General features: G+C 66.1%; 106 protein-coding genes and 1 riboswitch (2 of these 107 cut by a window edge). Of the genes, 32 read left to right on the forward strand and 74 right to left on the reverse strand.

From position 1 onward, the window contains the following. The 3 genes from CEY09_RS13070 to CEY09_RS13080 form a co-directional block, all read right to left on the reverse strand. Positions 1–110: the beginning of an ABC transporter substrate-binding protein gene (locus CEY09_RS13070; RefSeq protein ID WP_006225739.1), read on the reverse strand. Its footprint begins 1,558 nt before the window's first position; the window shows 110 of its 1,668 coding nt (coding positions 1–110); its start codon is at positions 108–110; the stop codon falls past the left edge of the window. A gap of 194 nt (positions 111–304) precedes the next feature. After that, positions 305–1,579, reverse strand: a complete 1,275-nt coding sequence (locus CEY09_RS13075; RefSeq protein WP_088588945.1) for a Zn-dependent hydrolase — start codon at positions 1,577–1,579, stop codon at positions 305–307. A gap of 174 nt (positions 1,580–1,753) precedes the next feature. After that, positions 1,754–3,130 (reverse strand): spinster family MFS transporter, encoded by a 1,377-nt coding sequence (locus CEY09_RS13080; RefSeq protein ID WP_088588946.1) that lies wholly within the window; start codon positions 3,128–3,130, stop codon positions 1,754–1,756. A 120-nt stretch (positions 3,131–3,250) separates the two neighbouring features. Here CEY09_RS13080 and CEY09_RS13085 point away from each other — a divergent pair, with 120 nt between their 5' ends. The 3 genes from CEY09_RS13085 to CEY09_RS13095 all read left to right on the forward strand — a co-directional run bounded on the left by CEY09_RS13085 (position 3,251) and on the right by CEY09_RS13095 (position 6,473). After that, a complete protein-coding gene (locus tag CEY09_RS13085) occupies positions 3,251–4,234 on the forward strand; it encodes an AraC-like ligand-binding domain-containing protein (protein ID WP_088588947.1) in 984 nt (327 codons plus the stop codon). 104 nt (positions 4,235–4,338) lie between these two features. Next, positions 4,339–5,436, forward strand: coding sequence for an NAD/NADP-dependent octopine/nopaline dehydrogenase family protein (locus CEY09_RS13090; protein WP_088588948.1), 1,098 nt, complete (start codon positions 4,339–4,341; stop codon positions 5,434–5,436). Continuing rightward, on the forward strand, positions 5,430–6,473 hold the full coding sequence (locus tag CEY09_RS13095; protein ID WP_088588949.1) for a 3-hydroxybutyryl-CoA dehydrogenase: 1,044 nt from the start codon (positions 5,430–5,432) through the stop codon (positions 6,471–6,473). The genes CEY09_RS13090 and CEY09_RS13095 overlap by 7 nt, the downstream gene beginning before the upstream one ends. Here CEY09_RS13095 and ampC read toward each other — a convergent pair. After that, complete coding sequence (gene ampC / locus CEY09_RS13100) at positions 6,443–7,621, reverse strand: class C beta-lactamase (protein WP_088588950.1); 1,179 nt, start codon at positions 7,619–7,621, stop codon at positions 6,443–6,445. The genes CEY09_RS13095 and ampC overlap by 31 nt on opposite strands. 106 nt (positions 7,622–7,727) lie before the next feature. After that, positions 7,728–7,818: riboswitch (glycine riboswitch) on the forward strand. 140 nt (positions 7,819–7,958) lie between these two features. Here ampC and CEY09_RS13105 point away from each other — a divergent pair. Then, the gene (locus CEY09_RS13105; protein ID WP_088588951.1) at positions 7,959–9,188 is read left to right on the forward strand and encodes a D-amino acid dehydrogenase; all 1,230 of its coding nucleotides are present in this window, start codon (positions 7,959–7,961) and stop codon (positions 9,186–9,188) included. A gap of 56 nt (positions 9,189–9,244) precedes the next feature. Here the strand turns inward: CEY09_RS13105 and CEY09_RS13110 are convergent, their stop codons facing one another. Then, entirely contained in the window at positions 9,245–10,570 is a 1,326-nt protein-coding gene (locus CEY09_RS13110) for an MFS transporter (protein WP_088588952.1), read from the reverse strand. Between the two features lie 97 nt (positions 10,571–10,667). On the opposite strand from CEY09_RS13110, the gene pdxR reads away from it, so the two are divergent. After that, the gene (gene pdxR, locus CEY09_RS13115; RefSeq protein ID WP_088588953.1) at positions 10,668–12,182 is read left to right on the forward strand and encodes a MocR-like pyridoxine biosynthesis transcription factor PdxR; all 1,515 of its coding nucleotides are present in this window, start codon (positions 10,668–10,670) and stop codon (positions 12,180–12,182) included. Between the two features lie 24 nt (positions 12,183–12,206). Here pdxR and CEY09_RS13120 read toward each other — a convergent pair whose 3' ends face one another. The 4 genes from CEY09_RS13120 to CEY09_RS13135 form a co-directional block, all read right to left on the reverse strand. After that, positions 12,207–13,535 carry an aspartate aminotransferase family protein gene (locus tag CEY09_RS13120; protein ID WP_088588954.1) on the reverse strand — a complete coding sequence of 443 codons (1,329 nt, stop codon included), beginning with the start codon at positions 13,533–13,535 and terminating at the stop codon, positions 12,207–12,209. Continuing rightward, positions 13,532–14,614, reverse strand: coding sequence for a phosphotransferase (locus tag CEY09_RS13125; protein ID WP_088588955.1), 1,083 nt, complete (start codon positions 14,612–14,614; stop codon positions 13,532–13,534). The genes CEY09_RS13120 and CEY09_RS13125 overlap by 4 nt, the downstream gene beginning before the upstream one ends. Continuing rightward, complete coding sequence (locus CEY09_RS13130; RefSeq protein WP_006225723.1) at positions 14,611–15,909, reverse strand: ArgE/DapE family deacylase; 1,299 nt, start codon at positions 15,907–15,909, stop codon at positions 14,611–14,613. The genes CEY09_RS13125 and CEY09_RS13130 overlap by 4 nt, the downstream gene beginning before the upstream one ends. Positions 15,910–16,054: 145 nt before the next feature. Next, a complete protein-coding gene (locus CEY09_RS13135) occupies positions 16,055–17,017 on the reverse strand; it encodes a GlxA family transcriptional regulator (RefSeq protein ID WP_088588956.1) in 963 nt (320 codons plus the stop codon). Positions 17,018–17,280: 263 nt separating this feature from the next. Here CEY09_RS13135 and CEY09_RS13140 point away from each other — a divergent pair, with 263 nt between their 5' ends. Together CEY09_RS13140 and CEY09_RS13145 are read left to right on the forward strand one after the other, a co-directional pair. Then, on the forward strand, positions 17,281–17,637 hold the full coding sequence (locus CEY09_RS13140; protein WP_088588957.1) for a DUF1428 domain-containing protein: 357 nt from the start codon (positions 17,281–17,283) through the stop codon (positions 17,635–17,637). 121 nt (positions 17,638–17,758) lie between these two features. Further along, entirely contained in the window at positions 17,759–18,259 is a 501-nt protein-coding gene (locus CEY09_RS13145; protein ID WP_006225720.1) for a VOC family protein, read from the forward strand. Positions 18,260–18,266: 7 nt separating this feature from the next. Here CEY09_RS13145 and CEY09_RS13150 read toward each other — a convergent pair whose 3' ends face one another. Both CEY09_RS13150 and CEY09_RS13155 read right to left on the reverse strand, forming a co-directional pair. Then, on the reverse strand, positions 18,267–18,779 hold the full coding sequence (locus tag CEY09_RS13150) for a DUF1993 domain-containing protein (protein WP_088588958.1): 513 nt from the start codon (positions 18,777–18,779) through the stop codon (positions 18,267–18,269). 140 nt (positions 18,780–18,919) lie between these two features. Further along, entirely contained in the window at positions 18,920–19,936 is a 1,017-nt protein-coding gene (locus CEY09_RS13155; protein ID WP_234818293.1) for an extracellular catalytic domain type 1 short-chain-length polyhydroxyalkanoate depolymerase, read from the reverse strand. A gap of 655 nt (positions 19,937–20,591) precedes the next feature. On the opposite strand from CEY09_RS13155, the gene trhA reads away from it, so the two are divergent. Next, positions 20,592–21,236, forward strand: coding sequence for a PAQR family membrane homeostasis protein TrhA (gene trhA, locus CEY09_RS13165; protein ID WP_088588960.1), 645 nt, complete (start codon positions 20,592–20,594; stop codon positions 21,234–21,236). 7 nt (positions 21,237–21,243) lie between these two features. Here the strand turns inward: trhA and CEY09_RS13170 are convergent, their stop codons facing one another. Next, entirely contained in the window at positions 21,244–22,470 is a 1,227-nt protein-coding gene (locus tag CEY09_RS13170; RefSeq protein WP_088588961.1) for an FAD-dependent oxidoreductase, read from the reverse strand. A gap of 24 nt (positions 22,471–22,494) precedes the next feature. Further along, the gene (locus CEY09_RS13175) at positions 22,495–23,262 is read right to left on the reverse strand and encodes an AraC family transcriptional regulator (protein ID WP_088589261.1); all 768 of its coding nucleotides are present in this window, start codon (positions 23,260–23,262) and stop codon (positions 22,495–22,497) included. A gap of 122 nt (positions 23,263–23,384) precedes the next feature. On the opposite strand from CEY09_RS13175, the gene CEY09_RS13180 reads away from it, so the two are divergent. The 3 genes from CEY09_RS13180 (at position 23,385) to CEY09_RS13190 (ending at position 25,665) form a co-directional block, all read left to right on the forward strand. Next, the gene (locus CEY09_RS13180; RefSeq protein ID WP_088589262.1) at positions 23,385–24,203 is read left to right on the forward strand and encodes a sulfite exporter TauE/SafE family protein; all 819 of its coding nucleotides are present in this window, start codon (positions 23,385–23,387) and stop codon (positions 24,201–24,203) included. A gap of 229 nt (positions 24,204–24,432) precedes the next feature. Then, entirely contained in the window at positions 24,433–24,825 is a 393-nt protein-coding gene (locus tag CEY09_RS13185; protein ID WP_088588962.1) for a DUF4168 domain-containing protein, read from the forward strand. A 141-nt stretch (positions 24,826–24,966) separates the two neighbouring features. Further along, positions 24,967–25,665, forward strand: coding sequence for a glutathione S-transferase family protein (locus tag CEY09_RS13190; protein WP_088588963.1), 699 nt, complete (start codon positions 24,967–24,969; stop codon positions 25,663–25,665). On the opposite strand, the gene CEY09_RS13195 is transcribed toward CEY09_RS13190, so the two are convergent. The 6 genes from CEY09_RS13195 to CEY09_RS13220 all read right to left on the reverse strand — a co-directional run bounded on the left by CEY09_RS13195 (position 25,666) and on the right by CEY09_RS13220 (position 31,594). Further along, a complete protein-coding gene (locus tag CEY09_RS13195; RefSeq protein ID WP_006225709.1) occupies positions 25,666–26,427 on the reverse strand; it encodes an ABC transporter permease in 762 nt (253 codons plus the stop codon). Further along, positions 26,424–27,347 carry an ABC transporter ATP-binding protein gene (locus tag CEY09_RS13200; protein WP_006225708.1) on the reverse strand — a complete coding sequence of 308 codons (924 nt, stop codon included), beginning with the start codon at positions 27,345–27,347 and terminating at the stop codon, positions 26,424–26,426. The genes CEY09_RS13195 and CEY09_RS13200 overlap by 4 nt, the downstream gene beginning before the upstream one ends. 95 nt (positions 27,348–27,442) lie before the next feature. Further along, positions 27,443–28,381 carry a dihydrodipicolinate synthase family protein gene (locus CEY09_RS13205; protein ID WP_088588964.1) on the reverse strand — a complete coding sequence of 313 codons (939 nt, stop codon included), beginning with the start codon at positions 28,379–28,381 and terminating at the stop codon, positions 27,443–27,445. An 8-nt stretch (positions 28,382–28,389) separates the two neighbouring features. Continuing rightward, entirely contained in the window at positions 28,390–29,562 is a 1,173-nt protein-coding gene (locus CEY09_RS13210) for an L-rhamnonate dehydratase (protein ID WP_088588965.1), read from the reverse strand. Positions 29,563–29,571: 9 nt separating this feature from the next. Beyond that, positions 29,572–30,600 carry a 4-hydroxythreonine-4-phosphate dehydrogenase PdxA gene (locus CEY09_RS13215; RefSeq protein WP_088588966.1) on the reverse strand — a complete coding sequence of 343 codons (1,029 nt, stop codon included), beginning with the start codon at positions 30,598–30,600 and terminating at the stop codon, positions 29,572–29,574. Between the two features lie 7 nt (positions 30,601–30,607). Beyond that, complete coding sequence (locus CEY09_RS13220) at positions 30,608–31,594, reverse strand: Bug family tripartite tricarboxylate transporter substrate binding protein (RefSeq protein ID WP_088589263.1); 987 nt, start codon at positions 31,592–31,594, stop codon at positions 30,608–30,610. Positions 31,595–31,717: 123 nt separating this feature from the next. On the opposite strand from CEY09_RS13220, the gene CEY09_RS13225 reads away from it, so the two are divergent. Further along, positions 31,718–32,644, forward strand: coding sequence for a LysR family transcriptional regulator (locus CEY09_RS13225; protein ID WP_006225703.1), 927 nt, complete (start codon positions 31,718–31,720; stop codon positions 32,642–32,644). Positions 32,645–32,732: 88 nt separating this feature from the next. Continuing rightward, positions 32,733–33,074, forward strand: coding sequence for a zinc ribbon domain-containing protein YjdM (locus CEY09_RS13230; protein ID WP_088588967.1), 342 nt, complete (start codon positions 32,733–32,735; stop codon positions 33,072–33,074). Positions 33,075–33,159: 85 nt separating this feature from the next. Here the strand turns inward: CEY09_RS13230 and CEY09_RS13235 are convergent, their stop codons facing one another. From CEY09_RS13235 to CEY09_RS13280, 10 genes are all read right to left on the reverse strand, one after another. Then, positions 33,160–33,396: a hypothetical protein gene (locus tag CEY09_RS13235; RefSeq protein ID WP_006225701.1), complete on the reverse strand. Its 237-nt coding sequence runs from the start codon at positions 33,394–33,396 to the stop codon at positions 33,160–33,162. Between the two features lie 13 nt (positions 33,397–33,409). Further along, positions 33,410–33,646, reverse strand: a complete 237-nt coding sequence (locus CEY09_RS13240) for a FixH family protein (RefSeq protein ID WP_088588968.1) — start codon at positions 33,644–33,646, stop codon at positions 33,410–33,412. Positions 33,647–33,666: 20 nt separating this feature from the next. Then, positions 33,667–35,157 (reverse strand): cytochrome c oxidase accessory protein CcoG, encoded by a 1,491-nt coding sequence (gene ccoG, locus CEY09_RS13245; RefSeq protein WP_006225699.1) that lies wholly within the window; start codon positions 35,155–35,157, stop codon positions 33,667–33,669. Between the two features lie 75 nt (positions 35,158–35,232). Then, a complete protein-coding gene (gene ccoP, locus CEY09_RS13250; RefSeq protein WP_088588969.1) occupies positions 35,233–36,207 on the reverse strand; it encodes a cytochrome-c oxidase, cbb3-type subunit III in 975 nt (324 codons plus the stop codon). Next, a complete protein-coding gene (locus tag CEY09_RS13255; RefSeq protein ID WP_006225697.1) occupies positions 36,204–36,380 on the reverse strand; it encodes a cbb3-type cytochrome oxidase subunit 3 in 177 nt (58 codons plus the stop codon). Before CEY09_RS13255 ends, ccoP begins: the two co-directional genes overlap by 4 nt. A gap of 2 nt (positions 36,381–36,382) precedes the next feature. Then, positions 36,383–37,120: a cytochrome-c oxidase, cbb3-type subunit II gene (ccoO, locus tag CEY09_RS13260; protein ID WP_088588970.1), complete on the reverse strand. Its 738-nt coding sequence runs from the start codon at positions 37,118–37,120 to the stop codon at positions 36,383–36,385. A 10-nt stretch (positions 37,121–37,130) separates the two neighbouring features. After that, on the reverse strand, positions 37,131–38,618 hold the full coding sequence (gene ccoN / locus CEY09_RS13265; protein ID WP_006225695.1) for a cytochrome-c oxidase, cbb3-type subunit I: 1,488 nt from the start codon (positions 38,616–38,618) through the stop codon (positions 37,131–37,133). 199 nt (positions 38,619–38,817) lie between these two features. After that, complete coding sequence (ccoS, locus tag CEY09_RS13270; protein ID WP_006225694.1) at positions 38,818–38,979, reverse strand: cbb3-type cytochrome oxidase assembly protein CcoS; 162 nt, start codon at positions 38,977–38,979, stop codon at positions 38,818–38,820. Beyond that, positions 38,976–39,947 carry a P-type ATPase actuator domain-containing protein gene (locus CEY09_RS13275; RefSeq protein ID WP_088589264.1) on the reverse strand — a complete coding sequence of 324 codons (972 nt, stop codon included), beginning with the start codon at positions 39,945–39,947 and terminating at the stop codon, positions 38,976–38,978. The genes ccoS and CEY09_RS13275 overlap by 4 nt, the downstream gene beginning before the upstream one ends. An 85-nt stretch (positions 39,948–40,032) precedes the next feature. Further along, positions 40,033–41,301, reverse strand: coding sequence for an adenosylmethionine--8-amino-7-oxononanoate transaminase (locus CEY09_RS13280; RefSeq protein ID WP_088588971.1), 1,269 nt, complete (start codon positions 41,299–41,301; stop codon positions 40,033–40,035). A gap of 148 nt (positions 41,302–41,449) precedes the next feature. On the opposite strand from CEY09_RS13280, the gene CEY09_RS13285 reads away from it, so the two are divergent. The 3 genes from CEY09_RS13285 to bioD are packed head-to-tail and all read left to right on the forward strand — an operon-like array spanning position 41,450 to position 44,772. Further along, positions 41,450–42,637, forward strand: a complete 1,188-nt coding sequence (locus CEY09_RS13285) for an aminotransferase class I/II-fold pyridoxal phosphate-dependent enzyme (RefSeq protein ID WP_088588972.1) — start codon at positions 41,450–41,452, stop codon at positions 42,635–42,637. Further along, entirely contained in the window at positions 42,634–43,311 is a 678-nt protein-coding gene (locus CEY09_RS13290; RefSeq protein WP_088588973.1) for an alpha/beta fold hydrolase, read from the forward strand. Before CEY09_RS13285 ends, CEY09_RS13290 begins: the two co-directional genes overlap by 4 nt. Before the next feature lie 24 nt (positions 43,312–43,335). Then, positions 43,336–44,772: a dethiobiotin synthase gene (gene bioD, locus CEY09_RS13295; protein ID WP_088589265.1), complete on the forward strand. Its 1,437-nt coding sequence runs from the start codon at positions 43,336–43,338 to the stop codon at positions 44,770–44,772. 10 nt (positions 44,773–44,782) lie between these two features. On the opposite strand, the gene CEY09_RS13300 is transcribed toward bioD, so the two are convergent. Genes CEY09_RS13300 through CEY09_RS13310 form a run of 3 tightly spaced genes read right to left on the reverse strand, consistent with a single transcriptional unit; the run spans position 44,783 to position 47,896 of the window. Then, entirely contained in the window at positions 44,783–45,979 is a 1,197-nt protein-coding gene (locus tag CEY09_RS13300) for a CaiB/BaiF CoA transferase family protein (protein ID WP_088588974.1), read from the reverse strand. Further along, on the reverse strand, positions 45,976–46,863 hold the full coding sequence (locus CEY09_RS13305) for an HpcH/HpaI aldolase/citrate lyase family protein (protein WP_088588975.1): 888 nt from the start codon (positions 46,861–46,863) through the stop codon (positions 45,976–45,978). Before CEY09_RS13305 ends, CEY09_RS13300 begins: the two co-directional genes overlap by 4 nt. Positions 46,864–46,903: 40 nt before the next feature. Next, positions 46,904–47,896, reverse strand: coding sequence for a tripartite tricarboxylate transporter substrate binding protein (locus tag CEY09_RS13310; RefSeq protein WP_088588976.1), 993 nt, complete (start codon positions 47,894–47,896; stop codon positions 46,904–46,906). 139 nt (positions 47,897–48,035) lie between these two features. On the opposite strand from CEY09_RS13310, the gene CEY09_RS13315 reads away from it, so the two are divergent. Beyond that, entirely contained in the window at positions 48,036–48,893 is an 858-nt protein-coding gene (locus CEY09_RS13315) for a LysR family transcriptional regulator (RefSeq protein WP_088588977.1), read from the forward strand. 38 nt (positions 48,894–48,931) lie between these two features. On the opposite strand, the gene CEY09_RS13320 is transcribed toward CEY09_RS13315, so the two are convergent. Next, positions 48,932–49,828 carry a LysR family transcriptional regulator gene (locus CEY09_RS13320; protein ID WP_088588978.1) on the reverse strand — a complete coding sequence of 299 codons (897 nt, stop codon included), beginning with the start codon at positions 49,826–49,828 and terminating at the stop codon, positions 48,932–48,934. 106 nt (positions 49,829–49,934) lie between these two features. On the opposite strand from CEY09_RS13320, the gene CEY09_RS13325 reads away from it, so the two are divergent. Continuing rightward, complete coding sequence (locus tag CEY09_RS13325) at positions 49,935–50,999, forward strand: NAD(P)-dependent alcohol dehydrogenase (RefSeq protein ID WP_006225681.1); 1,065 nt, start codon at positions 49,935–49,937, stop codon at positions 50,997–50,999. Positions 51,000–51,103: 104 nt separating this feature from the next. Here CEY09_RS13325 and aceA read toward each other — a convergent pair whose 3' ends face one another. Beyond that, entirely contained in the window at positions 51,104–52,423 is a 1,320-nt protein-coding gene (aceA, locus tag CEY09_RS13330; protein ID WP_006225680.1) for an isocitrate lyase, read from the reverse strand. A 322-nt stretch (positions 52,424–52,745) separates the two neighbouring features. On the opposite strand from aceA, the gene queF reads away from it, so the two are divergent. Beyond that, positions 52,746–53,570 (forward strand): NADPH-dependent 7-cyano-7-deazaguanine reductase QueF, encoded by an 825-nt coding sequence (gene queF / locus CEY09_RS13335; RefSeq protein ID WP_006225679.1) that lies wholly within the window; start codon positions 52,746–52,748, stop codon positions 53,568–53,570. A gap of 20 nt (positions 53,571–53,590) precedes the next feature. Here the strand turns inward: queF and CEY09_RS13340 are convergent, their stop codons facing one another. Continuing rightward, the gene (locus tag CEY09_RS13340) at positions 53,591–54,595 is read right to left on the reverse strand and encodes a cytochrome-c peroxidase (RefSeq protein ID WP_088588979.1); all 1,005 of its coding nucleotides are present in this window, start codon (positions 54,593–54,595) and stop codon (positions 53,591–53,593) included. 156 nt (positions 54,596–54,751) lie between these two features. After that, positions 54,752–55,660 carry a LysR substrate-binding domain-containing protein gene (locus CEY09_RS13345; RefSeq protein WP_167390073.1) on the reverse strand — a complete coding sequence of 303 codons (909 nt, stop codon included), beginning with the start codon at positions 55,658–55,660 and terminating at the stop codon, positions 54,752–54,754. A 101-nt stretch (positions 55,661–55,761) separates the two neighbouring features. Between CEY09_RS13345 and CEY09_RS13350 the strand changes: the two genes are divergently transcribed. Beyond that, the gene (locus CEY09_RS13350) at positions 55,762–56,838 is read left to right on the forward strand and encodes a tartrate dehydrogenase (protein WP_088588981.1); all 1,077 of its coding nucleotides are present in this window, start codon (positions 55,762–55,764) and stop codon (positions 56,836–56,838) included. Between the two features lie 67 nt (positions 56,839–56,905). Here CEY09_RS13350 and CEY09_RS13355 read toward each other — a convergent pair whose 3' ends face one another. From CEY09_RS13355 to CEY09_RS13410, 12 genes are all read right to left on the reverse strand, one after another. Continuing rightward, positions 56,906–58,204 (reverse strand): MFS transporter, encoded by a 1,299-nt coding sequence (locus CEY09_RS13355; protein WP_006225675.1) that lies wholly within the window; start codon positions 58,202–58,204, stop codon positions 56,906–56,908. Positions 58,205–58,416: 212 nt separating this feature from the next. Then, on the reverse strand, positions 58,417–58,989 hold the full coding sequence (gene pgsA / locus CEY09_RS13360; RefSeq protein ID WP_006225674.1) for a CDP-diacylglycerol--glycerol-3-phosphate 3-phosphatidyltransferase: 573 nt from the start codon (positions 58,987–58,989) through the stop codon (positions 58,417–58,419). A gap of 82 nt (positions 58,990–59,071) precedes the next feature. Continuing rightward, positions 59,072–60,901 (reverse strand): excinuclease ABC subunit UvrC, encoded by a 1,830-nt coding sequence (gene uvrC, locus CEY09_RS13365; protein ID WP_088588982.1) that lies wholly within the window; start codon positions 60,899–60,901, stop codon positions 59,072–59,074. Further along, positions 60,864–61,922 (reverse strand): beta-N-acetylhexosaminidase, encoded by a 1,059-nt coding sequence (gene nagZ, locus CEY09_RS13370; protein ID WP_088588983.1) that lies wholly within the window; start codon positions 61,920–61,922, stop codon positions 60,864–60,866. Before nagZ ends, uvrC begins: the two co-directional genes overlap by 38 nt. Before the next feature lie 67 nt (positions 61,923–61,989). Further along, positions 61,990–62,421 (reverse strand): holo-ACP synthase, encoded by a 432-nt coding sequence (acpS, locus tag CEY09_RS13375; protein WP_006225671.1) that lies wholly within the window; start codon positions 62,419–62,421, stop codon positions 61,990–61,992. A gap of 21 nt (positions 62,422–62,442) precedes the next feature. Further along, positions 62,443–63,183 carry a pyridoxine 5'-phosphate synthase gene (locus tag CEY09_RS13380; protein WP_006225670.1) on the reverse strand — a complete coding sequence of 247 codons (741 nt, stop codon included), beginning with the start codon at positions 63,181–63,183 and terminating at the stop codon, positions 62,443–62,445. Further along, positions 63,180–64,697, reverse strand: coding sequence for an efflux transporter outer membrane subunit (locus CEY09_RS13385; protein ID WP_006225669.1), 1,518 nt, complete (start codon positions 64,695–64,697; stop codon positions 63,180–63,182). Before CEY09_RS13385 ends, CEY09_RS13380 begins: the two co-directional genes overlap by 4 nt. Beyond that, positions 64,694–67,930: an efflux RND transporter permease subunit gene (locus CEY09_RS13390; RefSeq protein WP_088588984.1), complete on the reverse strand. Its 3,237-nt coding sequence runs from the start codon at positions 67,928–67,930 to the stop codon at positions 64,694–64,696. Before CEY09_RS13390 ends, CEY09_RS13385 begins: the two co-directional genes overlap by 4 nt. Before the next feature lie 62 nt (positions 67,931–67,992). Continuing rightward, entirely contained in the window at positions 67,993–69,258 is a 1,266-nt protein-coding gene (locus CEY09_RS13395; protein ID WP_088588985.1) for an efflux RND transporter periplasmic adaptor subunit, read from the reverse strand. A 209-nt stretch (positions 69,259–69,467) separates the two neighbouring features. Then, positions 69,468–69,809 (reverse strand): helix-turn-helix domain-containing protein, encoded by a 342-nt coding sequence (locus CEY09_RS13400; protein WP_088588986.1) that lies wholly within the window; start codon positions 69,807–69,809, stop codon positions 69,468–69,470. 145 nt (positions 69,810–69,954) lie between these two features. Then, entirely contained in the window at positions 69,955–71,148 is a 1,194-nt protein-coding gene (locus tag CEY09_RS13405) for a DUF3734 domain-containing protein (protein ID WP_088588987.1), read from the reverse strand. 14 nt (positions 71,149–71,162) lie between these two features. After that, the gene (locus CEY09_RS13410) at positions 71,163–71,768 is read right to left on the reverse strand and encodes a DUF4136 domain-containing protein (protein WP_167390074.1); all 606 of its coding nucleotides are present in this window, start codon (positions 71,766–71,768) and stop codon (positions 71,163–71,165) included. A gap of 164 nt (positions 71,769–71,932) precedes the next feature. Here CEY09_RS13410 and CEY09_RS13415 point away from each other — a divergent pair, with 164 nt between their 5' ends. Then, on the forward strand, positions 71,933–72,727 hold the full coding sequence (locus tag CEY09_RS13415) for a TOBE domain-containing protein (protein WP_088588988.1): 795 nt from the start codon (positions 71,933–71,935) through the stop codon (positions 72,725–72,727). A 10-nt stretch (positions 72,728–72,737) separates the two neighbouring features. Here the strand turns inward: CEY09_RS13415 and CEY09_RS13420 are convergent, their stop codons facing one another. The 4 genes from CEY09_RS13420 to speD all read right to left on the reverse strand — a co-directional run bounded on the left by CEY09_RS13420 (position 72,738) and on the right by speD (position 75,356). Beyond that, positions 72,738–73,424, reverse strand: a complete 687-nt coding sequence (locus CEY09_RS13420) for an ATP-binding cassette domain-containing protein (protein WP_088588989.1) — start codon at positions 73,422–73,424, stop codon at positions 72,738–72,740. Beyond that, complete coding sequence (modB, locus tag CEY09_RS13425; RefSeq protein ID WP_006225661.1) at positions 73,421–74,107, reverse strand: molybdate ABC transporter permease subunit; 687 nt, start codon at positions 74,105–74,107, stop codon at positions 73,421–73,423. Before modB ends, CEY09_RS13420 begins: the two co-directional genes overlap by 4 nt. 23 nt (positions 74,108–74,130) lie before the next feature. Beyond that, the gene (gene modA, locus CEY09_RS13430; protein ID WP_006225660.1) at positions 74,131–74,889 is read right to left on the reverse strand and encodes a molybdate ABC transporter substrate-binding protein; all 759 of its coding nucleotides are present in this window, start codon (positions 74,887–74,889) and stop codon (positions 74,131–74,133) included. Positions 74,890–75,005: 116 nt separating this feature from the next. Further along, positions 75,006–75,356, reverse strand: coding sequence for an adenosylmethionine decarboxylase (gene speD, locus CEY09_RS13435; protein ID WP_088588990.1), 351 nt, complete (start codon positions 75,354–75,356; stop codon positions 75,006–75,008). Between speD and CEY09_RS32170 the strand changes: the two genes are divergently transcribed. After that, on the forward strand, positions 75,345–75,503 hold the full coding sequence (locus CEY09_RS32170; protein WP_158218668.1) for a hypothetical protein: 159 nt from the start codon (positions 75,345–75,347) through the stop codon (positions 75,501–75,503). The two genes, speD and CEY09_RS32170, sit on opposite strands and share 12 nt — an antisense overlap. Positions 75,504–75,530: 27 nt before the next feature. On the opposite strand, the gene CEY09_RS13440 is transcribed toward CEY09_RS32170, so the two are convergent. Genes CEY09_RS13440 through CEY09_RS13450 form a run of 3 tightly spaced genes read right to left on the reverse strand, consistent with a single transcriptional unit; the run spans position 75,531 to position 78,466 of the window. After that, the gene (locus CEY09_RS13440) at positions 75,531–77,000 is read right to left on the reverse strand and encodes a DUF4178 domain-containing protein (protein ID WP_088588991.1); all 1,470 of its coding nucleotides are present in this window, start codon (positions 76,998–77,000) and stop codon (positions 75,531–75,533) included. 6 nt (positions 77,001–77,006) lie between these two features. Continuing rightward, positions 77,007–78,038, reverse strand: coding sequence for an SPFH domain-containing protein (locus CEY09_RS13445; RefSeq protein ID WP_006225657.1), 1,032 nt, complete (start codon positions 78,036–78,038; stop codon positions 77,007–77,009). Between the two features lie 41 nt (positions 78,039–78,079). Next, positions 78,080–78,466: a DUF350 domain-containing protein gene (locus tag CEY09_RS13450; RefSeq protein WP_006225656.1), complete on the reverse strand. Its 387-nt coding sequence runs from the start codon at positions 78,464–78,466 to the stop codon at positions 78,080–78,082. Positions 78,467–78,555: 89 nt separating this feature from the next. On the opposite strand from CEY09_RS13450, the gene CEY09_RS13455 reads away from it, so the two are divergent. The 7 genes from CEY09_RS13455 to CEY09_RS13485 all read left to right on the forward strand — a co-directional run bounded on the left by CEY09_RS13455 (position 78,556) and on the right by CEY09_RS13485 (position 86,167). After that, positions 78,556–80,067, forward strand: a complete 1,512-nt coding sequence (locus tag CEY09_RS13455) for a polyamine aminopropyltransferase (RefSeq protein WP_006225655.1) — start codon at positions 78,556–78,558, stop codon at positions 80,065–80,067. Continuing rightward, positions 80,067–81,710 carry an NAD(P)-binding protein gene (locus CEY09_RS13460; protein WP_088588992.1) on the forward strand — a complete coding sequence of 548 codons (1,644 nt, stop codon included), beginning with the start codon at positions 80,067–80,069 and terminating at the stop codon, positions 81,708–81,710. The genes CEY09_RS13455 and CEY09_RS13460 overlap by 1 nt, the downstream gene beginning before the upstream one ends. A gap of 82 nt (positions 81,711–81,792) precedes the next feature. Then, the gene (locus CEY09_RS13465) at positions 81,793–83,040 is read left to right on the forward strand and encodes an NAD(P)/FAD-dependent oxidoreductase (protein WP_088588993.1); all 1,248 of its coding nucleotides are present in this window, start codon (positions 81,793–81,795) and stop codon (positions 83,038–83,040) included. A gap of 28 nt (positions 83,041–83,068) precedes the next feature. Continuing rightward, positions 83,069–83,914, forward strand: a complete 846-nt coding sequence (locus CEY09_RS13470; protein WP_088588994.1) for a transporter substrate-binding domain-containing protein — start codon at positions 83,069–83,071, stop codon at positions 83,912–83,914. Positions 83,915–83,924: 10 nt separating this feature from the next. Beyond that, positions 83,925–84,716, forward strand: coding sequence for an amino acid ABC transporter permease (locus CEY09_RS13475; RefSeq protein WP_088588995.1), 792 nt, complete (start codon positions 83,925–83,927; stop codon positions 84,714–84,716). 2 nt (positions 84,717–84,718) lie between these two features. Then, positions 84,719–85,498, forward strand: coding sequence for an amino acid ABC transporter ATP-binding protein (locus tag CEY09_RS13480; protein WP_088588996.1), 780 nt, complete (start codon positions 84,719–84,721; stop codon positions 85,496–85,498). A gap of 3 nt (positions 85,499–85,501) precedes the next feature. Continuing rightward, positions 85,502–86,167, forward strand: coding sequence for an aspartate/glutamate racemase family protein (locus tag CEY09_RS13485; protein ID WP_088588997.1), 666 nt, complete (start codon positions 85,502–85,504; stop codon positions 86,165–86,167). A gap of 83 nt (positions 86,168–86,250) precedes the next feature. Here CEY09_RS13485 and CEY09_RS13490 read toward each other — a convergent pair whose 3' ends face one another. From CEY09_RS13490 to CEY09_RS13500, 3 genes are all read right to left on the reverse strand, one after another. Continuing rightward, on the reverse strand, positions 86,251–87,045 hold the full coding sequence (locus CEY09_RS13490) for an ABC transporter ATP-binding protein (RefSeq protein ID WP_088588998.1): 795 nt from the start codon (positions 87,043–87,045) through the stop codon (positions 86,251–86,253). Between the two features lie 144 nt (positions 87,046–87,189). Continuing rightward, the gene (locus tag CEY09_RS13495) at positions 87,190–88,077 is read right to left on the reverse strand and encodes an ABC transporter permease (RefSeq protein WP_088588999.1); all 888 of its coding nucleotides are present in this window, start codon (positions 88,075–88,077) and stop codon (positions 87,190–87,192) included. A 391-nt stretch (positions 88,078–88,468) separates the two neighbouring features. Next, on the reverse strand, positions 88,469–89,440 hold the full coding sequence (locus CEY09_RS13500) for an ABC transporter substrate-binding protein (protein ID WP_006225649.1): 972 nt from the start codon (positions 89,438–89,440) through the stop codon (positions 88,469–88,471). A gap of 284 nt (positions 89,441–89,724) precedes the next feature. Here CEY09_RS13500 and CEY09_RS13505 point away from each other — a divergent pair, with 284 nt between their 5' ends. Then, complete coding sequence (locus tag CEY09_RS13505) at positions 89,725–90,681, forward strand: aldo/keto reductase (protein ID WP_088589000.1); 957 nt, start codon at positions 89,725–89,727, stop codon at positions 90,679–90,681. Between the two features lie 3 nt (positions 90,682–90,684). Here CEY09_RS13505 and CEY09_RS13510 read toward each other — a convergent pair whose 3' ends face one another. The 14 genes from CEY09_RS13510 to CEY09_RS13575 all read right to left on the reverse strand — a co-directional run bounded on the left by CEY09_RS13510 (position 90,685) and on the right by CEY09_RS13575 (position 107,377). Next, positions 90,685–93,129 carry a TonB-dependent siderophore receptor gene (locus CEY09_RS13510; RefSeq protein ID WP_088589001.1) on the reverse strand — a complete coding sequence of 815 codons (2,445 nt, stop codon included), beginning with the start codon at positions 93,127–93,129 and terminating at the stop codon, positions 90,685–90,687. Between the two features lie 93 nt (positions 93,130–93,222). Then, on the reverse strand, positions 93,223–94,191 hold the full coding sequence (locus tag CEY09_RS13515) for a FecR domain-containing protein (RefSeq protein ID WP_088589002.1): 969 nt from the start codon (positions 94,189–94,191) through the stop codon (positions 93,223–93,225). Continuing rightward, positions 94,188–94,688: a sigma-70 family RNA polymerase sigma factor gene (locus CEY09_RS13520; RefSeq protein ID WP_088589003.1), complete on the reverse strand. Its 501-nt coding sequence runs from the start codon at positions 94,686–94,688 to the stop codon at positions 94,188–94,190. The genes CEY09_RS13515 and CEY09_RS13520 overlap by 4 nt, the downstream gene beginning before the upstream one ends. Before the next feature lie 80 nt (positions 94,689–94,768). Further along, positions 94,769–95,740, reverse strand: coding sequence for a Bug family tripartite tricarboxylate transporter substrate binding protein (locus tag CEY09_RS13525; RefSeq protein ID WP_006225644.1), 972 nt, complete (start codon positions 95,738–95,740; stop codon positions 94,769–94,771). A 163-nt stretch (positions 95,741–95,903) separates the two neighbouring features. Next, on the reverse strand, positions 95,904–97,445 hold the full coding sequence (locus CEY09_RS13530) for a malonate--CoA ligase (protein WP_088589004.1): 1,542 nt from the start codon (positions 97,443–97,445) through the stop codon (positions 95,904–95,906). A 5-nt stretch (positions 97,446–97,450) separates the two neighbouring features. Next, positions 97,451–98,242, reverse strand: a complete 792-nt coding sequence (locus tag CEY09_RS13535) for an enoyl-CoA hydratase/isomerase family protein (protein ID WP_088589005.1) — start codon at positions 98,240–98,242, stop codon at positions 97,451–97,453. A gap of 47 nt (positions 98,243–98,289) precedes the next feature. After that, positions 98,290–99,606 carry a malonyl-CoA decarboxylase domain-containing protein gene (locus tag CEY09_RS13540; RefSeq protein ID WP_167390075.1) on the reverse strand — a complete coding sequence of 439 codons (1,317 nt, stop codon included), beginning with the start codon at positions 99,604–99,606 and terminating at the stop codon, positions 98,290–98,292. Then, positions 99,557–100,309 (reverse strand): GntR family transcriptional regulator, encoded by a 753-nt coding sequence (locus CEY09_RS13545; protein ID WP_006225640.1) that lies wholly within the window; start codon positions 100,307–100,309, stop codon positions 99,557–99,559. The genes CEY09_RS13540 and CEY09_RS13545 overlap by 50 nt, the downstream gene beginning before the upstream one ends. Positions 100,310–100,435: 126 nt before the next feature. Beyond that, on the reverse strand, positions 100,436–101,206 hold the full coding sequence (locus CEY09_RS13550; RefSeq protein ID WP_088589006.1) for a class I SAM-dependent methyltransferase: 771 nt from the start codon (positions 101,204–101,206) through the stop codon (positions 100,436–100,438). Between the two features lie 31 nt (positions 101,207–101,237). Next, complete coding sequence (locus CEY09_RS13555; RefSeq protein ID WP_234818294.1) at positions 101,238–102,278, reverse strand: acyl-CoA dehydrogenase family protein; 1,041 nt, start codon at positions 102,276–102,278, stop codon at positions 101,238–101,240. A 1-nt stretch (position 102,279) separates the two neighbouring features. Further along, the gene (locus CEY09_RS13560; RefSeq protein ID WP_088589007.1) at positions 102,280–103,464 is read right to left on the reverse strand and encodes an acyl-CoA dehydrogenase family protein; all 1,185 of its coding nucleotides are present in this window, start codon (positions 103,462–103,464) and stop codon (positions 102,280–102,282) included. Positions 103,465–103,469: 5 nt separating this feature from the next. Beyond that, positions 103,470–104,438 carry a Bug family tripartite tricarboxylate transporter substrate binding protein gene (locus tag CEY09_RS13565; RefSeq protein WP_035213480.1) on the reverse strand — a complete coding sequence of 323 codons (969 nt, stop codon included), beginning with the start codon at positions 104,436–104,438 and terminating at the stop codon, positions 103,470–103,472. 54 nt (positions 104,439–104,492) lie between these two features. Continuing rightward, a complete protein-coding gene (locus tag CEY09_RS13570) occupies positions 104,493–106,577 on the reverse strand; it encodes an acetate--CoA ligase family protein (protein WP_088589008.1) in 2,085 nt (694 codons plus the stop codon). After that, positions 106,574–107,377 carry an enoyl-CoA hydratase gene (locus CEY09_RS13575; RefSeq protein WP_088589009.1) on the reverse strand — a complete coding sequence of 268 codons (804 nt, stop codon included), beginning with the start codon at positions 107,375–107,377 and terminating at the stop codon, positions 106,574–106,576. The genes CEY09_RS13570 and CEY09_RS13575 overlap by 4 nt, the downstream gene beginning before the upstream one ends. Before the next feature lie 113 nt (positions 107,378–107,490). Here CEY09_RS13575 and CEY09_RS13580 point away from each other — a divergent pair, with 113 nt between their 5' ends. After that, on the forward strand, positions 107,491–108,264 hold the full coding sequence (locus CEY09_RS13580) for an IclR family transcriptional regulator (RefSeq protein WP_088589010.1): 774 nt from the start codon (positions 107,491–107,493) through the stop codon (positions 108,262–108,264). Between the two features lie 64 nt (positions 108,265–108,328). Here the strand turns inward: CEY09_RS13580 and bktB are convergent, their stop codons facing one another. Together bktB and CEY09_RS13590 are read right to left on the reverse strand one after the other, a co-directional pair. After that, entirely contained in the window at positions 108,329–109,510 is a 1,182-nt protein-coding gene (gene bktB / locus CEY09_RS13585) for a beta-ketothiolase BktB (protein WP_088589011.1), read from the reverse strand. A 65-nt stretch (positions 109,511–109,575) separates the two neighbouring features. After that, entirely contained in the window at positions 109,576–110,376 is an 801-nt protein-coding gene (locus CEY09_RS13590; RefSeq protein WP_088589012.1) for a crotonase/enoyl-CoA hydratase family protein, read from the reverse strand. Between the two features lie 230 nt (positions 110,377–110,606). Between CEY09_RS13590 and CEY09_RS13595 the strand changes: the two genes are divergently transcribed. Beyond that, positions 110,607–111,275 carry the 5' portion of an acyl-CoA dehydrogenase family protein gene (locus CEY09_RS13595; RefSeq protein WP_088589013.1) on the forward strand. It continues 480 nt past the right edge of the window, so 669 of the gene's 1,149 nt are visible here — the first part of the coding sequence; it begins with the start codon at positions 110,607–110,609; its stop codon lies beyond the right edge, outside the window.

Consider the following 111,275-nt stretch of genomic DNA (forward strand, 5'->3'; position numbering starts at 1 on the left):
CGCAGCACCTTTTCGGCATGCGCCGTGGCCGGCGAGAAGGCGGTGGCGCCCGCTGCCGTCAGCGCGAGCGCAGCGGCCAGGGATTTGATGCGGATACTCCGTGTCTGCATTGTGGTTCTCCAGGTACACGTGCACAGAGTTAGTACACAGAATTTGTATAAGCAAGTTCTGTGCCATGTGCAGGGCATCGGAGCGCCCGGGGCAGGCCCCGGTAAATGCAGTCAGGAACGGCGTGGGCCCGTGGCCGGCGGCACCACGTCAGCGCAGCGTGCGCCGCCGTGGTGCGGGCATGCGCGTCAGCGGATCATGCCGCCACGCCGGCTTGCGCCAGCATGGCGCGCAGCAGGACATTGCATCCCGCCTCCAGGTGCTCGGGGCGCGCGTCCTCGATCTCGTTGTGGCTGATGCCGTCCTTGCAGGGCACGAAGATCATCGCGGCGGGCGCCACGCGCGCCAGGTACACGGCGTCATGCCCTGCCCCGCTGACCACGTCCATGGCCGACAGCGACAAGGACTTGGCGCCTTCGCGCACCGAATCCACCAACGCGGAAGCGAAAGGCTGCGGCGCGAAGTACACCACTTGCTCCACCTGGGCGGCAACGCCCCGGGCCGCCGCCGCGGCATCCACCGCTGCACGCAACGCGGCGTCCATGGCGGACAGCGTGGCGTCGTCGGCCGCGCGCAAGTCCACCGTCATGCGCACGCGGCCGGGTATGACATTGCGGGAATTCGGAAACACGTCCATCCAGCCCACGGTGCCGCGCGCATCCGGCGCGTGCGCCAGCGCGATCTCGTTCACGGCCAGCACTAGGTCGGATGCGGCCAGCAAGGCGTCGCGGCGCAGCGGCATGGGCGTGGGGCCCGCATGTGCTTCCACGCCTGTCAGCACCACGTCGTACCAGCGCTGACCCAGGGCGGCCGTCACCACGCCGATCACGGTATCGGCCGCTTCCAGCACCGGGCCTTGCTCGATATGCGCCTCGAAGTACGCGCCCACGCCGTCCGGCTGCGCCGGCGGCACGGCGGCGTCGCCGTCGTAGCGGATGTCGCTCAAGGCCTGGCGCACGCTCACACCATCCCGGTCCTGTTGCGACAGCGCGTGCTCCAGCGTGAAGGCGCCGGCATACACGCCAGAGCCCATCATCACCGGCACAAAGCGCGACCCCTCTTCATTGGTCCATACCGCCAGTTCCAGCGGCGCCTCGGTCTGCACCCCGGCGTCGTTCAGCGTGCGCAGCACCTCCAGGCCAGCCAGCACGCCGTAATTCCCGTCGAATTTTCCGCCGGTGGGTTGGGTGTCGATATGGCTGCCCGTCATGACCACGGGCAGGCGATTGTCGCGCCCCGGCCGGCGCGCGAAGATATTGCCGATGGCGTCGACGCGCACCTCACAGCCGGCGTCCATCGCCCAATTGACGAACAGGTCCCGGCCCTGCCGGTCCAGGTCGGTCAGCGCCAGCCGGCACACGCCCCCTTTCTCGGTGCCGCCGATGCGGGCCAGGTCCATCAAGGATTGCCATAAGCGCGCGCCATCCACGCGCAGGTCGGCCAGGGTGGGGGTTGCAGAGGCAAGCGTCATGGGAGTTCCTGTTCAGGGGACGGCCGCGGCATGCGGCATCGGTACGGGCCATTCTTGACTGTGTACCAGCGCCCTGCAAATACACAATCGCATCGCGCCGGCCTCACTGTACAGGTCGTTGCCGTCCGCCTGTACAGGTCGCGTGCGGCCCCCATGCCCTGCCTTCCTATCCGTTCAGGGCATCACCTGCGCAGGCCGCAAGGCCGCCTGCGTGCTGTCCTCCAACGCCAGGCTGCGCCGGTAGCGGGCGCACCCCGCGGCCAGCAACACGATGCACAGCACCGTCGCGCCGCCCACCAGGATGGAGAGCGACTGCCCCACCGCCGCCGGCTGCTTGAACAGGCGGTCGGTCAGCAACGCGACTGCCGTGGTTCCCAGCCCCAGGCCGATCAGGTTCGAGATCAGCAGGAACAGGGCCGACACCTGCGCGCGGATCTGATTGGGCGGCAGGATCTGCATGGCCGCCGTGGACGTCGGCATGGGAAACGATGCGAAGAACATCGCGGGCAGCAGCAGACCCACCGACAGCCACAGGCTGTCCACCTGCGTGAAGGCCACCGCCGGCAAGGCCATGCCGACCGCGCCGATCACGCCGGCGCGCAGGGGCGCATCGCTGTAGCCGCGCTTGGCCAGCCAGTCCATCAGCCAGCCACCGCAGAACACGCCCGCGGTATTGGCTACCAGCACCGCCACGCCCAGCATGTAGCCCACCTCCACCGGCGACATGCCGAACTTCCGTATGTAGAACGCGGGCGTCCAGCCCAGCAGCGCAAACAGCACCATGGCGTAGAACGAAAAGCCCAGGTAATGGCAGAAGAACGTGCCCCGGTGCCGGCCCAGGAAGCGGACGGTGTCGAGCAACGTGGGCTTTTGCGCCTGGCCCTCGGCATTGCGGCGCAGGCCCAGCCGCTGCGGATCGCGCACCGTCAACAGGATCAGCAGCGCCACCAGCAGGCCGGGCAAGCCCACGATGAAGAACGTGACCTGCCAGGGCCGCATCGCACCGATCCACGGCACCACCACCGTGTCCACGCTTTTCAGCAGGTCGATGACATAGCCGCCAATCAGAAAGGCCATACCGCCGCCGATGAACGACCCGATCGAATAGATGCCCACCGCACGCCCCAGCTTTTCACGCGGGAACATGTCGCTAAGCATGGAATAGGTGGCGGGCGACAAGGCGGCTTCGCCCACGCCCACGCCGATGCGCGCCAGGAACATCTGCGCGAAATTGCGCGACAGCCCACAGGCGGCCGTGGCCAGGCTCCAGAACGCCACCCCGATCGCGATGATCTTCGGCCGCGAATAGCGGTCGGCCAGCAAGGCGATCGGAATGCCCATGAAGGCGTAGAACAGGGAAAAGGCCAGGCCGTGCAGCAGACTGAATTGCGTGTCGGAGAGCTGCAGATCGTGCTTGATCGGTTCGATCATCAGCGCCAGGATCTGTCTGTCGACGAAGGAAAATATGTACGCTAGCATGCATATCACGACGACGTACCACTCGTAGGCGTAGCTTCGTCTTGTCCCTTGCTGCCGGGTGGCGTCAGTCATGTTTTTCCCTTGGAGTGTGCCGGGATCGGGCTGCGTCCCGTTTGTCCATCTGTTGTAGGTCTTTGCGCAATCGGACTCTATACGCCGGACGCAACGACTGTTCCCACCGCGCAGGAAAGCATGTTCAACGACACCTATCCGCTGAACCGCCATTGCTTGCTGGACTCGGGCAACGCCACCGAGATCAAGGACCAGGTCAGCCAGCACCTGTGGTCGCACCGCATGTGCGTCGCTCAGGGGAAACCCTTGCAGTCACGGCTGTACGGCGTGTTCTTCGGCAGCGCGGCGCTGTTCGATCTGCACTACGGCGCGGAAGTCGAAATCGATGCCGGCGACATCGCCAGCTACTACCTGATCCGCATCACGCTGCAAGGCTCCGGCCTGGTCACGCTGGGCAAGCGCCGCGCGCTGATGCGCGAAGGCGGCCTGACGATCTCGTCGCCCTCGGAACCCAGCGTGATCAGCATCGGGCGGGATTGCCGCAACCTGATCCTGCGCGTGGAACGGCAGGCGCTGGAACACCAGTTGCAACGCCTGCTGGACCGGCCGATCCGCCATGCGCTGGTGTTCGACCTGGAAGTGGACCCCGATGCGCCGGGCCTGGCCGCCGTGCGCGAAACGCTGGACTACCTGTGCCGGCTGTACCAGCACCCCGCGATCGACGGCGTGACGCAGACACTGGCGGCAGGCTTCTCCGACTATCTGCTGGCCCTGCTGCTGACGCAGCTGCCCCACAATTATTCGGACCTGCTGCGCGCCGATCGCAGGCAGCCTTTGCCCCAGCATGTGCGCCGGGCACGGGAATACATCGAAACCCACGTCGACGAATCCATCTCGCTGGCGGATCTGGCGGCGCACTGCTGCGTGTCGATCCGTACGCTCCAGAACGGCTTCACGCAGTTCCTCAAGCAAAGCCCCAGCGACTACGTGCGCAATCAGCGCCTGGCGCTGGTGCACGCGGCGCTTGAATCCGCGCGCACGGGCGACAGCGTGACCGACATCCTGCTGCGTCATGGCGTGACGAGCTTCGGCCATTTCGCCACGCATTACCGCAAGCGCTACGGCTGCCTGCCGTCGGACACCTTGCGGCAACATCGCGAATAAGCGCAGTCCATTCCCTTGCCGGATCGGAACGGCGCTTGCGCGTTTTGCGCAGCCCGCGCCGGACGCCGCCGCTAGGATCAAGCTTCAATCGAAGGAGCTTGATCATGCGAATCAGCGTAATAGGCGGCGGCCACGGCTGCTATGCGGCGGCGGCCGAGCTGGCGGAAAAGGGGCACGAGGTGCGCTGGTGGCGCCGCGACTGCAGCGCGTTCCAGGGCCTGCGGGATGCGGGCGCGTTGACCGTCACCGACTACCGCGGCACACGCCAGGTCCCAGTCGGCGCGGGCCCTGGCCATCTGCAACTGACGGACGCTCTGGAAGACGCGGTGACCCATGCGCAACTATTGGTCATCCCGCTGCCCGCCACGACGCACGAGGCGCTGGCGCCGGCGCTTGGCTCGCTGTTGCGCGATGGACAGGTCGTGTTCCTGCCGCCGGGCACCTTCGGCAGCTACCTCTTCGCCCGCGCCCAGAAAAACGCGGGCAATCCGGCCCGCGTCGCCTATGCGGAAACCGGCACGCTGCCCTACCTGGCCCGCAAGCACGGCAACCAGGTCGTGATCAGCGGCTACGCCACCCGCCTGCCCACGGGCGTATTCCCCAGCCGTCTGTCGGAGGAAGCCCTGGCGCTGCTGCGGCAGGCCTATCCGGCCATCGAACCCATCGAGGACGGCCTGTCCGGTGCGCTGATGAATGCCGGCCCCATCATCCACCCGCCCCTCATCATGATGAACGCCGGCCCGCTGGAGCACTTCGACAAGTGGGACATCCACAACGAAGGCACGCAGGCCTCGATCCGCCGCGTAACCGACGCGCTGGACGCCGAACGCATCGCCATCCGCGTCGCGCTGGGCTATGCCGCGCCGCACTTTCCGCTGGCCGACCATTACGCCCGCGAAGGCGACGAATGGATGTACGGCCGCGGCGCCCACGGCAAACTGACCGATAGCGGCGACTGGCGCGAAACCATCGACCTGCACACCCACCGCTACATGCTGGAAGACACGCGGCTAGGGCTGTCGTTCCTGGTGTCTGCCGGCCGTTGGGCGGGCGTGCCCACCCCGGTGGCGCAAGGGCTGCTGAGCGTCGCCAGCGCCATCACGGGACGCGATCTGTACGCCGAAGGTCGCACCCTGGAAGGCCTGGGGCTGGACGCCCTGTCGCGCCGTGGCATGGCCGAATTGCTGGCACAAGGATGCTGACCATGGCCGACAGAATCTGCGTGATCGGCGCCGGCCGCATGGGCGAAGGCATCACCCTGTCATACCTGCTGGCCGGGCGGGACGTGACGCTGATCGACATCAAGCCGCGGCCCCCTGCGGAACAATCCGCGCACGACGCACGCGTGCTGGCCAACCTGCGCCGCGAGCTCGCCACGTTCGGCCAACTGGGGCTGCTGGACGCCGGCCAGGCGGATGCCGTGATGGGCCGCGTGCGGCTGTGTCGGCGCGACGACGCCGCGGCTGACCTGCAAAGCGCGCGCATCGTGTTCGAGGCCGTGCCGGAGCGGCTGGACGCCAAGCGCGATGCCTTCCAGTGGCTAGGGGAAACCTGCGCGCCAGACGCCGTCATTGCATCCACCACGTCCACCTTCCTGGTCACCGAACTGGCCGAACTGGTGCCGCACCCCGAGCGCTTCCTGAATGCGCACTGGTTGAATCCCGCCGCCTTGATTCCGCTGGTGGAAGTCAGCCGGGGACCCAAGACGCGCGACGCTGCCGCCCAACAGTTGCTGAAGGCGTTGCGCCAAGCGGGCAAGGTGCCGGTGCAGTGCGCGCCGTCCGCCGGCTACATCGTGCCCCGCATCCAGGCACTTGCCATGAACGAGGCCGCCCGCATGGTGGAGGAAGGCGTCGCCAGCGCCGAAGACATCGATACCGCCGTGCGGCTGGGCTTCGGGCTGCGCTTTTCGGTGCTGGGCTTGCTGGAATTCATCGATTGGGGCGGCGGCGACATCCTTTACTACGCTTCGCGCTACCTGTCCGAAGCCATCGGCCCCCGCTTCGCCTCACCTGAAGTCATTGCTCGCAATATGGAGGAAGGCCGCAACGGCCTGCGCGACGCCCAGGGCTTTTACGACTACGCCGGCGTGGACGTGGACGCCTACAAATTGGAGCGTCTGGGGCAGTTGTGCCAGCGGCTGGAAATCATGGGGCTGCTGCCGCGGGCGGGCAGAGCCCCTGCCGAGCCCCAAACCGCCGCCGACGCTCAGCGCGCGAGTTCTTCCAGTATCCGGTAGGCCAGCCGCACGCGGGCCTCGTTCGGATAGTTCTTGTTGGCCAGGATCACGACGCCCGCCTTCCTGGCCGGCACGAACGCCACATAGGCCCCGAAGCCGTTGGTCGATCCCGTCTTGTTGATCCACACGGCATCCTGCGGCGCAAGCGGGGGATTCAGTGCGGCCGCCGGATGGCTCTGGCTGTTCAGCGTGCCCGCATTCGCTGTCAACAGCGCATCCAGCGTGGCGGGATAGGCAAGCTGCTCCCAGGCCAGGTCCTGCGTCATGTCCCCTATCCGGTAATAGCCCACGTGCGTGCGGGCGACGGCCCGCTGGATCGCGGCGTCGCCCGCCGTATTCAGATTGGCCTCGACAAAGCGCAGCAGGTCGCGCGCGCTGGTCTTCACGCCATAGGCCTCCGCCGCCAGCACGCCCGGATTCACGCGCACCGGCGCATCCTGTTTGTTGTAGCCCTGAGCGTAGTCGCCCATCGCGGCGGCAGGCACGTCGATGTACGTGTGCGACAAACCCAATTTGGGAAACAGCGTCTTTTCCATGGCGTTGGTGAACGGTTCGCCCAGGCTCTTGGCGGCCACCACCCCCAGCATCCCGATGCTGGGATTGGCATAGGTGCGGTACGTGCCCGCTGGGTACTGGGGCGTCCAGGCCTTCAGGTAATCCATCAACTGCGCGTCGTTGCGCACGGCGTCGGGCACCTGCAGCGGAAAGCCCCCGCCGGTATGCGTGCCCAGATGGACGAGCGTCAGCTTCCCGAAATCCGACCCCTGCAAGACGGGCAGGAAGCGCGCGGGGCTGTCGTTCAACGACAGCTTGCCCAGCGCTTCGGCATAGGCCGCCAGGGTCGCGGTGTAGGTCTTGCTGATCGAGCCCACCTCGAACAGGGTGTCGCGGCTGACTTTGGCCTGGGTCTGGCGCGAGGCCACGCCATAGCTGTAGAACTGCTGCCAGCCGTCCCGGGTGATGGCGATCGCCATGCCCGGCACGCCGTATTCGCGCATCACGGCCTGCGCGGCTTCGTCGATGCTGCGGCTGGCCGTGGTCGGGTCCACGGGAGGCGTCGGCGCGGCAAACGCCTGCGCAGCGCCTGCGCCCAGCGCCAAAACCGCCAGCCCCGACAAGGCGATGCGCCGGGTCCTTTCAACATGCATTCTCATGGTCCTATCCCTTCATTTCCAGCCGCTGCCGACCGCCCGACATAGTACTTACCCTGAATCCAATCCGACAAGAACTTGGCTATTCTCTATTCCGTCGATTCAAAACCGCGCAGAAGAGACTGGCCCTGGCGGCCGGCGCCGACGGAGCAACCGCCCCGGAAACTCTCAGGCAACAGGACTGCGCGCGTCTAGACAATCTGGAGAGAGGCGCCGTGCGCGCCCACCGAAGGGGATCCCGCCGCCGTCAGCGCAGCGGGTGAAGCTCTCAGGTACCAAGACAGATGGGGTGCGGCGGCCAGTTTGGGCCGCGGCCACTCAATCTGGAGCCATCATGCCCCGCATCGCCATCATTGGCGCCGGTATCACCGGCGTCACGTCCGCCTATGCCTTGTCCAAGCTGGGATATCAGGTCACCGTCTACGACCGCCAGCGCTATCCCGCCATGGAAACGTCCTACGCCAACGGCGGCCAGCTGTCGGCCAGCAACGCCGAGGTCTGGAACAGCACCGCCACCGTCCTGAAGGGCCTGCGCTGGATGTGGCGCAAGAACGCGCCGCTATTGCTGAACCCCAAGTTCAGCTGGCACAAGTATTCGTGGCTGGCGCAGTTCATGGCGCAGATTCCGAACTACCGTGAAAACACCATCGCCACCACGCGGTTGGCCATCGAAGCGCGCCAACATCTCTTCGACATGGCAGAAGCCGAAGGCATCGACTTCGACCTGGAACGCCGGGGCATCCTGCACATCTACCACGACGCGGCCAGCTTCGACGCCGCCCGCCGTTCGAATGCGCTGCTGCAGGCAGGCGGCCTGGAGCGGTACGCGGTATCCGGCAGCGAAGCCCGCAATATCGAACCCACGCTGCAAACGGATTGCCACGGCGGTTTCTACACGCCGTCGGACGCCACCGGCGACATCCACAAATTCACGAGCGGCCTGGCGCGCGCGTGCGAACGCCATGGCGTCACGTTCGTGCAGGACGCCGACATCGAGCAGATCAGCCGCGACAGCGGTCCCTATGTGCTGGACGTCCTGCGCGAAGGCGGCACTCTGCGCGAGCAGCATGAAACCGATGCCATCGTCATCTGCGCCGGCGCCGTCAGCCGCAAGTTCGCGCGGCAGATGGGCGACACGCTGAACATCTATCCGGTCAAGGGCTATTCCATCAGCGTGCACCTGGACGACGCGCAAAGCCGGGACGCCGCCCCCCGTGTCAGCCTGCTGGACGAAGCGGCCAAGATCGTCACCAGCCGGCTGGGTGACCGCTTCCGCGTGGCCGGCACGGCGGAATTCAACGGCTTCAACATGGACATCCGCGCGGAACGCGTGCAGCCGCTGATCGACTGGACGCGCAAGCATTTCCCCAACATCCGGACATCGCGCGTGGTGCCCTGGTGCGGCCTGCGCCCCATGACGCCCAACATGATGCCGCGCGTCGGCCCGGGCAAGCGCCCGGGCGTGTTCTACAACACGGGCCACGGCCATCTGGGATGGACCCTGTCGGCGGCCACCGCGCAGATGCTGGCGGCAAGCGTCGGGAAGACGCTGCCGCCGGCCTGACGCCGGCGATCCATCGACGCTCAGTGCGCGCGCGCCTCAGCGCGTAGCCCGCCAACTCACGACCGCTGCGGCGTCAGGTTGCGGTTGCGGGCCGCGGCGCGCGCGGCGTCGCGCTCGTCCGTGGGCAGGTACACCGCGCACAGGAAGTTCGCGCCGGCGATGACGGCGAACATCAGCGCCAGGGGCGGCCAGTTCAGGCCGAACTTGTGCGCCACCCACAGCCCCACCAGCGGCGTGGTGCCGCCGAAAATCGCGCCGCAAAGCTGGAAGCTGAGGGAAATGCCGGTATAGCGCATCTCGATCGGGAACGCGCGCGGCAGGTACGGGGCCAATACGGCGTAATAGGCGCCGATCAGGAAGATGGCCACGAGGATGCCGATCGCGATGTTGGTGATATTGCCCGTCAGGATGAGCATCATCATCGGCACGGACCACAACGTCGCCAGCGCCGTCACGTACACCAGGAAGCGGCGCTCGCCGATCTTCATCGCGATGTAGGAAGCCAGCGGGAAGCTGATCAATTCGACCACGCCTGCCCAGGTCACCACGTCCAGGATCTGCGGGCGGGTGATGTTCAGGTACGTGGTGGTGTAGGTGATCATCAGGGTCGTCACGAAGTAGAACCCCGAAATTCCCAGGAGGCACAGGCCGATTCCCAACGCCAGCGCGCGCTTGCGCTCGCGCAGCACCAGGCCGATCGGCGCAATGTGCTCCTTGCGCTTTTCCTTCAGCCGCTCTTCCAGTTCCGGGCTTTCGTTCACGCCGCGGCGGATGATGAAGGCCACCAGGACCAGCAGGCCGCTCACGATGAAAGGCAGGCGCCAGCCCCAGCTCAGGAAGTCTTCCTTGGGCAGGTCGGAGACGATACGGAACACGCCGGTGGCGAGGATCAGGCCGATGGGGCTGCCGTATTGCGGCGCGGACGCCAGCAACGTGCGCCATTTGGGTGGCGCGTGCTCGGCCGCGATCAGCACGGCGCCTCCCCACTCGCCGCCCACGGCGATGCCCTGCACCAGCCGCAACGCCACCAGCAGGATGACCGCTGCCAGGCCAATGGAGTGATACGACGGCAGCAGCCCGATCAACGTGGTCGCAATACCCATCACCATCAGAGTGATGATCAGGCTCTGCTTGCGGCCGACGCGGTCGCCCAGGTGGCCAAAGATCAATGCGCCGAACGGGCGCGCGAAAAAGCCGATGGCGAACGTGCCCAGCGAAGCCAGCGTACCCATGAAGGGATCGTCGGTCGCGAAAAACACGTCGCCAAACACCAGCGCCGCGGCGGTGGCGTAACAGTAAAAGTCATACCACTCGATCATGGTGCCAAAGAATGCTGCCGAAGCTGCGCGAACCGGCTGGCGCCGGCTGCTCTTGCTGTCCATTTAATTCCCCTTGTATGCCTTGATGGCTGTGATTGACGATAGCAGCGACTGGCTATATCTTGTATAGCCACAAATGCCAATGTTCTAAGGCCACTTGATGAAAGAAGTGCTTCTCTCTGATCTCCTGGCCGGGGCCCTCTCGCGGGAATCCGAGCTGCCCTTGCAACGGCAGATCTACGAGATCGTGCGCCGCGGCGTGCTCGACCACACCCTGGTCGCCGGGCAGCGGCTGCCGTCCTCGCGAGCGCTGGCAGAAGAGCTCGGGATTTCGCGCATTACGATCTCCCTGGCTTACGACAGGCTGATCGCCGAGAGCTATCTCACCGCCCGCGAGGGCAGCGGCACTTTCGTCGAACACACCGGCGAGCGTCCGCTGGCGGCGCCTTCCCCGGAAACGGCAGCCCGCCAGCGCCTGGGGCTGTCCACCCGCGGCGAAGTCACGGGCGGCGGCACGGGCGGACTGGGACAGCACACGGGCGCCTTCGTGCCGGGCATCGCGGACGCGACGCTGTTCCCTTTCCATGTCTGGAAGCGGCTGCTGTCGCGCCACCTGGGCAAATCCAACCTGGCGCTGGCAGGGTATTCCAAGGACGGTGCGGGCTTCGTGCCGCTGCGCGAGGCCATCGCGAACTACCTGCGCATTTCGCGCTCGGTCGTCTGCCAGCCGGAACAGGTCATCCTGACGGCCGGCACCCACCAATCCATCGACCTCTGCGCGCGCCTGCTGGCCGACACCGGCGACGCCGCGCTGGTGGAAAGCCCCTGCCACTGGGCCTTTCCGCCGCTGCTGACCGCCGCGGGCATCCGCGTGCAGCCCGCCCACGTCGACGAAGGCGGGCTGAATCTGTCCGCCAGCAAGGTGCCGAAGCGCGCGCGCCTCGTGATCAGCAGCCCTTCGCATCAATATCCCACCGGCGTCGTCATGCCGCTGGCGCGCCGCCTGGAACTGCTGCAAGCCGCGCGCGCTAGCGGGCTGTGGATCATCGAAGACGACTACGACAGCGAATTCCGCTACGACGGCGCACCGATTCCGTCCCTGCAGGGCCTGGACACCGATGGCCGCGTCATCTACATGGGCACCTTCAGCAAGACCATGTTCGCCGGCCTGCGCATGAGCTACATGGTCGTTCCGGAACATATCGCGCACGCGTTCTCCAACGCCTGCGCGCGCATCTACCGGCCGGGGCACTTGCATCTACAGGCCGCGCTGGCGGATTTCATGAACGACGGGCATTTTTCGCAGAACATCAAGCGCATGCGGCTGGAATACGCGGAACGCCAGCGCCTGCTGCGGGAAGAACTGTTACGGCAGGTCGGCCCGATGGTCGAGCTGTCGCAGGCCCGGGCGGGGCTGCACGTATATGCGCGCCTGTCGCCGCAGGTGTCGGCGTCGCAGCTGGTCGCCCACGCGCAGGCCGAGAACATCGTGCTGGGCCTGCCCCACTTCCTGCCCGATCATGCCCAGGGCGACCGCAACGCCGTGGTGCTGGGCTATGGCGGCGTGCCGGGATCGCAGATCCCGGCTGGCGTGGAACGCTTCGCGCGCGCGCTTGACCGCGCCAGCAGCCCCGCGCCCGCCGCCCGGCCCAGGCGCCGCCGGGCGGCGGCCTGAACTGGCCTCCGCGCGAGTCCTTGCCTACAGCTTGGCAAACACCTCGTCGGCCGCCTGCATCAACTGATCCGCGTTCTCCAGGCTGAACGGCAACTGCGGCCGCAGCTTGATGACGTTGCCGCGCAGGCCGGTAGCGCTTAGCAGCACGCGGTGTTCGCGCATCAGGTTCACGAATCGATGCGTCTCTTCGGTGGCCGGCGTTTTGGCCGCCTGGTCCTTGACCAGTTCGATACCCATGAACAGGCCGTCGCCGCGCACATCACCGATCCAAGCATGCTTGCACGCCATCTCGCGGAACTTATCCCGCAGATAGGCGCCCGTGCGCGCCGCGTTGGCCTGCAGGCCTTCGTCCTGGATGACATCCAGCGTCGCCAGCGCCGCGGCGCAAGACACCGGATTGCCACCGAACGTGTTGAAGTAGCGCGCATCGCGGCCGAAGCGCTCGAAGATCTCGGGACGCGCCACCACACCGGCTATCGGATGACCGTTGCCCATGGGCTTGCCCATGGTGACGATGTCGGGCACCAGGCCATGGCGCTGGAAACCCCACATGCACGAACCGGTGCGCGCGAAACCCGCCTGCACTTCGTCGGCGATGAACAGCCCGCCCGCGGCGCGGATGGCCTCGACGGCGGGCGCCAGGAACGGCGCCGGATCGGTATAGACCCCGTCGCTGGAGAAGACCGTATCCACCAGCAGCGCTGCCGGACGGATGCCATGGCGCAGCATATCGTCGATGGCCTCCTGCACCCGGGCGGCAAACCACACGCCGATCGTCGCGGGATCGTGCCGGTAGGTGTCGGGCGCGCTCACGGCACGCACGTCGACGCCCAACGGCACGGTCTTGCCCAGCGAGGGCGACACCGCGGCGACAGCGGCCGTAACGCCGTGGTAGGCCAGTTCCGTCACGATGACGCCGCTGGCGCCTGTGTGGCTGCGCGCAATGCGCAGCGCCAGGTCGTTGGCCTCGCTGCCGGTGCACGTGAACATCGCCTGCGACAGCCCGGGCGGGAACGTGGCCACGAGGCGCTCTGCGTATTCCACCACGCCGTCGTGCAGATAGCGCGTGTGCGTGTTCAGCATCGCGGCCTGATCAGCAATGGCCGCGACCACGCGCGGATGGCTGTGGCCCACCGACGCCACATTGTTGTAGGCGTCCAGGTAGCGTTCCCCGCCAGCGTCGTAGAGCCACACGCCTTCGCCGCGTACGATGTGCAGCGGATTGTCATAGAACAGCCGATAGGCCGTTCCGAGAACGCGCTGGCGCCGTTCGATCAGGGCGCGCTCGGCGGCGGGCAGGCTGCCGGCGGCAGCGGGGTCGAACGCGTTCAACATGGCCTTGTCTTTGCTCATGCAGGATTCTCCAAAGTGGCGCCGCAGGTCCGCGACAGAATGTCCCGGGCGCGCCCTTGCGGCAAGGCCGCCAGTCGCGCCAGGCCGATCCAGGCCGGGGCGTTGTTGCGCAGGATGTAGGTACGGTTTTCGGGGTGCTGCTTGGCTCGCCAGCCCGTGATGGCCACGGTAAGCAGCAGGCGCGCGGCAATCAGGTCCGGCAGCAGCGCGATCTCCGGATCCGTCAGCGGATTCATGTGGTGGTAGCGGGCCACGCACAGCGCAGCCCGATCCAGCGGGCTGGCCGAATCTTCCAGCAGGTACGAGCAGGCCACCGCAAGGTCCTGCACGAGCGGCGCCTGCACCATGTCGCCGAAATCGAGAATGGCGGAGATACGGTCAGGCTGCGCCGCGTCCACCAGGACGTTGTAGGGGTTCAGATCATTGTGGATGACCTGGCGGCGCAGGCCCGGCAGCGCCGGCTGCACATGCGCCATGAACCGCGCCAGGGTGCGCTCGGCCAGCGCCCGCTGGTCGGCGTCTTCGATGCCGGCTAGCAGATCCGCCACCTGTTCCGCGTGCTGCAGGTCCCACAGCAGCGTGTGGTTCGCAGTCGGATGCTCGAACCCCCGCAGGGCCAGATCGAAGCCTGCGAGCGCGTGGCCCAGAGCCTGCGCCTGCGACGCGCTGCGTGGGGTCCTGTAGAGCGGCGTGCCGGACAGAAAGGTGATCACCCGGATGGCGCGGCGCCCCCCCGCCGGCCCGTCATGCCAATGCACGTAGCGGCCGTCGCGCGTCAACAGCAGGTGCGGCACCGGCAGGCTGCTGTCGGCATGCATCAGATGCAGCTGCGCCTGCGTCTGGAAGTCCGTCACCGCCGGATCCTCGGCGGGATGCGTGGCTTTCAGGACATAGGCGCTGCCATCGTCCAAGCGCAGGTGAAAATTCTGGTCACGCTCGCTGCTGAGCAATTCCGCCTGGGCGCGCAGCCCGAAGACGTCCCAGGCAATCGCGCGGGCATCGTCGATGGTCAGTTTCGGGGCTTCGGCCGCAAAGAGCGCCTGTTCGGCCGTGGGGGTCGCGGTGCTGCGGATCGTCATGCGGCGATCTCTTCCAGGCCGCACCATTCGGCAATGAACAATGCGATGGTCTGCGTCACCTTGCGCACCGATTCCAGGTTCACCGATTCGTCGTTGCCGTGCGGCATGCGGCACTCCGGGCCGTAGACGATGGCCGGCGTATCCGCGTAGAGGCCATAGAACCGGGCGTCGGTCGCGGCCGAGGTGACGTATTCCTGCAGCGGTTCGTTGAAGACCGCCTCATGGCTGACCCGCAGCGCCGCCTCGACGTCCTCGGAATCCTTCAGTTCATAGCCTTCGGCCATGAAGCCGTGGTAGATCACCTTGGGCGGGTGCTTGGCGAGGAAGGGATCGCGCGCCGCCACTTCCGCGACGAACGCTTCGATCTCCGCGCGGGCGGCCTCCAGGCTCTGGCCCGGGAACACCGCGACGCGCATGTCGAAGGTGCACCAGGCGGGCACGCTGGAGGGCCAGTCGCCGCCGGCGATCTTGCCCAGGTTGAAGCGGATGGGATGCGGATGGTTGCAGAAATGAGTGTGCTCGCATTTGCGGCCATTCCAGCGTTCTTCCAGTTCGTCCATCGCCTGAATCATGAAGATGGCTTTCTGGATGGCGTTGGCGCCCGCCCCCGAGAACGCCGCCGACGCGTGCTGGGGGTCGCCGTCGACCTGCACCTGGAACCACATGGGCCCGACCTGGGCGCGCATCAGCATCGGCAGCAGCGGTTCGGGAATGAATGCGGCATCGGCGCGGTAGCCGCGCTGCAGGCAGGCCAATGCGCCGTTGCCGGTGCACTCTTCTTCCACCACGGATTGCAGGAACACGTCGGCCGCCGGCTGCAGCCCCACCCGGCGCAGCGCGTCCAGCGCCGCCATGCAGGCGATGAGGCCCGATTTCATGTCGCCCGCGCCGCGTCCGTGCATCCAGCCGTCGATGATGGCGGGATCGTAGGGGTCGCGGCTCCATTGCGACCGGGGCCCCACGGGCACCACGTCGATATGGCCGTTCAGGATCAGCGACCGGCCCTGGCGGGTGCGCGAGCGGTGGGTGCCTACCACGTTGAATGCGTTGTCGTACGAGATGGCTACCGGCGAGAAACCCGGCATGTGCTTGATGGCGTCGATGTCGATCTGCCAGCGGTCCACGTCATAGCCGCGCGCCGCGTACTGCGCCGCCATGAAATCCTGCGCGGCCGCCTCTTCGCCGCGCTGCGAGGGAATTCGGACCAACTGCGCCAGCGTATCGGTCTGGTCGGCATAGCCGTCATTGACGGCCGCGAGAATGCGCGCTTTCAGCGCTTGGGTCAGCTCGGGCATGGATGTTCCACGGTTAGGGACAATGCCAAAGATGATAGGGGCAATTGGCGCTAAGTCAGATAGCCAATCCCAAGCAGTTCATATAGCCACTTTTGGGCATTCCCCATGCGGAGTATCTGCGCCGGGATCTCATTCGTGCGCAGGGTCACTGATAGCGTTCGCGATATCCCACCGGCGACATGCCGCAGTACTTACTGAAGATGTCCCGAAATGCCTTCGTGTCGTTGTAGCCGACTTCGTACATCACTTCCGACACGCTCTTGCGCGAGGTCTCCAGCCGCTTCTTCGCGGCTTCGACGCGGACCCGCTGCACGTATTCCACGATGCTGTTTCCGGTGGCCTGCCGGAACCGCCGTTCCAACGTACGGCGGCCCATCGCATGGCGGTCGGCCAGATCTTCCACGGTGATCTTTTCCGTGTAGCGGCCTTCGATGTCGTTCTGCACGGCGCGCACGACGTCGTCGGCATGGCCCTTCTGGCCCATGAACACCGAGAACGGCAGCTGGCTCTGGCGGCTCCAGTCCAGCTGAAAGTACTTGGCGCACCAGATGGCGGTGTCGCGGTCGGTGTATTTCTCGATCAGGTGCAGCACCAGATGCGCCGCCGAAAACGCGCCGCCGCTGGTGTAGATGCCGTTGTCGGCCATGACGATCCGGTCGCAGACCCACTCCACGTTCGGGAACAGGCTGGCGTACAGGTTCTGCGCCACCCAATGCACCACCGCCTGCTGGCCATCCAGCACTCCGCCTGCCGCCAGCAGCGCGGCTCCCATGCACAAACTGGCGACTTCGCCGCCTTCGCGGTGATGGCGCGACAACCAGTCAATGAGTTCACGGTTGGACAGCACGGCATCGGACACCGCGCCCAGCAGCGGCGGCGCGATGCAGATGTCGATGTCCGGCTGATCGGCCAGCACCAGGTCGGCCTGCACCTTGATGCGGCCGTCGTCCAGGCTGACCTCGCGGGTCAACGCCAGCGTGCGCACCAGGAACCGCGGTTCGCGGCCATGCGCGGCCAGATACTCATTGGCTACCAGAAAGCCATGGCGCGCGGTTTCCAGGGAAGCGATATTGGCTCCCGTCGGCAAAAGGAAAGCGACGTTTTTCATCGCCGGGCAGCTCCGAAGATGCCCCCTGGGAAGAGGGCCACAAACCCGCGCAGCGGATGCGGCGCGGCGGCGTTTTTCCAGACGCCAAGCATACGCCTGCCGACTGTCGCAATCCACCTGCAAGAATGTCGCAATCCCCTATCTGAAACCGCCCCCAATCCCGATACAGTGACATCTGCCGGCATCCAGGCCGGCCAGTGGCGAGCGTGACCAGCGGGCATGCCCATCGCCCAATAGAACAACATGGATCAAAGGAGTGTTCGATGGAAAAGTACATAGATGGTTACCTGCTTGCCGTGCCCCGCGCCAAGCTGTCGACGTACAAGAACATGGCGGAACAGGCCATGGCCGTCTGGATGGAGCACGGCGCGCTGGACTACCGGGAATGCGTGGCGGAAGACATTGACAGGGAGGGCTTCGGCTCATTCACCGCGGCCGCGGGCGCCAAAGAGGACGAAACGGTGGTGTTCGCCTGGGTCGTGTTCGAAAACAAGGCCGAACGCGACCGGATCAACGCCCTCGTCATGGCGGATCCCAGGTTGACCGGCATGTCCTGCGAAGGCATTTTCGATTTCAAACGCATGTGCCTGGGCGGCTTCAATACCTTGGTCGGCAAATAAAAATCGGGCGGCCTGTCGAAATCGGCCGCCCTCGTTCGTCGTAGAGAAAGGAGGCGCCCGAACCGCATGGCATCCGGGCGCTCTGTCCCCCACCGATAGTCCACGATTCTGGAGACACACCATGGCCACGCCCGCAAAGAATCCCATCCCCGACGGCATGCACACGCTGACCGCGCACATCGTGTGCGAAGGCGCCTCGGATGCCATCGCTTTCTACAAGAAAGCCTTCAACGCCGAAGAGCTCGCGCGCCTGCCGGGGCCCAACGGCAAGGTCATGCATGCCGCCATCCGCATCGGGGATTCCGTGCTGATGCTGATGGACGATTTCCCTGAATGGGGCAGCCTGGGCGCCAAGGCGCTGAAAGGCTCCCCGGTGACGCTGCATCTGTACATGAAAGACGTGGACGCGGCGATGAAGCAGGCCGTGGCGGCCGGCGCCACCGTGACGATGCCGGTGGCTGACATGTTCTGGGGCGACCGCTATGGCCAGGTCGTGGATCCGTTCGGCCACCGCTGGTCCATCGCCACGCATCAGTTCGATTATTCGCCCGAGGAAATCCAGCAGAACATGGCAAAGATGGGCGAAATGACCGGCTGCGGCGACCCGGCCGCCAAGCAGTAACGGCGGCTTACTGCGAATACGGCCCCAGGAAATCCAGCTTGCCGATTTTCACGCCGGCATTGCGCAAGATCGCGTACGCGGTCGTGACGTGGAAATAGAAGTTGGGCAGCGCAAACGTCAGCAGGTAGTCCTCGCCGGTGAACTCCGGCTTGAAGTCGCCGAAGTTCACGACGACCTTGCGGCTTTCCGCGCCGTCCACTTGTTCGGGCGTCACGCTTTGCAGGTAGGCGATGGTGTCGGCGATGCGCTGCTGCAACTGCGCGAAGGTCGTCTCTTCATCCGGAAACTTCGGGGCCTGGCCCTGAGACAAGCGCTGCACGGCAAACTTGGCGGCGTCGCTGGCGCGCTGGATCTGGCCTGACAGGGGATACATGTCGGGCGCCAGGCGTGCATTGACGAGCGAGGCGGGGTCGAGCCCTTCGGCCTGGGCATGGGCGACGGCCTTTTCCAGCAGGTCGGCCAGCACGGTCATGCCGCGAACGAAGACAGGCACGGACGCCCGATAAATAGAGAGGGACATAGCAGAGATTTCCAGAAAAGCCAGCCTGGGCGAAGCACGCGCTCCGCCTGCGTCAGGAATGCGGCGATCTTACGCCGCGCCCCCCGTTTCCGCAGCCGGCGGCCTCGACAACTGCATTCCCGATTCGCGAACAATGGTGCCTACGGCGGCGATTGGCCGGCGCCCGTCCGGCGCAAGCCCTGGAAGAATCGCCACACCAGCGCCGAGGCATCGGGGCCGCCGCGCGCGTGGTATTTCACCGACCCATCGCCGCCGCTCCAGGCGTGCTCCAGCCGCGTGATTTCACATAGGCGCAAGATCGTCTTGCGTCCGCGCAGCAAGTCCACGCGGCGGTACGCCTTGTCGGTGCCCAGCCCCAGCACGCGCTCGACCGGCACGTTTTCCGGGCTCAGGTCGTTCAACGCACGGAACTGTTCGAACAGTTGCTTGCCGTTGCGGGGCGCCACCGTCGCGTCCAACTGGCCTTGCAAAATCAACGCGGGCATGCCCAGACGGAATACAGCGGGGTTGGCCACGCCTTCCAGCAACGGCAGCAAGGGCTTGAGACTGCCGCGCCGCATGGTGCCGATGCCGCCCGTGGCGCTATGGGCATCGCCCACGACCGGGCCGGAATGCATGGCCACGGCGGCGATCAACGCAGGATGCCGCAATGCCACCAACGCCGCCATGCCCGCCCCCGCGGACAGGCCCGCGATGTAGACCCGCTCCGGGTCCAGCCCGTGCCGCGCGACTTCCGATCGGATCAGCGCCGCGATCAGGTCGGCCTCGGCGCCCCCATGCGGGTCATCGGGCTGGAACCACCGCCAGCAGCGCTGGACCTGACGCGTCATGGATTGCTGCGGGTACAGCACCATGAAACTGCCTGCGTCGGCCCACTGATTCATGCGCGAGCCGCGGGCAAATGCCAGCGACGTCTGGCGGCATCCATGCAGCATCACCACCAGCGGCATGCCGGCGCGTGGCGCAGATACCGGGGTGTAGCGCGCGAAGGTCAGTTGACGCCCCGCGCCGTCAGAGAATTGCCGCGACGATTCCCAACGGCCGCCGCCCAATGAAGGCGCGGCCGGCTGGCGGGGCGTGGCGGCCGGCGGCGCCGGCTTGGCTGCCGCCTTGCGTACCGACGTGGTTCGCTTCCTGGCGGCCTTGGGGGCTGCCATGCGCATCGCGGCGCGCTGGAGTTTGCTTAGTTTCTTTGCGGCTTTGAAAAACAGGCTGGTAAAACTGCGCGCCATTGCTAGGCCTCGGCCAGTAAACCTTCTCGACTTCGCGTCGGCGTCTAGACGCCGCGGGGCCGCTCGCTGCGGCACGCCGGCCATCGCGCCCGCAAGGTCACGGACGCCTGGATCTCAGAATCTTGGAGCCGGACCGGGACCGCCCGTCAACAATTGCAGACAGGAGATCAACGCAACGGCGATCGTAAGGATGGACAATACCCTGACCACTTTACTGGAGTCGGGACGCGTCAACATGGCTGTCATCCGCGTAACGATGTATGCCCCAACCATAAGGCCAATTGCCGGAATCATCGGTGCCTCCCCTAAGAGTTTCTGTTGCGGCCGCGCGGTCGCGCAGTTCGCGGACGCGAGCCCGGGAAAAAGAACGTACACCGCCTCTGCGGACGGATTTATTTCTGCGTGAAATGTATCACAGAGTAACTTCGCAGCCGCGCATTGCTACGCGCCCGCCCCTTGTCCGATTTGCACAAGATCAAGCCGGCCCGCATCAATCGCTCCCACCTGCGCGCGGCCGCTTGAGCGCGCCGCGCAAAGCGCCTATGGTGTAAGCCTTGCACCAACACAACAAGACGCATTCATGTTTCCCAACGACAGACCCCAGACCCTGGGCGAAGAAATCGCCAACACCATCAGCCATGGGGTGGGTGCGGCAGGCGCCCTCGCCGCTGCGCCCTTCCTGATCATTGCCGCCGTCCGCCAGGGTGACGCCGCCTTCATCGCAGGCGCCGCCGTCTTCGCGGCATCGATGTGCCTGCTGTACCTGGCCTCCACCATCTATCACGCGCTGCCGCTATGCCGCGCCAAGCAGATCTTCAACGTGCTGGACCATTCGGCCATCTACCTGCTGATCGCCGGCACCTACACACCGTTTGCGCTGGGCGCGCTGCGCGGCCCGTGGGGCTGGACCTTGTTCGGCCTGGTCTGGGGGCTGGCCCTGCTAGGCGTGGGGCTGAAGGCCAGCAAGCGCCTGAATCGCCCGGCCGTCTCGACGGGCCTCTACCTGGCGATGGGCTGGCTGGTGATCATCGCCGTGAATCCGCTCATCGAACGCGTGCCCACGGGCGGGCTGTGGTGGCTGGTGGCCGGCGGCCTGGCCTACACGGGCGGTGTGGTGTTCTTCGTGTTCGACAACCGCTGGCGCTACAGCCACTTCATCTGGCACCTGTTCGTGCTAGCCGGCACCGTGTGCCATTTCTTCGCGGTGCTGTGGTACGCGGCCTGACGCGCCGTCAACGGCGGCGGGCCGCGCCCGCCTCCGGCATCGCCAGCAGCCCCCGCTTCATCAACCCGCGCACACCAGGCACCAGCAGCGAACCGCCGAACAGCAGGTCGCGCCACAAGCCCGGGCCCGACGACTGGAAACACGGCGTCAGGGCGCGGCTCAGCGTCTGATACATGCGCGAGGGCAGCAACCGGCTGCGCGCATAACGCGCTGGCCCCTCGGCGGCGCCGTACTGTCCCAGCGCGCGGGCCAGCGCCAGCGCGTCCAACACCGCCAGCGTCGCGCCCAGCCCCAATTGCGGGCTCATCGCATGACCCGCGTCCCCCACCGCACAGTAGGGTCCGGCGGCCAGTCCGCGCGGCCACGTGTGGCGGTAGGTGGCCACGGACAGATCCTCATGCCGGGACACCTGGTCCACGACCGGCGCGGCTTCGGGCCACAACGCCAGCAACTGATCTTTCCACTGCCCGATCGGCGCGGCGCGCCAAGCGGGCAAGGCATCATGGCGGATGCTCCAGAACAGCGACAGGCGCACGCCCTGCGGACCGATGTCGGTAGGCAGCAGCCCCATCATCTGACGCGTGCCGCGAAAGCGCTGCAAAAGCTGCGTGGCCCCCGGCCAGTCCGGCGCCCAGAACTGCCCCCACAGCGCGCCCCATCGGTACACGCGGGACTTGCTGGCCAATCCAACCTGTTCACGCAGCGCGGACGCCGCGCCATCGGCCACCACGAACACGTCGAAGGTGGATTCCGCCTGGCTGGCGCCGTCGCCATGGACCACACACGCCCTGCCCGCCTGGTTGTCCAGCGTCTGGACCGGACAGCCGAACGAAAACGCGACGCCCGCGCGCCGGCAGGCGTCGAACAGCACGCCGCCCAATGCCGCCCGGGTCACCGCGCGAGCGCCATCGCCCGCGTAATCGATATCGACAACGCGCCAGCCGCGATGCGACACCCCCAGCAGGCGGTCGATCGGCGCGCCCACATTCAGCGCGTCCACGTCCACCCCAAGCGTACGCAGCGCGCGCACGCCGGGCGGCTGCAGCAGCAGGCCCGCGCCCAGGGTCGTGAAACCCGGGTGCTTTTCAAAGACGCGCACCTGATGCCCGGCCTGCGCCAGGGCAAGCGCAGTCGCCAGCCCGGCGCTGCCAGCGCCGGCGATCCCAACGGAAAGCGGTGATTGCGACAAGGTCATGGAATCCGTATCGGCGGTCGGCCCGTCACGGGCCGACATTCGTGCGGCGATAGTACCAACACACTAGTCCTGCCGCAGGTACTCCGTCGGGGGGCTGCCCAGCACGCGGCGAAACATCGTGGAAAACGCCGCCGGGCTTTGATAGCCGAAGTCCAGTGCGATGGTGGTAACCGGCTGCCCGGACGCCAGGCGCGCCAGCGCCAGCACCACACAGGCGCGCTGCCGCCACGCCGAAAAGGACATGCCCGTCTGCTGCCGGAAGTGGCGGCTGAAGGTGCGCAGGCTCATGTGCAAGCGGTCGGCCCATGCCTGGGGCGGCACACGCGCATCGGGCGCGGCGATGAAGCCGCGGCACAGCGAGGCCAGGCGCTTGTCTTGCGGCAGTGGAATATGCAGGGGCAGCACGGGCGCGCGATCGACCTCGTGCAGCAGCAAGGCCGCCAACGCGCCGTCACGGCCGTCCGGCTCATAGGCGGCAGGCATGTCCACGGCTTCCAGCAGCAATTGCCGCAACAGCGGCGACACCTCGATCACCTCGCAGGCGCTGCGATCCGCGCGCGCGGCGCCGGGCTCGATGTACGCGCTGCGTGTGCTGACGTCCAGCATGCGCACCTGGTGCGTCACGCCCGCGGGTATCCACACGGCGCGCTGCGGGGGCACCACCCAGTTGCCGTCGCGGGTCTCCACCTGCATGACGCCGGTGGCGCCGTACAGCAGCTGCGCGCGCCGGTGCGCGTGGGCCGGCAGCAACTGGCCAGGCGGATAGTCGTTGCCGATGGCGACCACGGCGCGGTCCAGCGAATCGTAGCGGTCGATATGGGTATTGCGCATGGCGGACAGAGTGAGCAACCCGGCCGGCTTGGCCGAAATGCGAACATTATTGACCAATCCTATAAAGCAGGCCAATACGGGGCGCCGTATCGTGACGGCTTCTCTGCGAAAGGATGGACGGCATGCTTTATCTCGTACTGGCTTTGTTCGGCTGCGTAAGCGGCGTCACCACGGTCCTGTTCGGTTTCGGCGGTGGCTTTGTCGTGGTGCCGGTGCTGTACGGCGTGCTCACCGCTACGCACGGCGCGGGCGACGCCATCGGCCAATCCGCCATGCATATCGCGGTAGCGACGTCCACCTGCGTCATGATCGTGAATTCCATCGCCGCAACGCGCAAGCATCAGCGCGCCGGCAACATCGTGCGCGCCTACGTCTGGCCGCTGGCCGGCTTTATCGCCGTGGGTGCCCTGCTGGGCGCGTGGGCCGCGACCCGCGCCAGCGGCGGCCTGGTGCGCTGGATCTTCATCGCCTACCTGGGTGTGACGATCCTGGACTGCCTGCTGCGGCAAGGTTTCCTGGCGCAGCAGCATGAGACGCAGGCGCCGCAGCCCTTGGGACAGGGCGTCGTGGTGGGCGGCGGCGTGGTCATTGGCGCCATCGCCACCTTCCTGGGGGTGGGCGGCAGCGTGATGACCGTGCCCTTGCTGCGCCGGCGCGGCCTGCCCATGGCCAAGGCGGCGGCAATGGCCAACCCGCTGACGCTGCCGGTGGCCATCGTGGGCACGCTTGCGTACATGGCGGCGGCGCGCGGCCTGCCGGCCGCGCTCGCGCCGTGGATCGTCGGCTATGTCGATCTGCTGGCTTTCGCGGCATTGGCCCTGGGTTCGCTGGCAGGCATCCGGCTGGCCGCGCCGTTGATTCCCCGCATTCCTGACCGCTTGCACGCCCGCGTCTACGTCCTGCTGCTGGCGCTGGTGATGCTGAGCATGGTGCTGATCTGACCGTTCGGCACGCGAACCGCGCTGCAACGCACAAACCTAAAGACACATCGCGACCAGCAGCGACTACGAAACCGCGCAAAACGTTTCTGCGGCCGTCCCAGGGGCGACCCTCCCACGCCGCGCCTGGATCTCGTGGCCTGCCGACACAGGAAAACACATCGCGAAACTTGTCCCACGGCACGTCCCGTCGTCATCATGGTCGGACATTCAACCGGAACAAGGAGGTTTCATGCAGCGTTCCACTTACGCATTCCTATCCGCCGCCATTCTGACGACGGCGCTGTCCGGTGCCCCCGCCCTGGCGCAGAACGCCAGCCAGCCGCCGGCTCAACCGCAGATGGCCCCCGCCATTTCGCAACCCACCGACCAGCAGCTGCAACGCTTCGCGTCGGCATCGCAGAAGGTGTCCGGCGTGGTCGACGAATACCGCCCCAAGGTCGACGCCGCGAAGTCGGACGACGCCAAGCAGAAGGTGGTGCAGGAAGCGGACGCCAAGATGGTGCAGCTGGTGCGTGCGGACGGACTGACCGTCGAAGAATTCAATGGCATCGGCCAGGCCGTGCAGCAGAACCCGCAGTTGAAGCAGCGGGTCATGAACATGAGCCAGGGCGCGCCGAAGTAACCCAGGGCCGGACCGGGGATTGTCCGGCCTGCGCCACGCGTCTTCGGGCGCGTGGCGCTTTTTCTTGCGCGCCGCAACGCGCCGGACGCGTTATCCTGACTGCCGTCCTTATCCACTGGCACGTCCAAGGAGCACGGCATCTTGAACCCGGATCTCACCCTGTACGATTTGGCCGGCGCCGACGCGTCGCTACGTTTCAGCCCGCATTGCTGGAAAACGCACATGGCGCTGGCCCACAAGGGCCTGTCCGCCAAGACCGTGCCCTGGCGCTTCACCGAAAAGGAAGCGATCGACTTTTCCGGCCAGAAGCTTGTTCCCGTGCTGGTGCACGACACCCATGTCGTCAGCGATTCGTGGCAGATCGCCTGCTATCTGGAAGACACGTTTCCCGAGCGGCCGTCATTGTTTGGCGGCGCGGGCGGGCGCGCCGTCACCCTGTTCACGAACGCCTGGGCGGATGCCACGCTGGTACCGGTACTGGCGCGCCTGCTGCTGCCCGCCATCCACGGCCTGATCCATGAGAAAGACGTGGACTACTTCCGCGCATCGCGCGAAAAGCGCTTCGGCAAGCTGGAAGACCTGCCTGCGGGTTACGCCGACCAGATCGCGGCGTTGCGGGCGGCGCTGCTGCCGCTGCGCCTGACGCTTGCCAGGCAGCCCTACCTGGCGGGCAGCCAGCCTGGCTATGCCGACTACGCGGTGTTCGGCATGTTCATGTGGGCCCGCTGCACCAGCCCGCTTGTGCTGCTGGCCGAAGACGATCCCGTCCATGCCTGGCGCGAACGGCTGCTTGATGCCTTTGACGGCATGGCCCGCCGCGCGCCGGTAGCCGCTGGCTGATCAGGTCTTCAGCCGGTAGCCCGTCTTGAAGATCCAGCGTACGCCGATCAGGCAGGCCACGAGGAACACCAGCGTCATACCGACGCTGACGCCCACGCTGACATCCGACACGCCGTAGAACGCCCAGCGGAAGCCGCTGACCAGGTAGACCACCGGGTTGAACAGGGTGGCGGTCTGCCAGAACGGCGGCAGCATCTTGATGGAATAGAAGGTGCCGCCCAGGAAGGTCAGCGGCGTGATGATCATCAGCGGGATGATCTGCAGCTTCTCGAAGCCATCGGCCCACACGCCGATGATGAAGCCGAACAGGCTGAACGTGACGGCCGTCAGCACCAGGAAGCCCAGCATCCAGATCGGGTGCGCGACCTCAAACGACACGAACAGGCGCGCCGTGGCCAGCATGATCAGCCCCAGGATGATGGACTTGCTGGCGGCCGCCCCCACGTAGCCCATCACGATCTCCACATACGAGATGGGCGCCGAATGGATTTCGTAGATGGTGCCCGAGAACCGCGGCATGTAGATGCCGAAGGACGCGTTGGCGATGCTTTGCGTCAAGAGCGACAGCATGATCATGCCCGGCACGATGAACGCGCCGTAGCTGACCCCGTCGATCTCGACCATGTGCGAACCGATGGCCGAACCGAATACCACGAAGTACAGCGACGTGGAGATGACCGGCGACAACACGCTTTGCATCAGCGTGCGCCAGGCCCGGGCCATTTCAAACAGGTAGATAGCGCGGATGGCGTAGAAGTTCATGATTGACCGTGTACCAGGCTGACAAAGATGTCCTCAAGCGAGCTTTCCGATGAATTCAGGTCGGTGAATTCGATCTGGAGCCGGCTCAGGTCGTGCAGCAGTTGGGAAATCTGACCGCCGCCCTGGTTGTCGTAGGTGTAGACCAGCTTGTAGCCATCGCTGGACAAGTCCAGCTGATAGGCGTCCAGCGCGGTCGGGATGCCCGGCAACGGCGCTTTCAAGGTCAGGCTGAGCTGGCGCTTGCCCAGCTTGGCCATCAGCGCGTCCTTTTCTTCGACCAGAATGATCTCGCCCTTGCGGATCACGCCAATGCGGTCGGCCATTTCCTGCGCTTCTTCAATGTAATGCGTGGTCAGGATGATGGTGACCCCGCTTTCCCGCAGGCGCCGCACCATTTCCCACATGCCGCGGCGCAGCTCCACGTCCACGCCCGCGGTGGGTTCGTCCAGGAACAGGATGGCCGGTTCGTGCGACAGCGCCTTGGCGATCATGACGCGGCGCTTCATGCCGCCTGACAACGCCATGATGCGGCTGTCCTTCTTGTCCCACAAGGACAGGTCGCGCAGCACCTTTTCGATATAGGCGGGGTTGGCCGGCTTGCCAAAGAGGCCACGGCTGAACGTGACGGTGTTCCAGACGCTTTCGAACGCGTCGGTGGAAATCTCTTGCGGCACCAGGCCGATCTTGGAGCGCGCGGCGCGGAAGTCCGACACGATGTCGTGGCCGTCGGCCAGTACGCGGCCATCGCTGGGATTGACGATGCCGCAGATGATGCTGATCAATGTCGTCTTGCCCGCGCCGTTCGGCCCGAGCAAGGCGAAGATCTCACCGCGCTGAATTTCCAGGTTGACGCTCTTGAGCGCCTGGAACCCTGAAGCGTATCGTTTGGATAAGCCCTGAACTGATATAACCGGCTGCACACGAGCCCCCGACGTGATCGATAGCCGGAGATTTTACCCGCCACGCCGTTACAGCTTGTTCGGCGTGGCGGAACGCAGTGTTCCCGTTTCAGGGATTAACGCCCCCAGCGCAGCACCAAGGGGTCCAAGCGGCGGGCGGTTTCCAAAAGGCCCTGGCGGACCTCGGGGCGCATGGGCGGGAACGGATGCCGGGGCGCCTCGCAATCGATCACGCCGCCGGCCTTCATCAGCGCTTTGGCGGTGAGGATGCCGCCCTGCCGGTTTTCGTAATTGATCAGCGGCAGCCAGCGCTCGTACAGGCGGTAGGCCTCATCGCGGCGGCCCGCGCGGTGCGCCTCGATGATGGGGCGGATGCCGTCGGCAAAGCCGCCGCCCGTCATGGATCCGGTGGCGCCCGCGTCCAGGTCGGGCAGCAGCGTGATGGCCTCCTCACCGTCCCAGGGCCCCTCCACCGCCGCCCCGCCCAGCGCGATCAGGTCGCGCAGCTTGGAAGCCGCGCCCGCGGTTTCGATCTTGAAGTACGACACCTGCCGGATCTCGCGCGCCATCTTGGCCAGCAGCGCGGCGGACAACGGCGTGCCCGCCACCGGCGCGTCCTGGATCATGATGGGAATGTCCACCGCGTCCGACACCTGCTGGAAGAAGGCCTCGACCTGCGCTTCGGGCACGCGGATCGTCGCCCCATGGTAGGGCGGCATGATCATCAGCATGGCCGCGCCCTGGTCCTGCGCGCGCCGGCTGCGCGCCGCGCATACCTGGGTGCTGAAGTGCGTGGTCGTGACGATGACGGGCACGCGGCCCGCCACGTGTTCCAGGATGGTCCGCGTGAGCACCTCGCGTTCTTCGTCCGACAGCACGAACTGTTCGGAAAAGTTCGCCAGGATGCACAGGCCGTCCACCCCCGAGTCGATCATGAAGTCCACCGCCCGCTTCTGGCTGGGCAGGTCCAGTTCGCCCGCCTCGGTAAACGGGGTGGGCACCACCGGGAAGATGCCGCGGTAACGCGGCGTGGGGTTCGTAGGGGTCGTTGTCATCCGCGGGCCTATTCGATGATGTTGAAATCGTTCAGGTACTCGGTCTTCAGCGTCAGCCCCAGGCCCGGCTTATTGTCATCCAGGTCGATGAAGCCCTCTTTGGCCACCGGCTCGCCGTCGAAGATGTAGTAGAACAGCTCATTGCCGACTTCCACGTCGAACATCGGGAAATACTCACTCATGGGCGAGGCCAGCGTGCTCATGGTGAGGTGGTAGTTGTGCATCTGGCCGGCGTGCGGGATGACCGGCACGCTGTAGGCCTCGCACAGCGCATTGATCTTGTGCGCCGCCGTGATGCCGCCCACGCGGTTCGTGTCGTACTGCACGACCGACACCGCCTTCCTGTCCAGCAGCTGCTTGAACCCGTAAAGCGAGAACTCGTGCTCGCCGCCCGAGATCGGGATCGACGTCAGCTGGTTCAATTCGGCGTAGCCGTCGACATCATCAGCGATGACGGGCTCTTCCAGCCAGCGGGGCTCGAACTTCTCAAGCTTGGGCAGAATGCGCTTGGCGTATTCCAGGTTCCAGCCCATATAGCATTCCAGCATCAGGTCCGTGTCGTACCCGATGACTTCGCGCACGGCCTCGACCGACTTCAGGTTCTCGACCACGCCCTTCTGCAGATGCGCCGGCCCGTAACCGAAGCGCATCTTGAACGCGGTGAACCCCTGGTCCAGATAGGTCTGCGCCTCTTCCTGCATCGCCTTCAGGTCGGTGCGGTACAGCTTGGAGTAGTAGACGGGGATCTTCTCCTTGGTGCGGCCGCCCAGCAGCTTGAAGACGGGCTTGTTCACCGACTTGCCCAGAATGTCCCAGATGGCGATATCGATGCCCGATATCGCCGCCATCGTCACGCCCTTGCGGCCCCAGGCTTGCGTGGCCCGGTACATGCGCTGCCACAGGTATTCGTAGTCCCACGGGTCCTGCCCCACGACCAGCGGCGTCAGGTACTGGTCGATGATGGCCTTGGCCACGCGCGGGGCCAGCGCCACATTGCCCAGGCCCACGATGCCGTCATCGGTTTCCACTTCGACGACGGTCCAGCCGTGGAAGCGGAACGTGCTCATGGTTTCCTGCTTGGAATACAGCAGGTCCATGGCGTTGGAGCAGAAGTTGCCCTGGGGCGGCACGGTCTTGCCGGTCCATTCGAAAACACGGGCGCGGACGGATTTGATCTTCATGTCGGGTTCCTACTTGGAAGACGGGAAACGGTGCGATACGCCCATGCGGCAGGCGATCTGGAAGGCTTGCCAGGTGGCCTCCACGTTGGCGCGGCCCTGGCCCGCGATGTCGTAAGCGGTGCCGTGCGCAGGCGTGGTGATGGGGATCGGCAGGCCGCCCTGCACCGTCACCCCACGCGCGAAGCCCAGCAGCTTGATCGCGATCTGACCCTGGTCGTGGTACATGGTGACGATCGCCTGGAACTCGCCGGCCTGCGCTCTCAGGAAGATGGTGTCGGCGGGGAACGGTCCCTGCACGGGCAGCCCCTCCTCGTTCAGCTGGCGCACGGCGGGCGCGATGATGTCGACCTCTTCGCGGCCGCACGTGCCGCCGTCGCCGCCGTGCGGATTGAAGGCGGCCACCGCCACCCGCGGCGCGGCGATGCCGTTAGCCTGGAGCGACCGGTAGATCAGCCGCGTGGCCGCCTTGATGCCGTCGATGCTGAGCGCCGCTGCGGCGTCCTTCAGCGGAATATGCGAGGAAACCCGCGACGTCCACAGCTCGCCCAGCGTGTTGAATTCACAGAAGTAGCCGGTGACGCCCAGGTACTGCGCGAAGTGGTGCAGTTCGTCGTCGTGCTTCAAGCCGCCCAGCTTCATGGCGAACTTGTTCAACGGCGCAAAACAGATCGCATCCACATGCTCGGCGCGCGCCGCATCCATGCAGGCATCCAGCACGCGCAGCACCGATGCGCCGCCCGCCGCCTGGGGCTGGCCCACGGTGACCTGGTCGGGCCGGATCGTATCCATCTCCAGCCACGCCGGCACGCAGGTGTCCGGCCGGTTGCGCACCGCCTCGAAGCTGTCCACCGCCTGGGTCGCCACCTGAACGCCCGCCACGCGCTGGCCTTCGCGCCATAGCCAGGCATCGCCCACCAGCACGATGTTGGCGCGCTGGCAGGCCTCCGGCTTGGCAAGCAGGCGGGCGATCAGTTCGGCGCCGATGCCGGCGGGGTCGCCCAGGGTCAGGGCAATAACGGGTTGCGGTTGCGGGTTCATGCTGGGCTCATTCCACGGAAATGTTGTTCTTCTTGATGATGCCGGCGTAGCGCTGGTTCTCGGTCTTGTGAAACTGCGCAAACTGTTCCTGGCTCATCGGGGTGATGTCCGCTCCGATCGCCAACAGGCGGGTCTGCGTTTCAGGCAACGCCAGGATCTGGTTGACGTCGTCATGGATGCGTTTCTGGATGGCGGCGGGCGTGGCGCTGGGCATGTAAATGCCGTACCAGGCGCTCATCTCGACGCCGGGCACGCCGGCCTCGGCCATCGTCGGCACTTCCGGCAGTTGGGCGTTGCGCCGTGCGCTCAGCACGGCCAGCGCGCGCACTTTGCCGCTTTTGATGTGGGGGATGACGGACGACGCGGTCTCGAAGGCGATCTGCACCTGACCGCCCATCAGGTCCACCATGGCCGGACCGCTGCCGCGGTACGGGATGTGCGTCATCTGCACGCCGGTGGCGTCCTTGAACAGCTCCGCCGCGATGTGCTGGGTGCTGCCGGAGCCGCTGCTGGCGAAGTTGTATTCGCCCGGCTTGCTTTTGAGAAGCGCGATCAATTCCTGCACCGATTTCGCGGGCACCTGGTTGTTGACGACCAGGATGTTGGGCACCGCGCCCACGAACACCACGGGCGTCAGATCGCGGTCATTGTCGTAGCCCAGCTTCAGCAGATGGGGCGCAATCGCGTGGGCCGTCGACACGCCCATCACCATGGTGTGGCTGTCCGCCGACTTCGCGGCCAGATCCGCCGCCAGCGTGTTGGACGCGCCGGGCTTGTTCTCGACCACGACCGTCTGCTTGAGCATGGGCCCCAGCTTGTCGGCCACGGCGCGCGCCATGGCGTCGGTGCCGCCGCCGGGCGCCGACCCGACCAGCAGGCGCAGCGGTTTGGTGGGCCAGTCGGCCGGTTGCGCCTGGGCGTGCGCCGGGCCGGGGGCCATGACGGACAGGCACAGGGCGCCGGCCGCCATCGCGGCCAATACGCGGATCTTCATGGTTGTCTCCTTGATGAATTCTTTGCCGCTGACGGGCAATTTGTTGTGAATGCATCTTAGGGAGAAGCTCCGTTTCCGTAAAATGAAACTTTCGCACCAATCGTTCACCTCAGGCGATCAATCATGGAACGCAACCTGAATGTCCCGGCCCTGTTGGCCAGGCTGCGCATGCGGCAGGTCGTGCTGCTGCTTGCCATCGACGACCGCGGCACCCTGCGCGCGGCCGCGCAGCAACTGAACATGACCCAATCCGCCGCCAGCAAGATGCTGCACGAGCTGGAATTGGCGCTGGGCCAGCCGCTGTTCGAGCGCGTGGGCCGCGGCCTGGCGCTGACACCCGCGGGCGAGTGCGTCATGGGGCATTTCCGCGGCATGCGCGGAACGGTGTCGTCGCTGGCCCGCGAATTGGATGAACTGCGGCTGGGCAGCGCCGGCAAGCTCTTCATCGGCAGCATCATGGCGGCCTCGCCCGGCCATCTGACCGATGCGCTGCTGCGGCTGAAACAGACGTACCCGCTGCTGGCCGTGGAAATTTCCACCGGCACCAGCGACCTGCTGATCGCGCAGTTGAACGAAGGCAAGCTGGATGTGGTGATTGGCCGCATGCTGACCCTGTCGGACCGCAACTACCTGTTCCGCCCGATCGGCGACGAGGCCTTGTCCGTCATCGCGGCGGTGGATCATCCGCTGGCCCGCAAGCGGCGTGTCGCTTTCGACGCGATGCAGGCCTATCCCTGGATCCTGCAGCCGCAAGGCAGCCCGATGCGGGACGTGATCGAACATGAGTTCCGGTCCCACAACACGGCCTTGCCGCCCGGGCTGATCGAATCCGCCTCCATCCTGACCACCACCAACCTGGCGATGAAGTCGCAGATGCTGGGCGTGATTCCGGAATCGGTCGCCAGCCGGTATGCCCGGCATGGCCTGCTGGCGATCCTGCCCTACCAGATCCGGCAGTCGCTGGCGGCGTTCGGCAGCATCGTGCCGCGCGACCGCCCCTTAAGCGCGGCGGGGCAGCACTTTGTCGACTTACTGCATGAAAATGCGTGAAGATAAGCGCCTGTTAGGGCAAAAATAGACACTGCGAGCAGTACAATCGAGGATTGCGCAATTCGCGCGTTTCACCTGAGGTACACCCGTGAGTGCATTGCCCGCCTGTCCGAAATGCCAATCCGAATTCACCTACGAGGATGGCGGCGGCTACGTCTGCCCGGAATGTGCGCATGAATGGTCGGCGCAGGACGCCACGCCCTCGGACGACGACGCCCGCGTCTACCGCGATTCAGCCGGCAACGTCCTGCATGACGGCGACACCATCACCGTCATCAAGGACCTGAAACTCAAGGGGTCGGGCGGAGTGATCAAGATGGGCACCAAGGTCAAAGGCATCCGCCTGGTCGACAGCGACCACGACATCGATTGCAAGATCGACGGCTTCGGCCAGATGAGCCTGAAGTCGGAGTTCGTCAAGAAAGTCTGACGCGGCGCCCGCCAGATTGGCGGGCCCCCTATCTCTCAGCCCCAGTCTTTCCCCCCTCCTCCCGTTCCACCGGGAGGCCGAGGGATTACAGCGGGTCTTCCTCGGCCGCTTTCGGCATCAGGTAGGCCGTCAGCGTGCTGGACAAGCCGGCCATCACCCACAACACGAAGAACGACACCGTGTAGAAGCCCATGCGCCCCGTGGGCACGTGCCCGAAGATCGCCACGTCCAACGGATCGATCAGCGCGAAGATCAGGGCGCTGCCCGCCGCAGCCGCCAGGAACGACGGCCACAGTATCCACATCAATGAACGCAAGCCCATTTGTGTCCTCCCATCAGGGATTGGCGCGCGCGGCGCCCGCGGCTTCGCCGGTCTTGGGCGCCGCCTGCTCGATCACCAGGCCGCGCTTGACCACGCCTTCCAGGATCGGCTCGTGCGTGAAGTTGCTGTAGGCGAAGTAGATCGTGATGAAGCACCCGATCATGGCCACGAACGGGCCAGCCATCAGGATCCAGGGCCACGGTTCGTAGTACCAGGGCTTGGGCGGCGGAGCGGATTGTGCGAGGGTCATGAGGTTCGTCCTTTACGTATTCAATCGGGCACGTAGAAGCTGGCGGGTTCGTCGGTTTCGATCGGATGGTTTTCGCCGTCGTGGCCGCGCGCGCGCAGCGTGATGGCATGCGCGCCTGGCGTGGCGCCGGCGGGCGCCCGGATCACCATCGGAACCAGCTTGTTGGCGGCGGGTTCCACTTCAACCACGTCCGACCCCTGCTGGCCCGTCATCACAGCCAGTCCCGGCATGCCGTCTGCCGACAGGCGCAGGCGCATGGCGGTGTCAGACGTGTTGATGATCTGCAGGCGGTAGACGTTCTCGATCTGGCCGCCCGCCACTTCCCGGCCCAGCGCGCCGCGGTCGCGGATGACGTCCACCCGCAAGGGGTTGCGCATCGCCAGCGACGCCACGAACGCCACCGCCATGATCAGGATCAGCGTGCCGTAGATCAGCACGCGCGGGCGCAGCAGATGCGAACGCGCGCTTTTGGCGGACAGGCCATCCTGCATGGCGCGGTCCGACGTGTAGCGGATCAGGCCGGGTTCATACTGCATCTTGTCCATGACCTGTTCGCATGCATCGATACAGGCGCCGCAGCCGATGCACATGTACTGCAGGCCGTCCCGGATATCGATGCCGGTGGGGCAGACCTGCACGCACAAACTGCAATCCACGCAGTCACCCAGGCCGGCGGCCTTGTGGTCCACCTTGCGCGAACGTCCGCCCCGCGGGTCGCCGCGACGCTTGTCGTAGGTAACGACAAAGGTGTCGGGGTCCACCATCACGCTCTGGAAGCGGGCGTAGGGGCACATGTATTTGCACACGGACTCGCGCATGAAACCCGCGTTGCCCCAGGTGGCGAAACCGTAGAACAGCATCCAGAACCATTGCCACGGCCCCAGCTGCAAGGCGAACAGTTCATGGCCCAGTTCGCGGATCGGCGCGAAATAGCCGATGAAGGTGGACCCCGTCCACCAGGCCAGCGCGATCCACAAGAAGTGCTTGGTGATCTTCAGGCGAGCCTTGCGCCAGGTCCATGGGGATTCGTCCAGGCGGATGCGCGCGATGCGGTCGCCTTCGACCTTGCGCTCGATCCACATGAAGATTTCGGTGTAGACCGTTTGCGGACAGGCGTAGCCGCAGAACAGCCGGCCCGCCACGGCGGTGAAGAGGAACAGCGCCAGCGCCGAGATCACCAGCAGCACGGCCAGGTACACCACGTCCTGCGGCCACAGCACCAGACCGAACAGGTAGAACTTGCGTGCGCCCAGGTCGAACAGCACGGCCTGCCGGCCGTTCCATTGCAGCCAGGGCAGCCCGTAGAAGATCAGCTGGGTGATAAAGACGAAGGCGATACGCCAGCGGGCGAAGATGCCACTGACGGATCGCGGATAGATCTTGCTGCGCACACCCGCCAGGGTCTGCTCCAGCGTTTCCTGGCCGGGACGCGGCGGCCGCGTATACGGTTGCCAGGGCGGCGGGTCTCCGCCAGGCGGCGTGCCGACGCTTGCGGTTGACCCATCTTCCATTTGCTGCTCCGTACGGTAAGTCCAATGATGTGGGGGCCGCGAGACGCGCCCCCCACCTAAGCCCTGCTGTTCGCCTTACTTCGCCGCGTTGGCCGCAAGCGGCGCGGCCGGTGCCGCCGCGCCTTTCTCCGCGGCTGCCGGCTTGTTGTTCGACAGGCCCCACACCCACGCCGTCAGCACCTTGATCTGCTCGGGGTTCAGGATGTGCTCATGCGCCGGCATGCGGTTGTCGCGGCCGTCCAGGATCGTCTTGACGATCGAGGCTTCCGAACTGCCGTACAGCCAGACGTCGTCCGTCAGGTTGGGCGCGCCCAGCAACGGGTTGCCCTTGCCGTCCACGCCGTGACAGGCCACGCAGAAATTGGCGAACTCGCGCTTGCCCCGGAACACGCGGATGTCGTCCGACGTCAAGCCCGACAACGAGCGCACGTACTGGGCGATGTCGCCGGCAGTCTTGGCGTCGATCGCCGCTTTCCAGGGCGGCATCACGCCGTGACGGCCCTTGGTGATGGTCTCCATGATGATTTCCGGCGAACCGCCATACAGCCAGTCGCCATCGGTCAGGTTCGGAAAGCTGGGGCCGCCCTTCGCATCAGAGCCGTGGCATTGCGCGCACGTATTCAGGAACAGGCGCTGGCCCATTTCCAGGGCGGCCGGATCCTGCGCCACCTGCGGCACGGTCATGGTCTCGAAACGCGCGTAGATCGGGCGCACGGCCTCGGCCATCTTGGCCTGGTGGCGCGCGACTTCTTCCGTGCTGCTGTAGCCCAATTGGCCCTTGTACGAACCCAGGCCGGGCATGAAGAACAGGTAACCCAGCGCGAACACGCACGCCAGCAGGTACATCCAGGTCCACCAGGTGGGGACCGGGTTGTTGAGCTCGGTCAGGTCGCCGTCCCAGACGTGGCCGGTGTCTTCGACCTGGCCGTTGGCCGGCTTGTTGGTAAGCCAGCGGCGCTGCGTGTACAGCAGCCACACGCACCAGACCACGCCGCCCACGGCGACGACCGAGATGAAATACCCCCAGAAGCCATTAACGAAATCGCTCATGACCGATTCGCTCCATCTTGTTGTGCCTGGCCGAACTCGTCGGGCAGGGCGAACGGCAGCATGGCCGATTCGCGGTTGGCGCTCTGGCGGCCGCGCGAGCAGGCCCACCAGACGATGCCGAAAAAGGTTGCCATCGAAATGGCGGTGACGATCGCGCTCAGGTAGCCCACCATGATCAGCCTCCCGTGGCCGCTTGCGCGGCGGGTTGCACGGCGGACTGCGCGGTAGGCGCTGCCGCCTTCTTGGCCGCTTCGGCCTTCCGGGCGTCCTCGGCCTGCTTGGCCTGGGCCTTGCGCACGCCTACGCCCAATTCCTGCAGGTAGGCGACCAGCGCGTCCTCTTCCGTCTTGCCCTCGATGGCCTTGGGTGCGGCCGCGATGTCGGCGTCGGTGTAGGGCACGCCCAGGGCGCGCAGGGCCCGCATGCGCTCGGCCACGTTCTGGCCGGTAATGACCGTCTTTTCCAGCCACGGATAGGCGGGCATGTTCGACTCGGGCACTACCTTGCGCGGGTCGCGCAAGTGGATGCGGTGCCAGTCGTCGGAGTAGCGCTCGCCCACGCGCGCCAGGTCCGGGCCGGTGCGCTTGGAACCCCACAGGAATGGATGGTCGAAGACCGATTCCGCCGCCGTCGAGTACGAGCCGTAGCGCTGCACTTCCGCCGCCAGCACGCGCACTTGCTGCGAGTGGCAGCCGACGCAGCCTTCGCGGATGTATACGTCGCGCCCCATCAGCCGCAACGGGCTGTAGGGTTCGACGCCGGCAACGGGCTGGGTCGTGCTGTGCTGGAAGAACAGCGGAACGATCTGGACCAGCCCCGCGAAGGACACCACCAGGATGCTGGCGATGATCATCCAGCCGATGTTCTTCTCAAGCGTCTGGTGAGAAAAGAAGCCAGGTTTCTTGTTGGCCATGATGTCCTCGTCAAACAGTAGCCGGCGCGGCGGTCGCAACGACCGGCGGGCGAGCGGCGTGGGGATCGTCCAGCGGAATGGCGGGGTTGACCGGTTGCGCGCCACGCACCGTCTTCCACACGTTCCAGGCCATGACAAACACACCAGACAGGAACAACGTGCCACCCAGCAAGCGGATCAGGTAGTACGGGACGCGCGTCTTCAGTTCCTCGACGAAGCTGTAGACCAGCGTGCCGTCGGAAGCGGTATCGCGCCACATCAGGCCCTGCTGCACGCCGGCGATCCACATGGCAGCGATGTACAGCACCACGCCGATGGTCGCGATCCAGAAGTGCAGTTCGATTGCCTTCACGCTGTACATCTTTTCGCGGCCGTACAGGCGCGGGATCAGGTAGTACAGGGAACCGAAGGAAATCATGGCGACCCAGCCCAGCGCGCCAGAGTGCACGTGGCCGATGGTCCAGTCCGTGTAGTGCGACAGCGCGTTGACCGTGCGGATCGACATCATCGAGCCTTCGAAGGTCGACATGCCGTAGAACGACAGCGCCGTCACCATGAACTTCAGGATTGGATCGGTGCGCAGCTTGTACCAGGCGCCCTGCAGGGTCATGATGCCGTTGATCATGCCGCCCCAGGAAGGCGCCAGCAGGATCAGCGAGAACGTCATGCCCAGCGACTGGGTCCAGTCGGGCAGCGACGTATACAGCAGGTGGTGCGGACCCGCCCACATGTACGTGAAGGCCAGCGCCCAGAAGTGGACGATGGACAGACGGTACGAATAGATCGGGCGGCCGGCCTGTTTGGGCACGAAGTAATACATCATGCCCAGGAAGCTGGTGGTCAGGAAAAAGCCCACCGCGTTATGCCCGTACCACCACTGCACCATGGCGTCCTGGACGCCGGAGTACGCCGAATATGACTTCCACAACGACACCGGCATTTCGATGTTGTTGAAGATGTGCAGGATGGCGATGGTCAGGATGTACGAGCCGAAGAACCAGTTGGCCACGTAGATGTGCTTGGACCGGCGCTTGATGATCGTGCCGAAGAACACGATGGCGTAGGCGACCCAGACCAGCGTGATCAGGATGTCGATCGGCCATTCGAGTTCCGCGTATTCCTTGCTGCTGGTGAATCCCATCGGCAGCGTGATGGCGGCGGCGACGATGACGATCTGCCAGCCCCAGAACGTGAAGGCGGCCAAGGGGCCACAGAACAGGCGGGCCTGACAGGTGCGCTGGACGACGTAGTAAGACGTCGTGAACAGCGCGCTGCCACCGAAGGCGAAGATCACCGCGTTGGTGTGCAGCGGGCGCAGGCGGCCGTAGCTCAGCCATGCGGTATCGAAATTCAACTGAGGCCAAATCAGCTGCGCGGCGATAAAAACGCCCACAGCCATGCCGACAATGCCCCAAACCACCGTCATGAGCGCGAACTGCCTCACGATCTTGTAGTTGAAGGTATCGGCCTTGCTTGCGATTGCGGCGCAATCGTTCATCACCCTTCCCCCAAAGTAACAAATAGCTCCAGGCTCAGATGATGGGACTAGTCACACAAGTCGGCGTTGATATGGATCAAGCACTGGATGGCCCGCAGGGGAACGCGGCGCCCGCGCAACGGAACTGCAAGAAGATGGGCGAATGTTGCGGTCGAGGCGGGCGCATCGCCCGAACCTGAACCACGATGCGCAGCGGCTTTCAGCCGCGGCTGGCGGGACCGCTGTCGTCGTCGCGCAGGATGGCCGTGCCGGCGTTGTCGGTGTCGTCGTACTGGCCGTTGAAGACGGCCCACCACAGCGATATGCCGATGGCCAGCACGAACAGCAGGGACAGGGGCAGCAGCAGGTACAGGATGGTCATTGCGCAGCTTCCAGCGCGCCGGAGGGCGAGAGTTCGCCAGACCAGTCCCGGCGGCACAGGCGCCAGGAGTTATAGGCTACCGCCAGCGACGAGACCAGCATGGTGATGGCGGCCAGCCACGGCGTGACCCAGCCCACCAGCGCCAGCGGCGTCATGAGCAGATGCCAGACCAGCGATCCATAGAGGTTCTGGCGGGCCTTGTGGCGGGCTTGCCGCAAGAGTTCGTCCAGCGCGGCATCGGGCATGGACGGGTGCGCCGCCAGCGCCGAGTGCGCCGAAGCCATGGCCGTGGGCACCGCCATCGACATGGCGCAGGGGCAGCTCATGACCAGCAGCGCCACCATCACCGGGATGCTGTGCGCGGGATCGATGTAGGCCCACGCGGCAGCCGCTGCCAGCGCCAGCGCCACCTGCGCCAGGACGAAGCGCGAGGCCAGGCGGTCAGCGCGGGCGCCCAGGTCCAGGCGCTGGGCCTCGACCCGCTGGTGCCGCAGGCCGCCTGCCGCGCCGAAGGACTGGCGCGCGCAGAGCTCCAGATATCTTGCTGTCAGCAAGAAGGCCACGAACATCGTGACGGAATCGAAATAGACTTCGCCGTGCCCCGTCCAGGTGGCGTGCACGCTGGGGATGAAGGCCGCGACGATGCCAAGCGCCACCGGCACGTCCATGCCGGCGCGCCCGTGGCGCAAGTTGTCGCCCGCGTGGCGCCAGATGGGCCACGCCGAATACAGCACCACGGGGATGGTCAGCGCGAAGCTGGCCCAGTTCATCAGCACGATGGCCCAGTCCAGCGTTTCCAGGGCGTCGACGGGCATGCTGTCGTGCCGCAGGTAGCCGGGCCACGCGAACATCATGACCTGCATCATCGCCAGCCAGGCGAGCGACAGGCGCACCAGCGCGTGGCGGCGCTGCTGGCGGTCGGCATCCGGCAGGCAGGCAGGAACGGCGAAGATCGATTTTGCTCGCATGCGCCGATGGTAACCACCGCCCTGGCAAGGCGCCTTGATCTGGATCAAGGCGCTTTCCGCCCCTTGCCGAGGTGGGGCGGCCGGGTCAGGGGCGCTGCTGGCGCAGCACGTCCACCACGGCACGCATCAGGGCTGCCAGTTCATCGTCGGCGATGGTCAGCGCCGGCGTCAGGTAAACGACGTTGCCGAACGGGCGGACCCAGACGCCGGCCTCGACCAGCCGGCGTTTCAAGGCCTCGCGGTCGGCGATGCCGTCCAGTTCCACCACGCCGATCGCGCCCAACACGCGCACGTCGCGCACCCAGGGCACGTCGCGGCAAGGCTCCAGGCCGGCAGCCAGCGCCGTCGACAGGCGTTGCGCCTGCGCCAGCCGGGGCTCGGACTCGAACAGGTCCAACGACGCGTTGGCGGCCGCGCAAGCCAGCGCATTGCCCATGAAGGTGGGGCCATGCATCAGCGCGTGCGCCGGGTCATCAGACCAGAATGCCTCGAATACCCGGTTGCTGGCCACCGTGGCGGCCAGCGGCAGCGTGCCGCCCGTCAGCGCCTTGGACAGGGTGATGATGTCGGGCCGGATGCCGGCCTGCTCGAACGCGAACATCGTGCCCGTGCGCCCGAACCCGGTGAAGATCTCGTCGAAGATCAGCAGCAGGCCGTGGCGGTCCGCCAGCCGACGCAGGCGGCGCAGCACTTCCGGTTCATGCAGCAGCATGCCGCCCGCCCCCTGCACCAGCGGTTCGACCAGGATGCCGGCCAGTTGCGGCCCGCGCGTCTCCAGGAATTGGTCCAGTGCTGCCATCGAGGCCTCGTCGCGCGGCAGGTCGACGATGTCGTGCTCGGCCAGCATGCCCCGGAACAGGCTGTGCATGCCCTCGTCCGGATCGCATACGGCCATGGTGCCGAACGTGTCGCCGTGATAGCCGCCGCGGAACGCCAGGAAGCGGCTGCGGCCGCGTTCGCCCTGGTTCAGCCAGAACTGCACGGCCATCTTCATGGCGACTTCCACCGCCACCGAGCCCGAATCGGTATAGAAGACCCGATCCAGCCCCGGGCCCAGCAATCCGGCCAGCCGGCGCGCCAGGGTCAACGCCGGTTCGTGGGTCAGGCCGCCAAACATCACGTGCGGCATGGCCTCCAACTGCGCGCGCACCGCCTGGGCGATGTGCGGGTGGTTGTAGCCGTGGCAGGCCGTCCACCAGGACGCCACGCCGTCGATCAGGCTGCGCCCGTCGGCCAGCTCCAGCCGGCTGCCGTGGCTGCGCACAACCGGCAGCGGCGGCGTGGCTGTCTTCATTTGGGCATAGGGAAGCCAGATATGTGGCTGGCCCTGGGCCACCCAGTCGGGCGTGTGCATGATTGAACTCCGCAAAAACCGGCGGCGGCCCGGCGGTTCCGGGAAGGTTTGTCCCCGAAAACCGCCGCGCGCGCCTCCACTACAATGGCCCGCATTCTACGGCCTGGCGCGGGGCAGCCCCTGCCCCCGGCCGCTGCCGGAACGATTGATGTCAAAGCTGGATTCCCTGTTTTCCTCCGAGTTGGCCCTGGCCGACACCCGCCGCGTGCGACGCCGCCTGCGCACCGCCACGGCGGCGCCGCCCGGCCGGATCGTGCTGAACGGCGCGCCTGTGCTGAATTTTTCCAGCAACGACTATCTGGGCCTGTCCAAGCACCCGCTCTTGATCGAGCGTGCCCGGGAATGGGCAGCCCGCCACGGGGCGGGCGCTCAGGCTTCGCGTCTGGTCTGCGGCAATCTTGACCTGCACGAGCAAGTGGAGGCCAAGCTGGCGCGCCTGAAAGGCTCCGAAGCCGCCCTCGTGCTGGCCTCCGGCTGGCAGGCCAACGCCGCGGTGCTGCCCGCGCTGCTGCGCGCCGCCGGCACCCGGGGCGAGGTCGAGCTGTATGCCGACAAGTTGAACCACGCCAGCCTGCACCACGGCTGCCAGGCGGCCGGCGTGAAGCAGATCCGTTTCCGGCACAACGACCTGGACCATCTGGAACGCCTGCTCGCGGCCCGGGCCGCAGAAGGGTCGGATAAGCCCGTGTCCCGATTCATCGTCACGGAAAGCGTGTTCAGCATGGACGGGGACCGGACCGACGTCGTCCGGCTGGCCGAACTTGCCGACCGCTATCAGGCCTTCGTCTACCTGGACGAAGCCCACGCCACCGGCGTGCTCGGCCCTGGCGGCATGGGGCTGGCCGGATTGGCGCCCGGCCGCATCGACCTGGCGATGGGCACGTTCAGCAAGGCGCTGGGCGGCTTCGGCGCCTACGTGGCCGGCTCCCGCGCGCTGTGCGACTACCTGATCAACACCTGCTCGGGATTCATCTACACCACCGCGCTGCCCCCCGCCGTGCTGGGCGCGATGGACGCCGCCTTGGACCTGGTGCCCACGCTGGACGCCGAACGCGCCCGGCTGGCGGCCGCCGGTGACCATCTGCGCGCCGCGTTCCAGGGCATGGGGCTGGACACCGGCGCCTCGTCCACCCAGATTGTGCCCGCCATGGTGGGCGACGAAGGCCGCGCGCTGGCGATCGCCGCCGATCTGGAACAGCGGGGCCTGCTGGCCGTGGCGATCCGCCCGCCCACCGTACCCGCCGGCACCAGCCGGCTGCGCGTGACGCTCAGCGCCGCGCACCGCGACGCCGACGTGGCGCAACTGATCGCCGGCTTTGCGGCGGTGCTGGCATGACGGACTCCCACCCCCTGCCCGTCCGCCCCACCCTGCTGTTCGTCCATGGCTGGGCCTTCGACGCCTCGGTCTGGACGCCGTTGCGCGCCGAACTGCGCGATTGGCCGCAAGTGGCCGCCGACGCCGGCTACTTCGGGCCGGCCCACCTCCCAACGATCGACGGCCCGGTGATCGCCGTCGGCCATTCGATGGGCGTGCTGCGGCTGCTGCGCGGCTTGCCAGTGGATTGCCGCGGACTGGTGTCGATCAACGGCTTCCCGCGTTTTGGCGCGGCGCCGGACTTCGACGCCGGCGTGCCGCGCCGCATGCTCGACCGCATGGTCAAGCGCCTGTCGGCCGATCCGGCTGCGGTGCTGCAGGATTTCCGCCAGCGCTGCGGCGACGCCTCCGCCTTTGGCGCACCGCAGCTGGAAACGCTGGCCCAAGACCTGGAAGCGCTTCGCGATGAAGACCAGCGCGGCGCGCTGGCGGCCCTGCCCGTTTCGCTGCTGATCCTGGCGGGCCAGGACGATCCGATCGTCCCGATGGCGATGACGCAAGCCGCATTTGGCGGCCGCGCCGGCGACGAACGGCATGAGCGGGAACAGGGCGGCCATCTGTTGCCGGTGACGGACGCGTCATGGTGCGCGCGCCATATCGCCGGATTCATTGCCCGACTGACCCAGGCGGCCTGATTGCCTGGCCTGACTGTACGCACCATGACGCAAGCTCCACGCAAGCCGCAAGTCGCCGCCCGTTTCGGCGCGGCCGCGCACCGCTATGAAGACCATGCGCCTATCCAGCGCATCACGGCCGAACGGCTGGCCGGTGATATCGCCCGGCTGCGCCTGCCCCCGCGCCCCCGCATCCTGGAGATCGGCTGCGGCACCGGCCTGCTGACTCAGGCGCTGGCCCGCCGGCTGGGGCCGGCCGACTGGACGGTCACCGACATCTCGCCCGCGATGCTCGCCACCTCGCAGCGCGGCCCGGCGCTGCCGGGCACGGCAAGGTTTGAAGTGCTGGACGGCGAATACCCCCAGGCGCTCGCCGGCCCTTACGACCTGATCTGCTCCAGCCTGGCCGTTCAATGGTTTACGGACCTGAACGCCGGCCTGGGCCGGCTGGCCACATTATTGGCGCCGGGCGGCCATCTGGCCGTCGCGACGCTGGCCGACGGCACATTCGACGAATGGCGGGCCGCCCACCAGGCCGCGGGCCTCGTTGCGGTCACGCCACGCTACCCCGCGCACGCCGCCATCCGTCCGGCCATGGGCAATTTGGCCGGTAGCGTGCACAGCGAACGGCTGATACAAAATCATCCTGACGGCCTGACTTTCCTGAAGGGCCTGAAAGGCATCGGCGCCACCACGCCCGCGCCCGGGCGGCCGCCGCTCAGCGCGGCGGCACTGCGGCGCGTGCTGGCAGCGTTTGACGAACAAGGAGCCACGGTGACGTATCACCTGGCCTACGGTATGTGGAAAAAAACGACTCAACGCCCCGTCGGGGTTTTCGTGACCGGCACCGACACCGGCATCGGCAAGACGCTGGTGTCCGCCATCCTGGCGCGCGCCTGGAACGCCGACTACTGGAAGCCGGTACAGACCGGCGTGTCCGAAGAACCCGGCGACACCGACACCGTCGCGCAACTGGCCCGGCTGCCGCCCGAACGCCTGCATTTGCCGGCCTACGTGCTGCAAGCGCCGCTGTCGCCCTGGGCCGCCGCCACGCTGGAAGACACGGTGGTCGACGCGACCACCATCGTGCCGCCGACGACCGACGGCCCCTTGATCGTAGAAGGCGCGGGCGGCCTGTACGTGCCCATTGACGACACGCACATGATGATCGACCTGATCGCCCGCCTGGACATGCCGGTGGTGCTGGCGGCGCGCAGCGGCCTGGGCACCATCAACCACACGTTGCTGAGCCTGGAAGCGCTCAAGCGCCGCGGCATCCCCGTGCTGGGCGTCGTCATGAGCGGCCCGCTGTCGGCGGGCAACAAGGAAGCCATTGAACGCTTCGGCGACGTGCGCGTGCTGGCCGAAATCCCGCCCCTGTCAAAAGTGGACGCCGCCGCCGTCGACGCACTGGCGCAGATCATCCCGCCGCTGGAAGACTGCCTGGCGGCCTTGGGCGGGGCGCCCGCGGTGGCGGATTAGGCGTCGGGCCTCATCCCAGCGCCCCCCGTTCCCGCAACGCCGCCAAGCGCTCGGCTGACACCCCCGCCTCCGTCAGCACCGCTTCGCTATGCTCGCCGAAGGCGGGCGCGGCGCGGGGCGCATCCGGCTGGCTGCGGCCGAACTTGATGGCTTGGGCGAACCCGCGGTAGCTGCCCACCACGGGGTGCGTAAACGTCGTGACCATGTTTTCGGCCTGCACCTGCGGGAAGTCGAACATGTCCTCCACGCCACGTGCGGCCGCGCAAGGCACCTCTTCGCCGAACCAGGCCTCCCATTCCAGCGCCGTGCGCGCGCGCAGGGCCTCGTGCAGACGCGGCACGATCTCGTCGCGGTGTTCGGCGCGTTTACGCACCGAGTCGTAACGTTCGTTGGCGGCAAGCTCAGGCAAGCCGGTCTTGGCGCACAGCGCCTGCCAGAAATGCGGCGTGTTGGCCGAGATGTACAGATACCCCTCGCCTGTGGGATGGATGCCCGTGATGCCGCCCGAGCGCATGTCGCGCCCGATGTCGCGCGGTTCGCCTTCGGCCCAGACCAGCCTTGCGGACTGCAAGGCCAGCGCGCTGCGCAACAGTGATACGCCCACGAACTGCCCGCGTCCGCTGCGTTCCCGCTCGTACAGCGCCGAGGCCACGCCGGCGGCCACCATGGATGAAGCGTAGTAGTCCACCACCGATCCGTACAGGATCTCGGGCGGCCCCTCGGCCTTGCCTTGCAACGCGCACATGCCAGTCATCGTCTGCAGCACCTGGTCGTAGCCGGCCTTGTCTTTCAACGGCCCGGTTTCCCCATAGCCGGTGACGGCGCAGTAGATCAGCCTGGGATTGATCTCGGCCAGCTGCTCATAGGCGATGCCCAGCCGGGCCGGCACGCTGGGCCGGAAGTTGTGCACCAGCACGTCCGCCTGCCGCGCCAGATCGTGCAGGACGGCCAGCGCTTCCGGATTTTTCAGGTCCAGCACCAATCCGCGCTTGCCGCGGTTCACGCCAAGAAAGGCGCGGCTTTCGGCATCCAGCGTGGACGGGTACTTGCGCAGGTTGTCGCCGCTGGGCGGCTCCACCTTGATGACGTCGGCGCCCTGATCCGCCAGCAGCGTGCAGCCATACGGCCCGGCGATGTAGGCGCTCAGGTCCAGCACACGGACGCCCGCCAGCGGACCGCCCGGCGATTGCATTGCCGCCGCCATCATTGCGCCTGCTCCGCTTGCGCCGTCGCGAGCCCAAGCCCGGCCGCCACCCGCAATATCGCCTCGGCGCGGCGCAGGAAGGGGCCATCGATCATGCGGCCGTCCACCACGAATGCCGCCACGCCCTTGGCTGACGCTTCGCGCGCGGCCTCAACCACGCGGCCCGCGTGCGCGATCTCGTCATCGGTGGGCCGGAACGCCGCGTTGGCCAACGGCACCTGGCGCGGGTGGATGCAGCTTTTGCCGATATAACCCAGGCTGCGGGCCAGTTCCGCCTCGGCCCGGTAGCCGGCTTCGTCCTCGATATTGGCGAAGGCGGAGTCGTAGGCGAACACGCCCGCCTCGGCCGCCGCCAGGCGCAAGGCGAACATGGCCTGCTGCACCGCCACTGCCTCGCGGCGAGCGATGCCCGCCGGCTCGAAGAGATCGCCCAGCCCCAACTGCAAACCCGCCACGCTGGGATGCGCCGCCGCCAGGCGGGCCGCCCGCCGCAGCGCACGCGGCGACTCGATGTTCAGCAGCAAGCCGACCGGTTGATCGACGCCGTTGGCGCGGCGCGCCTGCTCGACCGCGCTGGCCGCCGCCACGACGTCGGCCTCGCTTTCCGCCTTGGGCAGGTTCACCAAGTGCAGCCCCGGCCGCACCACGGCCTGCACGTCCGCATGGAACTGCCCGGAATCCAGCGCATTGACACGCACGATCAGCGTCTTGCCCGACGCGGCGGCTTCGGGCGCGGCCAGCATGCGGGCCAGATGGCCGCGTGCTTCGTCCTTGCGCGACGGCGCCACCGCGTCCTCCAGGTCGAACGACAAGGCGTCGGCGGCGCCCGCCAGAGCCTTGGCGAACAGCTCGGGGCGCGATCCGGGTACGAACAGTTTGCTTCTCATGCTTGCACTCTGGGAAAGAGGGTTGATGCGGGGTCGGCGCTTACTGGATGGAGATGTTGCGGTCGCGGGCCACCTGCTTCCACTTGGCGGCATCGGCCTGAACCAGTTCTGCGAATTGCGGCACGGTCAGCGCAGCCGGCACCGCGCTTTCTTCGGCGAACATGGCGCGCATCTTCTGGTCGTTGACGATGCCGCGGATCTCGGCGTTCAGCTTGTCGACCAAGGGTGCGGGCGTTCCCGCCGGCGCCAGCACGCCCCACCACAGTTCCACCGAATAGCCGGGCTGGCCTTCACCAATGGTGGGCAGCGCCGGATAGAACTGCGACCGTTCGGGCGAGGTCACGGCCAGCACGCGCAGCTTGCCGCCCTTGAGCAGCGAGGCCGTGGATGCGAAGCTGCCGATCACGAAATCAACCCGGCCGCCGGCCAGGTCGTTCAGCGCATGCGACATGCCCTTGTAGGGCACGTGCGTAAACGACGTCTTCTCACCCCCGGCCAGGATTTCGCTGGCCATCTGGTTGACCGAGCCCAAGCCCGCGCTGCCGTAGGTCAGCTTGCCCGGCTCCTTGCGGCCAACGGCCAGCAGGTCGGCCATGGACTGGTAGGGTGAATCCTTGCCCACGACCAGCGCCATCGGGCTGCGCGCCAGCATCGCTACCGGCGCGAAGCTGCGCACGACGTCGTACTTCAGGTTGGTCTGCACGGCCGCATTGGTCGTGAGCGTGGACGACGACAGCATCAGCACGGAGCCGTCCTTCGGTGCGCGGGCCACATATTCCGCCCCGATCGCGCCGCCCGCGCCGGGCCGGTTTTCGACGATGACGGTCGTGGACAGGCGCGCGCCCAGCTTTTCGGCCAGCACGCGGGCAAACACGTCGTTGCTGCCGCCCGGCGGGAACGGCACGACCATCGTGATCGTCGCGGGGACGGCGGGCGCCGCCTGCGCCGCAGCCAATCCGGGCGCGCCCAGCGCCACGGTCAGGGCCAAGGCGGGCAATAAGGCGGCACGCAGGCCGGCAAAGGACTTCGTCATGGGGGTCTCCTCGGTTGCGGTCCGGCGGGCGTCCAACGCCTGCGTGCATGCCGCTTGTCGTTTTGTCTGAAGCGAATACTAGGACGCTCGCCTGGTGATATAAAGCGAGGATTCTTAAAACACTACGTGAGGATTTCTGATGAAGATCGAATCTTTCCGTACGCTCAACGCCGTATTGCGCGGCGGCAGCTTCGCGGCGGGCGCAGCGGACATGAACCTGTCGCCCAGCGCCGTCAGCCTGCAGATGAAGCAGATGGAGGAATACTTCGGACAGCCCTTGTTCGACCGCTCGGCGCTGCAAATGCGGCCCAACGCCTTTGCGGCGGAAGTCGATGGCGTGCTGCAGGAGGCGCTGGCGCGCCTGGACGAACTGCGCCGGCGCAGCACGCCCGCTGTCGAAGGCCGCGTCCGGCTGGGCACCATCGAACCGCTGCAAGTGACGCTGCTGCCCCCGTTGCTGCGCAAGCTGCGTGAACGCTACCCCCTGCTGGACGTGCGCCTGGTGCGGGGACGCGCGACCGAGCTGACCGAAAAGCTGAAGAAGGGCGAGATCGACGCCGCCATCATCACGCAGCCCGAAACCGGGGGCTCCAGCCGCCTGGCCTGGACACCGCTGTTCCGGGAAACGCTGGTGCTGATCGCGCCGCCCGATTCGCACGAGACGCGCGTCGCCGACCTGTTCCAGCAATACGAATGGATCCGTTTCGACAAGACCACCATCGGCGGCCGGCTGGCCGCGCGCTATGTCGCGCAGCATGCGCCCCATGCGCGCTGCCGCATCGAGATGCAATCGCTGGCGGCGCTGACGGCGCTGGTGTCCGCCGGCCTGGGCGTGTGCGTGCTGCCCGAGCCGGGTCCGAACCTGCTGAACGTGCATCCGGTACGCGTGCTGCCGCTGGGCAAGCAGGCGCCCTACCGTCAGATCTCGTTCGTCTGCCGGCTGACCGACCAGGACAATCGGCTGGTGCAGGCGCTATTGGAAGGCGCGCGTCCGTAACGCATCACGCGCACAACGCGAGATCGGCGCGGGGGGGCTCAGGCCCCACCTTCCAGTCGGGCCATGTCGATAAACGCCCGCAAGGCGGACGACACGCGCCGCTGCCGCGGGTAATACAGCATGAAACCTTGGAACGGCGGGCACCAGTCATCCAGCAGCCGCACCAGCCGGCCCGATTCCAGGAGTTCGCTCACGTAGTATTCCGGCACGCTGCCGATCCCGATGCCGTCGACCGCGGCGCGCACCTCGGCATGCACGTCGCTTAGCGCGATGCGGCCCGTGACGTCCACTTCGATCGCCACGCCGTCTTTCTCGAATTCCCATTTGTAGAAGCGGCCGCTGGCAAAGCGGTAGCGCACACACTCGTGCCGCATCAAGTCGTGGGGATGGCGAGGGATCTCGCGCCCTTCCAGATACGCGGGCGACGCCACGACGGCGGCGCGCAGGCTGGGGCCGATGGGCACGGCCACCATGTCTTCCGGCACGGCCTCCAGCAGCCGCACGCCGGCATCGAAGCCCGATGCGACGATATCGACAAAGCTGTCGTCTTCGCCGATTTCCAGCCGGATGTCCGGGTAGGCCGCCAGGAAACGCGCGGCGAACGGCATCAACAGCATGTAGGAAGCCGCGCGCGACGTGTTGATGCGCAAGGTGCCGGACGCCGTCCCGCGAAAGTGGTTCATTTCCTCGAGCGCGTCGCCCAGGTCGCTCAGTACCGGCAGCAGGCGCTCGGCCAGCCGCTGGCCAGCGTCGGTCAGCGCCACGCTGCGCGTGGTGCGGTTGAACAGGTTCACTCCCAGCCGTTCCTCCAGGCTGCGGATGGCATAGCTGACCGCCGAGGTCGACAAACCCAGTTCCTCGCCGGCGCGGCGAAAGCTGCTGTGACGGGCCACCGCGGAAAAGGCGGCCAGGTGCGACAGGTTATCGGGCAGCATGATTATGCAAATTCTTCGAATAAAACATGCGGAAATTCTAGCTTGATCCCCTGGTTTCGCCGGAATATTGTGAATGCCTGCTCAACAGAATTTATTCGAGACCGTCATGATCCAAGCCCGAGGCTACGCCGCCCACAGCACCGATACCCCGCTCGTTCCGTTCAGTTTCACCCGGCGCGAACCCGGCGACGACGACGTGCTGATCGACATCCTCTACAGCGGCATTTGCCATTCCGATCTGCACCAAGCCCGCGGCGATTGGGGCAACTCGGTCTATCCGATGGTGCCCGGCCACGAAATCGTCGGCCGCGTCGCCCAGGTGGGCAAGAACGTCACCAAGTTCAAGGCGGGCGACTACGCCGGCGTGGGCTGCATGGTGGATTCCTGCCTGCACTGCAAGGCCTGCCGCCTGAACCTGGAGCAATACTGCGAAGAAGGCGCCACGCTGACCTACAACGACCACGAACGCGGTAACGACCAGCTGACCTTCGGCGGCTATTCGGACCGTATCGTCGTGCGCGAACACTTCGTGGTGAAGGTGTCCGACACGCTGGACCTGAAGGCCGTCGCCCCGCTGCTGTGCGCCGGCATCACCACCTATTCCCCGCTGCGCCATTGGAAGGTGGGGCCGGGCCAGAAAGTGGGCGTCATCGGCCTGGGCGGCCTGGGGCACATGGGCGTGAAATTCGCCCATGCACTGGGCGCACACGTGGTGATGATCACGACGTCGGCCGACAAGGGGCGCGACGCCAAGCGCCTGGGCGCCGATGAAGTGCTGGTCTCGCGCGACCCCGAGGCCATGGCCGCGCACGCCGGCACGTTCGACTTCCTGCTGAACACGGTACCCGTCAGCCATGACGTGAACCCGTACATGGCGCTGCTGGGCTTGAACGGCACCATGGCGCTGGTGGGCGCGCTGACGCCGCTGGACCCGATCCCGGGCTCGAACCTGATCATGGGCCGCAAGTCGCTGGCAGGCTCCGCCATCGGCGGCATGGAAGAAACGCAAGAGATGATGGACTTCTGCGCCGAACACGGCATCGTCAGCGATGTAGAAATCGTGCCGATCCAGTCGGTCAACGACGCCTACGAACGCCTGTTGAAGAACGACGTGAAGTACCGCTTCGTGATCGACATGGCCTCGCTGGCCGCGGAACCGGCCGCCGCGTAGCATTCGTTGCGTAGGTGGGGTGAAAAAAAAGGGTGCCCGAAGGCACCCTGAATCCACCCTACAACAGCACCTACAACTGCAACTGCAAATCCCTGCTCAGGCGATCAGGCCGCCTTCTGCGCCTTGCCGTGTTCGAACTGGGCCTCTTCCGTCGAGCCGGTCAGCGCGGTGGTCGAAGACTGGCCGCCTTCGATCGTCTGCGTGACGGCGTCGAAGTAACCGGTGCCCACTTCGCGCTGGTGCTTCACGGCGGTGAAGCCCAGTTCGGCGGCAGCGAATTCCTTCTGCTGCAGCTCCACGAAAGCGCTCATCTGGCGGCGGGCGTAGCCGTGGGCCAGCTCGAACATGCCGTAGTTCAGCGAGTGGAAGCCGGCCAGCGTGATGAACTGGAACTTGTAGCCCATGGCGCCCAGCTCGCGCTGGAACTTGGCGATCGTCGCGTCATCCAGGTTCTTCTTCCAGTTGAACGACGGCGAGCAGTTGTACGCCAGCAGCTTGCCCGGGAATTGGCGATGAATGGCGTCCGCAAACTTGCGGGCGTATTCCAGGTTGGGCGTGGACGTTTCGCACCAGATCAAGTCAGCATAAGGCGCATAGGCCAGACCACGCGAGATCGCCTGGTCGATGCCGGCCTTGGTGCGGAAGAAACCTTCAACCGTACGTTCACCGGTGATGAACGGGCGGTCGTTGTCGTCGACGTCGCTGGTGACCAGATCCGCCGCATCGGCGTCGGTACGGGCCAGCAGCAGCGTGGGCGTACCCATCGTGTCTGCCGCCAGGCGGGCCGACACCAGCTTGGCCACGGCCTCGCGGGTGGGCACCAGCACCTTGCCGCCCATGTGGCCGCACTTCTTCACCGACGCCAGCTGGTCTTCGAAGTGCACGCCCGCCGCGCCGGCGTCGATCATGGACTTCATCAGTTCGAAGGCGTTCAGCACGCCGCCGAAACCGGCTTCAGCGTCGGCCACGATGGGCGCGAAGTAGTCGATGTAGCCTTCGTCGCCCGGGTTCTTGCCTTCCATCCACTGGATCTGGTCGCAACGGGCCAGCGAGTTGTTGATGCGGCGGACCACTTGCGGCACCGAGTTCGCGGGGTACAGCGACTGGTCGGGATACATTTCGCCGGCCAGGTTGGCGTCGCCGGCGACCTGCCAGCCCGACAGGTAGATTGCCTTCAGGCCGGCCTTGACCTGCTGCATGGCCTGGTTGCCGGTCAGGGCGCCCAGCGAATTCACGAAAGGCTCGCTATGCAGTTGTTCCCACAGACGGGTGGCGCCGCGCTGGGCCAGCGTGTGCTGCACGCTGATCGAACCGCGCAGGCGGATGACATCTTCGGCGCTGTAGTCGCGCTTGATGCCCTGCCAGCGGGAGTTTTCAGCCCAGTCTTTCTGCAAATTGCGGATTTCGGTTTCGCGAGTGCTCATGGTGATGCTCCTGGTCAGTGATGAGAAGACTTCAAAAGATTCGCGTCTTGCATTGCGTGAATCGTTGGACAAAGTCTATGCCTCTGCTGCGGAGCAATGCAGGCTTGTGTCTTATAGAAGATGAAAAATGTTTTTCTTTAAAATCATCATCTTATATTCGACGTTTCGCATTATGGAACGATATTGTCATCTGTGAAATGGGCGCTCGTTGCACAGCAGCAGGGACTTTCACATGACGAGACTTACATTTCACAATACGAAAAATCGCCGGTTTTCGGACCGCCTACAATGCCCCCATTCCCGCTGATTCCCTGATTCCGCTATGACCCTGTCTCACGGCCCGCTGGGCCAGAGCGTGGCCTACGCCTCGCAATACGATCCTTCGCTGCTTTTCCCCATCGCGCGTTCGCACAACCGCGCGGCGCTCAATCTGAACGCCGGCAACCTGCCTTTTACGGGCGTGGACCTGTGGAATGCCTACGAGCTCTCGTGGCTGGACGCCAAGGGCAAGCCGCGCGTGGCCATGGCCACCTTCTCGGTGCCGGCCGACAGCCCCAACATCATCGAGTCCAAGTCGTTCAAGCTCTACCTGAACTCGTTCAACCAGACGCGCCTGGTCAATTCGGCGGCCCTGCGCGGCCGCCTGGAACGCGACCTGAGCGCCGCCGCCGGCGCCCCCGTGGGCCTGGACTTCTTCCTGCCGCAGCGCTTTTCCGAATTGCGCATGGGCGAAATGGACGGCATCTATATCGACAAGCTGGACATCGAGATCGATACCTACGAGCCCGCGCCGCAGGTGCTGCGCACCCGCCCCGGGGACGTGGTCGAAGAAACGCTGGCGTCGCGCCTGCTGAAGTCGAACTGCCCGGTCACCGGGCAGCCTGACTGGGCCAGCGTGCAGATCCGCTACCGCGGCGCGCCCATCGACCGCGAATCGCTGCTGCGCTATGTGGTGTCGTTCCGCCAGCATGCGGAATTCCACGAGCACTGCGTCGAACGCATCTTCAGCGACATCATGCAGGCCTGCGCGCCCGAGCAATTGACGGTCTACGCGCGCTACACGCGCCGCGGCGGGCTCGACATCAACCCGTGGCGCAGCAATTTCGAAACCGCGCCCCCGGCGGACGTGCGCACCGTCCGCCAATAAGCGCGCCAGCCCCGCCCGCCCTACTTCATGAAGGGCTCGGGCCGGGGCGTGCCGTCTTCGGACGGCGGCAACACCGGGTACTGGATCACCGGCTGGTCGCCGGTCAGCGTCTTCAGGAACGCGACGACGTCCGCGTTCTCTTCCGGCGTGAACTTGCGTCCCAATTGCAGGCGGCCCATCACATCCACCGCCTGCGTCAGCGTGGCGGCCTCGCCGTCATGGAAGTACGGATAGGTCAGCGCCACGTTGCGCAGCGTCGGCACCTTGAAGTTGAAGCGGTCGGCGTCCTTGCCCGTCACCCCGGCGCGACCCTCTGCCTTGTTGTCGGTCTTGTAGGGCTCGATCAGCCCCATCTTCTGGAATGAATTGCCGCCCACCGCCACGCCGTTGTGGCAGGCGACGCAGCCGCTGTTCTTGAAGAGCGTGTAGCCCGCCAGTTCCTTGACCGTCAGGGCGCGGTCATCGCCCTTGAGCCACTGGTCGAAACGCGAGTTCGGTGTCACCAGCGTTTCCTCGAAGGCGGCCAATGCGCCTGTCACCTCATCGATCGTGATGCCGTCCTTGCCGAAGACCTGCTTGAACTCCGCGCGGTAGCCCGGAATCGAATTCAGCACCTGCACGGCCAATTCGTGCGAGGACGCCATTTCCATCGGGTTGGCGATCGGGCCGCCAGCCTGCTCGCGCAGGTCCTTGGCACGGCCATCCCAGAACTGCGCGATGTTCAGGCTGGAATTGAGCACCGTGGGCGAATTGATGGATCCTTGCTGCCACTTGTGGCCGATGGACGCCTTCAGGTTGTCGGAGCCGCCCATGCCCAGGTTGTGGCAGGAATTACAGGAAATTGCGCCCGAGCGCGACAGGCGCGGATCGAAGAACAGCTTCTTGCCCAGCTCTACCTTGGCGGGGTCCTTCACCACGGCCGCCTCGATCGGGGAAATCGGCTCCTGCCGGGGGTTGCCCATCGCGTGGCCCGTCCACAGCCCAAGAACCACGCCCGCCGCCAGCAACGCACTCTGCTTTCTCATGTGCTTCTCCTGTTGAATAACCACCACTTGTTTATGGTTATTACATCGGGAGGGATAGCGCCCGGCCTTGCGGCGGGTCAACCGCCGCCGCGGGCGCGCGAGGGATGCGAAGCCGGCTTGATATGCCGCAACCGGCGGATCAGTTGGCGGTACGGATCAGTCGAGCGGCGCCTGGGTACGCAGGTGCGCTTCCAGGAAGTCCACACACGCCCGGACCTTGGCCGACGCGTTCAAGCGGGTGGGATACACCGCCCACACGTTCGCTTCCTGGCGGTACTGCGGCAGCACCTGCACGAGTTTGCCCTGGGCGATCAGCGGCCCGACATCCCACATCGAACGCAGGATGATGCCCCGGCCGTCCACCGCCCACTGCACCACCATTTCACCGTTGTTGGCGGACAAGGGGCCGCGGACTTTCACCGTGTGCGCCTGGCGCCCGCGATGCACCCGCCATACGCCGAAGGGATGGTCGCGTTCCTTGATGACCAGGCAGTCGTGCGCGGGCAGCTCGGCCAGCGTGCGAGGCACGCCGCGTTCAGCCAGATAGGCAGGCGCCGCGCACAGCACGCGATGGTTGCTGGCGATCTTGCGTGCGATCACGTGCGGCGCGATGTCGTCGCCGACCCGCACGTCCAGGTCGTAGCCTTCCGCGGCCACGTCGATCAAGCGGTCGGCGACATCAAAGCGCACTTGCATCGCGGGATGCTGGCCCACGAACGCCGACAGCGCCGGCGCCACCACCCGCCGGCCGAAGCCGAAACTGCTGCATACGCGCAACAGGCCGCGCGGTTCACGCCGCGTGACGCTGACCTCTTCGACCAGATGGTCCATGTCGTCCAGCACGCGCTGCGCCCAGTGATAGACGCGTTCGCCGGCCTCGCTGATAACCACGCGCCGCGTGGTGCGGTGAAACAGCTTGGTGCCCAGGCTTTCCTCCATCAGCCGGATGCGCTTGGTGACATAGGCGGGCGACATGCCCAGGCCTTCGGCCGCCTTGGAGAAGCTGGAGGCGCGCGCGACGGCGTTGAACACGCGCAGGTCGGCGGGCAGCAGATCATTATTCACGATATGTACACAGTCAATTCACAGTATGGTCCATTGTAAATGCCTGGGCCTCGCGCCTACCATGGCCCATCTTGTTCTCCCTCCCTCAGGCAATGCTCCCCATGTCCCAAGTTTTCAAAATCGCAGCGATCGCCGGCGACGGCATCGGCAATGAAGTCATGCCCGAAGGCCTGCGCGCCGTCCACGCCGCCGCCAAGCGATTCGGCCTGGCCCTGCAAATCGACACCTTCCCCTGGGCCAATTGCGAGTACTACGCAGAACACGGCGAAATGATGCCGGCCGACTGGAAGGCGCAGCTGCAAGGCTACGACGCCATCTTCTTCGGCGCCGTGGGCTGGCCCGCGACCGTGCCCGACCATATCTCGCTGTGGGGGTCGCTGCTGAAGTTCCGGCGCGAATTCGACCAGTACATCAACCTGCGCCATGTCCGGCTGTTCGACGGCGTGCCCTGCCCGCTCGCCGGCCGGCGCGCCGGCGACATCGATTTCTTCATCGTCCGGGAGAACACCGAAGGCGAATACACCAATCTGGGCGGCCGCCTGTTCGCCGACACCGACCGCGAAATCGTCATCCAGGAATCCGTCTTTACGCGCCACGGCACCGACCGCGTCATGCGCTACGCGTTCGAACTGGCCAACCGCCGCGAACGCAAGCAGCTGACGGTGGCCACCAAGAGCAATGGCATCGCCATCAGCATGCCCTGGTGGGACGAACGCGCCGATGCCATGGGCAAGCACTACCCCGACGTCAAGACCGACAAGCAGCACATCGACATTCTGGCGGCGCGCTTCGTGCTGCAGCCGCAGCGCTTCGACGTGGTGGTGGCATCCAACCTGTTCGGCGACATCCTGTCGGACCTGGGCCCTGCCTGCACCGGCACCATCGGCATCGCGCCGTCGGCGAACCTGAACCCGGAACGCAAATTCCCGTCGCTGTTCGAACCCGTGCACGGGTCGGCGCCGGACATCTATGGCCAAGGCATCGCCAACCCGATCGCGATGATCTGGTCGGGCGCGCTGATGCTGCAGTTCCTGGGCAGCCAGGACGCGCACGACGCCATCCTGGCCGCCATCGAGCATTGCCTGAAAGACGGCCCGCGCACGCCCGACCTGGGTGGCACCGCCCGCACCGAAGACATCGGCCGCGCGATCGCCGCGCATATCGAGTCCCACGCCTGAAGCCTGGAAAGCAAAAAGCGCACCCTCGGGTGCGCTTTTTTTTGCGTGCCGCTTGCCGGCTGCCTGATCAGGACCGGGCGGCCACGCCACCTGCCATGACGGGATCGGCGCGGCGCGCCTGCACCGCGATCCATTGCGCCAGCAAGGCGGCCACGGCGAATGCCACGCCGGCGCCCACCCACGGGCCCTGGCGCAAACCGGCATCCAGCAGCATGCCGAAGGCCAGCGGTCCCAGCGCCGACCCCACGTCCATGCCCGAATACACCAGGCCGTAGACCGACCCCGTCGACCCCTTGGGGGTCACGCGACGGATCAGCATGTCGCGCGAAGGCGCGGCCACGCCCGAGCAGAAACCGGCCAGGCCCACCACCGGGGCCGCCAGCGCGGCAGGCACCAGGCCCAGCGCCAGCACCACCAGCGTCAGGCCTGCCAGCATCAGGGCCACCATCACCGTGCGCTCCGTGCGCGGGTTGGCGGACACCAGGAAGCCACCGGCGGCCATGCCCACGGCGGAGGCCACCATATAGCCGGACAACGCCGAGCTGGCCAGCACTTCGGACAGGCCGTACAACTGGTCCAGTAGCGGAATCGTGTAGTTCTGCACCGACGACAGCGCGACCGACGTGCAGGCGAAGAACAGGAACGCGCCCCACAAGGCCGGCTTGGACAGCAGCGTGGCCAGCGTGGCCAGCACGCCCTCTTGCGGTTTGGCCGCCGGCTTGATGGTCTTGGCATCGCCTTGGACGTCCGTCTCCAGGCCCGTGGGACCGCCAAGCAGGTTCCGGCCCAGCACCGTCAGCAGCAGCACCACCGCCACCAGGCCGGCGGCGCTATAGGCCGCCACGCGCCAGTCCGCCAGCAGGATGATCGTGGTCATGAACACCGGCGTCAGCGCCCAGCCCAGGTTGCCCGTCAGGCCGTGCGCCGAGAACGCGTGGCCCAGGCGGGACGCCGTGATGCGATGGTTGATGATGGAGTAGTCGGCCGGGTGGAAGACGGAATTGCCGATGCCGCCGACGACCGCCGCCGCCATCAGCATGGCGTAGCCGTTAGCCGAACCGATCAGCAGGCCGGACAGCACGAAACACGTCAGCCCGAACCACAGCACGGGCCGCGCGCCGATGCGGTCGACGACGAAACCCGACGATGCCTGGCCGATGCCGGACACCACGTAGAACGTCGCCACCAACGCGCCTACCCGGGCGAAGTCCAGCCCGAACGCGTTGGCAAGCGACACGTTGAGCAGCGGCAGCACCAGTTGGAAGAAGTGCGACGCGGCATGCGCCACGCCGATGAGCAGGATGGTCTGCCAGTCGCGTCGGCGGACATCGGCGTCCGAAGGCAAGGTATTCGCAGCGGTGTTCATTGCAAAAGGCCGCGGCAGCGGCAAGTGGCGCGCGCCGTGAGGCGGCGCGCGGGTTGTCTCCGGCAACGTCCGGGCAGCCCGGGCGTCGTGTGCGCGGCGAATGCGGCGGCAAAGCCGGGCCGGATCGTGCCGGCCATCGCTCTTGAACTGTAACGGCGGCCGTCTTGCGCGAGCCGGGCCGCCGTTTGGAAATCAGGATACTGCGGGACTGCTTACAGCGCTTTCTCGCGGATGGCGGGCCAGGCGCGCTGCAAGTAATACAGCATCGACCAGACCGTCAGCACCGCCGCCACAATGATCAGCACGTCACCCAGCAGCTTGGTGCTGATGCCGTAGACGGGCTGGTTGTACAGCAGGCAGGGAATCGCCACCATCTGGGCCGCCGTCTTGAACTTGCCCAGGCGGTGCACGGCCACGCTGGCGCTGGCGCCGATCTTGGCCATCCATTCGCGCAGCGCAGAAATGGTGATTTCACGGCCGATGATGATCAGCGAGATGAATGCGTCGACGCGGCTCAAGTCCAGCAGGACGATCAGCGCGGCGCACACCATCAGCTTGTCGGCGACGGGATCCAGGAAGGCGCCGAAGGCAGAAGTCTGGTTCCAGCGGCGGGCCAGCCATCCGTCGAACCAGTCGGTCAGCGCCGCAATGATGAACGCCCAGGCGGCAAAGGTGTCGCGCGTGGGGACCGACATCCAGCTTTCGGGCAGGTAGAACAGCCCGACCACCAGCGGAATCATGGCGATGCGCAGCCATGTCAGGATAATGGGAACGTTAATTGGCATAGTGTCCGTATGCTACATCAGCCGGGTGACGCTGGCTGTATCGGTGCGGCACGGCGGCCGCCCCCCGGCCGGTGGCTGAAAGCTATCCACGCAGGGCCTCATAGATGCGTTCGGCCAAATCCTGGGAAATGCCGTCCACCGACGCCAGGTCTTCGATGCTGGCCGATGCCACCCCCGAAAAGCCGCCAAAGCGCGCCAACAGCCGCTGGCGCCGCCGAGCGCCCACGCCTTCGATCTCTTCCAGCCGAGACACATTGCGCGTCTTGGCGCGCCGCGCGCGCATGCCGGTGATGGCAAAACGGTGCGCTTCGTCGCGCACCTGGGCGATCAGCATCAACGCGGCGGACTCGCCGCCCAGGGCGACCGGGGGCCGTTCGTCGGCGAACACCAGGGTTTCCAGGCCAACCTTGCGCCCTTCTCCCTTGGCGACGCCCACCAGCGTCTGGATATCCAGGCCCAATTCGACGAACACCTTGCGGGCGACTTCCACCTGGCCCTTGCCGCCGTCGATCAGGACGAGGCCGGGCATTTGCGCGTCGCCGTCGGCGACTTTGGCGAAACGGCGCGTCAGCACCTGGCGCATCGCGGCGTAATCATCGCCCGGGGTGATGCCGGCAATGTTGTAACGGCGATACAGCGACGGTTGCATGTCGTGGTGCTCGAACACCACGCAGGACGCCTGGGTCGCTTCGCCGGCGGTATGGCTGATGTCGAAGCATTCGATGCGCAGCGCATCCAGTGCGGCTTCGTCGGTGTCCAGATCCAGCGCCTCGGCCAGCGCCAGGGTGCGCCCCGCGCGGGCGCCGGATTCGGTCAGGGCTCGCGCCAGCGCCATCTCGGCATTTTTCAGCGCCTGCTCCAGCCACGACCGGCGGGCGCCCTGCGGGCGCGTCAGCATCCGGGATGGCCTTCCGCCGGCCTGCTCGACCAGCAGGCCGATCAGGTCCGGGTCGGGCAAGGCGTGCGAACAGACCAGCACGGGAGGCATGGCGTTGTCGGTGTAGTGCTGGGCCAGGAACGCTTCCAGCACCTGAGGCGCGGCTTCGCCCTCGGCGTGCGACGGAAAGAACGGCTTGTCGCCCAGGTGGCGGCCGCCTCGCACCATGGCGAGATTCACGCAGACCTTGCCGCCGGCCACGGCCACCGCGATGATGTCGGTGTCTTCGCCGCTGGTGTTCTCCATGGTCTGCTGATGCAGCACGCGCGCAAGCGAACCCATCTGGTCGCGCAGCGCCGCGGCTTCCTCGAAGCGCAGCTCGCCCGCCGCCTGCTGCATGCGGGTCTCGATCTCGCCCATCACGTCTTTGGCTTCGCCGTTCAAAAAGCGCACCGCGCGCTGCACGTCGCGTTCGTATTCCGACGCTTCGATAGCGCCCACGCAGGGCGCCGAGCAGCGCCCGATCTGATGCAGCAGACAGGGCCGCGAGCGGTTGGCGAAGACGGTGTCCTCACAGGTACGCAGCCGAAAGACCTTCTGCAGGATCTGGATGGTTTCCCGCACGGCCCAGGCGTTGGGGAACGGCCCGAAGTACTGGCCCCGCTTGTTCGTCGCGCCGCGATAGTAGGCAATGCGCGGCCACTCATGGCCCGTGATCAGCAGGTAGGGGTAAGACTTGTCGTCGCGGAACAGGATGTTGTAGCGCGGCTTCAGGCTCTTGATGAGGTTGTTTTCCAGGATCAGCGCTTCGGCTTCCGAGCGCGTGACCGTCACCTCAAGCCGGGCCACCTTCGACACCATCTGGGCGATGCGGGGGCTGGCCAGGTTTTTCTGAAAATACGACGAGACGCGCTTCTTCAGGTCGCGCGCCTTGCCGACATACATGACTTCACCGGCCGCATCCAGGTGCCGGTAGACACCCGGCAGATGCGGCAGGTCAGCCAGGAACGATTTGAGATTGAAGTCGTCGGGCATTCTGATAACGGCTTTCGGCCTGCAAGGTATCCCAGTCGGGCGCATCGAAACGCGGCATCAGGCGGCGGATGCGTTCGACCGATTCGGGCGCATGGTCGAACTTCAGACGCGACAGCAAGTCGTCGGCCAAGTCCGGCCGGTTGCACACCAGCACCATGTCGCAGCCGGCGCGCAGGGCGGCGTTGGCGCGGTCCAGGATGTCGCCTGCGACCGACGCGCCTTCCATCGTCAGGTCGTCCGAGAACACCACGCCGTCATACCCCAGGCGCTTGCGCAGGATGTCCTGCACCCAGCGCTTGGAGAAGCCGGCCGGATGCTTGTCGACCTTGGGATAGATCACGTGCGCCGGCATCACGGACGGCAGCACGGCATCGCCCAACCACGCATACGGCGCGGCGTCGTCCTTCAGGATCTCGTCCAGCCCGCGCGGGTCCACGGGGATCTCGTGGTGCGAATCCGCGCCCACGAAACCATGGCCCGGGAAGTGCTTGCCGCAGGCCGACATGCCGGCCAGGGCCAGCCCCTGCACCAGCGCGCGCGACAGCATGGTGACCACGCGCGCATCGGAATGGAAGGCGCGGTTGCCGATCACCTTGCTGACGCCGTAGTCCAGATCCAGCACAGGCGTGAAGCTCATGTCCACGCCGCAGGCGCGCAGTTCTGCGGCCAGCACATAGCCGGCCTCGGTTGCCAGGCGCATGGCCTGCAGCGGATCGCGGTCCCACAACGCGCCCAGGTCGCGCATCGCGGGCAAGGGGGTGAATCCGTCCTCGCGGAAGCGCTGCACGCGGCCGCCTTCATGATCCACCAGGATCAGCAGCGGCGCGTTGCGGGCCTTGTGGATCTGGCGCGTCAGCTTGGTCAGCTGCTTGCGGCTTTCGAAATTGCGGGCGAAGAGGATCACGCCGCCGACCAGCGGATGGCGCAGGCGGGCCTTCTCTTCCTTGGTCAGCGTGTATCCCGCCACATCGACCATCACGGGGCCGGGGGGCAGGACCGCCTTGGATTTTTTCTTGGCCATGGGGGCTGTCCTTGTGTCTATGTCAGGCAAGGTGATGCCAGGCCCCTACACTAACAGGGGCAAGGCCTCACGGCTTGCGTTCGACCACCACGTACGCGGCGGCCATGTCGGATTCGTCGGTAATGGAGACGTGCGCCGCACCGAAACGCTGGTTGTACCAATCCAGCAGTTCGGGCGCGATCACCAGCACCGGGCGTCCGCCGGGTGCGTTCAGGGTCTGCACGCGACGCCACGTCATGGGCATGCGCATGCCCAGGCCGATCGCTTTGGAGAACGCCTCTTTGGCGGCAAAGCGCGTGGCCAGGAAACGCACGCCGCGCACCGGATCCCGGGCGCGGCGCGCATGGAACTTCTGCAATTCTTCCACGCCCAGGATTTTTTCCGCGAAGCGGTCGCCATGGCGCTCCAGCGCACGCTCGATGCGATCGATGCGCAGGAGGTCCATGCCGATGCCGGCGATGGCGCCGGCGGGCGCGGGGGGCTTGGGCGTGTCAGACATGGGCGTGCCCCAAGGGCGTCATCACAGGCCGCGCAGCGCTTGCAGGCGGGCCTGCACCATCAGCGCCTTCATGTCGCGCACGGCTTTTTCCCAGCCGTCGAAGACCGCCTGCGCCACGATGGCGTGGCCGATGTTCAGTTCGGAAATGCCGTCGATCGCCGCCACCGGCGACACGTTGCCCACATGCAGGCCGTGTCCGGCATTCACGCGCAGGCCATGACGCAGCCCTTCGGTGACCGCCAGGCGGATGCGTTGCAATTCGGCCTGGGCGGCGTCGCCTTCGGCTTCAGCGTAGGCGCCCGTGTGCAGTTCGATCACCGTCGCGCCGGCCTTGGCCGCCGCGGCGATCTGCACCGGGTCCGGGTCGATGAACAGCGACACGCGAATGCCGGCTTCAGCCAGCAACCCCACGGCGTCCGATACCGGACCCATCGCACCCGCTACTTCCAGCCCGCCTTCGGTGGTCAGTTCCGTGCGCTTTTCAGGCACCAGGCAGACATCGCTGGGCTTGACCGCGCAGGCGATCTCGAGCATTTCGGCGGTGATCGCGCATTCCAGATTCATGCGCGTGCGCAAGAGTGGACGGATGGCATACACATCCGCGTCCTGGATATGACGCCGGTCTTCGCGCAGATGCAGCGTGATCAGGTCGGCGCCGGCATCCTCCGCGCGCAGCGCGGCGGCCACCGGGTCCGGATACGCCGTATGGCGCTGTTGCCGCAACGTGGCAACGTGATCGATATTTACACCAAGTTCTATCATTGAGCAGTCGTCGTAACTTTGGTCGGTTCTTTCGTGGTTTCTTCCCAGCCGCCGCCCAACGCCTTGTAGAGCTCCACGCGGTTGATCAGCGCGGCCAAACCGGTTTGCACCAGCGAAAGCTGGGCATTGAAGAAGTCCACCTGCGCGGTCTGCACCTGCAGATAGCTGTCGATACCATTGGTATAGCGCAGATTCGACAGTTCCAGGGTGCGTGCGGACGAATCCTGCAACGCGCGCTGGGCGTCAAGCTGCGCGCCGTACGTGGCTTCGCCCGCCAGCGCGTCCGACACTTCCCGGAACGCCTGCTGGATGGACTGTTCGTACTGCGCCACCGCGATATTGTCGCGCGCCTTCGCCAGGTTCAGGCCTTCGCGGATGCTGCCGCCCGCAAACAGCGGTGTCGTGATCGACGGCGAAAAGCTCCAATAGCCCTGCCCGCCCTTGAACAGGTCGCCCAGCGACGGGCTGGCCACGCCCAGCAGGCCGGTCAGCGAAATCGTCGGGAAGAACGCCGCGCGCGCCGCACCGATGTTGGCGTTGGCCGCCTTCAGCTGGTTCTCTGCCGCGACGATGTCGGGACGGCGCTCCAGCAGGTCGGACGGCAGGCCCGAGGGCACCGTGGCCAGCAATTGGTCGCGGCCGAACGTTGCCGGCGCCGGCAAGTCTTCCGGCAACGGTGCGCCCACCAGCAGCACCAGCGCGTTCAGCGCCTGCGCGCGAGCCCGGGCCAGCTGCGCCAGATCGGACGATGCCGTATCCAGCAAGGTCTTGGACTGGTTCAGGTCCAGTTCGGACGCCACGCCGCCATCGAAACGGCGCTTGACCAGGTTGTAGGACTCCTGGCGCGAGGCCAGCGTGCGCTGCGTCAGTTCCAGCTGGACTTCGGCGGCGCGCAGATTGAAGTACGACTGCGCCACCGACCCGACCAGCGTGATCTGCACGCTCTTTTGCGCCTGCTCGGTCGACAGGTACTGCTGATACGCCGCCTCGGACAGGTTGCGCAAGCGGCCGAACAGATCGATCTCGAAGGTCGTCAGGCCGATGCCGGCCTGATAGGAACTGGAGATCGAGCTGGAATCGGGGCCGCCCGCACGCATATTGCCGGGCAGATGCTGGCGCTGGCCCTGGATGCCGGCGCCGATGCTCGGCCATTGCGCGCCGCGTTGCACGCCGTACTGGGCGCGCGCCTCTTCGACACGCTGCACGGCCACGCGCAGATCGCGGTTGTTGACGAGCGACAGCGAGATCAGGCTTTGCAGGCGCGGATCGCGGAAGAACTCGCGCCAGCCCAGATCCGCCGCGGGCGTGCCGTCTTGCGGCATCACCGACGTCGAAGGCTGCGAACCCAGCGACGTCGGATTGGCGTAACCGCCGTACTGGACCTTGGGCTGATCGGGCCAGGCGCCCGTCACCGGGGCGTCGGGACGCTTGTAATCAGGGGCCAGCGAGCAGCCGGCCAGCGCCACCGCCACGAAGGCGGACAAGGCGGTCTGTTTGAACATCAGGGCTTTCATACCTTGCCCTCCGGGCCACCGTTGGGTTGTGCGGGAGTGGGGGTCGCGCCAGGCGCGTCGGGCGGCGTGCCGCCGGCAGCCTTCTTGGCGGCCTGCTCTTCTTCCCAGACGCGAAGCTCGGCGCCCAGCAGGCGCGGACGGGTCTTGAACAAGCCCAGCACCACCACGAAGAACGTCGGCACGAAGATCACGGCGAACGGGGTCGCGGCCAACATGCCGCCCAGCACGCCCAGACCCACTGCGCGCTGGCTGGCTGCGCCGGCGCCCGTGGCCATGGCCAACGGCACCACGCCCAGGATGAACGCCAGCGACGTCATCAAAATCGGCCGGAACCGCAGGCGCGCGGCTTCCACCGCGGACTCGTAGAGGCCCATGCCCCGCGCATACTGGTCCTTGGCGAATTCCACGATCAGGATGGCGTTTTTGGCCGCCAGCCCGATCACCGTCACCATGCCCACCTGGAAGTACACGTCGTTAGACATGCCCAGGGCGCTGATCAGCGCCACGGCGCCCAGCATGCCCAGAGGCACCACCAGCATCACCGAGATCGGGATGGCCCAGCTTTCATACAGGGCGGCCAGCACCAGGAACACCACCAGCAGCGACAGGCCCATCAGGATGGGGGCCTGGTTGCCGGCCTGGCGTTCCTGGTAGGACAGACCGTTCCATTCGTAGCCGAAGCCCTGCGGCAGTTGCCCGACCAGGCGTTCCATCTCGGCCATTGCCTCGCCGGTGGTGTAGCCCGGTGCGGCATTGCCGCTGATACGCATGGATTCGTAGCTGTTGTAGCGCACCACCTGCACCGGGCCCTGCTTCCATTCGGCCTTGACGAAGGTGGACAGCGGCACCATCCCGCCCTGGTTGTTGCGCGCATTGAGCTGCAGCACGTCATTGAGCTGCATGCGGTATGGCGCGTCGGCCTGCACCCAGATGTTCTGCATCCGGCCCAGGTTGGGGAACTTGCTCAGGTAGGCGGAACCGACAGCCGTGGAAATCAACGAGGCAGCCTCGTTGAAGTCCACGCCCAACGCGGCCGCCTTGTCGCGGTCGATCGTCAGGCTGAGCTGGGCGCCCGGCGCGAGACCGGTGATCCGCACTTGCGACAGCACCGGGCTCTTCATGACCAGGCCCATCAGCTGCCCAGTGGCCGCCGCCAAGCCGGCGGAACCCGCCGAGCCGCGATCCTGCAGGCGGAAGTCGAAGCCGGTGGCGTTGCCCAGGGACGAAATGGCGGGCGGCACCAGGGTGAACACCTGTGCGTCATGGATGCCCATCAGCTGCTTCTCGAAGGCCTGGAAGGCGATCGCGCCCGCGGAGTCCTTGTGATCCTTGCGTTCGCTGAAGTCCTTCAGCGTGACGAAGGCGATAGCGGCGTTCAGGCCGTTGCCGTTGAAGCTGTAGCCCTGCACGGCGATGATGTTCTCGACCGCCGACACGCCGGAGAAGTATTTCTCGACCTGTTCGATGACCTCGACCGTGCGGTTGGCGGTAGCGCCGGTGGGCAGTTCGATGTTGCTGACCACGTAGCCCTGGTCTTCCTCGGGCAGGAAAGACGACGGCAGGCGCAGGTACAGCCAGCCCAGCAGCAAGACCAGCACCAGGAAGGCCAGCATCATGCGGCCGCCCTTGTGCAGCATACGGGCCACCCAGTTCTGGTAGCCGTGGGTGGTGGCGTCGAACTTGCGGTTGAACCAGCCGAAGAAACCCTTCTTGTCCTCGTGATGTCCCTTGGCCACCGGCTTGAGGATGGTGGCGCACAGCGCCGGGGTGAAGGTCAGCGCCAGCAGCGCGGAGAAGAAGATGGACACCGCCATCGCGATCGAGAACTGGCGATAGATCACGCCCACCGAGCCGCTCATGAAGGCCAGGGGCAGGAACACCGTCACCAGCACCAGCGTGATGCCGATGATGGCGCCGCTGATCTGCGGCATGGCTTTCTTGGTGGCCTCTTTGGGTGGGAGGCCTTCCGTAGACATGATCCGCTCGACGTTCTCCACCACCACGATGGCATCGTCCACCAGGATCCCGATGGCCAGCACCATCGCAAACATGGTCAGCACGTTGATCGAGAAGCCTAGCGCCAGCATCACCGCGAACGCCCCCAGCATGGCCACCGGCACCACCAGCGCCGGGATCAGGGTATAGCGGACGTTCTGCAGGAACAGGTACATCACCAGGAACACCAGCACCATGGCTTCGACCAGGGTATGCAACACCTGCTCGATGGACACCTTCACGTAGGGCGCGGTGTCGTAGGGGATGGAGTACGTGATGTTGCCGGGGAAGTACTTGGACAATTCCGCCATCTGGTCACGCACGCCCTGCGCGGTGGCCAGCGCGTTTGCGTTCGGCGACAGCACGATGGCGAAAGCCGCCGTCGGCTTGCCGTTCAGGCGGGCGCCGAACTGGTAGTTGTCGGCGCCGACCTCGATGCGGGCGACGTCGCGCAGCATTACAGAGGAACCGTCGGTGTTAGCCCGCAGGACGATCTTGCCGAAGCCCTCGACCGTGCTCAGTTGGCCGTTGGCCGTGACCGTGGCGGTGATGCGCTGCGAATCCGGGTTGGGAGGCGCGCCGACGCTGCCGCCCGAGATCACCACGTTCTGGTTGGCGATCGCCTGGTTGACCTCCGACATGCTCAGGTTGAAGCCCACCAACTTGGCGGGATCCACCCAGATGCGCATGGCGCGCGGCGCCGCGAACAGCTGGAACTGGCCCACGCCGGGCACGCGCGACACCGGGTTCTTGACGTTGCGAGTGATGTAGTCGGCCAGCGCGGTCTGGTCCAGCGACCCGTCGGTGGACGACACCGCCGCCACCATCAGGAAGCCGGTACTGGTCTGCTCATATTGCAGGCCCTGCTGCTGCACGGCGGTGGGCAACTGCGCAACCACGTTCGACACGCGGTTCTGCACGTCCACCTGCGCAAGGTCCGGGTTGGTCCCGGGCGCGAAGGTCGCGGTGATGGTCGAGGTGCCGTAGGAATCGCTGACCGACTCGTAGTAGATCAGGCCCTTGGCGCCGTTTAGCTGGTCTTCGATGATACTGGTGACCTGCTCGGCGACTTCGTTGGCCGAGGCGCCGGGGTAGGTCGCCGTGATCGTGATCGCGGGCGGCGCCACGTCCGGGTACTGCGAGATCGGCATGTTCGGGATCGCCAGCACCCCGGCCAGCAGGATGAACAGGGCGACTACCCAGGCGAAAATCGGTCTATCAATAAAAAATTGCGGCATGTGGGCTGACTCTGAAAGCGATGCTCACCAAAGAGGAACGCGGCGTTTGCGCCGCGTGCCGCTCAAGATTTCTGGCCTGCGGCCTTGTCCTGCTGCGCAGGTTCTGCCGGTTTGGCGCCCGGTTGCGGGGCGGATTCCGCCGGCTTGGCGCCCGGTTGTGCGGGAGCCTGGCCGCCCGGCGCGGGCGTGCCATTCTTTTTCCACTCGCTGGCCTGCACCGGCGCACCCGGACGAACCTTCTGGAACCCTTCCACCACAACCACGTCGCCCGCCTTCAAGCCGCTGGTGACAAGCCAATTGCTCTTGATGGCGCCGCCGGTGGTGACCGGAATCTGCTCGATCTTGTTGTCCTTGACCAGCATCAGGCTCTGCAAGCCGTCCGCCGTGCGCTGCAGCGCCTGCTGCGGCACCATCAGGGCCTTGTCGTCCACGCCCTGTTCCAGGCGCACGCGCACGTACATGCCGGGCAGCAGGATGCCGTCGGGGTTGGGCACTTCGGCGCGCAGGTTCACCTGGCCCGTGGACGGGTCCACGGTAATGCCGGTGAACAGCAGCTTGCCGGGCTGGCCGTATTCTGAGCCGTCCTCGAGGACGATGGTCGCGCGCGCCGCGTCCTTGCCCAACTGCTGCAACTGGCCGCTGGCGAACGCACGGCGCAAGGAAGCCAACTCCGCGGTGGACTGAGTGAAGTCCACGTAGATCGGGTCCAGTTGCTGCACCGTGGCCATTTGCGTGGCGGACGTGGCTTCGACCAGCGCGCCTTCGGTGACCAGCGGCTTGCCGATGCGGCCCGTGATGGGCGAGGTGACGTCGGTGTAGCCCAGGTTGATGGCCGCGTTGTCTTGCGTGGCCTTGGCGGCCGCCACGGCGGCGTCCGCCTGGCGGAACGACGCCACGGCGTTGTCGTATTCCTGCTTGCTGACGGCGTTGGCCTTGACCAGCGGCGCGTAGCGGTCCGCCAGCAGCTTGGCGCTGAACAGATTCGCCTGTGCCTGCTTCAACTGTGCCGTCGCCTGATCGTAGGCGGCCTTGTAGGGCGCCGGATCGATCTTGAACAGCAGCTGGTTTTCCTTGACGTCGCCGCCCTGCTCGAAGGTGATCTTCTGGACGATGCCGGTCACCCGCGAACGGATCTGCGCATCGCGCACGGCATCCACGCGGCCCGGCAATTCGGAGACGATGGGCGCACGCTCGGGTTGCACGGTAATGACGCTGACCTGGGGCATGCCGGGGTTCATCTGGGGCTTTTCGCCGCATCCCGCCAATATCAGTGCGAGGACGCCACCGGAAAAAGCCAGACCTGAAACACGTTTAGGCGAAAACCGCATTGAAACCCCCGCGTAGCGTAGTGAACCGCTTCAATTGACCGAGTCCGGCCGGCGCACCGCCTGCCGACCGCGGCAATGAGGCGCGATCAAGATAAGGCATGCGTCAAGCTTGACACGTGAATAGCCCGATAATGTAACTCAGTTATTGGGGAAATTACGTACTTTCGGGCCTTGACTCGATACACAAAGGAGACAAATAAGTAACAGGCTCAGCCGGCCGAAATGCTCCGGAGATTGCCCAGGAACACATAGCCTACGCCGTGCACGGTATGCAGCGGCAAGCGCGTACCGGTCTGCAGAACCTTGTGGCGCAGCCGGCAAATGGCCACGTTCAGGGTGCGCATGCTAGTGCGGCTGTGCAATGCCATCAGCTCATCGCGCAGCAGCTCGCGGCTGGGATTTCCAAGCAGGCAGAGAAAGCAGGCGCGCTCCATGCTGGTCAGGTCGATGCGGGCGCCGCTGGGCGCCATCAGCGTCCACCCCTGATAAAGCAGGCTCCACCAGCCGTCGATGCGGTCGGGGACAGGGGCAATGGGCTGACGGGCATTCATGGCGTATCTCCACCAGGACCGCCGCGCCTGGCAGGGCCGCAGCGGAATCCGGGAACAAGGTTGCAGGTTGTCCCGAAAGCCTACCGGGGTCTCCGGCATCTGGCGGCGTATGGAGGCAAGTATCAGACCGGTCTTATTCCTGCCCCTAGCTGCGCTTGCCGTTGCGGTGGATATCGTGCGTCACGAAGCAGCTGTCTTCGGTGGGCCGGGCCAGGATGCCTGGCTTGGCCAGCGTCCGACGGATGTCGGACAAGCCGGATTCCCAATGTTCGCGCATGGCCTCGGTGCCGAACTCGTAGTCTTTAGAGAAGCGCTCAAGGTGCTTGGACTCGTAGATCAGGTTGATGATGTTGGTTGCCGGCGTGTGCGACAGCTTGCGGATTTCTGCCAGTTCGGGCGCGCTGCGCTCGCTCTCGGGCAGGCGCTCCAGCAGGCGCTGCAGGCCATGCCGCAACTTCAGCACGCGCCGCAACTGGTCGGTGACCAGGCGGGTCCGGCTGGAATACTGGATGTCCTTTTGCCGCTCGGCCACCTCTTCAAGCGTGGTCGGCAGGCCGCCGCGGGCGGGCCACAGGTCCACCTGGAAGGCCAGCGTGTCGCGCATGTTGTCGGTGGTCAGCACCTGCGCCAGCGGGGTGTTGGACACGACGCCACCGTCCCAATAGTGTTCGCCGTCGATTTCCACCGACGGGAAGCCGGGCGGCAAGGCGCCCGAGGCCATGATGTGCTCGGGGCCCAGCTTGTCTTTCAGGCTGTCGAAGTAGGCGAAATTGCCCGTACGCACGTTCACCACGCCAAAGCTGGACCGGACCGACCCGCTGTTGAGCAGGTCGAAATCCACGAATTCGCGCAACGTGGCGGCAAGCGGCGTCGTGTCGTAGAAGCTGGTGGAGGCAGCCCCGCGGCCGTGGGCCCAATAAGGCGGGGGGAAGCGCGGCTTGAAAAAGCCCGGCTGCCCCGAGAACAGGGCCTGGAACGCCGACAACTGGCCGTTCATGGCAGGCGATCCGAATCCGAAGGGAATGCCTTCGAACATGCCCGCCAGCGTGTCCCCCCACGGCACCGAGGCAAACCCCGCCGGACGGCAGATGCTTTCCCAGAATCCGCGCAGCCGGTCAACGCGCTCATCCTCGCGGGAACCCGCAATGATGGCCGCGTTGATCGAGCCGATGGAGATGCCGGATATCCAGTTGGGCCGGATGCCCGCTTCGTGCAAGCCCTGGTACACCCCGGCCTGGTAGGACCCCAGCGCGCCCCCGCCTTGCAGCACGAGGGCGACGGTTTCGTAGGGAGGCGTATCGCCGGTGTCTGTGGACTGGGCCTTGCGGCGAGTGGTCATGCAGCTACCTCTGGCTAGCGTTTGCTTTTATCCGGCACTTGCGGCGCGGCGACTCCCGCGCGGAACGGATACTTGGCGAAGATCTCGGCAACGGCCTTGTCCACGCTTTGCGGCGAGCCGGCGGTTTCGGGATTCTGGACTTCGCCTACGGCGACGCCTTCCCACACCAGCTGCTTGCGGCGCGTATCGACGAGGTCGATGTTGAGGGTGCCTTCAGTGTACTGGTAGACGTCGTCGCCCCAGCCGTAGCCGGGCCAGCCGCCGTAGAACCCTGAACGGTAGCCATAGTACGGCCCCATGGGCGGCGGCGCCGGTGTGACCTGCGTCTTTTGCTGGAGCTTGGCGCTGAAGTTGACGAGCAGGTCGGGGTTGGTCGCGCTATAGGCATAGCCGCGCATTTCCATCTGGGCGCGGGTCGCGTCCTTGAGCCTTTCGGTCAAGAGGCTGCTGTAGCCCGCCTTGTCCGTGCCCAGCGGCGTCATGTAGCCGAACGTGCGGTACTGCACGAAATCGGCCTGTTGATCGTAATCGCCTTTCACCGTCGGGCCCGATGCGCACGCGGCAAGCAGTGCCGTCATGGAACCCGCCGCCACCCATTTCAACGCTTTGAACGCTTTCATGTCGTTATCTCCGAGAGCCCAGGGCGTAAACATAGTGCCGCGAACCCCGTAAAGTTTCAACAGAATCTCATTCGCATCCTTAAATTCAACGCCCGCGATACCCCTGCCCCCTGCGACGCGTCCATTACACTCCGGGATGACTCCTGACCCGATACACACTTGACATGTTGGAACTAGACGGCTCGATCTGGTTTCGTTCCGGCGCCCAGACCTGGGGCGGAAAGAACCGCATAGACCTGCTGGCGCAGATTGACGCCACAGGCTCCATCACGGCTGCCGCGCGCGCCGTGGGCATGAGCTACAAGGGAGCCTGGGACGCCATCGACGCCATGAACAATCTGGCGGGCGAACCCCTCGTCGTGCGGGCGGCCGGCGGCAAAGGCGGCGGCGGTACGCAGTTGACCGATCGCGCACGGCGCCTGATCGCGACGTTCCGGGCGCTGGAGTCCGAACACCGGAAGTTCATGGACAGTCTGACGCGCGCTGGCCTGGATGCCAGTGGCGACATCGACCTGATGAGGCGTTTCATGCTGAAAACCAGTGCACGCAATAAACTCCTGGGCACCGTCATCGAAGTCCGAGCCGGCGCCGTCAACGACGAGATCCTGCTGCGCATCGCTGGCGGCCACACCATCGCGGCCACCATCACTCGCGAAAGCACGACGGAACTGGGCCTGGCGCCCGGCAAGGAAGCGATCGCGCTGGTAAAGGCGTCCAACGTCATCGTCGGCGCGCCCGGCCCCGGCCTGCGGCTGTCGGCCCGCAACCAGTTGCAGGGCAAGATCAGCGCCGTGCGCCCGGGCGCGGTCAACAGCGAAATCCTGATCGGCATGGATGGCGGCACGACGCTCGTGGCCATCGTCACCAATGAAAGCGCCACCGACCTGGGGCTGGCCGTCGGCGCGCCGGCCGTGGCCATCTTCAAGGCCTCCAGCGTGATCCTGGGCGTGCTGGACTAGGGCCTGGGGTTCAAACGCCCAGGTCTTCATCGCGGCGGCCCACCTTGCCGTCGCGCACTTCGAAGACTTCGTCGGCCAAGGCGTCGACGTCCGCCGGATCGTGGGTGATCAGCAGCATCGGCACGTCCAGTTGCTGCTGCAGAACGTTCAGTTCCTGGCGCATCTTGCCGCGCAACTGCGAATCCAACGCGGAAAACGGCTCGTCCAGCAGCAGGATGTCGGGCTGCAGCGTCAGCGCGCGGGCCAGGGCCACGCGCTGCTTTTGCCCGCCTGAGATTTCGTTCGGGTAGCTGCCTACGATGGAGCCCAGCTCGAACGCATCGACCCAGCGTCGCGCTTCTGGCCCGACTTCGCGCTTTGGCGGGTTGAGCCACCCGCGGCGCAAGCCGAACGCGATGTTCTGCGCCACCGTCAGATGCGGGAACAACGCATAGTCCTGAAACAGGTACGCCACGCGGCGGGATTGCGTAGGCAGGCAGATGCCCGCCTGCGCATCGAACAGCACCCGGCCGTTGATGTCGATGCGCCCAGCATCCGGCCGCAGCAGGCCCGCCACGGCGCGCAACGTCAAGCTCTTGCCCGCGCCGGACGGCCCGAACAAGGCGATGCGCTTGGACGACGACCTGAACGCCACGTCCAATTCGAAATGCCGGTCGCCCGAGACCATGCGCTTATTGACCTGGATGCTGACGCTCATCGCCCGCCTCCGTTGCGTTGGCCGGCGCCGATGGGCACCAGCTTGCCCGCCACCAGCAGGACGACGACGCAAGTTACCGACGTGACCAGCACCAACAGGTTCGCGGTGCGATCGTCGCCGGCCTGCACGGCTTCATAGATGGCGACCGACAAGGTCTGGGTTCGGCCCGGCAGGTTGCCAGCGATCATCAGGGTTGCGCCGAATTCGCCCAACGCACGGGCGAATGCCAGCAGCACGCCTGCCGCGATGCCGCGGGCAGCCAAGGGCAAGGTCACGCGGAAGAAGACCCCGGCCTCGCCGACGCCCAGCACGCGCGCCGCGTTCTCCAGTTGGCTGTCCACGTTTTCGAAGGCGGCTCGCGCCGACTTGAACACCAGCGGAAAAGCCACCACGGACGCCGCGATCACGGCGCCTTGCCAGGTGAACACCAATTCGATGCCCCACCCCGCCAGCGTTTCGCCGATGACGCCGCGCCGGCCCAGCAAGACCAGCAGGTAATAGCCCAGCACGGTCGGGGGCAGCACCAGCGGCAAGGTCAGGATGGCGTCCAGCAGGTCGCGGCCCGGCCAGCGCCAGCGCGACAGGCCGAACGCCGCGGCGGTGCCCGCCACCGTGGCCAACAGCGTTGCCCAGCCTGCCACTTTCAGCGAAAGCAGCAGGGGCACCCAAACCGGATCAGTCATCAGTTCCTGCTATTGAACAAGGCTCAGGGCTTCTGGAAGCCGTAGCGCGACAGGATTTCCTGGCCGGCGGGCGACAGCACATAGGCCACGAAGCTTGCGGCTTCCTTGGCGGCGGCTTCACGCGTCGTCACGGCGATGGGATAGGTGACGGGCGTTTGCGACGGCACGCGCACGGCGACCTTGACCTTGTCCGGCATGATGGCGGCGTCGGTGGCGAACACGAAGCCGGCGTCCACTTCGCCGCGCGACACGTAGTCCAGGCTTTGGCGCACGTTCTGGGCCAGCACGCTCTTTGCCTGCACGGCGCTCCATAGTCCGGCGGCTTCCAGCGCGCCTTGCGTGTAGCGGCCGACCGGCACCGATGCCGGGTTGCCGTAGGCGATGCGCTTGACGTCGTCGCGCGTCAGGTCTTTCAGGGCCGTGATGTTGGCCTTGCTGTCCGTCGGTACGATCAGCACGATCTGGTTGGCGGCGAAGTCCACGCGGGACGCGGGCTTGACGGCCTTTTCCTCGACGGCCTTGTCCATCGCCTTCTGGTCAGCCGAGGCGAACACGTCAGCGGGCGCGCCCTTCACGATCTGCTGCAGCAGCACATCGGAAGCGCCGAAGTTCAGGACGACCTTGGTGCCGGGGTTCGCCTTCTCGTAGCCTTGCGCCACTTCCTTGAATGCGTTGGTCAGGCTGGCGGCGGCGGACACGACCAGGTCGCCGGCATGGGCGCTCGCGCCCCAGAAGGCGGACAACGCCAGGGACAGCGCCAGCAAGGGGCGTTTGCAAGACATGATCTTCTCCTCGGGGATCGCGATATTGGCAACGAAATATATATAGGTATATAACGCTAGTCAATTTGCGGCCAAAGCGCAAATTGAGCCAGATCAAACCTGTGGAAAAGCCGGGTTCAGCCGCGGGCGACCGTCGTGACGCGCACCGACTCGGGCGCCAGCGCGGCTTGCAGGCAGGCCAGCGCCCGTTCAGGCTCTGCCGACCCGCACATGAAGATGTCCAGGGCCGCGTAACGGTGCTCCGGCCAGGAATGGATGCTGATGTGCGATTCGCTCAGCATGACCACGCCGGTCACGCCGGCGCCTTCGCCGAAATGATGGAAGTGGGCGCTCAGGACTTGGGCGCCGGCGGCCTGGGCGGCCGCGATCATCTGTGCCTCGAGCGCGGCGGCATCGGTCAGGCGATCGGCCGCGACGCCGCTGAAGTCCGCCAGCACGTGGCGGCCAGGCGTGGCATGGACCGTCACTTGTGGGATCCGCCGGACGACCAGCCCGAACTGCCGGACGAACTGCTGCCCCAGCTGCTGCTACTGCTGCTGCCGCCGCTTCCGCCCGCCATGCGGACGCCGGGGGAGCTGGCGCCGGTGGCGGCCATCACCACGACCAGGGCATAGATGGCATACAGGAACTTGCCCATCGTCCTATTCGTCCTTTCCGGAGAGCTTGTCCGCCAGCTTGGCGGGGAACCACAGGAACGCCAACCCGATCAGAATCGGGACAAAGCGGCCATTGAAGATATTGCCCATGTTCAGGAACAGCATCCCGATCGTGGCGAACCACGCCCATTTGCCGTAGCCACCCGGCTTGCCGCCCAGCGGCAGGGATTTCTGCTTGGCCAGTTCGGCGTTGCCGAACCATTCGGCCAATTGCGCAGGAGCAACAGGCGCCGCAGCCGACCAGCCGAGTTCGGCCTCGCCCAGTTCGCGCGTCAGTTTCAGCGTGCCGGCCTTGTAGTCGGTGATCCTGGTGGTGTCGCCCGCCTTGACGCGCCAGTTGAACGCACCCAGCGGCACCTCCACGCGCGAGGTGTAGTCGTACAGCTTCTGGTACAGCTTGGAACGCCAACGCACGCTGGTCGCGTTGTTGTAGCTGGGCCAGGTGTCGCACACCTGCACGCGCTCCCAGCCTTCGTCCGTTTCCACCAGCCAGATAAAGCCCTTCTGCGGATTGAACAGCAGGTATTCGATCCAGTCCGAGGGCTCTTCGGGATCCGGGTCGGCGCATTTCATCAAGCCAATCAGCGTAAAGCTGGCGCCGTCGATCTTGGCCACCGCGCCGAGCGACAACGTGGTCTTGATCGACTTGACCTTGTTCGCCTTCTCGATGACTTCCGCCGTGGGGCCCGAGCAATCCACCGTCGCCGCGCAGGACGGGCAGACCACCTGGGTGGCCATGGCAGCCACGAAGCTGATGGGGCCGCCGCAATTCGGGCACTCCAGCGCCTTGATCTGGCCGCGGAACCGGCCGGCCGTTTCCTGGACCTGCTCGTTGGTGCGCAAGGACCCCGCCTGCATGGCGGACAGGTCGAACGCGCGGCCGATGTAGAGCTCCGGCTCGGGGCCGTCGGAAAAATCCAGCGTCAGGAAGGCGTCCAGGCTGCGGAAATCCGCCACCTTGGCTTCCCAGCCGTCGCCGGGCACGAACGGCAGTTCGCCCTGCGCCCCGCCCGCCTTGCAGGCACGCACGTCGGCGGCAATGAAACGCTGGCCGTCCAGCTTCAGTTCGTCGCCGGGCGCGATGTCGGCAAAGGCCGGCATGCCCTGCGTGGACTTGACCTTGCGGCGGCGCGTCAGGGCGTACTGGCCCGAGGCGTCCGACAGCCAGCCGTCGGTCCCGTCTTCGAACCAGACATACCACTCGTTCCAGTAGCCTTCGTCAAAACGCAGCTGGATGCGGCCGACCACGTCGAAACGCTTGCTGTCGGACTTGCCGGTCGCCCCCAGGCACAGGGGCGAATAGTCTTCCAGCACGTCGGCCATTTCGCCGATGCGCCTGACCGAATCAGCATCTTTCAACAAGGTGCTGCGGCAAGCGCCGCAGACCGCCATGACCGAAGCCGTGGACGTGAACTTGACCGGGGCGCCGCACTGCGGACACAGAACCTGCTGCATGGGGCCTTAGCTGGTGAGTTTCTTCAGCACTTCCGCCTTGGCCGTGTCGTAGTCGGCGGCGGTGATCAACCCCTTGTCCAGCAAGTCCTTGAGCTGCTGCAGCCGGGCGACCGGGTCGACGGCCGCGGCAGCCGGCGCGGCCTGCTGAGCAGGCTGCGCTTGCTGGGCCGGCTGGCCCTGGCCTACGCCCAGGCCGGCCGCCATGGTCTGGCCCAGCGCGGCGCCGGCCGCCAGGCCCGCACCGATGCCGGCGATGCCGCCTTCGTTCTGCGCCGCCAACGGGATCGACGTGGCCGTCTGGTACTGGGTGAATTTGCCCAGATCGCCCGCCATGCCCATCGAAATCCGCGTATCCAGCGCCTTTTGCAGCTCTTCGGGCAACGACACGTTTTCAACCGTGAAGTTGTCCAGCTTGACGCCGTAACGGTCGAACACCGGCGCCAGTTGTTCGCTGATGCTTTGCGACATCAGGCCCTGGTTGCCGGCGATGTCCAGGAACGGCACCTTGGAGCCGCCCAGCGCCGTCGTCATCGCCGCGACCACCATGTTGCGCAACTGCGCTTCCAGGTCGTCGACGGTGTATTCGTCACGCGTGCCGCTGATTTCGCGATAGAACTTGGCGGGGTCTGTGATCTGATAGGAATACACGCCGAAGGCACGCAGCCGCACCATGCCGAATTCGCTGTCGCGCAGCGTCACCGGCTGCGCGGTACCCCAGCGGCGGCCCAGCTGCAGGCGCGTGCTGAAGAAGATCACGTCCGACTTGAAGGGCGACTCGAACAGCTTGTCCCAGTTCTTCAGGTACGTCAGGACCGGCAGCGTCTGCGTGGTCAGCTTGTACATGCCGGGGCCGAACACGTCGGCCACCTTGCCTTCGTTAACGAACACCGCCATCTGCGATTCGCGCACGGTCAAGCTGGCGCCGTACTGGATTTCGAAATCCTGCATCGGATGGCGCCAGGCGAGCACGCCATCGCGATCCTCGTTCCATTGCAGGATGTCAATGAACTGCTTGCGGATAAATGAACCGAGACTCATGGATTGTCCTCCCGTGTCAGATCGGATGCGGCGCGCCTGCCTTAAGTCAGGCAGGCGGCGTTGACGACGCCGGCGGACAGCGAGATCGCGCCGATCAGGCCGCCCATGGCGATATTGTTTTGTTCGATGGCTTCGTTCATCCCGCGGATGGTCTGCGCGACCACGACGTACACGACGATCTGCACCACCATGGCGGCAACGCCCCACACCAGGAACATGACGAAGCTGGCGTGCACGGCAATGCTGGAGCACAGAGTGAAACTGAAACCGACGAGCGCGCCGCCATAGGACAGCACCGCGGCGATATTGCCTTCGCGGATCAGCTCGAATTCCTTGTAGCGCGTCACGGCGGTGTAGACCGCCGTGAAAATGCCCAGCATGACGAGCGCCGAGACGATATAGATCAGATAGGTCACCGCCGGATGCATCGCTTCTCCCATTGCCACCCTCCCAATTGCGCGCAGTATATACGCGGCGTTCGATATACTGCGAACGCATTTTTCGTGTCGGACACCTCATGCGCGACCGCGTTCTCATCCTATCGGTATTGATCGTTGCTTCCTGCGGTTTGGGCTATGAGCTCATCAGCAGCGCGCTGGCCAGCTATTTACTGGGCGATTCGATACTTCAGTTCTCTTCCGTCATCGGCTGCTATTTGTTCGCCATGGGCATCGGCTCGTGGTTGTCAAAATATGTAAAAGACGAAGACGTTTTGAATCGGTTTATCGACGTCGAACTGCTGGTCGCATTATTGGGAGGGGTTTCCGCCGCCGTCCTGTTCCTGGTTTTCGCCTGGCTGTCCGCCCCCTTCCGCGCCGCCTTGTACGTGGGGGTGTTCGTCATCGGCCTGATGGTCGGCATGGAAATCCCGCTGGTGATGCGCGTCTTCAACCAGCGCAAGGCCGAATTCCGCGAAATCGTCAGCCGCGTGCTGACGTTCGACTACCTGGGCGCGCTGGCCGTGTCCCTGATCTTCCCGTTGCTGCTGGCGCCCAAGCTGGGCCTGCTGCGCACCAGCTTTCTCTTCGGCATCATGAACGCCAGCGTGGCGCTGTGGACCACCTGGCTGTTCCGCACCGAAATCCGCCGCCCTGGCGAAAAGGCCATCCGCGCCTGCGTGGTGATCGGTTTCCTGGCGCTGGGCTTCATCTATTCCAGCGCCATGACCGCCTGGGCCGAAAAAGGCCTGTACGGCGACGACGTGGTGCACGCGGAAACCACGCCCTATCAGCGCCTGGTCGTGACCCGTTGGCACGACGACCTGCGCCTGTACATCAACAACAACCTGCAGTTCTCGTCGCGCGACGAACACCGCTATCACGAATCGCTGGTGCATCCGGGCCTGCAGACGCTGCCCTGGGCGCGTAATGTGCTGGTGCTGGGCGGCGGCGATGGCCTGGCGGTGCGCGAAATCCTCAAGTACAAGAACATCGAGCACGTGACGCTGGTGGACCTGGACCCCGCCATGACCGGGCTGTTCTCGCGTTCGGAACCGCTGGTCAAGCTGAACCAGGGGTCGTTGAAGGACCCGCGCGTCACCGTCATCAACGACGACGCCGGCCGCTGGCTGGAAACCCACGCCGAGGTCTACGACTTCATCGTGGTGGACTTCCCGGATCCGTCGAACTTCGGCCTTGGCCGCTTGTACTCGGTGCCGGTCTATCACCTGATGGCGCGCCACCTGGCCGAAAACGGCTACATGGTGATCCAGTCCACGTCGCCCTACTTCGCGCCGCGCTCTTTCTGGAGCGTGGACGCCACCTTGAAGGAAGCCGGCCTGAACACATGGCCGTACCACACCTATGTGCCGTCCTTCGGCGACTGGGGCTTCATCCTGGCCAGCAAGCGGCGCGACTACACGCCCCCCGACAAGATCACCGTGCCCACGCGCTACCTGGATCCGGCGACCACGCGCGAGCTCTTCCATTTCCCGGCCGACATGCCTGCCCTGGCGATGCCGCCCAATCGCTTGAATGAGCAGTCGCTCGTGCGTTATTTCGACGAGGACTGGCGCAAGGTCATCCGCTGATGAGACGCCGCAGCTTCCTGCTGGGCGCCACCGCCACGGCGGCGGTGGCGGGCACGGCCGGCTATTACCGGTCACGCATCGTCGAGACCACCCCGGATGTCCATTACCCCGGCATGCAGGCCGGCCACGCCTTGCGCGACGGCGCAGCGCTGCCCGTGCCGGCCGCCAGCTACCGTCACGGCGTCGCCATCCTGGGCGCCGGCGTGGCCGGCCTGTCCTGCGCCTGGAAACTGGCGCGGGAGGGCTACACCGATTTCGTCGTGGTCCAAGGCCCGGAATTCGCCGGCAACGCGGCGGCCGGCCGCCAAGGCGAACTGGACTACCCGCTGGGCGCGCACTATCTGCCGCTGCCGTCCATGGCGTCGACCCACGTGCGCGAGATGTTGGCCGACTTCGGCATCATCGAACGCGGCGCGGGCGAACTGCGCCCGTACTACGACGAATCCATCCTGGTGCATTCGCCGCAGGAGCGCTTGCTGCGCAACGGGCGCTGGGAAGACGGGCTGCTGCCCATGACCGGGCTGCCCGAGGCCGACGTGGCGCAGCACCGCCGGTTCCTGGCGCTGATCGACCAGTTGCACACGCAAGTCGGAAGCGACGGCCGCAAGGTATTCAGCATTCCCATCGTGCTGTCGTCGCAGGACCCCGCGTGGCGCGCGCTGGATGCGATGACGTTCAAGCAGTGGCTGGAGCGCGAAGGCTATACCTCGCCCGCCCTGCACTGGTATCTGAATTATTGCTGCCGCGATGACTACGGCGCGCAGTACGACGTAGTGTCGGCCTGGGCCGGCCTGCACTACTTCGCCAGCCGCGACGGCCACGCCGCCAACGCAGGCGAAGGCGCGGTGCTGACCTGGCCCGGTGGGCTGGCCGCGCTGACGGACCGCATGCGGGACGCGATCAACCACAAGTTGGGGCACACCCGTTGGCTGCTTGCGGGCACCGCCGTCCGGGTGACGGAAACGCCCGCCGGCCCGCTCACGACCTGCGTGACGGACGGCCCCACCCCCGGGGCCTACACCGTGCAATCGGGCCGCACGGTCTGCGCCGTGCCGCTATTCGTGGCCCAGCGCCTGCTGCCGGACATCCGCGCTTACGGCTATGAACCTGCCGTGCATGCCACGTCGCATGCGCCGTGGCTGGTGTCCAACTTCGTGCTGGAAGGCTACCCGCTGGAAGCGCCCGGCGAACCGCTGTCGTGGGACAACGTGGTCTATCAAGGCCGCGCGCTGGGGTACGTCGTGTCCACGCACCAACTGCTGCGCGTGACCCGGTCGCCGCGCACGGTATTCACCGCCTACCACGCGCTAAGCGGGCAGACGCCGAACGCCGCGCGGCAATGGCTGGCCACGGCCAGCCCGCAAGCATTGCGCGACGAAGCCGCCGCCGATCTGGTCGCCGCTTATGGCCGCGAGTTCTGGCGCAACGCGCGCCGGCTTGACATCACCGTGCGGGGCCACGCGATGGCCTCCCCGCTATGCGGCTATCTGTCCAACCCGGGACTGGCCGCGCTGCGGAACGTCGACGGGCCGATCCTGTTCGCGCATGCGGACTTGTCGGGTTATTCCGTCTTCGAAGAAGCCTCGTGGTGGGGCGTCGTGGCGGCCGGCCGCATCCTGGGCGAAAAGCCCCCGTCGGCCTGACGGACACCTAGCACAATTGTGCTTCATCGCCGTGTATGGGCTGCAATACAATCGCCGTCCTTGACGCTTAAAAGAACGACACATGGGAAAGCACGTCATTGTCCTGGGAGCGGGCATTGTGGGTGTCTGTTGCGCGCTGGAATTGCAGCGCCGAGGCCTCACCGTCACCCTGGTCGACCGGCAGGAGCCTGGCATGGAAACGTCCCTGGGCAATGCAGGCGTCCTGGCGCGCAGTTCGCTGATGCCGTTCAACCATCCCGGCTTGTGGCGCCAGTTGCCCCGATTGCTCAAGAACGACACCGTCCAGTTCCGCTACCGCCGCAGCTACCTGGCGAAGAACCTGGGTTGGGCAGCCCGGTTTCTGTTGAACGCCCGACCGGCGGTCTTTCAGGAAACCGCGGCGGCGCTGGACGAACTGATCCGATTGTCGGCGCCGGAACACCTGCGGTTGCTGGACGCCAGCGGCGCCCGGCATCGCCTGCGCGACACCGGCTGGATTTTCCTGTATCGCTCCGAACAGGCCTGGAATGGCGGTGAGCGGTCCCGCCGGGCCTATGCGCAATTCCAGGTTCCGACCCAGATGCTGGCCCCGGCCGAACTGGCCGACCTGGAACCCGCGCTGGCGCCGATCTTTCATCGGGCGCTGTGGATCCAGGGTTCGTATTCGGTAGACGATCCGCATGAAGTGGTCGCGGCCTACGCCGACCTCTTCCGCCGCTCGGGCGGCACGTTCAGGTGTTTGACAGCCAGCGGCATCCGCCGCGACGGCCAGGGCTGGACCGTGCACGGCGCGCAGGGTTCCGAAACGCTGCGCGCGGACCAACTGGTCGTGGCGCTGGGGCCCTGGTCCAAAAGCCTGCTGAAGACGACGGGCATCGATCTGCCCATGGCGTTCGAACGCGGTTATCACATGCACTACAGCGGCCAGAACGGCGCGCGCGTATCCCGCCCGGTCTACGACACCGGCGGCGGCTATGTGCTGTCGCCCATGGCGCGCGGCCTGCGCCTGACGACGGGGGTCGAGCTGGACGACTGCGAAGCGCCGGCCAGGCCGGTGCAACTGGAATTGTCCGAAGCGCGTGCGCGCGAGGCATTCCCGCTGGGCGAACGGCTGGATCCGGCCGCCTGGCTGGGCCGGCGGCCCACGCTGCCTGACAGCCGCCCGATGATCGGCGAGGCCCCGCGCCATCCCGGCCTGTGGCTGGCCTTGGGCCACCAGCACATCGGATTCAGCACGGCGCCAGGAACGGCGAAGATACTGGGCGAACTGATGTTTGACGCCAACAGCCGAGCGCGCCATCACGCGTTCCGCCCCGGCCGCTTCATCTAGCAGCCCGCACACTTTTGAGGAGAAGTCGATGAGCACAAAACGTAATTTCCTGGCGTCCGTCCTTGCCCTGGCCAGCCTGGCCAGTCTTGGCCTGCCGAGCGCCGCCCAGGCCCAATCCGCCAACGAGACCGCCATGGAGCGCATCATGCGCACCAAGACGATCCGCATCGGCGCCATCGCCGGCGCCATCCCCTACTTCAACAAGAACCTGAATACGGGCAAGTGGGAAGGCTTCGGCCCCGACTTCGCCGAGATGTTCGCGGCTCGCCTGGGGGTCAAGACCGAATACCTGGAAACCACCTGGGGCAACTCGGTGCTGGACGTCCAGACCAACAAGATCGACCTGATGTTCGGCATGGCGCCCACCCCGGCCCGCAAGGAAGTGGTGAACTTCTCGGACACGCTGTTCAATAACACCTACACCACCGTTTGCCGCAAGGGATTCGTCGGCAAGTCGTGGGCCGAACTGGACACGCCCGAGACCCGTGTGGTCGTGGACGTGGGTTCCAGCCATGACCAGCTGGCCACCCGCGTGCTGCAAAAGGCGAACGTGACGCGCCTGGAGAACTCTGGCGCCGCCACCCTGGCGCTGTCCTCGGGCCGCGCCGACTGCCAGATCCTGGTCGTGCTGCTGGCCAAGCCGCTGCTGGAAAAGCGCCCGAACATCGGCACGATGAGCATCCCCGCTCCGGTCGAAACGGCGCCCGTCAGTATCGGCCTGCGCAAGGAAAGCGACGACTCCCTGCAGAAGGCGGTCAACGCCTGGCTGGCCGACATCCGCGCGAAAGACGAAGTGCGCGGCGTGATCCTGGGCAATATGCAAAAGCTCGCCGGCGTACCGCCCGAGGCGTTCCCGCCCGAAATCAAGTTCTAAGGCCTGCGCCATGAATGACCAGAATGGAACCCTTCCCTCCCGATCCCGCCTGACGACCTGGCTCTTTGTCGCGGTCGCCGCGATCGCGCTGTTCGCGATCGTCAAGAAATGGGACAGCATCGCCGGAAACGCCGTCAACTACGACTGGGATTTCAGCGTGCTCTGGGAGTACCGCAAGCTGATCGCCACCGGCGTGCTGAACACGATCCTGTTCACCATCCTGTGCGTGTTCCTGGGCCTGGCGATCGGCCTTGTGACGGGTCTTGGGCGGCTGTCGCGCAACGTGTTCATCACGGCGCCGCTGCGGGCCTACATCGAAGTGTTCCGCTGCACGCCGGTCCTGGTGCAGCTGGTCTGGTTCTACTACGCCTTGCCTGTCGTGACCGGCATCGAAATGTCGCCGGTCATGGCGGCCACGCTATGCCTGGCGCTGTACGGCGGCGCCTTCTATTCGGAGATCATCCGCGGGGGCATCATTTCGACCGATGCCGGACAGACCGAAGCCGCCAAGGCACTGGGCATGACGCCATCGCAGGCGCTGCGCCGCGTGGTGCTGCCGCAGGCCTTCAAGAAGATGGTGCCGCCGCTGATGAACCAATCGATCATGCAGCTGAAGAACACGTCGCTGCTCTCGGTGCTGGCCGTGCCGGACCTGCTCTACCAGGGCCAGGTCATCGCCCACGATACGTACCGCCCGCTAGAGATCTACACCTTCATCGCGGTCGCGTATTTCGTGATCCTGCTTCCGTTCACGATGTGGGCCAAGAAGCTGGAATTCGGCGGCATCAGCAAAGAGGCATGACCATGAGCACCCCCATCATCAGCATCCAGGGCTTGCGCAAGTCGTTCGCCAATCAGGAAGTGCTCAAGGACATCAACTTGCAAGTCGAACGGGGCCAGGTCGTGGCGTTGATCGGCCCGTCCGGCTCCGGCAAATCCACCTTGCTTCGCTGCATCAACCTGCTGACGATCCCCGACGGCGGCCAGATCACGGTAGGCAACCAGTCGCTGACTTTCCAGGGCGCGCACACGCGGCTGCCCAGCGAACGCAAGCTGGCCAGCTTTCGCGCATCCGCCGGTATGGTGTTCCAGCACTTCAACCTGTTCCCGCACATGACCGCGTTGCAGAACGTGATGGAAGGCCCGGTCACCGTGCTGCGCCGGCCGAAAAAGGAAGCCGAGGCGCTGGCCCGCGAACTGCTGGGCAAGGTGGGCCTGCTGGAACGCGCCGATTACTTTCCGGACAAGCTGTCGGGCGGCCAGAAGCAACGCGTGGCCATCGCCCGCGCGCTCGCGATGCAGCCCGCCGTCATGCTGTTCGACGAGGCCACGTCGGCGCTGGACCCCGAGCTGGTGGGCGAAGTGTTGAACGTCATCAAGGGCTTGGCCCGTGACGGCATGACCATGATCCTCGTGACGCACGAAATCGGCTTTGCCAAGGAAGTGGCGGACCAGGTCGTCTTCATGCGCGACGGCGTCGTGGCGGAAGCCGGCCCCCCGGATGTCGTGATCGGCAACTCCCGGAACGAGGCCACCCGCGCGTTCCTGGCGCGCTTTAACCGCGCGCCCGGCGTGGAAGGCTAAGCCATGCGCACCGACGGATTCCTGGGCGTACTGATGCTGGACACCCGCTTTCCGCGCCCCCCGGGCGACGTCGGCAACCGCGAGACCTACTCGCGCGCCGGCATCCCGGTGCGCTTTGTCACCGTGCAAGGCGCCTCGCCGCGCAAGATCGTGCAGGAGGCCGACCCGTCCTTCCTGCAGCCCTTTGTGGACGCGGCCGTGGCGCTGGCCGCGCAGGGCGCCCGGCTGATTTCAACCAGCTGCGGGTTTCTGGCCAGGTACCAGACGGTGCTGCAGGCGGCCGTTCCAGTGCCCGTCGTCACTTCCAGCCTGCTGCAGTGCCAGGGCCTGGACCGCGTCGGCATCGTGACCTTCGATGCGCAGTCGCTGTCGCGCCCCCTTCTGGACGCCGTGGACGTTCCCGCCGACGCAGTCGTCGAGGGCATCGCGCCCGGCTGCGAAATGCACGCGCGCATCCTGGCGAACGCCCCCGAGATGGATCTGGCCGAAGTCGAACGCAACGTGGTGGACGCCGCCCGGCGCCTCGCGGCGCGCGAATCCGGCCTGCGCAACATCGTGCTGGAGTGCACCAACATGCCCCCCTACCGCGATGCCGTTGCCCGCGCCACCGGCCTGCCCGTGCATGACATCGAAACCTTGCTTCTGGCGCGCTGGCGCGAACTGCCCTAGGCGCTGCGACACGCACCCTGTCCTGCGACAAAAAAAGCGCGCGGCCTATGCGGGCCGCGCGCTTTTGCCTGAACCGGACGGAATCAGCCGAGCAACAGCGCGTCGTCCGACAGCTTCTCGCCACGCACGCGTTCGAACATCGCCAGCAGGTCCGGCACGTCCATGCCGCGGCGCTCTTCGCCGGACACGTCAAGCACGACCTGGCCTTGATGCAGCATGACCGTGCGGTCGCCCACGTCCAGCGCCTGGCGCATGCTGTGGGTGACCATCATGGTGGTCAGCTGGTTCTCGGCGACGATGCGGGCCGTCAACTGCAGCACGAAGTCCGCCGTGCGCGGGTCCAGCGCCGCGGTGTGCTCGTCCAGCAGCAGGATGCGCGACGGCTGCAAGGCCGCCATCAGCAGGCTGACCGCCTGGCGCTGACCGCCCGACAAGAGACCGATGCGGTCGGTCAGGCGGTTTTCCAACCCCAGGCCCAGGGTGGACAGGCGTTCGCGGAAACCGTCCTTCATCGATGCCTTGACGGCCCGGCCATAACCGCGCCGCGCGCCGCGCATTTGCGCCAACGCCATGTTTTCTTCGATGGTCAGATCTTCGCACGTGCCGGCCATCGGATCCTGGAACACGCGGGCCACGCGGCCGGCGCGCGCCCAGACGGGCTGGCGCGTGACGTCCACGCCATTGATGTCGATGCGGCCGGAATCGACTGGCAGGTCGCCCGATACAGCGTTCAGGAACGTGGACTTGCCAGCGCCGTTGGAGCCGATGACGGTCACGAACTGGCCTGACGGGATTTCCAGCGACATGCCTCGCAGGGCGCGGGTCTCGATGGGCGTGCCAGCGTTGAAAGTAATCTTGAGATCTTTAGCGGACAACATTTCAGTACTCCATTGTGCAGTCGCAGCACCCGCGCTGCACGAGGCTGGCGCAGCTAGACTGGGGCCGCCGCGGAGCCGGCTTTGCCGGTCCGCCAGCGGCGCCCCCTTGAGGGGGAAGCGCCACAGGCGCTTCAGGGGTGGGCATCAACTTTTCTTGCCGACCAAGCGGCGCTTGAGCATCGGGATGACCAGGGCGACCGTGACCAGCACCGCGGTGACGAGGTTCAGGTCTTGTGCCTTCAGGCCGATGAAATCGCTGTTCAACGCCAGGGCGATGAAGAAGCGGTAGACGATGGCGCCAATGATGACGGCAAGCGTCGCCAACACCAGTTTTCGCGACGGCAGGATGCTTTCGCCGACGATCACCGCGGCCAGGCCGATCACGATGGTGCCGATGCCCATCGAGATGTCCGAACCGCCTTGCGTCTGCGCGAACAGCGCGCCGGCCAGGGCGACCAGCGCGTTCGACAGCGCCATGCCGCCCAGGATCATGCGACCGGTGTTGACGCCCTGCGCGCGGGCCATGCGGCCGTTCGAGCCGGTGGCGCGCACGGCCAGTCCGGTCTGCGTGGCGAAGAACCAGTCCAGCGCCAGCTTGGCCAGGATCACGATCACGATCAGGATCAGCGGGCGGGCGACGTAGTCGGAAATCCAGCCCGGCTGCAAGATCGTGAAGACAGTGGGTTCGGTGATCAGCGGCACGTTGGGCTTGCCCATGATGCGCAGGTTGATCGAGTACAGCGCGATCATCATCAGGATGCTGGCCAGCAGATCCATGATCTTGAGCTTCACGTTCAACCAACCCGTGACCAGCCCCGCGGCCGCGCCGGCGAAGGTGGCGATGATGGTGGCCGAAAACGGATCGGTGCCCGACGCGATCAGCGTCGCACAGACGGCGCCGCCCAGCGGGAAGCTGCCGTCAACGGTCAGGTCGGGGAAGCGCAGCAGGCGAAAGGAGATAAACACGCCCAAGGCCACCAGGCTGAAGATCAGCCCGATCTCCAACGCGCCTAACAACGAGAACAATGACATGGGTCAAATCCAATCAGGGTAAGGAAGGTGCATATTAAAGACTTGAAACGTCGGATTTCTTGCGTTTGGGGGTCAGTTTTACCCCAGCTTTCGCAATAAACGTTTCCCGGGCCGCCATTTTCGCTTGTTTCCTGCCAAAGCGTCTCCACGCGTGTCGGCAATGCCGCAAGCGGAGTCGTAGAAGACCGTTCAGGGAGCAAAAACGCCCGGTGCGGCACGCGCCGCATTGGCGGGGCACCTGGCAATTCAAGACCAGCAGACTGCGCCGGGCCGCGAGCATCTTGTGAACGCTGCCGCCCTGAAGACCTGGGGGTAAGGCAAGACACCAAAAAAACCTAACAAAAACCCCGCGCACGCCGGATAGGCGTGGCGGGGTCCGCGCGGAACCGCTTTACTTCACGACCACCGCAGCCGACTTGATGATGGCATCCGACAAGGTCACGCCTTGCTTGGCGGCAGCGCCCGGATTCACATACAGCTCAAGCTTGGAGATGGTTTCCGACGGGATCGCGCCGGGCTTTTCGCCCTTGAGGATACGCACGACCACCTTGCCCGTCTGCACGCCCAGGTCGCGGTAGTTGATGCCCAGGGCGGCGATGCCGCCGCGCTTGACGCTGTCGGTGTCCGAGGCGATCAGCGGGATCTTGGCGTCGTTGCCGACCTTCACCAGCGATTCGTAGGCCGACACGACGTTGTTGTCGGTGTTGGTGTAGATGACGTCGACCTTGCCGATCAGGCTGCGCGCGGCGGAAGCCACGTCGACCGAACGCGGGGCGGCGGCTTCGACCAGGCTCATGCCGTACTTGGGCAGGATTTCCTGGAGCTTCTTCACAACCACGACCGAATTGGCTTCGCCCGGGTTGTAGACCATGCCCACGCGCTTGGCGTTGGGGACGATCTTCTTGATCAGGTCAACCTGCTTGTCCAGGGCCAGCAGGTCCGACACGCCGGTCACGTTGGTGCCCGAGGCGTCCATGCTGGCAACCAGTTGGGCGGCAACGGGATCAGTCACGGCGGAATACACCACCGGCACGTCCTTCGTGGCGGCCACGACGGCTTGGGCCGACGGAGTGGCGATCGCGACGATGGCGTCGGGCTTGTCGCCCACGAACTTGCGGGCGATCTGCGCGGCGGTGCCGTTATTGCCCTGCGCACTTTGATATTGCCACTTCAGGTTCTTGCCCGCTTCATAGCCGGCTTGCTTAAGCGCGTCTTGCACGCCGTCACGCACGGCGTCCAGCGCCGGGTGCTCGACGATGGCGGTGATTGCCACCGACTTCTGCTGCGCGGCCACAGGCGCGGCGATAGCCATCGCCAGCGCCATGGCGCCAACCGTCAGAAAATGTTTTTTTCCGATCAGCATACTAAGCTCCTTGAACCCTTGATCGTTGTTCGTTTGGGGGTTGTCGTGGGGGTTTCGTGGGGGGTTTCGTCGTTATGGCTGCATTGGCGGTTTCCCGCCTGTTTGGCTGACCATAAAGCCGTATAGTCTAACTTGCCGCCAAGCAAAATAACTTGGGGGGAATCCCTGAAATGGTGCATGCCGCTCACCGCATGCCCCACACCGGGGCACGCGGCGCCAATATACTAAACCGGCGGCGGACCACCCTTTCCCGGCAGCCTGCCGCCGCATCCAAAGGCCCTACCATGATCAAACGCGCTCTAGGCCGTTCCGGCCTGCAAATCCCCCCACTCACCTTCGGCGGCAACGTCTTCGGCTGGACCGTCGACGAAGCCGGCACGTACTCGCTGCTGGACGCCCTGGTCGACGCGGGCCTGAATTTCATCGACACCGCCGACGTCTATTCGCGCTGGGTCCCGGGCAACCAGGGCGGCGAATCCGAAACGCTGATCGGCAAATGGCTCAAGCGTTCCGGCAAGCGCGACCGCGTGCTGATCGCCACCAAAGTCGGCATGGAGATGGGGCCCGACGCCCGCGGCCTGGCGCCCGCCTACATCCGCCGTTCGCTGGAAGCGTCGCTGGCCCGCCTGCAGACGGACCATGTGGACCTGTACCAGTCCCACAAGGACGATCCCGACACGCCACTGACCGACACGCTGGCGGAATACGCCAAGCACATCGAATCCGGCAAGGTGCGCGCCATCGGCGCGTCGAACTACACGGCCGTGCGCTTGTCCGAAGCGCTGATCACGGCGGAACGGCACGACCTGCCGCGCTATGAAAGCATCCAGCCGGAATACAACCTGTACAGCCGCGAGCCCTTCGAATCCGGCTTGCAGAGCCTGGTGAAGACCCAGCAGATGGGCACGATCAACTACTACGCGCTGGCCAGCGGCTTTCTCAGCGGCAAGTACCGCAGCGCGGCCGACGTGGGCAAAAGCGCGCGCGGCCAGAAGATTGTCGACACGTACTTGAACGACCGGGGCCTGCGCATCCTGAAGGCGCTGGACGAGATTTCCGAGGACGCCGGCTGCACGCCTGCGCAGGCCGCGCTGGCCTGGCAGATCGCGCAGCCCGGCATCACCTCGCCCATTGTCAGCGCCACCTCGATCGCCCAGCTGGACGAACTGGTCAAGGCCGCCAGCCTGACGCTGACGCATGACCAGTTGACCAAGCTCAGCCAGGCCAGCGAGTGGCGCTAGGCGTCAGAAGCGCTGGGTCAGCGTGACCAGCGCGGCGCGGCCTTCGCCATAGAAGACCGAGTTGTAGAAGCCCATGGAGCGGTAGTACTTCTTGTCGGCCAGATTGCGCACGTTCAGTTGCAGCTGCGTCTTGTCCGAGAAGTTGTACTGCGCCATCAGATCGAACAGCGCATAGGGCTTCTGCACGATCGAGCCGGATTGCAGGCCGTAATAGGTCTGCGCGCTGGTCTGGCTCTGCCACCGCACGCCGCCGCCCACCGTCAGCTTGTTCCACGCGCCCGGCAAGCGGTATGCCGTGCTCAGTTTCAGCAGCTGCTCAGGCTGGGTGGTCTGCACCTTCTTGCCGGTGTTGTCCTTGGACTGGCGGTACGTGTAGCCCAGGAAGACGTTCCAGCCCGGCATCACTTCGCCGGCCACTTCGGCCTCGAACCCGCGTGTGCGGGTCCCGTCCAGGATGTAGTACCAGCCGTCGTCGTGCGCATAGTCGTAGCCGCCGTACTCGGCGACATCCTTCTGGTCGGTCTGGAACACCGCCACGGACGCGTTCAGGCGGCCGTCCAGATACGACGCCTTCAGACCCGCTTCGTAGTTGTGGCCATATGCCGGCCCCGCCATCTCCCACGTCTGCGTCTTCACCATCTGCGGCTGGAAGATGTTGGTGTAGCTGGCATAGGCGGTATAGGTGTCGTTCAGGTCATAAGTCACGCCCACATACGGCGTGACCTCGGAGTACGTGTGGGAATAGCCCGTCACGCCCCAGCTGGTTTCCGTCGATTCCCAACGGGTCCAGCGCGCGCCGGTCAACAGGTACAGGCGGTCAGTCAGGCCCAGGCGCAGCGTGCCGTAGACGCCCGTCTGCTCGTTGCGGTTAGTCTGCGACAGCGCCAGGATGTCCCAGTTCGGCGCGGGCCAGTCGCCCGTCCAGTTCTTCACGTCGGGAATGGGGTAGGTCGCCTGGTCCGAGGTGTCCCAGCTTTGGTTCCACGCCTTGATGACCGAATGCGAAAAGCCCATGTTGAACTGATGGCGGCGGCCGAAAGCGTCGAAGTCACCGTCCATCGAGCCGCCGACCACGTCCTGGTCACTGCCACCCACGAACTTGCGCAGCAGCGGCGGCGTCGAGAAGCCGTCGATGGTCACCGGCACATCGGACGTGAACAGCAGCGGCGCGTCGAACTTGTTTTCCAGGCGGGTGTACGACAGGCGGGCGTTCCAGCCGTTGGCGAATCCGTGGTCGATCTGCGCGAAGTACTCGTGCGAATCGGTGTCCCAGCGCGACCATTTGGCGCCCATGGCCTGCCCCCTCGGCCAGTCGATCGGCTTGCCATTGGCGTCCAGGGCCGGCAAGCCGCCCCAGCTGATGCCGCTGGGACGCGTGCGCTGCACCGAACCGCCCACGCTGATGGTGGTGGCCTCGGCCACGTCCGCCTCGATGATGCCGTAGAGCACATCGCGCTTTTTCTTGTAGAGGTCCATGGTGTCGCCACGCCGTTCCTTGGCGCCGACAATGCGCCCGCGCACCGAGCCGGATTCATTGAACGGCGTGGACAGGTCCACTTCACCGCGGTAGGTGTCTTCGGTGCCGGCCGACAGCTTGAAGTCGCCCTGGAATTCGCGCGTGGGCCGCTTGCGGATGAAATTCACCGAGCCGCCGGGGTTGCCGGTGCCGCTCATCAGGCCGGTCGCGCCGCGGATGATCTCCACATGGTCATAGATGACGGGATCCAGGTTGCCGTCGCCGAATTGGTAGATGCCGTTCAGCGGCTTGACCACGCCGTCGAACTGGAACGTGTCCATGGAAAAGCCGCGCGAGTAGTAGCTCAGCCGCTCGGACTCCGCCTGCTGCACGTTCATGCCGGTGGCGTTTTCCATGACGTCGCGTACCGACGTGATGGACCGGTCGTCCATCTGCTGGCGGGTCAGCACGCTGGTCGATTGCGGCGTCTCGCGCTGCGACAGCACCAGGCCGTTGGCCGAACGCATCCAGTCTGCGGTGTACAGCCCGGTGCCTTCGGTCGTGGCGCCCGCCCCCAACACCACCACCGGCGCCAGCTGGGTCGCCTGCTGGCCATCCACGCGCTGCAAGAGGTAATCGCCGTCCGCCCGGCGCACGGCTTCAAGTCCGGTGCCCGCCAGCAACGCGGCAAAGCCCTGGTCCACGCCGTACCCGCCCTGCAGGCCGGCCGTCTCCATGCCCACGGCCAGCGCGGGGTCGAACGACAGCAGCACCTGCGTTTGCTGGGCAAAGCTGGACAGGGCCGCCCCCAGCGCGCCCGCAGGCACGTTCACGCTGTGGCGGGCCGCGGCCGCGGCGCCCGAGGACTGGGCCTGGGCGGGCGCGGGCGGCAACGCGGCGCCGGCCATCGCGGCCAGCACCAACGCGGCGAACGCCTTGACGCGCAGACCCGCCGGCGCGGCGGGATGGGAAGGGAAAAAGGGCAGAGACATTTCGTTGGGTTCCAGGCGAAGTGATGTGTTGCTTCACCCGTATGCCAATCGAGAATGCAAAAGTGACAGCGTGGCACGCAAAATTCTTTGCGCTTACCCTCGCGGGCCAAACACCACCCAATAGCGGGTGTACCGCCGCGCCTGCACCGGCAGCACGCGCTCGACGGCGGCCAGGACGCGGTCGGTGTCGCCCAGCGGGAACGACCCTGAAATGCGCAGGCCCGCCACCGCCGGATCGCACACCAACCGGCCCTTGCGATAGCGGCTGAGTTCGTCGACGAACGCATCCAGCCGCATCGCGTCGGCAAACAGCGCACCCTGGACCCAGGCGTCGGCGTGCGGCGCGGGCCTTGCGGCCTGAACGGTGCTTGCATTGAAATAGGTGCCGGCGCCCGCCTCCACGACCCGCGCGGCGCCCTCGCCGCCCGCCGCGGGTTCGATCCGGACCGCGCCTTCCGTCACGGCAACCCAGGCCTCGCCCTCCAGCAGACGCACCACGTAGCGGGTGCCGAGCGCGGTGATCCGCCCCAGCGGCGTGGCGACCGCGAGCGGGCGGCCCGGAACCGCCGGGTCCGCATGGGACGCGATATGCAACTCCCCCTTGCGCAGGACGATCAATCGCTGCGCGGCGTCAAAGCGCACGTCGGCCGCGCTGTCGGTATTCAGGGTGAGCACACTGCCGTCGGACAACGTGGTGACGCGGCGTTCGCCCACAACCGTGCCAAAGTCCGATGTCCAGGTCCGCCACGGCAGGCCGGCCGCCGCCGCCCCGCCCATGCCCAACGCCAGCGACAAGGCCTTCAAGGCCTGGCGCCGGCCGCGCGACGGAACACGGTCCAGCACTGCCAGCCCGGCCTGCGGTTCGACCTGGCCGAACTGGCGCCCGAGCATCTCGACGCGGTCCCACGCCAGCCGATGCAGCGGGCTGGCGTCGATCCAGCGGCGACAGGCGGCGCCGTCCTCCGGGGTCGCCTCATCGGCGCCCAGGCGGACGAACCAGATACTGGCTTCGCGGATGACCGATTGCGGCAGTTCGGCCCGCGCCGTGGCGCGCCGGCTCACCAGGCCGCCAGGCAGTGCTGCATGGCGCGCGCCAGGTATTGGCGCACCGAACTGACCGACACCTGCATGCGCTCGGCGATCTCTCCATGGCGCAGGCCTTCCAGCTGTGCCAGCAGGAACGCCTTGCGCACCTTGGCCGGCAGGCCGTCAAGCAGGCGGTCGATTTCGATCAGCGCTTCCAGTGCCAGGGCGCGGCGCTCGGGCGATGGCGCGAACGCATCTTCGACCAGCGCCAGGCTGTCCAGATACGCGCGTTCGATGTCGCGGCGGCGGAACAGATTGACCATCAGGCCGTGCGCGATGGTCGTCAGATAGGCACGCGGCTCGCGCAAGGTGCGCGTGTCGTCATCCCGCACCAGCACTTTCAGGTAGGTGTCGTGGGTCAGGTCGGCCGCGTCGAACGGGCACCCCGTCTTGCGGCGCAGCCAGTCGCGCAACCATGACTGGTGCTGAATGTAGAGCCCCTCGACGGGGGCTGGGGAACCGCTTTGATTCATGGCATTCGACGGACCGGAAAGCAGATTTACCAATGATAACGATTATCAATAGTAATCGGAATCCGGTCCGTGCGAGTGCATTAATCCAGCTTGACGCCGGAATCCTTCACGACTTTTGCCCAGCGATCCACCTCGCTGTCGACGAACTTGCCGAAATCGGCGCCCGTCAGCGTGGGAATCGACGACCCGTTGCCGGCCCAGGTTTCCTTGATCTTCGGCGTGTTCAAGGCCTTGGTGATTTCCACGGCCATCTTGTCGACGGCCTCTTTCGGCGTGCCGGCCGGCGCCCAGATGGCGTACCAGGTCGACACGACGTAGTTGGGTACGCCGGCCTCGGCGGCGGTCGGGACATCGGGCAAGGACGCCGAGCGCTCGGTGGCGGCCACCGCCAATGGCTTGATCACGCCCGCGCGGATATGGCCGGACGACGAACCCAGGCCGTCGAACGCCAGGTCCACCTGGCCGCCGATCAGCGCCGACAGCATCGGACCCGCGCCCTGGTAGGGCACGTCGACCAGCTTGATCCCGGTCTGCATGGCGAAGAGTTCGCCGGCCAGGTGGTGCGTGCTGCCTTTGCCGGCCGTGCCGTAGTTGATTTCGCCAGGATGCTTCTTGGCGTAGTCGATGAATTCCTGCAAGGTCTTCACCGGCAGCTTGGTGGCGTTGATGACCACCACCTGCGGCGGCTGGGCCACCAGGGCGACGGGCACGAAATCCTTCTGGATGTTGTAGTTCAGGCTCTTGTACAGCGACGGGGCCAGCGCGTGGTGCGCGCCGCCCATGAAGAAGGTGTAGCCGTCGGGCCGCGCCTTGGCGGCCACGCCTGCGCCCACCGTGCCGCCCGCCCCGCCCTTGTTGTCGATGACCACTGCCTGACCCAACTGCGTGGTCAGTTGCTGGGCCAGCGGACGGGCGAAGGTGTCGGTGCCCCCGCCTGCGGGGAACGGGACGATCAGCGTGATCGGACGCTCGGGCCATTGCGCGGCGGCGATGCCGCCGAAACCCAGGGCGGCCACGGCGAATACGGCCGCGGCGGTCTTGCGATATGTCATGTTGTCTCCTCTTTGCTGCATCATGGGGACGGCGCGGTTTTGTGCGTCTCGTCTCTTGAAATTCTTATGGAATGAAGCTGCCAGGACGGCGTTGCGTTGGGTGGGGATGGACCTCCTTGAATAAAAAAATGCCGGCCCATCGGGACCGGCATCCTGGCAGGCGTCAAAGCGCCTTATAGGTTTCGCGCAGCACGTTCTTTTGCACCTTGCCCATAGTGTTGCGCGGCAGCTGGTCAATGATGTGCACGCGCTTGGGCACCTTGAAGTTCGCGATGCGCGACTTCAGCTCAAGCTGCATGGCGCCTGCGTCCAGCGACACGCCGTCCTTGGGCACCACCACGGCCACCACGGCTTCGCCGAAGTCCGCGTGCGGCACGCCGATGACGGCCGATTCCGCCACGCCGGGCATGTCGTCGATCAGGGTCTCGATCTCTTTCGGGTAGACGTTGAAGCCGCCCGAGATGATCAGGTCCTTGCTGCGGCCAACGATGGACAGGTAGTCGGCCGGCACGTCGCGCCCGGCGGATTCCCCGCCCCAGCGGCCCACGTCGCCCGTCTTGAACCAGCCGTCTTCCGTGAATTCTTCACGGGTCTTTTCCGGCATGCGCCAGTAGCCCGAGAACACGTTGGGGCCGCGCACCTGCACGTTGCCGATTTCACCCGGCGCCAGCGCAGTGCCCGCGTCATCCACCACCCGCACCTGCACGCCCGGCAGCGCCCGTCCAACCGTGCCGGCCAGGCGTTCGCCCAGCTTCGGGTCGTAGGGGTTGGACGTCAGCATGACGGTTTCGCTCATGCCGTAGCGTTCCAGGATGGCGTGGCCGCTGCGGGACTTGAAGTCGGAGAACGTTTCGGCCAGCAGCGGGGCGGAACCCGAAATGAACAGGCGCATCTTGGCGCACACGGCGCGGTCGAAACGCGGATCCGCCAGAAGGCGCACGTAGTAGGTCGGCACCCCCATCATCACCGTGCTTTGCGGCAGGTAGTGCAGCGCCTGGTCGGCATCCAGCTTGGGCAGCCAGATCATCTTGGCGCCGGCCAGCAAGGCGCCGTGCGAAGCCACGAACAGGCCATGCACGTGGAAGATGGGCAGCATGTGCAGCAGCACGTCGTCTTCGCGCCATCCCCAGTATTCGTGCAGCACCTGCGCGTTGGCCGCCAGGTTGCCGTGCGACAGCATCGCGCCCTTGCTGCGGCCGGTGGTGCCGGACGTGTACAGGATGGCAGCCAGGTCATCCGGCTTGCGGGCCACGGTCTTGAAGGTTTGCGGCAAGCCGCCGGCGGCCGCCAGCAACGTGCCGGTGCGGTCCTCGTCCAGCGTGTAGACGTGCGCGCAACCGGCGCGATCGGCCGCGCGTTGCACCCAGTCGCGGTTCTTGCTGGCGCAGACCACCACAGCCGGCTCGGCATTGCCCAGGAAGTACTCGATCTCGGATTCGCGGTACGCGGTGTTCAACGGCAGATACACCAGGCCGGCGCGCAGCGTGGCCAGGTACAGCAGCAGCGCTTCGGGCGACTTTTCGACTTGCACCGCCACGCGCGAGCCGGCCGGCAGGTCCAGCGACGTCAGCAGATTGGCCAGGCACGCGGTGGCGCGATCGATGTCATCCCAGGTGTATTCAAGGTCGGGCGTTTCCAGCGCGACTTTGCTGCGGTCTTCGGGAAAGCCGCCTTGCAGGACAGCATAGAGGTTGGCGTTGCTCACCTTGGTCAGTCTCCGGAAAAGGAAGGGTCTACGCCGGCCAGGAAAGCGCGCACGCCCTCCTTGTGGTCCCGGCTTTCGGCATAGGAGAAATAATCCTGATACTCGTCCTCGGTCAAGGCGCCGCCTTGGGCCAGCCTTGCGGACAAGCGCTTGTTGATGCGGGCGGCCAGCGGCGCGCCCTGGGCGATGCGGTCGGCGCTGCCGCGCGTGGCCTCGGCAACCTGATCATCCGCCACGATGCGGGTCAGGAGGCCCAGGCCCTGCGCCTCTTCGGCGCCGAACACGCGGCCCTCCAGCAGGATGGCCAGCGTGGCTGCACGGCCGGCCAGCGCCAGCAGCCCGCGCATTTCATCAGGCGCCATGGGAAAGCCCAGCCGGTTGATGGGTACGCCGAAGCGCGCCGACGCCCCTGCGATGCGCAGGTCGCATTGGCTGGCGATCTCCAGCCCCCCGCCCACGCACACGCCTTCGATCTGCGCAATGACGGGATGCGGGCATTGGGCCACGGCCCGCAGCGCGGGCGCCAGGATGTCGCGGTGATAGCGTTGCACGCCTGCCATATCGGCGCGCTGGGCAGGAAACTCGCGGATGTCCGCGCCCGCGGCGAAGTTGCCGCCCTCGCCGCGCACGATCACGCAGCGCAGGGCGTCGTCGGCGGCAAGCTGCGTGAACACATCTTGCAGTTCACGCCACATGCCCACCGTTATCGCGTTCAGGCGACCGGGGTGCGACAGCGTCACCCAGGCCAGCGCCCCCTCGCGTTCCAGCCGCACGCGGCCAGTCACGTCTTCCGTCATGTCCCCTGCCCTTTTCTTATTGATGGATGGCGCCGGGTATCCGGCGGTCAGGCCACGCGGCCCACGCTCCGGCTGACCTGCGGGCGGCCTTCGCCCAGTTTGGCCAGATTCGTGTCCAGCTCGTCCAGGTCGTACAGATAGTTGACCATCAGGCCGCACGACTGCTTGAGTCCCTTCTGCGAGGTGTCGGCCGCCCAGTTCAGGCGCTCAATGCGCGCGCCGTTGCCCAGGTGGAAACGCGCCACGGCGTCCAGCGGCAAATTGTTCTTCATGGATTGCAGATAGCTGGCGGCCAGGCGGAAACCCGCGCGCTTGACCACGTCCGACGTGCGGCCTTGCGCGGCCTGGGCCAGACGCGACACCCAGCGCTGCCCGTCGGGCACGCCTTCGCGCTTGCGTTCCTTGGCGCGCGCCTTGTCTTCACGCACGATGGCCTCGACGGATTCGGCGTCCAGCTTGCCCAGCCAGTCGGAAAACCCCGGAATCGGCGACAAGGTGGCGAACGACTTCAGCTTGGGCAGTTCGTCCAGCAATTGCTCGACCACCCGCTTGAGCAGGAAGTTGCCGAAGCTGATGCCCTTCAGGCCCGGTTGTGTGTTCGAGATGGAATAGAAGATCGCCCAGCGCGCCTTGTCCAGGTCCTGCGGCGGCAGCGTGCTGTCCAGCAGCACCTGCACGTTGTCGGCCATTTGGCTGGCAAACGCCACTTCCACGAAGATGAGCGGCACGCCGGGCATCTGCGGATGGAAGTACGCATAGCAACGGCGGTCGGGCGACACGCGGCGGCGCAGATCGTCCCACGACGTGATCTCATGCACGGCTTCGTACAGGATCAATTTTTCCAGCAGCGACGCCGGCGAATCCCAGGTGAGAGGACGCAGCTCCAGCAGGCCCACGTCAAACCAGGCTGACAAGAGGCCTTCGAGCTCTTTGTCCAGGCTCTGGATACCCGCGACCTGCTTGCGCCAGCGCAGCATGTCGGCGCGCAGCTCCACCAGGAAGCGCAGGCCTTGCGCCTGGGCATTGAAGCGCTTGAACAAGCGCGTGCCTTCGCCGCCCTCGCCCGCATACGTGGCGCGCACCTGCGCCAACGCGGCCAGCATCAGCCGGCGGTCCTTGCTGTCGGCTGCGCTGTACTGCTCGCACCAGCGGCGCGCCAGCTTGTTCGCGGCCACGTCCGTCAGGCGCGCCTCGAACAGGCGCCGCACTTCGGATTCGCTGGGCAGGCGCCCGCGCTCCCACAGGCGGCCCAGCCGCGTCATCAGGCTGGCGCTTTCGGCGGCCGATGCGGCGTCGATCGCTTCGGCCTCGGGCTCAGGCGTGCGTGCGCCCCGCGCGGGCGCGAGATTGGCGGGTACGGACATGGGCGGGCTCCTGGATGACGATGGGATCGGATAACGCCGGATCGGCGGCGTCTTCATTGGCTAATGCGCGCAGCGCTTCCAGCTGCCGCATCAAATGGGTATGCGCGAGCGCCTGCGCGGCGTCGCTGTCATGCGCTTTCAAGGCGGCGAAGATGGCCAAGTGTTCGGCGCAGGACTGTTCGATGCGCCCCGGCCGCGCCAGGCTGCGGTGCCGCGACAGGCTAAGCACCTTGCGCAGATTGCCCACCATGTCCGTCAGCCACTGGTTGCCCGACAAGGCCTGCACGGCTTCGTGGATCAGGTAGTTGGTCTGGTAGTAGGCGTCGATGCGGCCGGCCTTGGCATGGCCCGCCAGTTCGGCGTGCAGGGGCTCAAGCGCCGCCAGTTCCGCGTCGCTGGCCTTGCGTGCGGCCTCGAAGGCGCAGCGCCCTTCCAGCATGGCCATCAGCGGAAAAATGTCTTCCAAGTCTTGCGTGGACAGTTCGTTGACGAAGCATCCACGCCGCGGCTCCAGCCGCACCAGCCCTTCGGTGGCCAGCACCTTCAAGGCTTCGCGCAGGGGGGTGCGGGAAATGCCCAGCTCGCCCGCCAGCCGCATTTCGTCGATCCATTCGCCGTTGCTCAGCGCGCGCGCATGGATCATGGCGCGCAGCCGATCCGCGACTTCCAGGTACAGGGCTTGACGGACGATAGGTTGGCTCATGGGGGACGGCTTTGATTACGCCGTAATTCATAATTATGAATAAGCCCATGATAGATCCCGGCGGGCGGAAAGGTAAACCCCCTTCCGCCCCGTGACTACCCTAATAAGATTTTGGGCGCCCGCGCCTTAGAAATGCAGCACGCCGCCCACGGCGTGGCGGGTCAGCGCCCGCGCCCAGCGGCGCGCGGGCAGGCCGTACCTGGCTTCCACGACCTCGGCGCGTTCCAGCAGTTCCGCCGGGGTGATCGCCAGGCTGGGGCCCGAAAAAGCCAGCACGATCTGGTTGCCGGCGTCGATTTCCGGCAGCAGCACCACGCGGTCATCGAACGCCTTGGACAGGTTGTCGATGTTCTTGCCGAAGCTGTCGTGGCGGCCGAACAGATTGACCGCCAGCACCCCCACATCCCCCAGTACACGGCGGCAGTCGCGGTAGAACTTCACGCTGTCGCGCACCGGCCCTTGGGCCGCGGCGTCGTACAGGTCGACCATCAGCACCGGGCAGCGTCCGGCGTTCATCGGGTCGGCCACCCAGACACCGGCATCCGTGTGCTCGACCGTCAGCCGGTTTTCGCCCGGCAGGCGGAAGAACATGTGGCAAGCCGCCGTCACGCGCGGGTTCCATTCCACCGCCAGCAACGGGCTGCGCGTGTGCTTCACGCAGAACCGCACGAGCGATCCCGCGCCCAGGCCCAGCATGCCGATGGCCTCTTCCTTGGGCGGTTCCAGGAACAGCAGCCAGGCCATCATCTGCCCGGTGTATTCCAGCACCAGTTCCGACGGGTTCTTGATGCGCATCGCACCCTGGACCCATTCGGTGTTGAAGTGCAGATAGCGGACGCCGTCCACTTCGGACAGCGTCGGCTGGTCCAGTTCAGAGGGGAAGTTCGATTTATTCATGGCGGGATTGTAGGTCGGACGCCGCCTGGCGTCAGGCGGCCCCCTCTTCTGCCGCACCCTCCCAGATGCGTTCCAACAATTCCGCGCAAGACGCCTCGGCATGCAGGCTGGCCGACAGGCGCAACACCCGCTTCAGATACAAGTGGACGTCGCATTCCCAGGTCACGCCCATCGCGCCATGCACCTGGATGGCGTTCTGCGCGGCGCGGCGTCCCCCCTCCACCGCCAGCAAGGGCACGTACAGGCTGTCGCGATCGGCGGAAGAATCCCCGGCATCGTGCGCCGACGCCGCCGCCATGCCGGCAAGCCGCGCGTCATCCAGCGCCATCCAATCATCGGCCAGGCGATGCTTGATCGCCTGGTTGGCGCCGATGGCGCGGTCGAACTGGCGGCGCTCGCGGGCATAAGCCGCGGCCATGTCCAGCGCAGCGGATGCCGCGCCCAGCAATTCGGCCGAACGCAGCAGGCACAGCCGCGTCCGCAGCCGCCGCCAGGTGCCGGCATTGACCTGCACATCGATGCGGTCCAGCAATTCGGGGCGCGCCACCTGCGCCACCGGCATCGTGGGGTCCAGGCCCGCGACGCCCGCCGCGGGTGCATAGCGCTCCAGCCGCAAGGCATGCGGGCCAATGTTGCGCACCGCAAGCGCCGGCACGCCGTCGCCCGCGCCCTCGAAAAAGGCAGACCCATCCGGGCGCAACGCCGCGTCAGCGAAATACGCGCCGCCTTCCATCATCGTGCGCGCCCATTGCGCGGGCGCGCCCTCAAGGCCGGCCTCGCATAAGGTGGGCAGCACGACCATATTGGCCACCAGCGGCAGACTCAGCAGATGCCGCCCGGCGGCCTCGGCCACGATCCAGGCTTCGCGCAGGCCCAATCCCAGGCCGTCGGACGCGGTGGGCGCCAACAGCGCGGGCCAGCCTTGCGCCGCGATGTCGGCCCACAGGGCCAGCCGGGCATCAGCCTCGCGGCCAGCCGCGCCGCGCGCCACGGCAGGCGGGTGGCGATCGGCCAGGAAGCGCTGCGCCGCGTCTTGCAGCATGCGCTGGTCTTCAGTCAGGGGCAAAGTCATGTCAGCCTTTGGGCAAGCCCAGCATTTGCTCGGCGATGATGTTTCGCTGGATCTCGGACGTGCCGGCAAGAATCGTTTCCGCGCGCGACCACAGGTAGGCATGCGCCAGCGCCGCCGCTTGCTCGTCAGCGCCCTCCGCCAGACAAGCTGTTTCGCCCAGCAGTTGCATCGACAGTTCCAAGAGGCGCTGGTGCGCCTCGCTCCAGTGGATCTTGGTAGATGAGCCTTCCGGGCCGGGCGGGTCGCCCCGCATGGCGGCGCTTAGCGCGCGCTGCGATTTCAGCGCCAGCACATGGCTGTCGGCCGCCAGCCGCGCCCACTTGTGGCGGACGGCCGCGGACGAGGCCAGCACGTGCCCGTACGCATCGGGGCGCAGCGCCAGGCGGCGCACCACAGCCAGCTCCTGGGAAAAGCGCACCAGACGGGGAATGAAGTAGGTGCCGCGCTCGAAGCTGGCGGCGGCCATGGCCACTTTCCAGCCCTGGTTCGGCTCTCCCAGCAGCAGGTCCTGCGGCACGAAGACGTCCTCGAAGAACACCTCGCAGAATTCAGCTTCGCCGGTGATCTGCCGGATGGATTCCACGCGAACGCCAGGGCTGCGCATGTCTACCAACAGGAAACTCAGGCCACGGTGCTTGGGCGCCTGCGGATCGGTGCGCGCCAGCACGAAACACCACTGCGCGCGGTCGGCGAACGACGTCCAGATCTTGTGTCCATTCAGCCGGTAGCCGCCCGCCACCGCTTCTGCGCGCGTACGCACCGATGCCAGGTCGGACCCGGCGCCCGGCTCCGAATACCCCTGGCACCAGACCTCGCGGTTGGCCAGGATGCCGGGCAGGAAACGCCGCTTTTGCGGCTCGGTGCCAAAGTGCAGCAAGGTCGGCGCCAGAATGCCGTGGCCGATCAGGTTTACGCCCAGCGGCGCGCCGCAGCGCGCATGTTCTTCATGGAACACGGCCTGGCGCGACAGCGGCAAGTCCTGCCCGCCGTACGCCTTGGGCCACCCCAGGCCGGACCAGCCATTGGCGCACAGGGTGTCTTCCCAGGCACGCCGGAAATCCAGGTCGCGCGGCATCGCCCCGCCCGGCCAATCCCGGGCGAAGCGGGTGTAGGCCGAAGCCAGCCAGCCGCGCAGCGCCTGGCGGAAGGCGGTGTCATCCTGCGCCGCGTTCTCCATTCGACTCATGCGTACTACTCCAGGCGGATGTTGGACTCGCGCGCCACCTTGGCCCAGGTGGTCACGTCTTGCCGGATGAAGGCGGAAAACGTCTTGGGATCGCTGCCGATGATGTCCAACCCCAGTCCCACGAACTGCGCCTTCACATCGGGTTGCGCGAGGATCTGCGCCAGGTTCTGGTAGAGCTTGTCGATCACCGGCTGCGGCGTGCGCGCGGGGGCCACCAGCCCCAGCCACGGCATGGCCGAATAACCCGGCAAGCCCGAGGCCGCCACCGTCGGCAGGTCCGGCACCGAGGCCGACTGCCGCGTCGTGGTCACGGCCAGCGCACGCAGCTTGCCGTCCTTGACGAAGGGGCCCGACGACGCCCAGGCGTCGAACATCACCTGGATGCGTCCGGCCACCAGATCGTTCAGCGCGGGCGCGCTGCCCTTGTACGGGATATGCGCCATCTGCGTGCCCGCCATGCTGTTGAAGAGTTCGGCTTCCAGGTGCGTCGAGCTGCCGGTGCCGACCGAGCCGTAGCTGACCTTGCCCGGATTGGCCTTCAGGTAGACGATCAATTCCCCCACGTTCTTGGCCGGGATCGACGGATGCACTTCCAGCACGTGCACGACCGACGCCACCTGGCTCACCGGCGCGAAGTCCTTGATGGGGTCGTAGTTGACCTTGGCGTAGATGCTGGGCGCAATGCCCAGCGACGACGCCGCCATCAGCAAGGTGTAGCCGTCGGGCTCGGCGCGCGACACGTAGTCGGACGCGATCATCGTCCCGCCGCCCGGCTTGTTCTCAACAATCACGGTCTGCCCCAGCTTCGCCGTCAGGCGCTCGGCCAGCAGCCGGCTCATGATGTCCGCCGCGCCACCCGGCGAAAACGGCACTACGATGCGTACGGGACGGGTGGGATACGGATCCTGGGCAAGCGCCGGGTTCGCGACGCCGATGCAGGCCAGCGCGACGCCGGCCAATAGTCTCTTCATCATGCTTGTCTCCTCCTGGGGATACGCTGCGCGAGGTTGCGTGATTGCGTGTTCGCGCTACGGGGTTGCGGGCAGGATCAGCGCGTCCAGCACCGCGACGCCTTGTCCTGCCTCTTTGATCAGCAATGGATTCACTTCAATTTCCGCCACTTCCGCGGGCGCCGCAAGCAGGGCATTGCCCACGGCGACAATGCTTCGGCACGCCGCAGCCAGATCGGCGCGGGGTTTGCCCCGGTAACCGTCCAGCAGCGGATACGCCTTGAGTTCGCGCAGCATCTGCAAGGCAATATCCTCATCCACGGGCAGCAAGCGGTGGCTGGTGTCCTGGTACAGCTCGGTCAGCACGCCGCCCAGGCCCACGGTCAGGACCGGGCCGAACACGGGATCGCGCGTGGCGCCCACGATGATTTCGGCCACGCCGCGTTCCATCTTCTGCACCATCACGCCGTCGATGCGCGCATCGGGCTGCGCCTGGCTGGCGGATTGGCGCACCTGGGCGCAGGCCGCCTGGACCGCCGCGTCGTCGGCCAGCCCCAGCGCCACGCCGCCGACTTCGGTCTTGTGCGCGATGTCGGGGCTCAGAATCTTCAGCGCCACGGGATAGCCCGCCGTGCGCGCGTGGGCTACTGCCTCGCCAGCGTCGCGCGCGGCAGGCGCCATCGCCTGCGGCAGTCCGAAAGCGGCCACGTATGCACGCGCCTCGACTTCATTGCACGGCAGCGCGGGCACGGGCGCCGCGTCCAGGCGCGGCATCGGCGCGATGCGCTTGGCGCCGCGCGCTTCGCACCACAGCAGGTACGGCGCCAGGGCGGACACGGCCTGCCCCAGGTCTTCGAATACGGCGACTTCCGCCTCGCGCAAGGCGGCGCGGCTTTGCGCCAGGCCGGTATCGATCGCGACGAACAGGCGCGCGTGCTGGCGCGAAGCCTCTGCCAGCGCGTCCGCCATGCGGTCCAGCATGTAACCCGGCGCATAGACCACCACCGCGTCGATCGCGTCCGTCGTCGCCAGCGCCTGCAGCACGGTACGCACGAAGTCCGGATCGTTGACTACGTTACCCGTCACGTCCACCGGGTTGCCGACCATGCCGTAATCGGGAATACCGCCGCGCAGCACCGCTTGCAGGGATTCGGGCAGATCGGGCAAGTCCAGCCCCGCTCCGATGAACTTGTCGGCCAGGATCGCGCCCAGCGCGCCCGACATCGTCAGCACGGCGACCCGTTTGCCCGCGCTGCGGTGGCGCAGCGTCGCCAGGCTGGCCAGATGCGCCATTTGCGCGAAGTCCGACGCCTCGATGACGTTCAACTGGCGGAAGGCCGCCGCGTACACGCGCCGGTCCCCCGCCAGGGCGGACGTGTGGGACCGCACCGCCTGCGCCCCTTTGTCGGTGTTGCCCGCCTTCAGTGCGATCAGCAGCTTGCCATGACGCTCAAGCTCGCGGCAGGCGCGCACGAAGCGGTCGCCGTCGCGCAACTGCTCGATATAGCCCAGCACGATTTCCGTCTGTGGATCGGCCGCCAGATACTCCAGGTACTGCGAAAAATCCAGGCACGCTTCATTGCCGGTATTGATGAAGTGCGAAAACGGCAGGTCCAGCCTGCGCGCGATGGCGTACACCGCCGCGCACACGTTGCCGCTTTGCGTCAGCAGGCTGACGACGCCCGGGCCGGTTTGCGCCGGCGCCGTCTTGAAGACCGAAGCGAACGCCGTGTGCGCCTGCGTGTTCAGGTTGGCGAATCCCATGCAGTTCGGACCCGCCACGGCCATACCGCTTTCCGCGACGAAGGCTTCCAGTTCGTCCTGCAAGCGCGCGCCCTCGCCGCCCGCCTCGGCAAAGCCGGCGGCATAGACAATGGCGGCGCGCACGCCTTTGGCGTGGCAGCGGCGCAGCATGGGCGTGACCTCGGCAGCGCCGATCGCCAGCACGGCCAGATCCACCGGTTCAGGCACGGCTTCGATGTCCGGCCAGCAACGCTTGCCGAACACTTCCTGATACTTGGGGTTCACGGGATAGATGCCGCCGGCGTAACCGAAGCGGGTCAGGAGTTCCAGGGGCATACCGCCGATGCGGCCGGCATTCGCGCTGGCGCCGATCATGGCGATGGACCCCGGGTTCAGCAGGCAATCCAAGGGCGTTCTCATGCGGCCTCGCCCTTCTTGTTGCGCTGGATGGCTTGGGCCAGCCCACGCTCGCGCACCGCCTGGAATTCCTCGCTCAGGTGCGAGAGCTGGTGCGTGTCGAAGTGCGCCGACAGCGCCGTGCGGAACCCTTGGGCGTCCGCGGTACGATTCAGCGACCGCTTGATCAGACGCAGGCCGAACGGCGGCGCCTGCGCGATGCGCCGCGCCAACGCCAGCGTGGCCTCATCCAGTTCGGCCTCGGGCACGACGCGGTTCACCATGCCGATGCGCAGCGCTTCCTGCGCGTCGACCTTCTCGCCGGTGTAGAGCATTTCCTTGGCCTTGCGCAGGCCCATCACCCACGGATGGATCAGCACTTCGGTGGCGGCGGCGGCCAAGGTGTGGCCCACTGGATCGGAAAAGTATGCCGTGTCGGAACACACCACCAGGTCGCACATGTTGGCGATCATGAATCCGCCGGCGACGCAGGCGCCCTGTACCTGGGCAACGGTCGGCTTCGGAAAGTCCCAGATGCGCAGGCAATAGCCGTAATAGCGGCGCGACTCGTAGTCCCAGCGCTCTTCCACGGTGAAGTCGGCGCGCTTGGCCTGGGCTTCCTTCAGGTCGTGGCCCGCCGAAAAATGCGCGCCGCGTCCGGCCAGCACCACGACCCGCACGGAATCGTCTTGCTCGGCGCGCGTCAGGGCGTCGTCCAGTTCATCCAGCATCTGCTGGCTTTGGGCATTGCGCGCGGACTCGCGCGCCAGGCTGATGCGGCATACCGAGTCAAACCGCTCGACGGCCAGGGTGGCGTATTCCATAGTCTCCTCGTCTCTTGCTATGCCCGCGCTCGACACCGGCGCGGATCGACTGGATTGAATTAACGCACCTTAAATCCTAGAATACAAAATATTCGAACAATATTTCCCATAATATGAACAAACTAACTGCCACCGACGGCACGCAGAGCATGCGCCGCGCGCTCGGGCTGCTGCGCGTGCTGGCCCAGCACCAGGAAGACGGCATCGACCTGCAAGGCGTGATGGGTGCCACCGGCCTGGAACGGTCGACCGCGCACCGGCTGCTGAGCTGCCTGCTGGAAGAACAGTTCGCCGAACGCGACAACAAGACCCGGCGGTACCGGCTGGGCGTGGATTCCATGCAGTTGGGGTTTGCCGCGCTGCGCCGTACGCCCTTGCTGGACGCGCTGCGCCCCTTCGCGCAAAAGCTGGCGCGCCTGTCCGGCGATACGGTGTTCCTGGTCATCCGCCAGGGCGACTACGCCCTGTGCCTGTTGCGGGAAGCCGGATCGTTTCCGGTGAAGGTGTTCACGATCGACCAGGGCGAACGACGCCTGCTGGGCGTGGGCGCTGGCGGCCTGGCACTGATGGCCAGCCTGCCGGACGAGGACATCGCGTCGCTATACGCCCGCCACGCAGCCAGCTACGCGCAGATCGGCGTGTCCAGCAGTGCCTTGATGAAGGCCGTGAAGCAGACGCGCACGGCCGGCTATTCCGAGATCGTGGATACGATCACGCCGGGCGTATCAGGGGTCGGGGTGGCGTTCCCGGTGTCGGAACTGACCTGGGTGGCGTTCAGCTTCGGGGCGATCAGCAGCCGGCTGGACGGGCCACGCCGGGTGCAGATGGGCGCGCTGCTGCGCGCCGAGTGCCTGGCGTGGGCCCAGGACTACCTGGGCCACGTCTGAGGCGGCGCGTTCCGCCGCTGGCGGCGGAACGCGGTCGAGTCAAAGCGCTTGGCCGGCCAGGCGCTTAAATGCGCTCGAAGATGGCGGCAATGCCTTGCCCGCCGCCGATGCACATCGTCACCAGCGCGTAGCGCCCGCCCACGCGTTGCAGTTCGTGCAGCGCCTTGACGGTGATGATCGCGCCGGTCGCGCCGATGGGATGGCCCAGGCCGATGCCGCTGCCGTTCGGATTGACCTTGGCCGGATCCAGCTTCAGCTCGCGCGACACGGCGCAGGCCTGCGCCGCGAAGGCTTCGTTGGCTTCGATGACGTCCAGCTGGTCCACGGTCAGGCCGGCGCGCTTGAGCGCGGCTTGCGTGGCCGGTACGGGGCCGATACCCATGATGTCGGGGTCGACGCCTGCATGGGCGTAGGCCACCAGGCGGGCCAGCGGCTTGATGCCGCGCTTGGCTGCCAGCGAGGCGTTCATCAGCACCACGGCGCCCGCGCCGTCGTTCAGACCCGACGCGTTGCCTGCCGTGACCGTGCCGTTCTCTTTCTGGAAGACCGGCTTGAGCGTAGCCATGGTGGCCGCCGACACATCGCGGCGCACGTGCTCATCGGTGTCGAACACGACTTCGCCCTTGCGCGTCTTCTGCACCACCGGCACGATCTGGTCGCGGAAGTAGCCGGCGTCGATGGCGGCTGCCGCGCGGCGATGCGATTCCGCGGCCAGCGCGTCCTGGTCCTGGCGGCTGATGCCGAACTTGGCCGCCACGTTCTCGGCGGTGACGCCCATGTGCATGCGGCCGAACGGATCCGACAGCGCGCCGGTCATCATGTCCAGCATGACGCTATCGCCCATGCGGGCGCCCCAGCGCTGCGACGGCACGATGTAGGGAGCACGGCTCATGCTTTCTGCGCCTGCGCCGATCGCGATCTCGGCGTCGCCCAGCAGGATGGTCTGCGCTGCCGACACGATGGCCTGCAGGCCCGAACCGCACAGGCGGTTGACGTTGAAGGCAGGGGTTTCCTTGGCGATGCCGGCGTTCATGGCGGCCACGCGCGACAGGTACATGTCGCGCGGTTCGGTATTGATGACGTGGCCGACCGCGACATGGCCGACTTCGTCGCCCTTGACGCTGGCGCGTTCCAGCGCGGCACGGATGACGGTGGCGCCCAGGTCGCACGGCGGCACGTCTTTCAGCGCGCCCCCGAAGTCGCCGATGGCGGTGCGGACGGCCGAAGCGACGATGACTTCATTCATGGTGTTTCCTCCTTGTAATGCGTTCCATCATACCGCCGGCCGGCCGCCTCAGATCGTTCCCCGCGTCAGCCGCGGGGCTTGCGCGCGGCGCGCTGCGCGATGAAGGCGCCCACCGCCTGCGCGTGCGCGTCGGTCTTGTGCGCCAGCGCCTGGTACGCCGCCGACAGCTCCAGCAAGGTATCCAGCCGCACATGCTGGCTTTCGCGCAGCAGGCGCTTGGTCAGCCGTATCGCATCGGGGGAATTCGCCGCCATACGCGCGGCCAGCGCATGGGCGGCGGGCAGCAGCTCGACCGCCGGCACCACCCGCGACACCAGCCCCCAATCCAGCGCCGTGCCCGCGTCGATGGCGTCGCCGGTAAACGACATTTCAGCCGCCCGCGCCGACCCGATCAGCCGCGGCAGGAACCAGGCGCCGCCGTCCCCGGGCACGATCCCAAGTTTGACGAAACTCTCTGCGAAGCTCGCCCCTTCCGCGGCAATGCGCACGTCGCACATGCAGGCCAGATCGCAACCCGCGCCGACGGCAGGACCATTCACGGCGGCAATCGTCGGCACTTCCAAGGCATGCAGGGCCAGCGGCAGGCGCTGGATGCCGTGGCGGTATTCCTGGCGTAAGGCGGCGCTGCCGACCTCGGGGCCGATCTGCCGCTGCATATCGTTGATGTTGCCGCCGGAAGAAAACACGTTGCCGGCCGCCGTCAGGATCAGCACGCGCACGGCCGGGTCGCGCTCGATGCGCGCGAACGCCGCCAGCAGCTGGTCCACGATGCCGCTGCCGGTCAGCGCATTGCGCGTGGCCGGATCGTCCAGCGTCAGCGTCACCACGCCCTCTGCGCTTTGCTCGTAGTGCACAAGTTCCGTCATGCCTGTCTCCCCATATTGAAGATGCCGGGTCAGCCGCCGTGTGCGAAGACCGATTCCGCAGCGTAGGCGTGGCGGCGGACGTCGTCCAATATTAGTTTCGGCGTGGGTGATACGAGATCGGTATCGGAAATCCCAAAAATAATATTGGACGGCCGCCGCCGCGCTCCGGGATAGTGGCCGTAGCCCCCGTCAGTGTGCCCCTGGCGGGCCGGCGCGGCACCGGAGGCCCCATGATCGATACGCTGGAACTCACCGCCATCCCGCCCGAGGATGAAGCCCTGCGCGCCGAGGTGCGCGCCTTTCTTGCCGACGCGCTTGACGGCCTGGAGCCCGACGAGCGCGCGCGGTCCTGGATGGGATACGACGCGGCCTTCAGCCGCCAGTTGGCCGAGCGCGGCTGGCTGGGCCTGACCCTGCCGCGGGAACATGGCGGCGCGGCGCGCGGCCACTTCGCGCGCTTCGTGCTGTCGGAAGAATTGCTGGGCGCGGGCGCGCCGGTGTCGGCCCACTGGATCGCGGACCGCCAAAGCGCGCCGCTGATCCACAAATACGGCACGGCGGCCCAACAGGCGTTCTACCTGCCCCGCATCTGCCGGGCCGAGGCATTCTTCTGCATCGGCATGAGCGAACCAGGATCCGGTTCCGACCTGGCCAGCATCCGCAGCCGCGCCGAGCCCGTCGCCGACGGCTGGCGCCTGAACGGCAGCAAGATCTGGACAACCAACGCGCACCGCTCGCACTACATGATTGCGCTCGTGCGCACCTCCGGCACCGCAGACGACCGCCACCAAGGGCTGTCGCAACTCATCGTGGACCTGGCGCTGCCCGGCGTTTCCATCCGCCCCATCGAAGACCTGGCGGGCGATGCCCACTTTTCGGAAGTGTTCTTCGACAACGTC

Source organism: Achromobacter marplatensis (assembly GCF_002209535.1).
GTDB lineage: Bacteria > Pseudomonadota > Gammaproteobacteria > Burkholderiales > Burkholderiaceae_B > Achromobacter > Achromobacter marplatensis.

Excerpts from the sequence above, each read along its gene's own strand:
- bioD (WP_088589265.1), top strand. The coding sequence starts at position 43,336 with ATGACGCAAGCTCCACGCAAGCCGCAAGTCGCCGCCCGTTTCGGCGCG.
- CEY09_RS13195 (WP_006225709.1), bottom strand. The coding sequence starts at position 26,427 with ATGAACTTCTACGCCATCCGCGCTATCTACCTGTTTGAAATGGCCCGG.
- CEY09_RS13545 (WP_006225640.1), bottom strand. The coding sequence starts at position 100,309 with ATGAGCCAACCTATCGTCCGTCAAGCCCTGTACCTGGAAGTCGCGGAT.
- CEY09_RS13110 (WP_088588952.1), bottom strand. The coding sequence starts at position 10,570 with ATGGACAGCAAGAGCAGCCGGCGCCAGCCGGTTCGCGCAGCTTCGGCA.
- CEY09_RS13135 (WP_088588956.1), bottom strand. The coding sequence starts at position 17,017 with ATGAAAAACGTCGCTTTCCTTTTGCCGACGGGAGCCAATATCGCTTCC.
- CEY09_RS13570 (WP_088589008.1), bottom strand. The coding sequence starts at position 106,577 with ATGAGAACGCCCTTGGATTGCCTGCTGAACCCGGGGTCCATCGCCATG.
- CEY09_RS13470 (WP_088588994.1), top strand. The coding sequence starts at position 83,069 with ATGAGCACAAAACGTAATTTCCTGGCGTCCGTCCTTGCCCTGGCCAGC.
- CEY09_RS13145 (WP_006225720.1), top strand. The coding sequence starts at position 17,759 with ATGGCCACGCCCGCAAAGAATCCCATCCCCGACGGCATGCACACGCTG.
- CEY09_RS13535 (WP_088589005.1), bottom strand. The coding sequence starts at position 98,242 with ATGACGGAAGACGTGACTGGCCGCGTGCGGCTGGAACGCGAGGGGGCG.
- CEY09_RS13380 (WP_006225670.1), bottom strand. The coding sequence starts at position 63,183 with ATGATAGAACTTGGTGTAAATATCGATCACGTTGCCACGTTGCGGCAA.
- acpS (WP_006225671.1), bottom strand. The coding sequence starts at position 62,421 with ATGTCTGACACGCCCAAGCCCCCCGCGCCCGCCGGCGCCATCGCCGGC.
- bktB (WP_088589011.1), bottom strand. The coding sequence starts at position 109,510 with ATGAATGAAGTCATCGTCGCTTCGGCCGTCCGCACCGCCATCGGCGAC.
- CEY09_RS13085 (WP_088588947.1), top strand. The coding sequence starts at position 3,251 with ATGTTCAACGACACCTATCCGCTGAACCGCCATTGCTTGCTGGACTCG.
- nagZ (WP_088588983.1), bottom strand. The coding sequence starts at position 61,922 with ATGGCCAAGAAAAAATCCAAGGCGGTCCTGCCCCCCGGCCCCGTGATG.
- CEY09_RS13410 (WP_167390074.1), bottom strand. The coding sequence starts at position 71,768 with ATGAAAGCGTTCAAAGCGTTGAAATGGGTGGCGGCGGGTTCCATGACG.
- CEY09_RS13275 (WP_088589264.1), bottom strand. The coding sequence starts at position 39,947 with ATGCGAGCAAAATCGATCTTCGCCGTTCCTGCCTGCCTGCCGGATGCC.
- CEY09_RS13280 (WP_088588971.1), bottom strand. The coding sequence starts at position 41,301 with ATGCACACGCCCGACTGGGTGGCCCAGGGCCAGCCACATATCTGGCTT.
- pgsA (WP_006225674.1), bottom strand. The coding sequence starts at position 58,989 with ATGCCAATTAACGTTCCCATTATCCTGACATGGCTGCGCATCGCCATG.
- CEY09_RS13075 (WP_088588945.1), bottom strand. The coding sequence starts at position 1,579 with ATGACGCTTGCCTCTGCAACCCCCACCCTGGCCGACCTGCGCGTGGAT.
- CEY09_RS13320 (WP_088588978.1), bottom strand. The coding sequence starts at position 49,828 with ATGCTGCCCGATAACCTGTCGCACCTGGCCGCCTTTTCCGCGGTGGCC.
- ccoP (WP_088588969.1), bottom strand. The coding sequence starts at position 36,207 with ATGAGCGATTTCGTTAATGGCTTCTGGGGGTATTTCATCTCGGTCGTC.
- ccoS (WP_006225694.1), bottom strand. The coding sequence starts at position 38,979 with ATGACCATCCTGTACCTGCTGCTGCCCCTGTCCCTGCTGTTCGTGCTG.
- CEY09_RS13415 (WP_088588988.1), top strand. The coding sequence starts at position 71,933 with ATGTTGGAACTAGACGGCTCGATCTGGTTTCGTTCCGGCGCCCAGACC.
- CEY09_RS13080 (WP_088588946.1), bottom strand. The coding sequence starts at position 3,130 with ATGACTGACGCCACCCGGCAGCAAGGGACAAGACGAAGCTACGCCTAC.
- CEY09_RS13525 (WP_006225644.1), bottom strand. The coding sequence starts at position 95,740 with ATGACATATCGCAAGACCGCCGCGGCCGTATTCGCCGTGGCCGCCCTG.
- CEY09_RS13550 (WP_088589006.1), bottom strand. The coding sequence starts at position 101,206 with ATGAATAAATCGAACTTCCCCTCTGAACTGGACCAGCCGACGCTGTCC.
- CEY09_RS13490 (WP_088588998.1), bottom strand. The coding sequence starts at position 87,045 with ATGTTGTCCGCTAAAGATCTCAAGATTACTTTCAACGCTGGCACGCCC.
- CEY09_RS13510 (WP_088589001.1), bottom strand. The coding sequence starts at position 93,129 with ATGTCTCTGCCCTTTTTCCCTTCCCATCCCGCCGCGCCGGCGGGTCTG.
- CEY09_RS13355 (WP_006225675.1), bottom strand. The coding sequence starts at position 58,204 with ATGAACACCGCTGCGAATACCTTGCCTTCGGACGCCGATGTCCGCCGA.
- CEY09_RS13555 (WP_234818294.1), bottom strand. The coding sequence starts at position 102,278 with ATGACTTTGCCCCTGACTGAAGACCAGCGCATGCTGCAAGACGCGGCG.
- CEY09_RS13235 (WP_006225701.1), bottom strand. The coding sequence starts at position 33,396 with ATGGGCTTGCGTTCATTGATGTGGATACTGTGGCCGTCGTTCCTGGCG.
- CEY09_RS13540 (WP_167390075.1), bottom strand. The coding sequence starts at position 99,606 with ATGTCCGTACCCGCCAATCTCGCGCCCGCGCGGGGCGCACGCACGCCT.
- CEY09_RS13495 (WP_088588999.1), bottom strand. The coding sequence starts at position 88,077 with ATGTCATTGTTCTCGTTGTTAGGCGCGTTGGAGATCGGGCTGATCTTC.
- CEY09_RS13125 (WP_088588955.1), bottom strand. The coding sequence starts at position 14,614 with ATGACGATCCGCAGCACCGCGACCCCCACGGCCGAACAGGCGCTCTTT.
- CEY09_RS13240 (WP_088588968.1), bottom strand. The coding sequence starts at position 33,646 with ATGACCCTCGCACAATCCGCTCCGCCGCCCAAGCCCTGGTACTACGAA.
- CEY09_RS13450 (WP_006225656.1), bottom strand. The coding sequence starts at position 78,466 with ATGCATCCGGCGGTGACCTATCTGATCTATATCGTCTCGGCGCTCGTC.
- CEY09_RS13560 (WP_088589007.1), bottom strand. The coding sequence starts at position 103,464 with ATGAGTCGAATGGAGAACGCGGCGCAGGATGACACCGCCTTCCGCCAG.
- CEY09_RS13255 (WP_006225697.1), bottom strand. The coding sequence starts at position 36,380 with ATGGTGGGCTACCTGAGCGCGATCGTCACCGCCATTTCGATGGCAACC.
- CEY09_RS13590 (WP_088589012.1), bottom strand. The coding sequence starts at position 110,376 with ATGACGGAACTTGTGCACTACGAGCAAAGCGCAGAGGGCGTGGTGACG.
- ccoG (WP_006225699.1), bottom strand. The coding sequence starts at position 35,157 with ATGGAAGATGGGTCAACCGCAAGCGTCGGCACGCCGCCTGGCGGAGAC.
- CEY09_RS13395 (WP_088588985.1), bottom strand. The coding sequence starts at position 69,258 with ATGCGGTTTTCGCCTAAACGTGTTTCAGGTCTGGCTTTTTCCGGTGGC.
- uvrC (WP_088588982.1), bottom strand. The coding sequence starts at position 60,901 with ATGCCCGACGACTTCAATCTCAAATCGTTCCTGGCTGACCTGCCGCAT.
- CEY09_RS13150 (WP_088588958.1), bottom strand. The coding sequence starts at position 18,779 with ATGTCCCTCTCTATTTATCGGGCGTCCGTGCCTGTCTTCGTTCGCGGC.
- aceA (WP_006225680.1), bottom strand. The coding sequence starts at position 52,423 with ATGAGCACTCGCGAAACCGAAATCCGCAATTTGCAGAAAGACTGGGCT.
- CEY09_RS13565 (WP_035213480.1), bottom strand. The coding sequence starts at position 104,438 with ATGATGAAGAGACTATTGGCCGGCGTCGCGCTGGCCTGCATCGGCGTC.
- ccoN (WP_006225695.1), bottom strand. The coding sequence starts at position 38,618 with ATGAACGATTGCGCCGCAATCGCAAGCAAGGCCGATACCTTCAACTAC.
- CEY09_RS13095 (WP_088588949.1), top strand. The coding sequence starts at position 5,430 with ATGCTGACCATGGCCGACAGAATCTGCGTGATCGGCGCCGGCCGCATG.
- CEY09_RS13455 (WP_006225655.1), top strand. The coding sequence starts at position 78,556 with ATGCGCGACCGCGTTCTCATCCTATCGGTATTGATCGTTGCTTCCTGC.
- CEY09_RS13480 (WP_088588996.1), top strand. The coding sequence starts at position 84,719 with ATGAGCACCCCCATCATCAGCATCCAGGGCTTGCGCAAGTCGTTCGCC.
- CEY09_RS13325 (WP_006225681.1), top strand. The coding sequence starts at position 49,935 with ATGATCCAAGCCCGAGGCTACGCCGCCCACAGCACCGATACCCCGCTC.
- CEY09_RS13440 (WP_088588991.1), bottom strand. The coding sequence starts at position 77,000 with ATGCAGCAGGTTCTGTGTCCGCAGTGCGGCGCCCCGGTCAAGTTCACG.
- CEY09_RS13140 (WP_088588957.1), top strand. The coding sequence starts at position 17,281 with ATGGAAAAGTACATAGATGGTTACCTGCTTGCCGTGCCCCGCGCCAAG.
- CEY09_RS13475 (WP_088588995.1), top strand. The coding sequence starts at position 83,925 with ATGAATGACCAGAATGGAACCCTTCCCTCCCGATCCCGCCTGACGACC.
- modA (WP_006225660.1), bottom strand. The coding sequence starts at position 74,889 with ATGTCTTGCAAACGCCCCTTGCTGGCGCTGTCCCTGGCGTTGTCCGCC.
- CEY09_RS13385 (WP_006225669.1), bottom strand. The coding sequence starts at position 64,697 with ATGAAAGCCCTGATGTTCAAACAGACCGCCTTGTCCGCCTTCGTGGCG.
- CEY09_RS13155 (WP_234818293.1), bottom strand. The coding sequence starts at position 19,936 with ATGGCAGCCCCCAAGGCCGCCAGGAAGCGAACCACGTCGGTACGCAAG.
- CEY09_RS13285 (WP_088588972.1), top strand. The coding sequence starts at position 41,450 with ATGTCAAAGCTGGATTCCCTGTTTTCCTCCGAGTTGGCCCTGGCCGAC.
- CEY09_RS13090 (WP_088588948.1), top strand. The coding sequence starts at position 4,339 with ATGCGAATCAGCGTAATAGGCGGCGGCCACGGCTGCTATGCGGCGGCG.
- CEY09_RS13505 (WP_088589000.1), top strand. The coding sequence starts at position 89,725 with ATGATCAAACGCGCTCTAGGCCGTTCCGGCCTGCAAATCCCCCCACTC.
- CEY09_RS13130 (WP_006225723.1), bottom strand. The coding sequence starts at position 15,909 with ATGCCCGAGCTGACCCAAGCGCTGAAAGCGCGCATTCTCGCGGCCGTC.
- pdxR (WP_088588953.1), top strand. The coding sequence starts at position 10,668 with ATGAAAGAAGTGCTTCTCTCTGATCTCCTGGCCGGGGCCCTCTCGCGG.
- CEY09_RS13485 (WP_088588997.1), top strand. The coding sequence starts at position 85,502 with ATGCGCACCGACGGATTCCTGGGCGTACTGATGCTGGACACCCGCTTT.
- CEY09_RS13460 (WP_088588992.1), top strand. The coding sequence starts at position 80,067 with ATGAGACGCCGCAGCTTCCTGCTGGGCGCCACCGCCACGGCGGCGGTG.
- CEY09_RS13185 (WP_088588962.1), top strand. The coding sequence starts at position 24,433 with ATGCAGCGTTCCACTTACGCATTCCTATCCGCCGCCATTCTGACGACG.
- CEY09_RS32170 (WP_158218668.1), top strand. The coding sequence starts at position 75,345 with ATGGACCGTCACTTGTGGGATCCGCCGGACGACCAGCCCGAACTGCCG.
- CEY09_RS13310 (WP_088588976.1), bottom strand. The coding sequence starts at position 47,896 with ATGACGAAGTCCTTTGCCGGCCTGCGTGCCGCCTTATTGCCCGCCTTG.
- CEY09_RS13580 (WP_088589010.1), top strand. The coding sequence starts at position 107,491 with ATGAACAAACTAACTGCCACCGACGGCACGCAGAGCATGCGCCGCGCG.
- CEY09_RS13215 (WP_088588966.1), bottom strand. The coding sequence starts at position 30,600 with ATGAACCCGCAACCGCAACCCGTTATTGCCCTGACCCTGGGCGACCCC.
- CEY09_RS13340 (WP_088588979.1), bottom strand. The coding sequence starts at position 54,595 with ATGAGAAAGCAGAGTGCGTTGCTGGCGGCGGGCGTGGTTCTTGGGCTG.
- CEY09_RS13390 (WP_088588984.1), bottom strand. The coding sequence starts at position 67,930 with ATGCCGCAATTTTTTATTGATAGACCGATTTTCGCCTGGGTAGTCGCC.
- CEY09_RS13205 (WP_088588964.1), bottom strand. The coding sequence starts at position 28,381 with ATGACAACGACCCCTACGAACCCCACGCCGCGTTACCGCGGCATCTTC.
- CEY09_RS13300 (WP_088588974.1), bottom strand. The coding sequence starts at position 45,979 with ATGATGGCGGCGGCAATGCAATCGCCGGGCGGTCCGCTGGCGGGCGTC.
- CEY09_RS13520 (WP_088589003.1), bottom strand. The coding sequence starts at position 94,688 with ATGAATCAAAGCGGTTCCCCAGCCCCCGTCGAGGGGCTCTACATTCAG.
- CEY09_RS13175 (WP_088589261.1), bottom strand. The coding sequence starts at position 23,262 with ATGCGCAATACCCATATCGACCGCTACGATTCGCTGGACCGCGCCGTG.
- modB (WP_006225661.1), bottom strand. The coding sequence starts at position 74,107 with ATGACTGATCCGGTTTGGGTGCCCCTGCTGCTTTCGCTGAAAGTGGCA.
- CEY09_RS13465 (WP_088588993.1), top strand. The coding sequence starts at position 81,793 with ATGGGAAAGCACGTCATTGTCCTGGGAGCGGGCATTGTGGGTGTCTGT.
- CEY09_RS13350 (WP_088588981.1), top strand. The coding sequence starts at position 55,762 with ATGTCCCAAGTTTTCAAAATCGCAGCGATCGCCGGCGACGGCATCGGC.
- CEY09_RS13400 (WP_088588986.1), bottom strand. The coding sequence starts at position 69,809 with ATGAATGCCCGTCAGCCCATTGCCCCTGTCCCCGACCGCATCGACGGC.
- queF (WP_006225679.1), top strand. The coding sequence starts at position 52,746 with ATGACCCTGTCTCACGGCCCGCTGGGCCAGAGCGTGGCCTACGCCTCG.
- CEY09_RS13305 (WP_088588975.1), bottom strand. The coding sequence starts at position 46,863 with ATGAGAAGCAAACTGTTCGTACCCGGATCGCGCCCCGAGCTGTTCGCC.
- CEY09_RS13500 (WP_006225649.1), bottom strand. The coding sequence starts at position 89,440 with ATGCTGATCGGAAAAAAACATTTTCTGACGGTTGGCGCCATGGCGCTG.
- CEY09_RS13225 (WP_006225703.1), top strand. The coding sequence starts at position 31,718 with ATGGAACGCAACCTGAATGTCCCGGCCCTGTTGGCCAGGCTGCGCATG.
- CEY09_RS13420 (WP_088588989.1), bottom strand. The coding sequence starts at position 73,424 with ATGAGCGTCAGCATCCAGGTCAATAAGCGCATGGTCTCGGGCGACCGG.
- CEY09_RS13120 (WP_088588954.1), bottom strand. The coding sequence starts at position 13,535 with ATGAGCAAAGACAAGGCCATGTTGAACGCGTTCGACCCCGCTGCCGCC.
- CEY09_RS13210 (WP_088588965.1), bottom strand. The coding sequence starts at position 29,562 with ATGAAGATCAAATCCGTCCGCGCCCGTGTTTTCGAATGGACCGGCAAG.
- ccoO (WP_088588970.1), bottom strand. The coding sequence starts at position 37,120 with ATGGCCAACAAGAAACCTGGCTTCTTTTCTCACCAGACGCTTGAGAAG.
- CEY09_RS13220 (WP_088589263.1), bottom strand. The coding sequence starts at position 31,594 with ATGAAGATCCGCGTATTGGCCGCGATGGCGGCCGGCGCCCTGTGCCTG.
- CEY09_RS13290 (WP_088588973.1), top strand. The coding sequence starts at position 42,634 with ATGACGGACTCCCACCCCCTGCCCGTCCGCCCCACCCTGCTGTTCGTC.
- CEY09_RS13575 (WP_088589009.1), bottom strand. The coding sequence starts at position 107,377 with ATGGAATACGCCACCCTGGCCGTCGAGCGGTTTGACTCGGTATGCCGC.
- CEY09_RS13105 (WP_088588951.1), top strand. The coding sequence starts at position 7,959 with ATGCCCCGCATCGCCATCATTGGCGCCGGTATCACCGGCGTCACGTCC.
- CEY09_RS13315 (WP_088588977.1), top strand. The coding sequence starts at position 48,036 with ATGAAGATCGAATCTTTCCGTACGCTCAACGCCGTATTGCGCGGCGGC.
- CEY09_RS13405 (WP_088588987.1), bottom strand. The coding sequence starts at position 71,148 with ATGACCACTCGCCGCAAGGCCCAGTCCACAGACACCGGCGATACGCCT.
- trhA (WP_088588960.1), top strand. The coding sequence starts at position 20,592 with ATGTTTCCCAACGACAGACCCCAGACCCTGGGCGAAGAAATCGCCAAC.
- ampC (WP_088588950.1), bottom strand. The coding sequence starts at position 7,621 with ATGCATGTTGAAAGGACCCGGCGCATCGCCTTGTCGGGGCTGGCGGTT.
- CEY09_RS13180 (WP_088589262.1), top strand. The coding sequence starts at position 23,385 with ATGCTTTATCTCGTACTGGCTTTGTTCGGCTGCGTAAGCGGCGTCACC.
- CEY09_RS13445 (WP_006225657.1), bottom strand. The coding sequence starts at position 78,038 with ATGAGTCTCGGTTCATTTATCCGCAAGCAGTTCATTGACATCCTGCAA.
- CEY09_RS13170 (WP_088588961.1), bottom strand. The coding sequence starts at position 22,470 with ATGTCGGCCCGTGACGGGCCGACCGCCGATACGGATTCCATGACCTTG.